General features: G+C 41.4%; 71 protein-coding genes and 3 tRNA genes (1 of these 74 cut by a window edge). 32 read left to right on the top strand and 42 right to left on the bottom strand.

Going from position 1 to position 84,192, the window contains the following annotated elements; all coding sequences use genetic code 11:
- Positions 1-205 precede the first annotated feature (205 nt).
- Complete coding sequence (locus VJ786_RS04735) at positions 206-3,043, bottom strand: TolB family protein (protein ID WP_336557353.1); 2,838 nt, start codon at positions 3,041-3,043, stop codon at positions 206-208.
- A gap of 1,453 nt (positions 3,044-4,496) precedes the next feature.
- Here VJ786_RS04735 and mgtE point away from each other — a divergent pair.
- The 4 genes from mgtE (at position 4,497) to VJ786_RS04715 (ending at position 7,493) form a co-directional block, all read left to right on the top strand.
- Complete coding sequence (gene mgtE, locus VJ786_RS04730) at positions 4,497-5,870, top strand: magnesium transporter (RefSeq protein ID WP_099367986.1); 1,374 nt, start codon at positions 4,497-4,499, stop codon at positions 5,868-5,870.
- A gap of 128 nt (positions 5,871-5,998) precedes the next feature.
- Positions 5,999-6,072: transfer RNA gene (locus VJ786_RS04725), tRNA-Asn, on the top strand.
- 366 nt (positions 6,073-6,438) lie between these two features.
- A tRNA-Asn gene (locus VJ786_RS04720) sits at positions 6,439-6,512 on the top strand.
- Positions 6,513-6,572: 60 nt separating this feature from the next.
- The gene (locus VJ786_RS04715) at positions 6,573-7,493 is read left to right on the top strand and encodes a PfkB family carbohydrate kinase (protein WP_134776990.1); all 921 of its coding nucleotides are present in this window, start codon (positions 6,573-6,575) and stop codon (positions 7,491-7,493) included.
- A 100-nt stretch (positions 7,494-7,593) separates the two neighbouring features.
- On the opposite strand, the gene VJ786_RS04710 is transcribed toward VJ786_RS04715, so the two are convergent.
- The gene (locus VJ786_RS04710) at positions 7,594-8,109 is read right to left on the bottom strand and encodes an RNA polymerase sigma factor (protein WP_099365265.1); all 516 of its coding nucleotides are present in this window, start codon (positions 8,107-8,109) and stop codon (positions 7,594-7,596) included.
- Between the two features lie 266 nt (positions 8,110-8,375).
- Positions 8,376-9,392: a UDP-N-acetylmuramate dehydrogenase gene (gene murB / locus VJ786_RS04705; protein ID WP_099365266.1), complete on the bottom strand. Its 1,017-nt coding sequence runs from the start codon at positions 9,390-9,392 to the stop codon at positions 8,376-8,378.
- Positions 9,393-9,492: 100 nt separating this feature from the next.
- Here murB and VJ786_RS04700 point away from each other — a divergent pair, with 100 nt between their 5' ends.
- Positions 9,493-10,107, top strand: coding sequence for a TetR/AcrR family transcriptional regulator (locus VJ786_RS04700; protein ID WP_134776989.1), 615 nt, complete (start codon positions 9,493-9,495; stop codon positions 10,105-10,107).
- Here VJ786_RS04700 and VJ786_RS04695 read toward each other — a convergent pair.
- Both VJ786_RS04695 and VJ786_RS04690 read right to left on the bottom strand, forming a co-directional pair.
- Positions 10,085-11,056, bottom strand: coding sequence for a YpdA family putative bacillithiol disulfide reductase (locus VJ786_RS04695; protein ID WP_134776988.1), 972 nt, complete (start codon positions 11,054-11,056; stop codon positions 10,085-10,087). The genes VJ786_RS04700 and VJ786_RS04695 overlap by 23 nt on opposite strands.
- Positions 11,049-13,238: an FUSC family protein gene (locus tag VJ786_RS04690; RefSeq protein WP_099365269.1), complete on the bottom strand. Its 2,190-nt coding sequence runs from the start codon at positions 13,236-13,238 to the stop codon at positions 11,049-11,051. Before VJ786_RS04690 ends, VJ786_RS04695 begins: the two co-directional genes overlap by 8 nt.
- A gap of 235 nt (positions 13,239-13,473) precedes the next feature.
- Here VJ786_RS04690 and VJ786_RS04685 point away from each other — a divergent pair, with 235 nt between their 5' ends.
- The 5 genes from VJ786_RS04685 to VJ786_RS04665 all read left to right on the top strand — a co-directional run bounded on the left by VJ786_RS04685 (position 13,474) and on the right by VJ786_RS04665 (position 18,888).
- Positions 13,474-16,050 (top strand): phosphoenolpyruvate carboxylase, encoded by a 2,577-nt coding sequence (locus tag VJ786_RS04685; RefSeq protein ID WP_134776987.1) that lies wholly within the window; start codon positions 13,474-13,476, stop codon positions 16,048-16,050.
- Positions 16,051-16,128: 78 nt separating this feature from the next.
- Entirely contained in the window at positions 16,129-16,758 is a 630-nt protein-coding gene (locus tag VJ786_RS04680) for a hypothetical protein (RefSeq protein ID WP_099365271.1), read from the top strand.
- Between the two features lie 15 nt (positions 16,759-16,773).
- Positions 16,774-17,796 carry a Gfo/Idh/MocA family oxidoreductase gene (locus tag VJ786_RS04675; RefSeq protein WP_134776986.1) on the top strand — a complete coding sequence of 341 codons (1,023 nt, stop codon included), beginning with the start codon at positions 16,774-16,776 and terminating at the stop codon, positions 17,794-17,796.
- 75 nt (positions 17,797-17,871) lie between these two features.
- Positions 17,872-18,753 carry a Ppx/GppA phosphatase family protein gene (locus VJ786_RS04670; protein ID WP_099365273.1) on the top strand — a complete coding sequence of 294 codons (882 nt, stop codon included), beginning with the start codon at positions 17,872-17,874 and terminating at the stop codon, positions 18,751-18,753.
- A 51-nt stretch (positions 18,754-18,804) separates the two neighbouring features.
- Positions 18,805-18,888, top strand: a tRNA-Leu gene (locus tag VJ786_RS04665).
- Between the two features lie 26 nt (positions 18,889-18,914).
- Here VJ786_RS04665 and VJ786_RS04660 read toward each other — a convergent pair.
- The 8 genes from VJ786_RS04660 to VJ786_RS04625 form a co-directional block, all read right to left on the bottom strand.
- Positions 18,915-19,709 (bottom strand): (Fe-S)-binding protein, encoded by a 795-nt coding sequence (locus VJ786_RS04660; RefSeq protein ID WP_134776985.1) that lies wholly within the window; start codon positions 19,707-19,709, stop codon positions 18,915-18,917.
- Between the two features lie 12 nt (positions 19,710-19,721).
- A complete protein-coding gene (locus VJ786_RS04655; RefSeq protein ID WP_134776984.1) occupies positions 19,722-21,014 on the bottom strand; it encodes a 4Fe-4S dicluster domain-containing protein in 1,293 nt (430 codons plus the stop codon).
- A gap of 156 nt (positions 21,015-21,170) precedes the next feature.
- Positions 21,171-21,725 (bottom strand): OmpH/Skp family outer membrane protein, encoded by a 555-nt coding sequence (locus VJ786_RS04650; RefSeq protein WP_099365276.1) that lies wholly within the window; start codon positions 21,723-21,725, stop codon positions 21,171-21,173.
- Positions 21,726-21,815: 90 nt separating this feature from the next.
- The gene (locus tag VJ786_RS04645) at positions 21,816-22,349 is read right to left on the bottom strand and encodes an OmpH/Skp family outer membrane protein (protein ID WP_099365344.1); all 534 of its coding nucleotides are present in this window, start codon (positions 22,347-22,349) and stop codon (positions 21,816-21,818) included.
- 64 nt (positions 22,350-22,413) lie between these two features.
- Entirely contained in the window at positions 22,414-24,987 is a 2,574-nt protein-coding gene (bamA, locus tag VJ786_RS04640) for an outer membrane protein assembly factor BamA (RefSeq protein ID WP_134776983.1), read from the bottom strand.
- 120 nt (positions 24,988-25,107) lie between these two features.
- Complete coding sequence (gene uppS, locus VJ786_RS04635) at positions 25,108-25,845, bottom strand: undecaprenyl pyrophosphate synthase (protein WP_134776982.1); 738 nt, start codon at positions 25,843-25,845, stop codon at positions 25,108-25,110.
- Between the two features lie 82 nt (positions 25,846-25,927).
- Positions 25,928-26,821 (bottom strand): NAD kinase, encoded by an 894-nt coding sequence (locus VJ786_RS04630; protein ID WP_317128174.1) that lies wholly within the window; start codon positions 26,819-26,821, stop codon positions 25,928-25,930.
- A gap of 43 nt (positions 26,822-26,864) precedes the next feature.
- Complete coding sequence (locus tag VJ786_RS04625) at positions 26,865-27,527, bottom strand: CBS domain-containing protein (protein WP_134776981.1); 663 nt, start codon at positions 27,525-27,527, stop codon at positions 26,865-26,867.
- Between the two features lie 175 nt (positions 27,528-27,702).
- On the opposite strand from VJ786_RS04625, the gene glsA reads away from it, so the two are divergent.
- From glsA to VJ786_RS04595, 6 genes are all read left to right on the top strand, one after another.
- Positions 27,703-28,533: a lyso-glycine lipid O-acyltransferase GlsA gene (gene glsA / locus VJ786_RS04620; RefSeq protein ID WP_134776980.1), complete on the top strand. Its 831-nt coding sequence runs from the start codon at positions 27,703-27,705 to the stop codon at positions 28,531-28,533.
- A gap of 6 nt (positions 28,534-28,539) precedes the next feature.
- On the top strand, positions 28,540-29,505 hold the full coding sequence (gene glsB, locus VJ786_RS04615; protein ID WP_099365281.1) for a glycine N(alpha)-acyltransferase GlsB: 966 nt from the start codon (positions 28,540-28,542) through the stop codon (positions 29,503-29,505).
- A 526-nt stretch (positions 29,506-30,031) separates the two neighbouring features.
- Positions 30,032-31,177, top strand: coding sequence for an Sb-PDE family phosphodiesterase (locus tag VJ786_RS04610; RefSeq protein WP_099365282.1), 1,146 nt, complete (start codon positions 30,032-30,034; stop codon positions 31,175-31,177).
- Positions 31,178-31,202: 25 nt separating this feature from the next.
- Positions 31,203-34,445: a SusC/RagA family TonB-linked outer membrane protein gene (locus tag VJ786_RS04605; protein WP_336557352.1), complete on the top strand. Its 3,243-nt coding sequence runs from the start codon at positions 31,203-31,205 to the stop codon at positions 34,443-34,445.
- A 10-nt stretch (positions 34,446-34,455) separates the two neighbouring features.
- Positions 34,456-35,976, top strand: coding sequence for a SusD/RagB family nutrient-binding outer membrane lipoprotein (locus tag VJ786_RS04600; protein WP_134776978.1), 1,521 nt, complete (start codon positions 34,456-34,458; stop codon positions 35,974-35,976).
- Positions 35,977-35,978: 2 nt separating this feature from the next.
- On the top strand, positions 35,979-37,511 hold the full coding sequence (locus VJ786_RS04595; protein WP_336557351.1) for a DUF5689 domain-containing protein: 1,533 nt from the start codon (positions 35,979-35,981) through the stop codon (positions 37,509-37,511).
- Positions 37,512-37,581: 70 nt separating this feature from the next.
- Here the strand turns inward: VJ786_RS04595 and VJ786_RS04590 are convergent, their stop codons facing one another.
- The 4 genes from VJ786_RS04590 to ubiE are packed head-to-tail and all read right to left on the bottom strand — an operon-like array spanning position 37,582 to position 40,029.
- On the bottom strand, positions 37,582-38,040 hold the full coding sequence (locus VJ786_RS04590; protein ID WP_099365285.1) for a GNAT family N-acetyltransferase: 459 nt from the start codon (positions 38,038-38,040) through the stop codon (positions 37,582-37,584).
- On the bottom strand, positions 38,040-38,489 hold the full coding sequence (locus VJ786_RS04585) for a GatB/YqeY domain-containing protein (protein ID WP_134776976.1): 450 nt from the start codon (positions 38,487-38,489) through the stop codon (positions 38,040-38,042). The genes VJ786_RS04590 and VJ786_RS04585 overlap by 1 nt, the downstream gene beginning before the upstream one ends.
- Before the next feature lie 30 nt (positions 38,490-38,519).
- A complete protein-coding gene (locus VJ786_RS04580) occupies positions 38,520-39,284 on the bottom strand; it encodes an SDR family NAD(P)-dependent oxidoreductase (RefSeq protein WP_134776975.1) in 765 nt (254 codons plus the stop codon).
- A 7-nt stretch (positions 39,285-39,291) separates the two neighbouring features.
- Entirely contained in the window at positions 39,292-40,029 is a 738-nt protein-coding gene (gene ubiE, locus VJ786_RS04575) for a bifunctional demethylmenaquinone methyltransferase/2-methoxy-6-polyprenyl-1,4-benzoquinol methylase UbiE (RefSeq protein ID WP_134778411.1), read from the bottom strand.
- Between the two features lie 401 nt (positions 40,030-40,430).
- Between ubiE and dnaB the strand changes: the two genes are divergently transcribed.
- Complete coding sequence (dnaB, locus tag VJ786_RS04570) at positions 40,431-42,029, top strand: replicative DNA helicase (RefSeq protein WP_099365289.1); 1,599 nt, start codon at positions 40,431-40,433, stop codon at positions 42,027-42,029.
- Between the two features lie 343 nt (positions 42,030-42,372).
- Here the strand turns inward: dnaB and VJ786_RS04565 are convergent, their stop codons facing one another.
- The 4 genes from VJ786_RS04565 to VJ786_RS04550 all read right to left on the bottom strand — a co-directional run bounded on the left by VJ786_RS04565 (position 42,373) and on the right by VJ786_RS04550 (position 45,766).
- A complete protein-coding gene (locus VJ786_RS04565; protein ID WP_336557350.1) occupies positions 42,373-43,056 on the bottom strand; it encodes an OmpA family protein in 684 nt (227 codons plus the stop codon).
- A 123-nt stretch (positions 43,057-43,179) separates the two neighbouring features.
- The gene (locus tag VJ786_RS04560) at positions 43,180-43,734 is read right to left on the bottom strand and encodes a hypothetical protein (RefSeq protein WP_134776973.1); all 555 of its coding nucleotides are present in this window, start codon (positions 43,732-43,734) and stop codon (positions 43,180-43,182) included.
- Positions 43,735-43,922: 188 nt separating this feature from the next.
- Entirely contained in the window at positions 43,923-44,807 is an 885-nt protein-coding gene (locus tag VJ786_RS04555; protein ID WP_099365292.1) for an Rpn family recombination-promoting nuclease/putative transposase, read from the bottom strand.
- 233 nt (positions 44,808-45,040) lie between these two features.
- Complete coding sequence (locus VJ786_RS04550) at positions 45,041-45,766, bottom strand: M15 family metallopeptidase (protein WP_134776972.1); 726 nt, start codon at positions 45,764-45,766, stop codon at positions 45,041-45,043.
- Between the two features lie 346 nt (positions 45,767-46,112).
- Here VJ786_RS04550 and VJ786_RS04545 point away from each other — a divergent pair, with 346 nt between their 5' ends.
- The 6 genes from VJ786_RS04545 (at position 46,113) to VJ786_RS04520 (ending at position 52,249) form a co-directional block, all read left to right on the top strand.
- Positions 46,113-48,389 (top strand): ATP-dependent helicase, encoded by a 2,277-nt coding sequence (locus VJ786_RS04545; protein WP_134776971.1) that lies wholly within the window; start codon positions 46,113-46,115, stop codon positions 48,387-48,389.
- 45 nt (positions 48,390-48,434) lie between these two features.
- Entirely contained in the window at positions 48,435-49,175 is a 741-nt protein-coding gene (locus VJ786_RS04540) for a DUF4290 domain-containing protein (RefSeq protein ID WP_134776970.1), read from the top strand.
- A gap of 24 nt (positions 49,176-49,199) precedes the next feature.
- Positions 49,200-50,525, top strand: a complete 1,326-nt coding sequence (gene murA / locus VJ786_RS04535; protein ID WP_134776969.1) for a UDP-N-acetylglucosamine 1-carboxyvinyltransferase — start codon at positions 49,200-49,202, stop codon at positions 50,523-50,525.
- A 125-nt stretch (positions 50,526-50,650) separates the two neighbouring features.
- Positions 50,651-51,286, top strand: a complete 636-nt coding sequence (locus VJ786_RS04530; RefSeq protein WP_099365297.1) for a YceI family protein — start codon at positions 50,651-50,653, stop codon at positions 51,284-51,286.
- 183 nt (positions 51,287-51,469) lie between these two features.
- Positions 51,470-51,943: a 23S rRNA (pseudouridine(1915)-N(3))-methyltransferase RlmH gene (gene rlmH, locus VJ786_RS04525; RefSeq protein ID WP_134776968.1), complete on the top strand. Its 474-nt coding sequence runs from the start codon at positions 51,470-51,472 to the stop codon at positions 51,941-51,943.
- Between the two features lie 174 nt (positions 51,944-52,117).
- A complete protein-coding gene (locus VJ786_RS04520) occupies positions 52,118-52,249 on the top strand; it encodes a hypothetical protein (protein ID WP_257213667.1) in 132 nt (43 codons plus the stop codon).
- A 431-nt stretch (positions 52,250-52,680) separates the two neighbouring features.
- Here VJ786_RS04520 and VJ786_RS04515 read toward each other — a convergent pair whose 3' ends face one another.
- The gene (locus VJ786_RS04515) at positions 52,681-53,142 is read right to left on the bottom strand and encodes an NUDIX domain-containing protein (protein WP_134776967.1); all 462 of its coding nucleotides are present in this window, start codon (positions 53,140-53,142) and stop codon (positions 52,681-52,683) included.
- A 24-nt stretch (positions 53,143-53,166) separates the two neighbouring features.
- Positions 53,167-53,904, bottom strand: a complete 738-nt coding sequence (locus VJ786_RS04510; protein WP_134776966.1) for a hypothetical protein — start codon at positions 53,902-53,904, stop codon at positions 53,167-53,169.
- A gap of 142 nt (positions 53,905-54,046) precedes the next feature.
- Here VJ786_RS04510 and VJ786_RS04505 point away from each other — a divergent pair, with 142 nt between their 5' ends.
- A complete protein-coding gene (locus VJ786_RS04505) occupies positions 54,047-56,464 on the top strand; it encodes an alpha-ketoacid dehydrogenase subunit alpha/beta (RefSeq protein WP_134776965.1) in 2,418 nt (805 codons plus the stop codon).
- Between the two features lie 37 nt (positions 56,465-56,501).
- On the opposite strand, the gene VJ786_RS04500 is transcribed toward VJ786_RS04505, so the two are convergent.
- The 5 genes from VJ786_RS04500 to VJ786_RS04480 form a co-directional block, all read right to left on the bottom strand.
- A complete protein-coding gene (locus VJ786_RS04500) occupies positions 56,502-57,365 on the bottom strand; it encodes an ROK family protein (RefSeq protein WP_134776964.1) in 864 nt (287 codons plus the stop codon).
- Positions 57,355-58,452 (bottom strand): chorismate synthase, encoded by a 1,098-nt coding sequence (gene aroC, locus VJ786_RS04495; protein WP_134776963.1) that lies wholly within the window; start codon positions 58,450-58,452, stop codon positions 57,355-57,357. Before aroC ends, VJ786_RS04500 begins: the two co-directional genes overlap by 11 nt.
- 117 nt (positions 58,453-58,569) lie before the next feature.
- Complete coding sequence (gene aroA / locus VJ786_RS04490; RefSeq protein WP_134776962.1) at positions 58,570-59,823, bottom strand: 3-phosphoshikimate 1-carboxyvinyltransferase; 1,254 nt, start codon at positions 59,821-59,823, stop codon at positions 58,570-58,572.
- The gene (locus VJ786_RS04485; protein ID WP_099365305.1) at positions 59,823-60,929 is read right to left on the bottom strand and encodes a chorismate mutase; all 1,107 of its coding nucleotides are present in this window, start codon (positions 60,927-60,929) and stop codon (positions 59,823-59,825) included. The genes aroA and VJ786_RS04485 overlap by 1 nt, the downstream gene beginning before the upstream one ends.
- 37 nt (positions 60,930-60,966) lie before the next feature.
- Positions 60,967-61,797, bottom strand: a complete 831-nt coding sequence (locus VJ786_RS04480) for a prephenate dehydratase (RefSeq protein ID WP_099365306.1) — start codon at positions 61,795-61,797, stop codon at positions 60,967-60,969.
- A 663-nt stretch (positions 61,798-62,460) separates the two neighbouring features.
- Here VJ786_RS04480 and VJ786_RS04475 point away from each other — a divergent pair.
- From VJ786_RS04475 to VJ786_RS04465, 3 genes are read left to right on the top strand one after another with little or no spacing between them, the layout of a single operon-like run.
- Positions 62,461-63,339: an EamA family transporter gene (locus VJ786_RS04475; RefSeq protein ID WP_134776961.1), complete on the top strand. Its 879-nt coding sequence runs from the start codon at positions 62,461-62,463 to the stop codon at positions 63,337-63,339.
- Entirely contained in the window at positions 63,336-63,953 is a 618-nt protein-coding gene (locus tag VJ786_RS04470) for an IMPACT family protein (RefSeq protein ID WP_134776960.1), read from the top strand. Before VJ786_RS04475 ends, VJ786_RS04470 begins: the two co-directional genes overlap by 4 nt.
- Positions 63,950-64,804, top strand: a complete 855-nt coding sequence (locus VJ786_RS04465) for a nucleoside phosphorylase (RefSeq protein ID WP_134776959.1) — start codon at positions 63,950-63,952, stop codon at positions 64,802-64,804. Before VJ786_RS04470 ends, VJ786_RS04465 begins: the two co-directional genes overlap by 4 nt.
- Here VJ786_RS04465 and rodA read toward each other — a convergent pair.
- From rodA to VJ786_RS04405, 12 genes are all read right to left on the bottom strand, one after another.
- On the bottom strand, positions 64,799-66,064 hold the full coding sequence (gene rodA / locus VJ786_RS04460; RefSeq protein ID WP_099365311.1) for a rod shape-determining protein RodA: 1,266 nt from the start codon (positions 66,062-66,064) through the stop codon (positions 64,799-64,801). The genes VJ786_RS04465 and rodA overlap by 6 nt on opposite strands.
- Position 66,065: 1 nt before the next feature.
- Entirely contained in the window at positions 66,066-68,039 is a 1,974-nt protein-coding gene (mrdA, locus tag VJ786_RS04455; RefSeq protein ID WP_336557349.1) for a penicillin-binding protein 2, read from the bottom strand.
- Between the two features lie 20 nt (positions 68,040-68,059).
- A complete protein-coding gene (mreD, locus tag VJ786_RS04450) occupies positions 68,060-68,587 on the bottom strand; it encodes a rod shape-determining protein MreD (RefSeq protein WP_099365313.1) in 528 nt (175 codons plus the stop codon).
- A complete protein-coding gene (mreC, locus tag VJ786_RS04445; RefSeq protein WP_099365314.1) occupies positions 68,580-69,416 on the bottom strand; it encodes a rod shape-determining protein MreC in 837 nt (278 codons plus the stop codon). Before mreC ends, mreD begins: the two co-directional genes overlap by 8 nt.
- An 80-nt stretch (positions 69,417-69,496) precedes the next feature.
- Positions 69,497-70,519 (bottom strand): rod shape-determining protein, encoded by a 1,023-nt coding sequence (locus tag VJ786_RS04440; protein ID WP_093098220.1) that lies wholly within the window; start codon positions 70,517-70,519, stop codon positions 69,497-69,499.
- Between the two features lie 150 nt (positions 70,520-70,669).
- Positions 70,670-72,337, bottom strand: coding sequence for a M1 family metallopeptidase (locus VJ786_RS04435; protein ID WP_134776958.1), 1,668 nt, complete (start codon positions 72,335-72,337; stop codon positions 70,670-70,672).
- 25 nt (positions 72,338-72,362) lie between these two features.
- Positions 72,363-74,024 carry a DNA polymerase/3'-5' exonuclease PolX gene (locus VJ786_RS04430; protein WP_134776957.1) on the bottom strand — a complete coding sequence of 554 codons (1,662 nt, stop codon included), beginning with the start codon at positions 74,022-74,024 and terminating at the stop codon, positions 72,363-72,365.
- 508 nt (positions 74,025-74,532) lie between these two features.
- Positions 74,533-75,849 carry an NAD(P)/FAD-dependent oxidoreductase gene (locus VJ786_RS04425; RefSeq protein ID WP_134778410.1) on the bottom strand — a complete coding sequence of 439 codons (1,317 nt, stop codon included), beginning with the start codon at positions 75,847-75,849 and terminating at the stop codon, positions 74,533-74,535.
- A gap of 185 nt (positions 75,850-76,034) precedes the next feature.
- On the bottom strand, positions 76,035-76,364 hold the full coding sequence (locus VJ786_RS04420) for a 2Fe-2S iron-sulfur cluster-binding protein (RefSeq protein WP_099365318.1): 330 nt from the start codon (positions 76,362-76,364) through the stop codon (positions 76,035-76,037).
- Positions 76,365-76,367: 3 nt separating this feature from the next.
- Entirely contained in the window at positions 76,368-77,372 is a 1,005-nt protein-coding gene (locus tag VJ786_RS04415; RefSeq protein ID WP_134776956.1) for an NAD(P)/FAD-dependent oxidoreductase, read from the bottom strand.
- Between the two features lie 2 nt (positions 77,373-77,374).
- Positions 77,375-77,812, bottom strand: a complete 438-nt coding sequence (locus VJ786_RS04410) for a MarR family winged helix-turn-helix transcriptional regulator (protein ID WP_134776955.1) — start codon at positions 77,810-77,812, stop codon at positions 77,375-77,377.
- 207 nt (positions 77,813-78,019) lie between these two features.
- Entirely contained in the window at positions 78,020-79,012 is a 993-nt protein-coding gene (locus VJ786_RS04405) for an acyl-ACP desaturase (protein WP_134776954.1), read from the bottom strand.
- Between the two features lie 167 nt (positions 79,013-79,179).
- Here VJ786_RS04405 and VJ786_RS04400 point away from each other — a divergent pair, with 167 nt between their 5' ends.
- A complete protein-coding gene (locus VJ786_RS04400; RefSeq protein ID WP_245153308.1) occupies positions 79,180-80,403 on the top strand; it encodes an aminotransferase class V-fold PLP-dependent enzyme in 1,224 nt (407 codons plus the stop codon).
- Between the two features lie 52 nt (positions 80,404-80,455).
- Complete coding sequence (locus tag VJ786_RS04395) at positions 80,456-80,878, top strand: SufE family protein (protein ID WP_134776952.1); 423 nt, start codon at positions 80,456-80,458, stop codon at positions 80,876-80,878.
- Positions 80,879-80,896: 18 nt separating this feature from the next.
- Here the strand turns inward: VJ786_RS04395 and VJ786_RS04390 are convergent, their stop codons facing one another.
- Complete coding sequence (locus VJ786_RS04390; RefSeq protein WP_134776951.1) at positions 80,897-81,667, bottom strand: carboxypeptidase-like regulatory domain-containing protein; 771 nt, start codon at positions 81,665-81,667, stop codon at positions 80,897-80,899.
- A gap of 464 nt (positions 81,668-82,131) precedes the next feature.
- Between VJ786_RS04390 and VJ786_RS04385 the strand changes: the two genes are divergently transcribed.
- Both VJ786_RS04385 and VJ786_RS04380 read left to right on the top strand, forming a co-directional pair.
- Entirely contained in the window at positions 82,132-82,377 is a 246-nt protein-coding gene (locus VJ786_RS04385; RefSeq protein ID WP_134776950.1) for a hypothetical protein, read from the top strand.
- Positions 82,374-82,760: a PIN domain-containing protein gene (locus VJ786_RS04380; protein WP_167554257.1), complete on the top strand. Its 387-nt coding sequence runs from the start codon at positions 82,374-82,376 to the stop codon at positions 82,758-82,760. The genes VJ786_RS04385 and VJ786_RS04380 overlap by 4 nt, the downstream gene beginning before the upstream one ends.
- Here VJ786_RS04380 and murI read toward each other — a convergent pair.
- Positions 82,757-83,587 (bottom strand): glutamate racemase, encoded by an 831-nt coding sequence (murI, locus tag VJ786_RS04375; RefSeq protein WP_134776948.1) that lies wholly within the window; start codon positions 83,585-83,587, stop codon positions 82,757-82,759. The genes VJ786_RS04380 and murI overlap by 4 nt on opposite strands.
- 224 nt (positions 83,588-83,811) lie before the next feature.
- Between murI and VJ786_RS04370 the strand changes: the two genes are divergently transcribed.
- Positions 83,812-84,192, top strand: partial view of a hypothetical protein gene (locus tag VJ786_RS04370; RefSeq protein ID WP_099365325.1) — the start only. Its footprint extends 699 nt past the window's final position; only the first 381 of its 1,080 coding nucleotides appear in the window; the start codon lies at positions 83,812-83,814; the stop codon falls past the right edge of the window.

Here is an 84,192-nt window from a genome sequence, read left to right as displayed (position 1 = left end):
AATAAGAGAGGGGGATTAACATTGCGAAGGGTCTCTCAAGGACCAATGACGATTAAAAATCTTACTCCCTCTCTCGCTGTATCCTAAATGAAATACAAAATTATATTCTGTTTCTTTAATTCCTATAACTTCCCTACAAACTTACGATGACGCATCCTCTTCGCATTGACGTAGAGTTCGCAATGACGCGTGGCTCCCAAAATTCTTAATAACTATAACTAAAGCTAAAGCTCGGCACTACCTTTCCTCTGGCGCTTGGATGATTTATATAACTCAATTTCCCACCCAGCCCAAAATCCGGCAATTTATACCTCATCAAATTGAAATCCATAGAGAGTCCAACCCCATATGATGCCGGTGAAAACCCACTATCCTCCAAATTCTGATAATCCGTAAACAGATACCCATGGAATCTTTTGATATACCCCAAAGGGCCAATCGACCAATCCGGATAAGCAATCGGAAAACGATAATTCAACAACAAGGTATTATCCACCTTCTCGGATTTGAAATGAGCCCAGCCACCCACCATAGGGAGTTCATTCGAATTGGCAAACTGCCCATACCCATTCTGATAAGATAACCTGGCCTGAAAACCGTGGTTCCTAAAGAAACCAGGAAAGTAAAAATTACTCTTTAACACCCAGATATTACCCGTCATGCCGGATGTAAAAGGCACATGCCGATAAATTATATTGATATTCTGTCCCCATTTTGGGATCAGATCCATTTGGCTGCGGCGCCAATTGCGGTTCAAATAAACCTGATAATTTAATGGAAATGCAATTTCATACCTGAAATTCCTTAAATTATCCATGCTCAGATCATACCTTTTCTGATAGGAAGTTCCAAAATTCAACCCATAACTGTAAATCACATTGCCCCTGTATTTGACCATAGGGATCTGCATATCCAACATATACACATGTTCCCTATAATCAAAATTGATGGTTTGCGTGCCGTTATTTCCTACTTTCGCCTGACCTATCAGCCCTCTGTTTTCATAACTCACCGTAAATTTTGGATAATATTTCTGATAAGTAACCTCTGCTGAATAGCTGCTTTTTTCTCTTTCCAGATCATATTCATAACCCAATTTGACCTGGGAAGTATTCAGCAGATCATTGGCGATCCAGAATATACCAGGCCTATAATTATCAAAACTTTCAAAATTATTAGCGCTTATACTAAGGCTATGGAAGTTGAAAAGATGGCTTAAAGGATTGTATTTTTTGATCTGGTAGTCTTGATTTTGAGGTTGATTTTCCAAACTATAAATAGCATTAAGCTGCCGATCCATGATCGCCGGATTGTTTTCATCAATCTTCACCGGATGGAATTTTACAGAATCCAACCTAAGTTTTCCTACCTTTTGGCCATTAAATTTATAGCTGTTATAGTAAAGCGTATTCCCATCATAGCTGCTTGGTGAATAATTTCCCAAGCTCGAAAAGGTGACTTGCGAAACTGATCCATTACCAAGATCCAACCTGAAAATATTATCTTTTTGATCTTTTTGTGCCTTGAAAATAACGCTTTCACCGGCATAGATCGGGCGCTCAAACTCTTGGTTCGACCAAGCGAATAGGGGTTCCCAAGACTTGGATTCCAAATCTATTTCGATCAGATTATTGCCTTTTTGACTCAAGACAATGGCTACTATCTTGTTGTTTTTTGGATGAAGAGCAGGCTGTAATAACTGGAAATCCGCAGGCATTTGCACAACCTCTTGAACATCCAATGTCTCTAAATTGATTTTAACTAGGCTAGAAACGTTTGTTTGATCTACATGGACCACATACACATTTTCAGAATTTGAATCGATTACAGGGCTGTAAAAACGGCTGTTTTTGCTGAGGTCCTTCGTTTTTTTCGTCTTTATATCATAAATCCGGATAATATTATAGGTCTGTTTACCAAATCGGGCATCCCTTCTGATTTCGTCCCATACTATATGGTTATCGTTTAAGTGAAAATATGGACGGAGCTGATAACCGAGCTTAAACAGTTTTTTACTGCTATTCTGTTCGATTTTTGCCAGATGGGATACCTGATCTGGCGATTCCACCAAGGTGAAAATTTCTCCTGAACCATTGGTTTGAGGGAGGTAATAATGGCTGAAATATCGGTCGTTTTTTGGAGAAATAATATCCTCTTGTTCGGGTTTGATATGCATTTCCCAAGTGCCCTTATACGCCTTCATACTTTGCTTGTATAGCGCTTGACTGTTCATGTCTGTCTCTTTCTTCAAGGCAACATTAAAGTTGAAGGGGCGCAGTAGATTTTTCCTCATGTTGTCCATGATCTTCTCCTTCACCGGATATCCAAAATTGTTGCTGAGGTAGCTATTCATCAGATAACCGGTGAGGTAGTAAGAGGGGGTAATATCTTTGAAAGACCCAAGGATATTTTTATCGAATGAATAGTTTTTGCCGGCTACCATATTGGCTTTTAGGGGAACCATCCAGGCGCTGGATCTTCCTCGGCCACCATTGGAGAATTGGGTTTCGATAGAGACAGCATCCCCCTCAAAGTACCATGCCGGAAGATGAAGTCCGTACAAGGCTAAAGCCAATTGTTCGAAAAACGGACCTTTGATTTTACCTGTCAATTTGTCAAACTGTGCTACATGTCTAAGTTCGTGCTGGACGAGGTTTGGTAACCAATTGGTGTTGTCGCTAGCCGGCCCAGGTGTGGAGAATAGTTCCACTTTACGTGGAGCCAATTGAGCGAAACCATTCTGTTCGATATGGTTCTCTTGAACTATGATTGAAATTTTCCTTGGATTTATTCCTAGATCTTTACTGGCATTATCCAACATGCTGTTGATCTGAGAGGCGAGGAGAGGAGCTGCTTTTTCAAATTCTTGAGGGAATATCAATTGGAATCGGGCTTCATTTATCTGTCTCCATTTCGTCTTAGAAGAGGCTTGGTCGGAGTCAAAAAGTTGAGCTTTTACTTGTTGTGTATATATGGTTAATATAATACAAGTTAAAATACTGATAAATATATATTTATATAATGATTTTTGTCTTAAAAACATGATATGCTAAAAATATTAGTACTAAATCTAAGATTTAATTTAAGTTAGTGTTTTATTAAAAAACTTTTAAATACTGAAATACAAGATTTTATATTGTTTTTGTGTTTAATCATAATTCACTAATTTTTGGTTGTTTTTTATGCTTTTTTGTGCGTTTTGGAATTGGTTGACTCCACTCATTCGGACAAATTATTGCTTGCTGTAAATGTATGTTTATTTATTAAATATTCCAAGAGATGAAGCTGGATGCTGTTCAACTCAAAATTTATGTCTATTACTTTGATAGATATTGTTCAATATCCTTTCGTTTTTTTGGATACGTTTTATAGATTGGAAATTCATTTTTCGAATTAGTGTTTTCGGAGCTCCTATGTTTGGGAATCTTCGGTTATGGGCGGGGCTTATTATTCCTATGCTAATGCTAAGGATTTAGCCTTTCTAATAAGACTATTCATTTATAAAAACATATGCCATAATGGCATATGTTTGTGCTGGCTTTAAAATTTCAACGTTTATCTTATTGCTTGTTTTCCGAGGTCAGTTCGGGATTTTCTTTCGTTTTTTTTGCCGCACTTTTGGCATTGTGATTTTTAGGATGGACTATTTATTCTGGGTGATTTTAGATTTTGTCGAGTGAACTTTTCTTAATTAGTTTTGGAATGAAAGCTTTCTTTTTTTTCTTCTTCATTTTTATCTCCTTTAGCACAAGATTTTTTTGGGAGGGTTTTGGATCGTTTTTTTTGTGGATGATAAAGGCTTGAATATTTCAAAGACTATTAGGGGGTAATTTGGTGTTCTGTAATATTAATATGATTATGCTGCAGTATTGAATAAATATAATCTATAAGTATAACATTTGATTCATGTATACTCATCCATTTGCCTTTCCAATGAACATCAAATAAAGGTGAGTTGAAAGTGGTTTTATTTGATGGTTTTTCGGGTTTCTATTTTAAGTGGGATCGGTTATTTTTGCTTCATTTATTCAAGCTATAAGTGGTGCAATTTTCCGCCTATTGTTTCTTTTTTTATTGTTCTATTTTCCATCAGATATTAAGGTATTGAAATGATTTTCTATACAAACTGATAACAGGATTAATTAACTTTAAAGAATATAAATAATGTAAAGAAGTAATATTGTTCTTCGTTAACTGTCAACCCTGTTTTATGAAGCTTTTTTCGAATATTTATATAGCTAAATTTAACTGATATATTTCTTTATCAGTTAAATTTGTTTAAGAACATAAATAATAGATAAATCGCCATATTTTTTCATTTTTATAATCTGATTCAAATATCCCTTCAAAAATGGGTCTTATCTATTTTTGATTTAACGGATTTTTAGGCTTCGTTTTTTTATTGTGAAAGATGTTGTTTTTCAATTTAAAAAAACGACTTTTGCACAAAAGAATTTTTAGGCACCAATGTAGGATCATATAAATAGAGGAGGCGTATGGAAGAATTAGCAATGCTTGTTTCGCATGTCGAACAACTTATTGAACATGGTGATAGAGCCGAGCTTGCAGATTATTTGAATGAACTGAACATTTCAGATGTGGAGGAGCTGATCGATGAGCTCCCAGAGCACGGTCCATTGTTCCTCGAGATCTTAAGTATCAAACGTGCGGTAAACGTATTCCGGATTTTGGACTTCCCAACCCAAGAACGGATTTTCAAGAAATTACCAAATTTTAAAATCAGAGAACTTCTTAACGAATTGCCACCCGATGACCGGACTTCCTTTTTTAGTGAGTTGTCTGGTGATGTGGTGAAACGCCTGATCATTCTATTGACTCCGGAGGAGCGTAAGGAAGCCTTGTCTTTATTGGGGTATCCAGAAGATTCGGTTGGTCGTTTGATGACCCCGGATTACATCACGGTCAAGGAGCATTGGACCATGCCGCGGGTACTTGACCATATCCGTCGATATGGATCGGCATCCGAGACGATCGATGTGCTTTATGTCATCGATTCGGAAGGAAAGTTGATAGACGATATTCGGATCAAGGATGTGCTGGTTGCCGAAGAAGATACCATTGTTGCGGATCTGATCGATAATCGGTTGATTTCCCTGCATGCCTACGATCCGGCCGAAGAGGCGGTGACCATCTTCCGGATGAACAACCGCGTGGCATTGCCTGTCGTAGATGATAAGGACATCATGCTAGGGATCATCACGATCGATGATATCCTTTGGGTAGCCAATGAAGAGTATACGGAAGATATGCAACGTATCGGGGGTACTGAAGCCCTTGATGAGCCTTACTTGGATGTATCTATCTTCCACTTGGTAAAGAAACGCGCAGGCTGGCTTATTGTGCTCTTCCTAGGGCAGTTGTTGACCGCCGTGGTGTTAGGGTATTACGAAAGCAAATTCGTGCCTGTATTGATCCTCTTGATGCCGGTGATCATGTCCAGTGGGGGTAACTCCGGTTCACAGGCCTCGACCCTGATCATCCAGGCGATGGCGATGGGAGAGGTGACCCTTCGGGACTGGTGGATGGTCATGAAAAGAGAATTGCTCTCCGGTTTGCTTTTAGGGGTGATTCTTGGTGCGCTTGGATTTATGCGGATCGGGATGGAGGAAGCCTTTAGGCAATCCTATGGTGATATCTGGTATCTGATTGCTATTGCGATCAGTCTTTCGCTGGTGGCTGTGGTGCTTTGGGGTTCGGTTATCGGTTCCATGCTTCCTTTTATTTTGCGTAGGCTGGGAGCGGATCCGGCAAGTTCATCCGCACCATTTGTATCCACTATTGTCGATGTAACAGGTTTGATCATCTATTTTACCTTTGCTACCTTGGTGTTGAAAGATGTGCTCTTTTAATTCATTGGAGCGGATTTAAAATTATTCTGATTGGTTCTGAATAACTTGCGAAAAAACGCATAAAAATATTTGCACTTGTCGGTATATCTTCCGATAATTGCATCACCAAAACGAAAGGGACGGGAAATTCCTGAATAGCTCAGTTGGTTAGAGCATCTGACTGTTAATCAGAGGGTCGCTGGTTCGAGCCCAGCTTCAGGAGCAAAAAAGGCTATCGCGAGATAGCCTTTTTTTATTTTCGCGTCGGTGAAAAAGGATAGTGAAAGGATAGTGAAAGTATGTAAAATGTATGCTTTACTTGAAGTAGCCTTAGTTTGACCCTGCTTTAAGCTTGCTTAGACCACGATTATAGCCCAAATTCAAACATATTTTGAATCTCTAGGTTGCATGCCATCCGAAGAAAATGGATAATACAGGTAAAGATTGCTACAAACTTTAAAGATTGCTTCGTCGTACCTCCTCGCAATGACGCGAGAATCAAAAAATGTTTTACAAAAAATTTGCGAATTAAAATCTAAAATTCTATTTTTGTACCACTTTGAAGATGACAGCGGGTCATTAGAAAGATTCCTGAATAGCTCAGTTGGTTAGAGCATCTGACTGTTAATCAGAGGGTCGCTGGTTCGAGCCCAGCTTCAGGAGCAGAAAAACAAAGTAAGCCGGCCTCGATGCCGGCATTTTTTTTATTTAAAGATTTTGTACATGAGTTTAGTTATTGTTGGTACCGTGGCTTTTGATGCTATAGAAACGCCATTTGGAAAAACAGATAAAATTGTTGGTGGAGCTGCTACATTCGCAGGATTGGCTGCTTCTTACCTTTATCCAAACGTGAAATTGGTTTCGGTAATCGGAGAGGACTTCGGCGAGGAGAACTTGAGCATCATGACCTCCAAAGGGATCGATGTAGAAGGGGTAGAGATCATTCCAGGAGGAAAATCATTCTTCTGGTCCGGAAAGTACCACAATGATATGAACAGCAGGGATACCCTGATCACGGAATTGAATGTATTGGCCGATTTTGATCCTAAAGTACCTTCTTCTTACCAAGATTGCGAATACCTATTATTGGGAAACCTTACTCCATCTGTACAGCTAGCGACCTTAGAGCGTTTAGAGAACAAACCTAAATTGGTGGTTCTGGATACGATGAACTTTTGGATGGACGTGGCCATGGATGGTCTTAAAGAAGTTCTTCAGAAGGTGGATGTATTGACGATCAATGATGCTGAAGCAAGACAATTGGCTGGAGAATATTCGTTGGTAAAGGCTGCGGATAAAATTTTGCAGATGGGACCAAAATACCTGATCATTAAAAAAGGCGAACACGGTGCGCTTTTATTTGGAGAAGGTCAGGTGTTTTCAGCACCAGCTCTTCCATTAGCTGATGTGTTTGATCCTACAGGTGCAGGTGATTCGTTTGCCGGTGGCTTTATTGGCTATTTGGCAAAACTACAATCCGTGAACTTCACGAACATGAAAAATGCGATCATCTTTGGTTCGGCATTGGCCTCTTTCTGTGTAGAGAAATTTGGTACGGAACGTTTGCAGAACCTGACTAAACAAGAGATTTCAGACCGTATTCAACAATTCGTTCAGCTATCAAAATTTGAGATCAGCGAATAATTAGCTGTACCAAGAAATAACGGCCATTCCTAAACGGCCAAAAAAAATCCTCTATAAAAAATATAGAGGATTTTTTTGTCTTCAAGGTTTGTATATTTCTTTAATCCATTTCAACGTTATACGCTGCCAAGGATTTCTTCATTGATTTTCTAGCCACATGGATCCTGGTCTTCACAGTACCAATAGGGATTTTTAGATGATCTGAAATTTCATGGTATTTATATCCTTCGAAATACATGGTAAAAGGGATATAATATTCATCTGATAATTTAGATAAGGCGTAATTGATGTCCTCCATTACAAATTTGTTTTCGCCTTTGTTCTTGGTCGCAGATACTACCAGGTTGGTTTGAGAGATTTCCTCTTCTTTCGTGATAAAAGAGTTCGTTTTTACGACACGACGGTAATTGTTGATGAATGTGTTCTTCATAATAGTGTACAACCATCCACGTAGATTAGTTCCGTCTCTAAAGTTCTTAAAATACGTTACGGCTTTTAGTAGCGTATCTTGCACTAAATCGTTTGCATCCTCAGCATCTCTAGTAAAGTTTCTTGCGTAACTTCTTAGCGATTCGGAATGTTGGACGACAAGTGTGTTAAAATCGAGCTTGTTCATACGATTAGTAGTTTATATAGTTAAATGATGCGATTTGACAGGAATTCCTGTAACTAAACGAGTATGTTCGTATCGTTTAGCTGTAAGGGTTATTGCAATAGTTGTGCGAGAAATTCCAGAAAGTGTGGAAATGTTGAGGATTTAGGGAGGGAAATTTCGTTTTAGGAAATCGCTTGTTTTACGATAATCGAGGTTTGAGGGCGCTCAGGATAGATTTGTTGAATTTTAATAAAAAAATATGTAATTACAGAAAATGTGGAAAACTTTTATAAGAGGTTGACTTCACGTTCCAATCTCACACCAAACCTGTTCAGTACATCGTCCACAATAGTAGACGATATTTGGAATATCTCATTTCCAGTGGCTTGCCCACAGTTCGTGATCACCAAAGCCTGATTTTTCCACACTTGCACTTCACCAACACGTTTTCCTTTCCAGCCACATTCCTCTATTAACCAGCCTGCTGCCAACTTCTCGGCGTCCTCATTAATAGGATAATGTACGATCGTTGGAAATTGTTTTCTCAATTCTTCAAATTGTGCGGTTGGGATGATGGGGTTTTTGAAAAAACTTCCCGCGTTTCCTACAGTAGAAGGATCCGGAAGTTTTTCGACGCGTATATAGGATACCACCTCGGCCACATCCTTTATGGTTGGGGAAGTAATCCCTCTATTATTTAATTCGGCCTCAATCGCCCCATAACTGGTATTGATCGTTCCGAACAAAGCTAATTCGTAGGTTACACTACAGATAATGAATCTGCCTTTAAATTCCTTCTTGAAAATGCTGTCGCGGTACGAGAATTCGCATTCTGCATTATTGAAGGTCCGGAATTCTCCGGTTTGCGTATCGAATGCTCGGCAGGAATAAAAGATATGCATGAGCTCCTGTCCATAGGCTCCAATGTTCTGAATAGGAGAGGCTCCTACTGTTCCCGGAATGAGCGCCATGTTTTCCATACCTGGAAAATCATGTTCGATGCAGTACCAGACCAGATCGTTCCAAACTTCTCCAGCTTCGGCCGTAACGAATACCTTATCATTCTGAATGAAATGTTGCTTTCCTTTATTGCACATATGTACAATAAGTCCTTCATAATTCTTGGTGAACAACACATTGGATCCGCCACCTAATACAAAGAAAGGTTGATTGAAGTGTCCGGCCTCATAAAGGCTGGTCAGGGTAAGTTCATCTTCCACCTTGATGTATTGTTCGGCTAATGCTTCTATCCCAAACGTATTAAACTGCTTTAAGGAGGTGTTTTGCTGGATCTCGTTTTTCATTTTTTGACCGAATCTATTAAAAGTTCGAAAAATTTAGTTAACTTTAGTTTAAGACGTAAATATAGGCAAAGCCTAAATCAATAACTAATTTAAATTGCTAATGGCGAAGAGTGCGGATGCAAAAAGGACAAAGATTTTAGAGGCTGCAAAGAAGCGGTTTGCTCATTATGGTCTTGCCAAAACAACGATGGCAGAGATCGCGCAGGACCTGTCTTTCTCCAAAGCATTATTATATTATTATTTTCCGGATAAGAACAGTTTGTTTGCTGCCGTAATGGAAGCTACGATTGATGAATTATTGGAAATAAGCACCGCTAAGATCAAGTCAGCAAAAACCGTCCAACACGCCATCGATGCATTTCTAGAAACCCGTTTGCATATCATCAAAGAGAATTATAACGTGTTTGAATTTACCTATTCCCTACGCAATGATATGCCGCCTGATCTAGAATGTGCCATGCCGGCGATGTTTGAACGCGAGATTGAACAGGTAAGGTCCATCCTGGAAATGGGAGTGGAGAATGGGGAGCTAAAACCTATCGATGATATGATGACGACCGCCAGGATCTTATTGATTTCCATGTTGGGCATGCGGTTAGGCATCCTGAAAGAATTCAAGAACCTGTTTTTTCCACCAACAAAGGAAGAGTTCGATTACATTCTGGATCTGCAACGAAAACTTTCCAAGATATTTATTGATGGCCTTCGCAAATAGCCTTCATGATCAAGCTGGCATGAATTCTTGAGTTTTCGATAAACCAAAGGTGGGTATTCAATCCTCCACAAACCACCCCTGCCAAGTACATCCCTTTGACATTGGTTTCCATCGTTTCCGGATTATGGACCGGGATGCAGGGTGCAATTTCCGGCACTTCAATGCCTAGTTTCAACAGAAAATTAAAGTTGGGTCTATATCCTGTCAGTGCTAACACAAAATCGTTTTCCAATATGATCTTTCCTTCAGGGGTTTCAATCTCGACTTCTTCTTCGGTGATAGCGGTTATATTGGAATTGAAATAGGCTTTCACTTCGCCAAAAGCAATGCGGTTTTCGATATCGGGCCTTACCCAATATTTTACCCTCGGGCTGATTTCGGGCCCCCTTACCACCAAGGTTACCTCTGCTCCTTTACGGAAGGTCTCCAGGGCGGCATCGATGGAAGAATTGCTTGCTCCAACGACAACAACCTTCTGGTTGGCATAATAATGAGGGTCATCGTAATAATGGCGTACCTTCTCCAGTTCTTCTCCCGGTACATTCAGGTAAATGGGGATGTCATAAAAACCGGTGGCAATAACCACATTTTTGGCTTGGTAATTCCCTTTGCTACTATTGACATGAAAAACGTGGTCTACCTTCCTTACACTTAAAACCTCTTCAAATAGCTTGCAGTTCAGGTCGAATTTTCGCTCCACCCGACGGTAATATTCCAGTGCTTCGGCACGCTTTGGTTTAGGATTCGTGGTAACAAATGGGGTATCTCCGATTTCTAACCTCTCGGAAGTAGAGAAAAAGGACATATTGATGGGATAATTGTACAGGGAATTGACCAGACAGCCTTTTTCAAGAATGATATGCTTGAGCTTGTTTTTCTTTGCTTCTATACCACAGGCAATTCCAATCGGTCCTGCCCCAATAATGAGGACATCATATATATTATCCATTTTTTGTTTCCAGTTTTTCAAGTTGAATGACGGATTCCTTTTCCATTACATCCACCGTAGATTTATATAAATCTGAGGAAATTTTATTTAAGAACTGTAATTGCTCGGTAATTAATTTAGATTCTTCCGGATCAAGCGTGTCATCTGTCAGCTCCGGAAAATCGCGTACAGGAGTAAATTCTTCCTCCTGCTCTACATGCAGGGTTTCAATGGATTTTTGGATATGGTTCAGGATTCTTTTGAGAATGGTCAAATGTTCCTTTGTATAATTCGTATCCGTTGCTTCCGTCAATTGGATCAGCAAGGTTGCCCCGTAAGAAGATAAAATATGGTTGAGGATGACGAATCTGTTGACATCCTTCGTGCTTTTCTGCCGCCATTTAGGCTCGGAAAGCATGCGTTGGAAGGTGGACCCCATATTGGCAGAGGAGATGTAAACCTGTTTTCGAGCGAGTTTATAATCGGTCACGCCGATGGTCTCCCCCGAAAGGATACGGACCGCCTGGGCAAGATAATTGTAATTGGCGATCAATAACTGCCGCATGTTCGTTTTGATCTGGAAACTTTCCCAATTGGGAAAGATGATATAACTCGAAATAAAGGCGATCATCCCGCCTAGAAATGTGTCAAATATCCGTTCTTTGGCCATCACAAAGGTGTTGACACCGGTGAAGCTCAGCATGATCATCACATAAGGGGTCATGAAGAGTACCGCCATAATGTAATTTACCCGGAATAGGCTATAGGCTGTCAGGAAGAAAAAGATCAAGAGGATGAACCGTATGATCTCTGAATGTATGGTCATGAGGATGATAGCACCGATAATACCGCCGATCACGGTTCCCATCAATCGTTGCACATTCCTTTCCTTGGTCAATCCAAAACCGGGCTTTAAGATCACCATGATGGTCAAAAGAACCCAGAAGCTGCCCATCTGTCCGATGTTGAAGAAGTTCAGGTTAAGGATCAGGTAAGTGAGGGACATGACAATGCCCATCCGTAGGGCATGCCTAAAGATGGAAGAGTTCAGGGAAAGGTTACTCTTAAATTTCTTCCAATCAATATGCTCCGTCTGTATGAATTTATTGGCTTCTTCAATCTCCTGTTTATGGACATTGTTAGGCCTGATAATGCTGTAATTGTAAATATTCTGGATGAACGCCGTAATGTTACGGATACTGATCAGGATCTTTTTTAAAGGAATGGTATTGACCTGTTCCTTTTTATCCAACTGGTCTATTTTATATAAGATCCGATCAAAATCATTGGCAAAGCTGTATTTTGCTTTTGGCGCTTTATTGGCGTTGAGTTGATAGGCCAGATGATCGAGTTCATTGGCAACCTTGATCAATAAAAGCCTGAATTCCTTCAGGATGCCCGTTTCGGAATACGACTTCCGGATCTGTTCATAATCATAATGGGTGGTCATGGACAGTTCGAAGAGGTCTACAATATCATTAAAAGTCAAGGTCAGGAATCGACCAATTTTGGTAGTATCCTTTATCGATCGCTTGCTTTGGAAAAGAAGATCTCGAACGTTTTCCTGGTGCTCATGAACTTCCACCTGTTTATCGATCAGTTTGCGGTAATTCTCGTCGAAGTCGGTTTTAGGGTCGTAAAAGTTAGCTCGCAGTCGAATAAAATCACCTACATGCCGGATGGATTCCGATAATTCCTGTTGAGCAAGCCGATAGGGGCGAACCTGCGTCATGGAAAAGCTGATCAGCATATACCATAGGCCACCGATGATGAAGTAAAGCAGAAATTCCAGCTCCTCGGTGATGTTCTTGACATCATCGATGTAGATCAGCATGATCAATACCCCCATGGAACCCACGGTAGCGGCCCGGGCATTGAAAACGGCGAACATGGAATAGAGAAAACAAAGAATGGCAATGAGGCCTGTCATGAGCCAGATATTGCTATTGACCAAGACCGTCAGGAATTGGGTGATCAAGCAGACGATAAAACTGGCAATCATCCCTGTTCTGCGATGGCTGGGCGCCCCAGGTGTATCAGAAAGCCCCACCAATAAAGCGCCTAAAGAGATGTAAGTGCCTAGCATGAACTGCCCTAAAAGGGCGCAAATGATGACCGGAACGATGCAGCCAATGGTGATTCGAAGTCCATCTGCAAAGTATTGGCTGTAGAAAAAGTTACTGATCTCTTTTGTTTTTATCATGGCTTGTCACACAAAGATACGCAAGGCTTGTTTACTAAGGTAAAGGATTAAAGGTTATTTTTCTTAAAAATGGGCATTTTAAAGCATTAAAACCAATTTTATTGATAAAATCATAATAAAATTATTTAGTTAGTGTAAAAAATACAATTAGTACCTTAAAAATATATAAAAATCATATATTTGTTTTAATTATTATCCTATCGTTTGGGAATAAACAAGATACTTATTTTAAACTATGAGATTAAGTCAGAAAAAAGCAGCTTTTCAGAATGAAGTCCTAACGCGGTTCGATTTATTCAAGAGTCTGTTTCTTACGCTTCCATTCCAACGTGTTCGACATACGGGAACCATATTACCTTTTTTCAATACCCATTGTGAGCAGGGTGTAGAACAACATCAGACACCCGAGACCATCATCGATAGTTTCTTCGGGCAGTATGAGCAGTATGTGCGGGAAGATGATCGATTGGATCTATTGTTCCGCATTGTCCAGTATATCGAAAGACAGGTGGTTTTATTTGATGCGGTGGAGGATTCGGCATTTAAGGCCGTAGGGAAAAGCGATGAAACGGGAGGATTGGATACTATTTTTGGTGCTGCCCAATCCAATCCGCAAACGCGTAAACAGATTGTGGAGCGGTTGAAGGAAATGTCGGTACGGTTGGTTTTGACGGCGCATCCGACCCAATTTTATCCTGGACCGGTGCTATCCATCATCAATGACTTGATCGAGGTTCTAAAAAAGAATGATATTCCTAAAATACACCTGTTGTTACAGCAGTTGGGAAAGACTCCATTCATCAATAAACAAAAGCCTACCCCTGTGGATGAAGCCATCAGTTTAGCTTGGTACCTGGAAAATGTATTCTATAAGGTTGCTTCTGATATTCAGGCAAGAATTGATGATGAACTTGAACTTTCTACGAAGGAATTAGATCACTTGATCGAGCTAGGCTTCTGGCCAGGAGGCGATCGTGACGGAAATCCGAATGTGACTTGGGAGAGTACCAAAAAGGTGGCTAACCTGTTGAGGACCATTCTTTTCAGGTGTTATTACCGGGATTTTAGGGTCGTAAAAAGACGCATCACCTTCCGTGGAGTAGAATCCTACATGGAAAACCTACAGGAATTATTCTATGAGAACAGTTTCAACCCCGTTGATAAACCGGTGGATGAAACCGATAAAATATTGGATAACCTCGAAAATATCATCCGTGTTCTTCGCGAAGACCACGATGGACTTTTTGTTGAAATCGTGGAAGATTTAAAACGTAAGGTACAGACCTTTGGCTGTTATTTCACCACCTTGGATATCCGTCAGGATAGCAGTATTCTGAGAAATACCTTTAATTGGTTGTTGGAGACCTATCCATCCGAAACCGGAATCCCTTTATCTGAGGTTGTCGATTCGGAGGAGGAAAAAGAAAAACAGATTACGCTTTCTGAAGCGGACCTGGATCTGGAAACAGCAGAAGATCCCTTGGTTCAGGATACCCTGCGTGTTATCCGCTTGATCAAGGATATCCAAAAATCGGGTAGTGAGCGTGCAGTTCAGCGGTTTATCATCAGTAATTGCCAGCAAGCCTCGGATATCTTAGGATTGATGCAGCTGTTTTTATGGCAGGGATGGAAGAAAGGGGATCTGACCATGGATTTTGTGCCTTTGTTCGAAACGGTTGATGATTTGAAACATGCCGCGGATGTGATGCGTAGGCTTTACTCAAATCCAGCTTATGCTGCCCATCTGAAGAAAAGAGGGAATAAGCAGACCATCATGTTGGGGTTTTCGGACAGTACGAAGGATGGGGGCTATTTGATGGCCAACTGGTCTATCTATAAAGCCAAGATCGAATTGACCGCCATTTCTCGTGAATACGATGTGGATTTGGTGTTCTTTGATGGTCGCGGTGGACCACCGGCACGTGGCGGTGGTAAAACCCAACGCTTCTATGCTTCGATGGGCAAAGAGATCGAGAATAACCATATTCAGGTAACCATTCAGGGGCAGACCATCAGTAGCCAATATGGTTCTTTGGATTCGGCAAGATACAATATCGAACAATTGATACAGGCTGGTCTGGTTTCAGATCTGCAACAAAAGGTGGGGGATACCCTGACACCAAAACAAAAGGATGTGATCGATCAGATGGCCGCAGAAAGTCATCAGAAGTTCTTGACCTTGCGCCATCATCCACAGTTCCTACAATACCTGGAAACCTTGAGTCCATTGAAGGCTTTGTCTTCGATCAATATTTCCAGTAGGCCGGTAAAGCGGAATTCCGATCGGGAATTGCGGTTGGAAGATCTTAGGGCGATCAGCTTCGTGACTTCCTGGAGTCAACTGAAACAAAATATTCCTGGATTTTTCGGGGTAGGGACGGCTCTGCAATGGGCAGAGGACAATAACCTCTGGTCCTATGTCAAGAACCTGTATGAAACTTCCGGTATGTTCAATACCGTGATCGATAATTGCATGATGTCGATGACCAAATCGAATTTCCACATCACCGCTTACATGAAGGATGACCCTCAGTTTGGTGGATTTTGGACGATGCTGAAAGAAGAATTCGATCTGACCAAAACCTATCTGCTAAAATTAACAGGAATGAAAGAGCTTATGGAGAATTATCCGGTAGAGCGGGCTTCTATTTTGGAAAGGGAGAAGATTATCCTTCCTTTATTGATTATCCAGCATTACGCTATCCGATTGCTTGATAAGCAGCAGGTTAAGGAAGAAAGGGCAGAAATCTACCGCAAATTAATCGGCAGAACCATTTATGGTGTGGTGAATGCAGGAAGAAATTTAGCGTAGATTGAATATGAATTAAACAGAAATAGGCATTAATAGGGATATTTTTATATTTTTGTGTGTTTTAAAAAATATAAAGCGATGAAATTAAATACATTATTTGTTGCGGCAGTTTTAGCAAGTACAACTTTATCTTCTTGCGTATTTGATACTGCAAGCGAAAATCAACTTAAATACACGCATACGACATTGGTAGATGGGGATGCATATGCATTTTTCAGATCCGTTGGAGCGATTGCGCCGTATGAGGTAGACTATGCGAAACATGTTGGTACGGTTGGAAATGCACAAGCGAAAGATGCAGCGAGCAAAGTATCCCAATTCTTTACAGAGATGCTTCCTCAAATGGACTCTTTGGCAACAAAATTCCATGTAGATTTCCCTATTTTAGGACAAGAGAAATATGCCACAGAAGCTGATCATGCAGCACATAGCGTAACCACTGCTACAGATTCTACCGCTGATTCTACCGCAGTCGCAGCAACAGCCCCAGCACCAGTAATGCATACGGCTCCTAGCCATGCTGCTTATACGGATGAAGCGTATTTACACCATGTTCAACATCAAGTAGGCTTGGTGAAGGAACAATTGAGAAGATTGTCTCGCAATACCAACAAAGAATTAAGAGATTTCGCTCAATCAAAAACAGAAGCTGTTGCTCAGTTGTTTACTGCTGTAGGTGGTAAAGAAGATGCCCACGCGCATCACTAAGCAAAAAACAGTTTAATGGTTAAAAAACAGATCGTTACAGGTATATTGTCGTATGGAATGTCCGGAAGGGTATTCCATGCGCCATTTATAGCTGTCAATCCCAACTTTGAATTTAGGGCAATCGTAGAACGCAGCCTTAAATCAGCCCAAGAGAAATATCCCGATGTCATCAGTTATGATTCCGTTCAGGAATTATTGGATAATCCGGAGATCGAATTGGTCATCATCAATACGCCAAATGATACGCATGTATCCTATGCGGAGCAGGCACTCCTGGCCGGTAAGCACGTATTGATCGAGAAACCATTCGCACCAACCTCCCAAGAAGCAGCCAAATTATATAAATTGGCGGAAGAACAGGGAAAACACATCCTTCCATTTCATAATAGACGATTTGATAGCGATTTCCTTACGCTCAAGAACATCGTGGAATCCGGTCTGGTAGGAAAGCCTATCGAGCTGCATCTCCGTTTCGATCGCTATAAATCGCAGATCGGCGTGAAGTTGTTCAAAGAAACCAAAAGAGCTGCCTCGGGGATTCTTTACGATCTGGGATCGCATCTGTTGGATCAGGCCATATCGCTGTTCGGTAAGCCAAAATCCATGAGCAAATTAAAGGGAACCTATAGGGCAAATAGTGTGGTGGACGATTATGCCCATCTGATGCTGAACTATGGCTCTGGCGTAAATGTTTTCATCACGACCAGCCTATTGGTCGCCGACCCCCAAGCCGCCTTCGTGCTACATGGCACAAAAGGGAGCTATGTGAAATATAGAACGGATGTGCAGGAGGCCCAACTCCTGGAAGGGTTGATGCCTGACCATGCAAGCTTCGGATTAGAGCCCTTAGGTAATGAAGGTGTACTGAGTATTGCCCTTCGGGATGATGTGATGGAAAGACAGCTTATAGCGCCTGTAAAAGGTGATTATATGGCTGTTTTTGATGCGGTTTATGCCACCATACGCGAGGATGCTCCCTATTTTGTGAGCAAAGAACAGATTATCTGGCAATTAGAAATCTTAGAACCGACGAAATAATCGGCTATTTAATATTATATTAATATTAATTTAATCTAAGATTTTTAATATTGTTAAACTTTTCAAATACACACTGTGAGATACGCCGCTATTGATATCGGTTCAAACGCTGTTCGTTTGCTGATTGCCGATATAATTGAAAGAGAAAACGAAATCATATTTAACAAGAACACACTTCTACGAGTGCCATTACGATTGGGTGATGATGCATTCATCAATAAACACATTTCTGAAGGAAAATTTGAGAACATGGTGAAAACCATGTCGGCATTCCGTAATCTGATGGATGTGTACAAGGTCAGTGATTATATGGCCTGTGCGACTTCTGCGATGCGCGATGCGGATAATGGCAAGGACGTTGTTGAGGCCTGTAAAAAGGTGGGTATCGATATTGAGATCATCGATGGTTCAGTGGAAGCCCAAATCATATACAATGTGCACAACCAAACCAACATGGATAAGAACAAGGTTTATCTTTATATCGATGTGGGTGGTGGTAGTACCGAGATTTCGCTTTTTGCCAATGGTGATCTAGTGGCATCCCGTTCCTTCAATTTAGGTACTATACGTATCCTGGATAACCAGGATGAACCGGAAACCTGGGACGACATGAAGTTATGGGTGAAGAATATCACCAAGAGTTATAAGAACATCTACGGGATTGGTTCTGGAGGTAATATCAATAAACTTTCGAGGATGGCGAATGAAAAGGCGGATAAGCCTATTTCCTACGCCAAATTGAAAGCCATGTATGTTTATCTGAGTTCGTATTCTTTGAAAGATAGGATCAATGTACTTGAATTGAAACAGGATAGGGCAGACGTGATTATCCCGGCTTCGGAGATCTTTTTAACGATCATGAAGGTGGGGCATCTGAAGAATATTATGGCGCCTAGGATCGGATTGGCGGATGGAATCATCCAGACCCTGATCAATAAAAATCTGAAGAAGGCTTAATCAAAATTCGTTGCAAATATCAAAATAAAGATTATTTTTGCGATGTGAAATGCCCAGGTGGCGAAATTGGTAGACGCACCATCTTGAGGGGGTGGCGCCTGAATGGGCGTGGCAGTTCGAATCTGCTCCTGGGCACCCCTTAAAATTCCTCTTATTCTTGTTTAAATTTTATTTGCCTTTACGGTAATCTCTGCGATATCCAGTACCTGGATTTCCTGTTCCTTGTCTTTTACTTTCACCCCATCCCTCAACATCGTCATACAGAAAGGACAAGCTGCGGCAACAATGGAGGCCTTGCTTTCGATCACATCCTCAATACGCTCTACATTCACATCCTTATTGCCCTTTTCAGGTTCTTTGAACATCTGAGCACCACCAGCTCCACAGCATAAACCATTGGATTTACAGCGTTTAAGTTCCACCAGGTCGGCATCCAAAACCTCCAAGGCTTTCCTTGGTGCCTCATAGACATCATTTGCCCTGCCTAGATAACAAGGGTCATGGTAAGTGATTCGCTTGCCCTTGAATTCATTTCCATCGGCAGGTTTCAATTTCCCTTCATCGATCAACGATTGGATCAATTGGGTGTGGTGGATCACTTCATAGTGGCCGCCTAAGCTCGGGTATTCATTTTTTATGGTATTGAAACAATGTGGGCAGGCGGTCACGATCTTTTTGATTTCATAACCATCCAATACCTGGATATTCATCATCGCCTGCATCTGGAACAGGAATTCATTTCCTGCCCGTTTTGCCGGATCTCCCGTACAGCTTTCTTCCGTGCCTAGGATGGCATATTTGATCCCTACATGTTGAAGGATCTTGCAGATGTCTTTGGTGATGCGCTGCGCACGTTCATCAAAACTACCGGCACATCCCACCCAAAACAATAGGTCTGGGCTTTCTCCTTTTGCTAATAACTCGGCTACTGTTGGTATATGAAGTTCGTTTTCCATGTTTTTTCTTTTTTATTGATTTGCCCAATTTGCACGATCTGCCTGTGCATATTTCCAAGGTGCACCGTTGTTTTCCAGGTTGGAGAACATGTTGTTCACACTTGCTGGTGCCTGCGATTCTTCCATCACCGCATATTGACGAAGACCAATGATGATCTCTAAAGGGTTGATGTTGACCGGGCATTGCTCCACACATGCATTACAGCTTGTACAAGCCCATATCTCCTCTCTGCTGATGTGTGTATCCAATAGCGATTTCCCATCATCTACAAACTCTCCGTTTTTATCAATGTTCAAGCCCACATCCGTTAAGCGATCGCGGGTATCCATCATGATTTTTCTTGGGGATAGTAACTTCCCGGTCATATTGGCCGGACAAGCAGCGGTACATCGCCCACATTCGGTACAGGTATAGGCATCCAACAGATTCTTCCAGGTAAGGTCCTGTACATCCTTCACCCCAAAACGGGTTGGTTCTCCGGTGGGTGGGGGTAAGGAAGGATCCAACATCACTTGAACCTCTGCCGTAACTGAAGGCATGTTCTCAAACTTGCCTTTAGGCTCCAGGTTGGAGAAATAGGTGTTCGGGAAGGCCAGTATAATATGTAAATGTTTTGAGATCGGTAAGTAATTCAAAAAGGCCAAAACGCCGATGATGTGGAACCACCATGCTCCGCGTTCGATCCCAATCAATGTACTCACCTGATCGGGAAGCCAAGACGCAATATATTGGGAGATCGGAAAGGATCCGACAGCATGATAATGGGCAGCACCCAATTGCTGAAGTTTATAATCTGCGGCATTCATAAGTAAGAAGGCAGCCATCAAAAGGATCTCCGCGGTCAGGATCAGGTTGGCATCTGTTTTCGGCCAATTGTCTAATTCAGATTGATTCAAACGCTTCAATTTAAGGATATTCCTGCGCACGGCAAATACCACACAGCCCATCAATACCAGGAAGGCTAAGATCTCAAAGGAAAAGATCAGGAAATCGTAAAAACCACCCATAAAGGAAAGTACGCGATGGGTACCGAAAAGGCCATCGATCACGATCTCCAACATCTCAATGTTGATGATACAGAACCCTACATAGACAAACAGGTGAAGGATTGCTGGGATGGGCTTCTTGAACATTTTCTTCTGTCCGAAAGCCACCAGCAACATCACCTTCAATCGTTCCGAAGGACGATCGCTGCGATCGAGGGATTTTCCTAAACGAATATTGCGATATATTTTACTGGCGTTTTTATAGAACAGGATGATGCCTGCGATCAGAAGTACGCCAAAAATCAATTGACCGATCATAGTTTACAAATTAGGTAAAACAAATATAATCAATCCTTAGATACTATGCAGGCATAATAAATTATTTAGACCGATTAAAAATAATTGTCTTAATGGGATAAGATAAATAAAAAAAGCCTCCCTAGGGAGGCTTTTATAATCTTTATAGATTTTTAATTATTTCTTTGGAGCTGCAGCTGCAGTTACACCTAATTTAGCTTGAACATCAGCTGTAAGGTCATCACCACCTGCTGAATAAACCACTGAACCAGATGCTAGATCCAGGATATAAGCATATCCTTTTTCTTTCGCTACTGCGTTGATAGCGGTCATGATCTTTGTTTGGATAGGAGCGAACAATTCAGCCTGTTTAGCTTCCATATCTTTTTCAGCTTGTTGTTGGCTTTCTTGGATCTTTCCTTCCATTTCGCGCATCTCCGTAGCGATCTTGTTCAATTCCACATCAACTGTTTCCTTGTTAGCTTCGCTTCTGTTTCTCGCTTTATCATTAAGATCTTTTTGTTTAGCTTGATACAAGGTAAACATATCTTGTAGTTCTTTGTCTTTGGTAGCACCAAGGCTTTGGATTTGTGTCTGCGCATTCTTGAAATCTGTAGTAGATTCCATAACTGTTCTAGAATTGATATGACCAACTTTTTGCTGTGCGCTTGCTGCGTTTGCTGCAAAAATAAGTCCTGATGCTAATACTACACTTTTCAATAAATTTTTCATGCTCATTCTGTTAGTCTTATAATTATATAAGTTTTTTCTGTTTTTTATATTTGTTAATTTTTTTAGATGCGCAAAATAATAAAAAAATCGTTAGTTGGCTAAACTTGGATTAGGTTTTAACCCCAATTTAACGATTACCTCATTGCTTTTATCCATTTTAGGGTTCGCGTAAAGGAAAGATACCTCGCTACGACGGTCTAAAATGAAATCCAATTGCTGTGCAGTAGCGATATCCTGAATGGCTTTAGAAACCCTATCTTGGATAGGTTTCATCAAGGTTTCACGTTGTTTAACGATCTCGCCATCGAATCCGAATTTACTGCGTTGTAATTCTTTAACCGCTTTCTCTTTGTTCACAATCTCATCTTCACGACGTCTGCGCATATCTGCGTTCAACTTCTGTTGGTCGTTCTGATAAGCCTGGTACATGCGCTCAATCTCTTCGTATTGTTTATCCACTTCTTGTTGCCATTGTTGGGACAAGGCATCCACTTTCTTCTGTGCGCTTGCAACTTCAGGAATATGTTTCATGATATACTCCGAATCTACATAAGCAATTTTTTGTGCAAAGGAGATGCCCACCATCATGGTTAGCATCAAGGCCGTAGTTATAATTTTTTTCATTGACATATCAATATTTTTTTAATTCTACTTTTTAAGACAATTAAAATTATAAAAAGTTTAATTACTAAAATCCGCCCATGTTCTGGATGATACTGAACGTGAAGTTCTGTTTCCACTGGCTCGAAGGCAATCCAGGGATAGGATCCATCGCATGACCGTAGTCAATACCCAACATACCGAAGATCGGTAGGAAGATACGTGCTCCAACACCCACTGAACGACGAACCTTGAATGGATTCACTTCAGAGAATTTGTTCCAGGTATTACCTGCTTCAGCAAATGCCAACGCAAATACCGTTGCCTGATCATTCAACAAGATTGGGTGACGAAGTTCGATCTGGTATTTCGCATAGATCGGGCTACCTGAGCTTGCCGCCGTATATTGCATGTTTGATCCGGTAGAAGCTGGGATAATATATCCATTGGCATAACCACGCATCGCGATGATCTCAGAACCTTGCAAGAAGTCGAAACCTTGCATACCATCACCCCCTAATTTGAAACGCTCAAATGGAGAGGTAGGTGTTTCATCACCGTAAGTACCTAGGTAACCAAATTGTGCTTGGGTTTTCAACACCAATTTACCTACGATTTTCGTGTACCATTGCGAATCGAATTTCCATTTATGGTATTCCGTCCATTTGTATTTTTCATTATCTGGAGCGGTTGCATAGTTGATGTTGTTCATCAAGGAATATGGAGGCGTCAATTGTACGCTGAACTTCAGGTGTGAACCAGAAGTAGGGTAGATCGGTGCATCAACAGAGTTACGACTAATCTCTTGGGTAAAGTTGATGTTGTATGCTTCACCGTCTGAGAAGATGAAATAACCTCTATAGTTTTCCAAATAATAACGTTGGTAAGATAGGGAGCTATTGATCTGGAAGTAGTTGTCTGGCCATTGAAGACGCTTACCTAAGGTCGCTGTAACCCCGTGCATTTGAATTTTAGGGTTGTTCGCATAGCCTTCGTAACGCTGCGTTTGCCAATTGTAATATTGTTGTTGTGAATTCGAAATGTAAGCACTCAATCCGAAATAGATAGGTTTCTTACCACCTAACCATGGCTCCGAGAAGGAGAAGCTATACGACTGATAACGCTTTCCGGAAGTCTGTCCACGGATACTTAATTTCTGACCATCTCCACGAGGAAGTGGTTTCCAAGCATCTTTCTTAAATAAGTTAGACGTCGAGAAGTTATTGAAGGTAAGACCTAAGGTACCGATTACCTGTCCTGCACCATAACCACCGGATAGTTCCACCTGATCTGAAGGCTTCTCTGCAACCGAGAATTCGATGTCTGTTGTTCCTTCTTCAAAGTTCAGGTTGATAGGGGCAGGTTGAACTTTCTGCTCATCAAACATCCCCAATTGGGAGATCTCACGAACACTTCTTACCAATAATTCCCTTGAATATTTCTGACCTGGTTTGGTGTAGATCGAACGTAGAACCACGCGGTCGTTCGTTACATCATTACCTTTCAAGATCACGTTGTTGATCGTGTACTGTTTACCTTCAGACATTTGGATCTCCAGGTCGATCGTATCGTTATAGATTCTTTTGATGATCGGTTGGATGTTGAATGTCAGGTAACCATCGTTCTGATAGATTGCCGCAATATCATCCGAGTTACGGGTAGGACCCATCAACTTCGAGTTCAATTTTTCCTCACTGTAGATATCGCTTTTCTGAATACCTAAAAAGATGTTCAGAATGGAATCCTTGAACTTCGCGTTTCCGGACCAGCTGATGTTACCCACATAGTAACGAGGACCTTCGTAAAGATCAATATCGATTCCAACTTCATTGTTGTCATAACGGTATACGGAATCCCTGATGATTTCTGCATCACGGTATCCTTTATCCTGCATCTTAGCGATCAGTTTTTCTTTCGCTTCTTCGTATTTATCTTCCTTGAATTTACCAGGACCAAATACACGGTACCACATTCTTGGTTTAACACCTTTAAGGTATTTTTGAAGCTGCTTATCCGTAAATTCTTCATTGCCTTCAAAATTCACATGATGAACTTTGATTTTCTTGTTTCTTTCGATATCCACCATAACAATTTCATTGTTCGGTTGGGTTGTATCTTTTGCGGTCTTGATCGTAATTTCCGGATATAGATAGGATTTCTCCCTCAAGAATTTCTCGATGGTCGTACGGGTGGTCAATAATAGGTTTTCATTGACAATTCGGCCAGCCGTAGTATTCAAACGCTTACGAACTTCTTCCGTTTGGGTCTTGCTCAAACCTTCAATATCCACACGGGTCAATCTTGGGCGTTCCTTTACTCGGATTTCCAAAAAGATCGTCTCGTCCTGTATTTTTGTAGCATATAACTGAACATCCTCGAATAGGTTCTGATCCATCAGATCCTTGATCACATTAGCTGTCTGCTCAGAAGGTACCTCGATGTAATTACCTACGACCAATTTGGAAATGGTAATCAATACATCGCTCTCTAAGTATTGTGCTCCTGTAACAGTCACTCCTCCAATGACATAATTCTTAGGGTTATTATAGTCAATTTCATCGGGGTCATTGACGTTTATGGGATTACCACCAAGGATTTGGGCATGCGAGAAATTGCAAATTAAGATGGTCAGAAAAATAGAAATTTTTAGTATATGCTTCATCTACTTTTTATTATGTCTGCTAAAGTACAGCAAAGTCTTGTTAATTTTTGTTAAAAGAAATATTGCGGATTTCGGGGATTAACCCATCCAAAATCAAAATGTTGCAAAAGTAAGTATTTCTTACAATTGTTCACTAGTTTTCCCAAATCTTCTTTCGCGATTTTGATATAAATAAATACACTCGAAGAGATGTTCTCTGGAAAACTCCGGCCACATAATGGGTAGGAAGAATAATTCAGAATAAGCGATCTGCCAAAGCATGTAGTTACTGATGCGTTCTTCACCGGATGTTCTGATCAGAATATCGGGATCCGGCATATCATAGGTATAAAGATGCTGGCTTATGGTTTCTTCATTAATATTCGAAGGATCAAGTTCATTGTTCTTCACCTTTTCCGCTATCCTTTTGGTGGCTTCCACAATCTCTTGTCTGGAACCATAGCTTAAGGCTAAAGTAAGGGTACAGCCTGTATTGTTCTTCGTCTGATCGATGGTACTTGCCAAGGTTACTTGACAATGATCTGGTAGGTCAGAAGTCTTTCCGATGGTATTTACCCGGATATTGTTGGCCTGGAAGGTAGGTAATTCCTGGTTGAGGGAATTCACTAAGAGTTCCATCAAGGCATTGACTTCAAATTCAGGTCGGTTCCAGTTTTCGGTGGAAAAAGCATATAAGGTGAGGTAGGAAACGCCGATTTCAACAGCAGCCTCCAAGGCCTCCCGAACAGCTGTAACACCGTTTTTGTGTCCAAATACACGCAGCTCACCCTGTTCCTTGGCCCATCGGCCATTGCCATCCATGATAATCGCAATATGCTTAGGAAGGTTAGTTTTGTCTATTTTATCTTTATAGTTCATTTGATTGTATACTGCGGTAAAGATACAGGTTTTCAGATAATCCTTTGATATTAAATAGTGTTAAATGAACTTTAAACCTTGATTAATAATTTCTGACGTCTATACCCCATAGTAATTTCTCCCGTAGGATACTGAAATACTGGTCATTCTGAAGCCTGATCAAGTTGATGTTGAAAGGCGCTTTGGAAATGGTTAAGGTTGTATTTGTCGATAGGGTATAACTTTTCGAATCGCAGCTCAAGATGTATTTTTCCGTGCGACTTTCGATCTCCAGGTGCAATTTCATGTTTTCACTGACGACGATAGGGCGTACGTTCAGGTTGTGGGGAGAGATAGGGGTAATCACGAAGTTGCCGCTTCCCGGCATCAGGATCGGCCCGCCACAGCTTAAGGAATAGGCTGTGGAGCCGGTTGGTGTCGCAATGATCAATCCATCGGCCCAATAGGAGTTCAAGAGCTCATTATCCAATACCGCATTTACTGTGATCATAGCGGAAGAATCCGAACGAAATACCGTTATGTCATTTAGCGCAATATTATCTCCGGCCACAAGGGTTCCATCTGAGGTTTCTACCTGCAACAGCCCACGCTTTTGGATCTGGTATTGGTTTGCCAAGATTTGGTCCAATGCCTCTTCGATCTTGTTTTTTGAAATGTTGGCTAAGAATCCCAAACGACCGAAGTTGATACCTGCGATCGGGATTCCGGAGTCCTTAATCAAGGTTGCTGCGGCCAGCATGGTTCCATCGCCACCAAGGCTCAGCATAAACGAAATATCCTTCGGGAGATCCTTATGAGATCTAAATTTTTTGAATTTGAAATCCACTTTGCATAGTTTCTTTAAAAAACTGTGGAAATCGTGGTAGATATATACCTGAACATTGCGTTCGCGGAGGTAACTGAACAGCTCAACAACGTAGCCGATAACCGATTGGTTAAATTCACGTCCATATACTGCGATGGCCAGTTCTTTCATGCTTTCTTTTAAAATTTAGTCAAAGATGGGAATTTCTGATAAATTATAGGTTCAAATAATTCATCAAAAGATTGTACCGCTCTTGTATGTCGTTCTGGTCAGATCCATCATTAAAAGTCGCTTTCACCACATAATCATGTCGCCAGAGGGATGCCAAAACCGAAGAAATATTGGTCTTGTTGAGTTTGATGGTCAGTTCCACTTTGGATGAATCCTCCATCACCTTAACGCCAGTCTGCAGGATCTTACAGTTTTCCGATTCGATGATATTCGCAATATGGGTCAAGGAATTGTCGCGCTCTTCCATTTCCAACACGATGATCGCCCCAATCTCCTGGTTGGATACGGTCTTGTTCAAGGCCAATAGCAGATCCTTTGGCGTGATCACACCCACATATTGGTTGTTCTTGTTCATGATGGGCAACATATCAAACTGATAAGTTTCCAGGTATTGCAGGGCATCAAAAATATGTTGGTAATCGAAAAGATAAATAAATGGAAAAGTGAACTTGAGTTCCTTGATGGTTTTCAGGTCATCATCTACGTTCAAGAGGTCTTCTTCGGTGATGATCCCCAGGTATTCCTTGCCTTTAACAACAGGGAGTTGTTGGAGATGGAGCTCATTGACCTTATCCAGGGTAGCAGCTACCGTGTCGTTTGGATGGACCTCGGTGTAGAGCGTAGATATGTTTTCGCCTATATACATGAAACCGTTTTATATATTAAACCCTTATTTTGAGAAAACGTTTAATTAGGAGTTTAATGATTCGTTGATGCTAAGGTAACGAAAATATATATTTTGAAATAAAATAAAAAGATGTTTAATGGTACTTTAAAGGAAATGTGTAATTTTACCCTACTTTAAAAAGAGCGGTAATTATATGGACTTACTAGAGCAAGAGAAGTTTATAAAGATTCGAGAAGTCATTCATAAGAAAAGTCCAAAATTAGCGAAGTGGATACCCAAACCATTAATTAGTTACTTAGAGCGTGTTATACACGAAGATGAGATCAACTATATCATGACCAGGTATTACGATGACCTAGGCTTGGATTTTGTGGATTCTTTATTGAAGGAGCTGGATGTAGAGGTTCATCTGGAGGGTGTGGAGAACATTCCTTTGGAGGATAGTGTGATCTTTGCTTCCAACCACCCACTTGGTGGACTGGATGGCGTGGCTTTTATGCAGGCTATCGGAAAATACCGGAAGGATGTGAAATTCCTGGTGAATGATATCCTATTGAACATCCGCAACCTGGAGCCTTTGTTCGTGCCTGTTAATAAGGTAGGCAATCAGAGTAAGGCAGGAATCGCGGCCATTGAAACCGCCTATGCCTCCGACCATGCCCTGTTGGTTTTCCCGGCCGGATTGGTTTCACGGAAAATAAAAGGCAAAATTGTTGACCTAGAATGGAAAAAAAGCTTTATCAATAAAGCAAAAAAATACAAAAAGGACATCGTTCCTGTCTACATTGAGGGTAGGAATTCTAATTTCTTCTATAATTTAGCGAGAATAAGAGCAAAACTAGGTTTAAAAGCTAACATTGAAATGTTATATTTACCTGATGAGTTGTTTTCCCAACGCGGGAAGAACATCAAAATCCGCATCGGTAAACGTATTCCATATACACATTTCGACCAAAGCAAAAACGAAAGAGCCTGGGCCGAAGATGTTAAACAGCAGGTTTATGCGATGGCCAACAGTAAATAATAATCTATGCAAGAAATAATTCAACCTGTTGATCGGGAATTAATTAAGAAAGAACTTACTAAAGAAGCTTTTGTCCGTTATACTAATAATGGCAACAATGAGGTTTATTTGGTAAACTATCATACGTCTCCGAATATCATGCGCGAGATTGGCCGACTGAGAGAGTTGAGTTTCCGCTCCGCGGGAGGTGGTACCGGGCAAGCACTGGATATTGATGAGAACGATATCAGTGAACATAACTACGACCAGCTGATCGCCTGGAACCCGGATGATGAAGAGATCATTGCGGGATACCGTGTGATCAAATGTGATAATGCCGTTTCAGAAGATGGGGAAGTCCATCTCTCCACAGCGCATTATTTTGATTTTTCAGAAGACTTTGTAAAGAACTATCTTCCCCAGACCTTGGAATTGGGAAGATCATGGGTACAACCCAAATACCAACCCGCAATTGATAACCGCAAAGGGATATTCTCTTTGGATAACCTTTGGGATGGGCTAGGGGCGGTGGTGTTGTTGAATCCAGATGTGAAGTATCTATTTGGAAAGGTGACCATGTACCCGCAATATAATGAAGAAGCCAGAGATCTGCTGATCTACTTCATGAACCATTATTTTCCGGATAAGGATAAATTAGTTACTCCATCTCCAGATTTGTTTTTGGGGTATAAGACTGATGTTTCCAAGTTTGAAGGCATTTTTGATGGCTTGGATTATAAAGAAGGTTATAAGGTGTTGAATACGCGTGTAAGAGAGTTGGGGGAGAATGTTCCGCCATTGATCAATACGTATATGAATTTGTCGCCAACCATGCGTGTTTTTGGTACCGCTAGGAACAATGAATTTGGCGAGGTGGAAGAGACTGGTATCATGATTACCTTGGATGATATCTATCCAGCGAAGAAAGAAAGACATATGTCGACTTTTGAACGGGATAGGCATTTCGGCGAAAGACCGGTGAAGGCAAGGTAGGTTTTCATTGCAGCCTTACGACATTGCGACCCTACGTCATTGCGACCCTACGTCATTGCGAGGGCGTTCGTCATTGCGAGGCACGAAGCAATCTTCCCACATGTCATGCTGAGCGTAGTCGAAGCATCTGTTCGATAGTACACGTACAGATCCTTCGACGCTGCTCAGGATGACAAAGTCCAAAGATTGCTTCGTCGTTCCTCCTCGCAATGACGTGGATTTTTCTTTACAATTCCCTAAAATCCCCAAAAAAATACCCATAAGAAACCACAATTTTCAAAATTAATCCTTCCCCAATTCAACCTCCTTTCTCAAGAAAATAAATTAACTAAAATGCGTTATCATGCGGTTTTTGACACCTTCCGCGCACCTTTATTTTTCTTAAATATTTCCTATGCAACCTTTTCTTTGCTTTTCTTTCCTTATAAAACACCAAAATTCATGTTAATTCTTATCAAATACTAAACAATTTCTTAACATAAAATTTATATATTGACTGTAGTTTTGTTCAACATAATCTAAAACCATGAAGAAAACAGCAATACTAACCAGCCTACTATTATTAGGAACAACCAGTTTATTCAGTCAAACCAATCAAGGAGTAATCACTTTGGACGAATTCCGTTTGCCATCCAAACGCGATATCATCCATATTCCCAATGTCAACGGTTTCCAGGTTCTAAAATGTGATTTCCACATGCATACCGTATTTACAGATGGCCATGTATGGCCTAACGTACGCGTGCAGGAAGCTTGGAAAGAAGGTTTGGATGCCATTTCCATTACCGAACATATGGAATACCAACCCCATAAAGATGATGTGAACACCGACCATAACCGCTCACATGACCTTGCCGTGGAATTGGCTAAAGAAAACAACTTGGTCCTGATCAAAGGAACAGAAGTTACCCGTAATACGCCTCCAGGACACTTCAATGCGCTTTTCATTACTGATGCCAACAAGTTCATCGATGTTCGCGACGAGGATAAAGACCAAGAATCCATTGACCGCGTGATCAACGATGGTGCCTTTGTGTTCTGGAACCATCCGGGATGGAAGGACAAACAGATTCCGGGATCATATGAATGGATTCCATTTGTAGAAAAACTCTACCAGGAAAAGAAAGTACATGGCATCGAAGTGGTGAACGGATTGGGCTTCCATTCCAAAGCCTTAGATTGGGCATTGGACAGAAACCTAACCATTATCGGAAATACCGATATGCATAACCTGATCGCCCATAGCTACGATCTGAACAAAGAAGGTGTACACCGCACGATGACCTTGATCATGAGCAAGGACCGCAGCGCTCAAGGTATCCGCGAAGCATTGAATAGCGGAAGGACTGTAGCTTGGTCAAGCAAATACTTATTTGGAAAAGAAGAACACGTAAAGGCTTTGTTCGATGCCTGTGTAGCGTTGAGCCCAGTTTTCCATAAAAAGACCAATAATAAAGGAGTAGTAACCAATTATTATGAGATCAAGAACAACAGTGATCTATATTTTGAGCTGGTATTAAAAGCAGGAAAAGGGACAAAAAAGATTGTACTTTACCCTGGATCTGCCCAAACATTAACTGCCGAAGCCAACCAACCTTCATTAACCTATGAGGTGGTTTCTACCTATATCCGAAGTGATAAACATTTGAACGTGGATATCCGCTTGAATTAAGAAAAACAAACAAAAACTGAAATTAATGAATCGATCGATCTTGAGGATTAGCCAAGGAAGCCTTATCCTATTGTTAGGGCTTTCCTGTATTTCGCAGGCATCAGGGCACGTCAGGTATGTGCCTTTGAAATCCTATGCTGCACAAGAATTGATCAATGTACGTATTACGGTACTTGATCAGAGTTCTGGGAACCCTTTAGAGGGCGTGAGTATTAGTGCAAACAACCGAGCAATAGGCCTTACAGGCAAAGACGGGGTGTTTAGTGGTTCTGTTGTGAAAGGGACGACATTGAGCCTAAGAATGATAGGTTATAACTCAACAACCGTAAAGGTGGAACAGGAAACCTATTCCATTAAGTTATCGGCTGTAGACGAATCGATCGAGGAAGTCGTAGTCACGGCTTTGGGAATCAAGCGTGAAGAACAGGCTTTGGGTTATTCGGCTACTACCGTTAAAGGCGAGCAGTTGACCGAAGCCTTATCCAATAACTGGATGGATGCTCTTTCCGGAAAAGTTGCCGGTGTGAACCTGATGCGGTCCAATGCAGGACCTGTTGGGACCACCAAGATCATCCTTCGTGGAGAAAACAACCTAACCGGAGAAAATGGTGCCCTGATCGTTGTCGATGGAGTCATCATGAACGGTGGTTCTGGTCGATCCTCGGCTCTAGGTTCTGATGGCGCCTATGGAACGGGTTCCGACAACATGCCGGTAGATTATGGTAACGGTATGGACGACATCAATCCGGAGGATATCGAAAGCATTACGGTACTAAAAGGTCCAGGTGCAGCAGCACTTTATGGTTCCCGTGGAGCCAATGGTGCGGTCATCATTACCACTAAATCGGGGTCCGCTAAAGGAAAAGGAATTGGTATTACCGTTAATTCCAATGCTGCCTTTGAAAGCATGAACCGTTCCCCAGATCTACAATACGAATATGGTCAGGGTTTGGACGGAGCTGCGCATTACTCCTTCGGTTCTTCCGTGGATGGAAGTAGCACCAGTGGAACCAGTTCTGCTTATGGCCCTAAATTCGATGGTCAAGAATTTTTCCAATATGATCCTATATTACAAAAGGTAGGTCCTACAAGAACACCTTGGCGTGCCTATGATGGCAAAAATGGCGTAAATGGTTTCTTTGATGTTGGTAGAACCTTTACCAATACGGTATCTATCGACGGAAGTACCGACAAGACAACTGCCAGATTCTCCGCCACCAATACCCAGAACAAATGGATCGTTCCGAATACCGGATATAAAAAGAATTCATTGGCACTGTCCGTGAGTTCCAAGATCACCGATAAACTGACCATCAATTCCAAAGTGAATTATACCAACCGCTGGTCAGACAATTTGCCGGGAACAGGTTATGGAAACCAATCCTTGATGTACTGGTATATTTTCTGGCAACCAAGCGCTGACCTGAATTGGTTGAGAAATTATTGGGTGAATGGTGAAGAAGATCGTAAAATTGCTTATCCATTCAGTACCTATCCAGAAAACCCATACGCGATCTCCTATGAGTTCATCAATGCCAACAACAGGCATACCATTACCGGGAATGCACAGGCCGTTTATCAGTTTTCCAAAGACCTGAAAGCCCATGTTCGCGCGGCAATGGATATGGGGATCGAGGATAGAAACCAGAATAGACCTTACGATGCCGGTTCTAAACTTCGGGAAGGATCATACCGTAGCCAATCTATTTTCTCGAAGGAAACCAATATCGATTTCTTGGTGACCTATAATAAAAAACTGAACGATAACTTTGATTTTTCAGTCAACTTAGGTGGTGCATCTGCCCGTATCGATTATGATCGGGATGAAATGACCTCTGATGGTTTGTTCTACCCAGGTGTTTACAACCACAACAATTCAAAATATGGGGTAAAAACCCGTCAGATCATCGAGCGATCCCAAACCAACAGTTTATATACTTTGGTAACTACTGGATATAAGGATTTCTTATTCCTGGATGCTACGTTCCGTAGGGACTGGGCAAGTACCTTGGCTACACGTTTGTATATCGATAAAGAATTAGGGTTCAATTATCCTTCTATCAACGGAAGTTTCGTGTTCTCTAAAATCTGGGATCTTCCAGAATTCATCAGCTTTGGTAAATTCCGTGCCTCTTATGCAGGTACCGGATCAGGTGTACAGAAACCTTTTCAAACAGAATTCAATTACGAAAATCCAAATTCCTTGTTGGGAGGGTCATTGGCTAATCCATCAACCCTGGCCAATCCGTTGATCAAGCCGCTTTCTACATCGTCGCTGGAATTCGGTACCGATATCCGCATGTTCAACAATAAAGTGAAATTGGATATTGCTTGGTATAAAGCAAATTCATCGAACCAACACCTTTTCCGTTTCGTAGACCCTGCTTCGGGAGTAAGCCGTTTCTTGGTCAACTTTGGTGAAGTGGAAAACAAAGGTCTAGAAATCGCCTTGAACACTGATCAGATCAAAGCTAAAGACAATGGCTTTGGATGGTCATCCTATATTACCTATACCGGAAATAAAAACCTCATCAAACAGTTGACCGATAGCACCATCGTGCTTCAGCAGCGTTCAGTAGGATCTGGACAGATTGTAGGAATGGTCGGTGGAAGTTTAGGCGATCTTTATGGTATTGGCTATGAGCGTGCTCCTGATGGACAAGTCATCTATGATGAATCTACCGGATACGCGAAACTAACCAGTGAAATCCTGTATTTGGGAAATACCATTCCAAAAGGTAAAATGAGTTTCGGAAATAACTTCTCTTATAAAGGGTTGCGTATGAACCTCTTGTTCGATACCCAATGGGGAGCAGTTGGTCATTCCTTAACCCATTATAAATTAGCAGAGCAAGGAAAAACCAAAAATACCTTACCAGGACGCTACAGCAGTATCATCGGTAATGGGGTAATCCAGAATGCGGATGGTACCTACCGCCAAAATGATGTCATCGCCAAGAACGTTGATGAATATTACCGTTCTCATTTCGGGCAGGATAATGCCGAAGGAAGCACATTCCCTACCGATTTCATCAAATTTAGGGAAGCGCGTTTGGATTATAGCTTAAATAAGAACCTGGTTTCCCGTTTAGGCATTAACCGGGCGACCATTGGTGTTTATGGCCGTGATCTATTCATCTGGACCAAATGGCCGGCCTTCGATCCAGAATTCGGAACCTTGGATGGTGGGGATATCGTGAAAGGATTTGAGATTGCTCAATTCCCGTCAACCCGTACATTCGGATTTAACCTAATTGTTGGTTTCTAACTCGATTATCATGAAATTGAAAAATATACTATTTGGAAGTCTGTTAAGCATCTTAGCACTTTCATCTTGCGATAAAGGTTTTGTTGACCTGAATGTCGACCCGACCAAAACCACGGAAGCCTATCCGGAGCAGTTCATGGCAAATGCTTTGATCTCTTCCGTATCCGCCAATATGAACCGGAACAGGGGCTTCAACAATGAATTGATGCAGGTCACTGTTTCCATTGGAGATGGCGAATTCAAAGTCTTCCGATATGACTTTAGAAGAAGTTGGTCAGATTACCTTTGGAGCAACCACTTCCTGAATCTATCCAATTACAAGGATATGTACAGCAAGGCGCAGAATGAGTTGACCTTTAATACGTCCTATCAAGGGATCTCCATGATCCTTCAGGCATGGACCAACTCCATTCTAACGGATACGTATGGTGATATCCCTTATACACAGGCTACCTTGGGAAGAGACTCCTTGTTGTTCGAACCAAAATTTGATGCCCAGAAGGATATCTATACCAATCTGTTGATGAAATTGGATTCGGCGAATAACCTGCTGAAAGCCAATACCGCAATTGATCCATTACAGGATCCAGTATATGCTGGATCGGTAGCCAATTGGCGTAAGTTTGGAAACTCCTTATTCCTGAGGTTATTGATGCGTGTTGCCCATAAAGCCGAGGTAAAAGATTATGCAGAAGCAAAAATCAAAGAGATTTTGGAAACCAATAAATCTAATTATCCCATCATTGCCAATAATGAGGAGTCTGCCATTCTTCGTTGGACGGGAGAAGGGGTTTATGTATCCCCATTTATGTCGACAAGGGTACAGGATTTTAGAGCAACTGCGATTGCCGAATATTTCATTGATTTCTTGCGTGATACGAATGATCCACGATTGAACATTCCTGACTATGGGAAAGCAGGTGTAAACCGTTGGGGAATTGCGCCCGTGTCCGGAAACTTCGTAGGTGTTCCAAGTGGATATGCCCAAGGTTCGGAGGATTATTCAAAAATGTCCTATTTCTATTCGGCAGATCAGATCGTAGGGGGATACAGCATGCAGCATGAACCTATGACCGGAATGATCATGAATTTTGCGGAGGTGGAATTCATCAAGGCAGAAGCCATGCTGAAAGGCTATATCACTGGAGATCCTAGCGTGCCTTTCTATTCTGGCGCTTCCAATTCCATTACCCTATGGGTACCGACATGGACCGGAAATATCGAGGAACATCTGGCGGCCTCTGATAAGGCTTGGGATGCTGCGGCAACTTTCGACGAGAAAATGGAAATGATCCATCAGCAAAAGTATTTTGCGTTGTTCTTAGTAGATCTTCAACAATGGTTCGAGTATAGAAGAACAGGACATCCAATATTGCCAAAAGGAGCAGGTTTGAAGAACAATGGCGAAATGCCGGCGCGTATGCAATATCCAGTCTACGTGCAATCTTCTAACCCAGTAAGTTATAGAGAAGCGGTTGCCAGACAAGGGGCAGATGAAATCAATACAAAAATGTGGTGGCAAAAGCCTTAATCATGAAGGAGATGAAAAATATTTTTAAAAAATTATTCGGATTTGCAGTGCTCGCAGGTAGCTTGGCAAGTTGTGCGGATACCAATTATCCAGGAGGGGAGGTGAGTCCTTATATCGGTATATATGATATCCGTAATTTATATAAAGGTTCGGCGATTGATCTGAACCTGGAAACCATGGAAGGCTCCAATAGCCTTTCGGCTGTGGTGATTTCGGATCACTCGGGTAATAACCTGCCTGAAGGCATGTTGTTCGTGCAGGATGCCAGAAGGTTAAGTTTATTAAGAGGAGTGGCCATTCCACTAGGAGATCTCGCTAAAGAATATAAACCGGGAGATTCTGTGATCATCAATCTCGATGGTACTGTTTTAGACCGTGTTGATGGACTCTTGCAGATCAAGAATGTGGACCAGAATCGCATCACTAAAGTGGCTTCAGATAGACCGGTTTATGCGACTTTAACCAATACCGCAAAGATTGCCGCGAAACCTTATGATTTCGAAAGTACCTTGGTGGCCATTGTTAAGGGAGGTTATACTTACACTCCTGAGCCGGGTCAGGTGATTTCTGGCGATCAGACCATCAATGATGGATTTGGAACCATTACGGTTTCTACCGATGCGAATTCAACATTGGCCAACCTTCCACAGTATAAAATGGCCAATTACTATGGTATCGTATTTACCAAACAGGAGCAAGACAGTGTTATTGCTTATCAGAAAATGCGTACGCAACGAGATTTAGTGGAATTGAAATCGGTATATAAGGTTCCGAAAGCTATTATTACCGGTTGGAACAATGATCCAAAAGGTTCCGATAATAACCATGAGTATATGCAGTTTATGGCAACAGAGGATATCGATTTTGCTAAAACGCCGTTCTCGGTGGTTACCACCAATAATGCCAATGCTTCCACCCCAGTGGGTTTCCCACAAAAGGGCTGGGCAACAGGTGGCATGCGGACCTATAAGATCAATCTGACCAAAGGAACAGCCAAGAAAGGGACCTTCTTCTATGTAGGTGGAACCAATGGATTGATCCTCAGTTCGGGATCCACCAGTATCAAACATGCCAACTGGATTGCTACACATAATTATGGCACGACCGATGGGCAAGGTTTCGGAACAAAGACCACCAACCTATTGGCCAATAGCGGAAATACCTATGGAATTGCGATTTTTGAAGGTACGGATGTAACAGAGAAATCGATCCCAGAGGATGTGATGTTTGTGGCTTCTGGAGGTAGTGTGGTTGGTAATGGTTTTGGATACCGTGTAGCCAATAATGACTTCTATGATATCATTAACCCGATCACGTTGAACGAACAGCCGTTCTATCGTTCTGGGTCGAATACCAACAATATTCCTTATAATACACCTTCCGATGCGGGCTATTTCAATTATATGGGGGGAGAATATAACATGACCTTAGGTCGTTGGACCAAAGCACGTGTAAAATATGCGCCTTTATTGGAAAAGACTTCTGTATTGGAGGATATTGAAAATCCAGAATTTGCAACCAAGCTGGTCTATTAACCATTTGGTTCCTGATTAGCATCATCGTTAATATTATACAATAAAATGGGTTCCTAAAGGAGCCCGTTTTTTATGCTTGAATATGCTGGTAATAAGCCATCTCTAGATGGGGAATATCATCTTCGAGATACATATCACTCTCTGTCTTGAATCCCAGTTCATTATAGAATTTTTCCAGGTATTGCTGACCGGAAATCCGGATCGGAAAATCAGGATAATCCTCTACCAAGCTTTGTATCGCTTGTTCCATCAATAATTTTCCATAATCCAATTTTCTGAATTCAGGATGGACCAGGACCCTTCCGATAGAAGAAGATCCAGGGTAGGAGTAATCTGGTGGGATCAATCGCGCATAGGCGACACATTTGTCATCCTTCACCGCAAATAGATGCTTGGCAAACTGATCCTTATCATCACAATCCCTATAGATACAAGTCTGTTCCAGTACAAAAACCTCCTGTCTTACCTGCAGGATTTTGTACAGTTCCAACGAACTCAGCTCTTCAAAGGATTTATTGAACCATTCCATTAGCTCAATAACGCTTTAACAACTTCTGAAATTGTTCTACCATCTGCTTTACCCGCCAATTTTTGATTGGCAACACCCATCACCTTACCCATATCTTTTACCGACGTAGCGCCACTTTCTGCAATAACTCCTTTAACGATCTCTTCGATGGCTGCACGGTCCAATTGTTTCGGTAGATAAGCCTCAATCACTTCCTGTTCTTCCACTTCGATCTGATAAAGATCTTCACGGTTTTGCTGTTGGTAGATTTCTGCTGATTCCTTACGTTGTTTCACCAATTTCTGAAGTACCTTGATTTCCGCTTCTTCGGTCATCTCCTCGCTATGGCCCTTTTCGGTTTTTGCCAACAAAATAGCCGCCTTGATGGCACGAAGTCCACGCAATTTTGCATTATCCTTAGCGATCATTGCCGCTTTAATATCTTGGTTGATTTGTGTTTCTAATGACATTCTATTATAAATTAAACGTATATGAATAGATTAGTTGTTTCTGTTGATGATGGTGCCATTGGCCTGCACGGTTGGCATGACCAATAGATCATTGATATTAACATGTTTTGGTCTGGAAAGCACAAAAGATACGATCTCCGCAATATCCTGACCGTTCAACGGAGTCAGGCCATGGTAGACGGCCTTTGCTCTTTCCTTGTCGCCATGAAATCTTACTTCCGAAAATTCCGTTTCCACCATACCTGGATTGATGGCAGTTACCTTGATCCCTTTGCTCAGTAGGTCAATGCGCATTGCCTTATTCAAGGCATCCACAGCGTGTTTGGTTGCACAATACACATTGCCGTTCGGATAGACCTCCTTACCGGCAATGGATCCCAAATTGATGATGTGCGCTTGTTCGCTCCCCTCCATCATAGGGACCACGTATTTGGTCACGTATAGAAGTCCCTTTACATTGGTATCGATCATTCTGTCCCAATCACCTATGTCTCCATCTTGAATCGGATCCAATCCTTGGCTCAGACCAGCATTATTGATCAAAACATCCACTTTGCGCCATTCTGCAGGGAGGTTCCCTAAAGTGGTCTCCACTTCTTCGGCATTGCGGACATCCAATTTGAAGGTATGTACCTCACAATTCGGGTTCAATGTTTTGATTTTATTCGTTAATTCTTCCAGTTTTTCAATTCTCCTGGCGCATAATAGCAAGCGAAAGTTCTGCTCTTCCGCCAATTGCAATGCACAAGCTTCACCTATTCCTGAGCTTGCCCCTGTAATTAAAACTGTTCTCATTTATTTTTTAGTTATGACATTCGTAAATGGTACAGAAGCCAAAAGTCTGTGGTCTTACCCGACAGGATTTAAAGCCTACTGTTTTGGTGATGGCTGCAAACCGTTCGCCATCAGGAAATTTGGCTACCGATTCCGGCAGGTATTCATAAGCTCTATTGTCTTTAGAGATCATTTTGCCCATCGCTGGCGTTATCTTGTTGAAATAAAAATTAAATAGCTGCTTGATCGGGAAGGCGGTAGGATTGGAAAGCTCCAAAATAATTGCCTTTCCACCAGGTTTCAATACCCTGCGGATATCGCTCAGTCCCTGTTCCAGGTTCTCAAAGTTCCGAACCCCAAAAGCAACCGTCACAGCGTCAAAGGTCTGGTCTTCGAAGGGTAGTGCCTCCGAATCGCCCAAACAAACCTCAAACTGATTTTCTAAACCTTTTTTCTTGATCTTTTCTTTCGCCACATCCAACATCCCTTGGGAAATATCCACCCCAATGATCTTTTTGGGATTCAGGATACGGATGGCTTCAATAGCAAAATCACCAGTTCCCGTGGCGACATCTAGCATCATCTGTGGGTTTAAACTTTTCAAAGATTTGATGGCTTTTTTGCGCCAGATGGTATCAATCCCCATCGTCATAAAACGGTTCAATAGATCATAAGTTTTCGAAATGTTGTTGAACATATCCGCTACTTGCTCTTTTTTTCCGCCCTCGGGATTGTATGGTTTTACTGTTGAAGCATCATTTGACATAGGGACAAAGATACAACAAAGTAAACAGAAATTATCCTTTATCTCCCGAGCTTTTTCCATAGTTTAGATAATCCAAAAACCTTAACTCCCTGACTATGAATTTGAACTGCTTTTTAAGCCAACAAAGCCTTTCCGAGGCTTTCCTGCTAAAGGCTTATTAACAGTCTCCGATGTTATCCACATCGATTTAAATGATTGATAATGAGTGTTTAAATAGAGTTATTAAGGTTTTATCCACATTTGATGTGGAATACTAAGGCTTGTAATTCAACTACTATTGCATGATTGTTGAAGCACCTATTTTAGCTGTTCATAACTTTGGTTATAGAGGTATTTTATTTTCCTTACATTTGTTACCCTATCATTGAAAACTTTTGAACAAGCCGTAGATAAATTGTAATATGTCTTTAGAAAACGAACACACAAATAGCCAGTCGGGTCAGTCGAACCGTCCGAACTTCAAGCAGAAACGGACGAGTGTGAACAACTTGATTAGTGGTTTGGGTAAGATACCACCTCAAGCTTTGGATCTGGAAGAAGCAGTCCTTGGCGCACTCATGTTGGAAAAGAATGCATTGAGTGAGGTGATCGATATCCTAAAACCGGATTCGTTCTATAAAGAAGCACATCAACAGATCTTCCAGGCAATTTATAACCTGTTCCAAAAGACTTCGCCAATCGATCTACTGACCGTAATCGCCGAATTGCGCGGAATGGGCGCTTTGGAAATGGTTGGTGGAGCTTATTATATTACCCAATTGACGGATAGGGTAGTATCTGCAGCCAATATCGAATACCACGCACGTATCATCTCCCAAAAATATATCCAAAGAGAACTGATCAAGGTGTCCACAGAGATCATCAACGCTTCGTATGACGAAACCAGTGATATCTTTGATCTATTGGATCATGCGGAGAAATCTTTGTTCGATATCGCGCAGAATAACTTGAGAAGGGATTCACGTAAGATGGACGACATCATGCGCGAAGCCATCAATAACCTGGAGTTATTACGTGATCGGACAGACGGTTTAACGGGTATTCCTTCCGGGCTGACAGCGTTGGATCGGATGACTTCCGGTTGGCAACCATCGGATCTGGTGATTATTGCGGCTCGTCCGGCAATGGGTAAAACGGCCTTCGTATTATCTGTAGCACGGAATGCTGCGGTAGACCATCAGCGTGCTGTTGCGGTATTCTCCCTGGAGATGTCGTCAGTACAGTTGGTTAACCGTCTGATTGCTGGAGAAACGGAGATTGAACAGGAGAAATTGAAAAAAGGTAATCTGGCAGACCATGAATGGCAGCAACTGCATTCCAGAATTGGTCGATTGACAGAAGCACCTTTGATCATCGATGATACCCCAGCGCTGAACGTATTCGAGTTCCGCGCAAAATGTAGACGTCTAAAAGCACAATACGATATTCAGATGGTGATCGTCGATTACCTGCAGTTGATGCATGGTAAAGGTGATGGTAAAGGTGGCGGTGGTAACCGTGAGCAAGAGATCGGTAGTATTTCCCGCGCATTGAAATCTGTTGCCAAAGAATTGAATATCCCGGTACTGGCCTTATCACAGTTAAGTCGTGCCGTAGAATCAAGACCTGGTAACAGTAAGCGTCCAATGCTTTCCGACTTACGTGAATCGGGATCTATCGAGCAGGATGCGGATATGGTGTTGTTCTTATATCGTCCGGAATATTATGGGTTGATGGAAGATGAAGAAGGTCGATCCACGGTTGGGGTAGGTGAGGTTATTATTGCGAAGCACCGTAACGGTGAAACTGGTATTGTACCTTTACGCTTTGTGGGTAAATATGTGAAGTTCGTGGATCTGGAGGATGATTTCTCTGGTATGGGTGGCCCTGAAGGTGGAAGTTTCAACGACTTTGGCGGTGCAAGTAGTGCTATGCAGCCTTCCAGTGATTTCGGTGGATTTGGTGGGGGTATTACTATGCCATCGAGAATGAACGATATGCCGGATGATGCACCGTTTTAGGGGTATTTATTTGGTAGTATTTAGTAGTTAGTATTTAGTAGTTAGACTGTGTAGTTTGATGGGAGATGAGGGATTATAGATGATAGATGAGAGATTATAGATTTTTGATGGAGAGGGATTAGGTAAAGGATAAAAAAATAAGAAAAAAAGCCGTATCAGATTGGAATTTGATACGGCTTTTTTATGTTGTTGTAGGCTAGTTTCAAGTGTAGTGTAAGTGAGTTGTAAGTGAGTTGTAAGTGTGTATTTGCACTTACATGGTACTTGCAATATTCTTGGAAGATGCTTTCATGAATAATTAAAACCTAGCCTAATTTTGGGTAATAATGTTCAATAGGAATAGTTAATTGCTGATGCTCTGAGAGCCGACGAATTTGATGTCAACTCTTCTGTTTTTAGTGCGGCCTTCGGGATTGTCCTGTCCGTTGGGTAGTTCATTGTCAGCGATGGGGTCTTTTTCCCCTTTTCCGCTGGCTAAGAGCTTATTTTTTACACCGTTTTTTTCGAACCATTGTTTTACTGCTTCTGCACGTTGTAGGGACAATTTGTCGTTGTATTGGTCATTCCCTTTTGAATCGGTATGCCCAATGATCTGAACGGCATCGGCATTAACTTTTTTCAGTTGATCAGCAACTTTTTTAAGTTCTGGTTCTGCCTCAGGTTTTATGGTTGCCTTATTAAAATCGAAAAGGTTGTCTGCTGCTAGGCGGATGTCGACATTCAAGTTGCTGGATGATGCTGTCAAACTGCTTCCTGAAGTAATCAAGGTTCCATCGGATGTGTTTGAGGATGAGGTGTTTCGGTTGTCCGTTGCTGAAGTAGTTTGGTTTTCGCTTTCTGAGGCGGTTTGGTTGCCTGATCTTGATGCAGAAAATGATCCAGTATCTGCACCAAACCCTTGGGATTCTGCTCTTAGGGTATCTACTGGCTCATTGTTTATGGGTGCATAAACCGTATCCTTGCTGCCTTTTTGATTGCTGTTTTCAGCATTGCAACCCATAAGTAGCAATGCTGAGAACAGACTCATATTTATAAAAGTTATTCCTGAATTTCTCATATTCCAAATTTCTCTTATCTCATCTTTTCTGCAATTCCATCTTTTCTACAATTCTATCCTTTCTGAAATCTGCTTTCTGCAATTCTATATGGATTATTGGCGGGTGATAGGAAGTCCATCAAACGTTCCGTAATCTCCTAACGTTAAACTGATGGTTTTGCTTTCAGCAGGTGGAGCTGCAAATTTCAGGCTCATCAATACCATTTTATCCGATCCCAGATACCTCATTTTTTTGCCCTCTGAATTGGTTGGCGTAAGCATAACTTTTCCAGCATCATCTTTCAGTAAGCTGTTTTTCTTTGCCGTTGCATCATCGATGTAATAGATGTTATCTGCTGGGAAATTGATGTTGATTGCATTTTTCTCTGGATTGTCCAGCATCAGTTCAACAGTCATGATGCTTCCCAACACATTGACCTTAGTGACATTAATAGTCCCGTCACTAACTTGTTTACTGCTGATTGCATTGGTTGTGGCTGGTTGTGCCGGTTCTTCCACAACTCTTTCTTCCACAATTACGGGTGAAGCTGGTTGGTTGACCACAATAGTCGTGTCCTTATCTGTGTCCTGATCAGTTTTGGTAGTTGTCGTACATGCCGTGCATGCCAATAGGCCTAAACCTAATAAGATTTTTGTATTTGAGTTCATAGGTGGTTATTTATTTAACAATTTGTGTTCAACTTCAAATACTTCAATTACTGTACCAAGTTAGACGATAGGGGGGGATAGGTGGTAGATGATAGATATTAGACAATAGACAATAGAATTTATTTGTCTAATTATTTTATTCCATCTGGGTTTTTGCTGTATTGATAATCTTTTATTTTTTTGAATTTCTAGCCCTTTTTGGATTTTATGATTTTATTGATCTCCACTTGAGAAAGGCCAGTTATTTTGGAGATTTTTTCAATGGGGTCACCATAATGATGAAGAAGTAAGACAAACTCTTGATTTCTTTCTGCTCTTCCTTTTAATTCTCCTTCTTCCAACCACGTGTCTTTCATTAATTGGGCATCCCTTTTACGTTTTAGTTCCCTGTCGTACATTTCCTGCTCCTTTCTGTTTAGATTTGTATATTTTGCTATTTTAAATAGTTTTTTAAAAATAGGATCCTGAAGTGGATCTGGGATTTTTTGCATGACCGACATATGTTTTAAAGCAAAAAGCCATTTCTCCAGATCTCCCTGTATTTCAGGTTCTTTCTTGGTAAAGTTAATCAATTCTAAGAAAATTATTTTGCTTTTTTCGAGATATATTGTTCCTGTTTCCATACTGCAATAGCAGAGCGGGTGGATATAATTTTGATCCTTGTTTTCTATTTCTAGCGGAAAGCTGTCCATGAGCACAATAGTGTAAATTTCCGAAATTTCGTAATTCCATTTTTTCTGCTTTCCGATTTGACCTTGTTCGGAAATGAGAATGGATTGATAATATAGTATTCGACTTAAGAAATTCCGCTGATTATACCGCTGTACCTCGATGATAATATGTTCCCCGTTCTGACCGATACAATGGAGATCAAAAAATACTTTCCCATGCTCTTTGGTTTTGCCAATTCGTTCTGAATTACATTCATGTATATCTAAGATAATTTTTCGTCCCTGAAAAACCACATTTAGGAAGTTGATCAATAGATCTTTGTTAGCTGATGTGCCGAATATTTTTTTAAAACCAAAATCCGATAAAGGTTCAATGTAGGTTGGTTTTATCTGTCGGCTCATTGTGTTAATTGTCTGTTATAAAGATAATTAACGTAGGGAAATTAATTGTTTCCTTCTTTTTATCAAATGGTTAAAAAAGGATTCGGATGAAAGGTAATAGATGTTAGATTATAGATGATAGACGATAGATAATAGACGATGGATAGCCGAAATTCGTCATTGCGAGGAACGAAGCAATCTTTGGACTAATCGAAAGATTGCTTCGTTCCTCGCAATGACGGAGAAATTGACCGTTATTTAATAGGGAAATTAAAATATTTATCCTTGAAAGGTTCGTTTTTCAGAGTATAGTGCCACCATTCTTCATCAAGTGCTTTGAAGCCATGTTTATCCATGAGAGTCCTTAATTTTTTGCGGTTGACTTTTTGGGTTTCTGTTAGATGCCGGTAATTGTGATGGGATTTTTCTCCGAAATAATCGAATGGACTGCCCATATCCAGTTCTTTTTTGTCTTTGAGGGTGATCAGGGTGAGGTCGATGGTGCTGCCTCGGCTATGTCCTGATCTTTCAGCAATGTATCCCAATTTGAAAAGGTTTCTTTTATCCACTTCGGGATAGAAAGTAGCTTTCGCCAAGGTATCTTTGATGTCCTTAGCCCAACGTTTGAAATGGTCGACCGCTTGTTGAGGTCGATAAGCATCAAAGACTTTGATCCCTAAGCCTTCTTTTTGGAGGTCCTTTTGCAATGCCTGAAGTGCGAATCCTGCTTCCAGGGTGGCATAGGCAACTTCACGTTTGTATCCATCCACTGGTCTACCCAGAAAATTATGGTTTCCATAATAGCTCAAGTCTATTTCTATTCCAGGTACGATTTTTTTCAGATCCACAAAGGTACCAGGCACTGGTTGTAAAACCGAACAAGAAGATAATATTAAGCAGAAAATCAGTAATATGCAGGAATTCAATAAAGTTCGAAAACAATGCTGGAGGTCTTTTTCTGTGGTCAATAAATTATTCATAGAATGGACTGTATTTCAGTTTTAATTGTATATAGAATTAAATGTATAAGGGTAGCTCTAATTTACGGAATGTTCTTGATAGATTAGATAATAGACGTTAGATAATAGATTATAGACCTTTCCCGACCTTGCGAGTTTTTTCGTCATTGCGAGGAACGAAGCAATCTTTCGATTAGTGTAAAGATTGCTTCGTCGTACCTCCTCGCAATGACGGGTCTATCGTCTATAGTCTATCATCTATAAACTCTCATCTAACGTCTCTCATCTATTGTCTACTCCATGTATTTTTCGTAATTTTGAGTCCCCATAAATAGAGGCAATAGATATTTAAACTTAGGAGCGAATTTTGGATTTTTTAGCAGGATTAAATCCTTCCCAGCGAGCGGCTGTCGAGCAGACTCAAGGTCCGGTGATGATTGTAGCAGGTGCAGGATCTGGAAAGACACGTGTGATAACCTATCGGGTGGCCCATTTGATTCAAAAGGGCGTTGATCCATTCAATATATTAGTATTAACCTTTACCAACAAGGCTGCGAAAGAGATGCGTGAGCGTATCATGAAGGTGGTTGGTCAAGAGGCGAAGAACATCTGGATGGGAACTTTCCACTCCGTTTTTGCCCGTATCCTACGGGTGGAGGCTGAACTGATCGGTTATCCCCGCAATTTTACTATTTACGATACAGACGATACCAAGAGCTTATTGCGCGCCATCTTGAAAGAGTTGAACCTGGATGATAAACTGTACAATGTAAACCATGTATATGGTCGGATTTCATCAGCAAAGAATAACCTGATCTCTCCGCAGGAATATAATAAGAACGAAGCCATTATGGCGGAGGATATCGCCAATGGAAGGGGACAATTGGGACAGATCTACATGACCTATGCGCAACGTTGTTACCGCGCCGGGGCCATGGATTTTGACGATCTATTGTTCAAGACCAATGTGCTGTTGAACAAACATCCCGATGTGCTGTACAAATACCAGCATCAGTTCAAATACCTGATGGTGGATGAGTATCAGGATACCAACTTTTCCCAGTACCTGATCGTGAAAAGACTGGCAGCAGTGAACGAGAATATCTGTGTGGTAGGGGATGATGCGCAAAGTATCTATGCATTCCGCGGTGCCAATATCCAGAACATCTTGAATTTCCAGAAGGATTATCCGGATGTGAAGGTCTATAAATTGGAACAGAACTACCGTTCGACCAAGATGATCGTCAATGCAGCGAACAGCATCATCGCCAACAATAAGAATCAATTAGAAAAGAATGTATTCTCCGACAATGAGGATGGAGAAAAAATAAAAGTTACACGTGCTTTTTCGGATAATGAAGAAGGAAAGATTGTTGCTGAGGCCATTTTGCAGGAAAAATCGCTTAAGACCTTAAACTTTAAGGATTTTGCAATCCTATATCGTACCAATGCGCAATCCAGATCCATGGAGGAAGCCCTTCGAAAGCTGGGAGTTCCCTATAAATTATATGGTGGAACCTCCTTCTACCAACGTAAGGAAATCAAGGACCTGATCGGGTATTTCCGATTGACCTTTAACCCGAATGATGAAGAAGCCTTAAAACGGGTGATCAATTATCCTCGACGCGGAATCGGTGATACCACCGTAGACCGTATCATGGTGGCTGCAGACCAGAACCAACTTAGACTCTGGGATGTGGTAGCCAATGCGCAGATGTTTTTGGACGGAAGGAGCGCGGGTTCAGTGACCAATTTTGGGATCATGATCCAAAGTTTCCAGGCAATGGCCAAAACCAATACGGCATTTGATACCGCCATGTATATCGCGCAACATTCCGGCATATTAAAGGATCTTTACGAGGATAAATCTGTTGAAGGCCTTGCTCGATACGAGAATATCCAGGAATTGCTGAATGGTATCAAGGAGTTTTCGGAGAGGGAGGACCTGGAGGAAAAAGGCCTGGATGTGTTCATGCAGGACATTGCTTTATTGACCAACGATGACAACGATAAGGATCCAAATGCAGATACGGTTTCTTTGATGACTATACATGCCTCTAAAGGATTGGAATTTCCGGTGGTATTCATCGTAGGATTGGAGGAGAATCTATTTCCATCGCAGTTGTCACTCAATTCCCGCTCGGAATTAGAAGAGGAACGCCGATTGTTCTATGTGGCAGTTACACGGGCAGAAAAGAAATTGCATCTTTCCTATGCCACCTCACGCTATCGTTGGGGAACCTTAAATAACTGTGAGCCAAGTAGATTCTTGGATGAATTGAACCCAAGTTGTTTGGATTTGGATTTCAAACCGCGAAGTTCTGCGGTTGGATCCGAGGATTTTCAATCAGAACGCGTATCTTGGCAGCGAAAAGAGACAGGCGATGTGTTTTCCAAACCGAAACCTAAGGTGGTGAAAACGACCTCGATATTGCCGAAGGCACATAAACCTACCGAAGGTTTTGCGCCATCGGATACATCCAACCTGCAAGTAGGGATGGAAGTGGAGCATGAAAGATTTGGTTTTGGGAAGGTGATCAACCTGGAGGGAAATAAACCGGATATTAAAGCAACTATTTTTTTCAAAGAGTTGGGACAGAAGCAATTGTTGCTTAAATTTGCCAAACTGAGAATCGTGGAATAATCCAAGAGTAATAAAATAAATTACCTGTACGGTAAAACAATAAATATGATTTTTGACTATAACAGTACCAGACCTAAACTTATCCTAGCTGAATATGGTAGGAATGTGCAGAACATGGTCGATTACATCTGTACCTTAACAGATCGCGAAGAACGTAATCGCCTAGCACAAGTGGTCATTGATATGATGGGTGTTCTGAACCCGCATCTACGCGATGTATCGGATTTCAAACATAAACTATGGGACCATCTTTACATCATTTCTGATTTTAAGATCGATGTAGATTCGCCATACCCGATCCCGACCAAAGAAAATATCCACCACAAACCGGATTCCCTTAAATATCCGAACCATAATATCCGTTTCAAACATTATGGCTATACCGTGGAAGAGATGATCCGCAAAGCAAAAGCAGTTTCCAATGAAGAGGCTAGACAGAAAATGACAGTTGGCATCGCCAATTTCATGAAGATGGCCTACCTGACCTGGAACAAGGATTCCGTATCGGACGAACAGATCCTGAATGATCTTTCTTTATTGTCCAACGGCGAACTGTCCCTACCAGCGGATACGGTATTGACCAAGGTTGATTTCAAAACGCCGCCTCCAGGAAACAGGATGAAGAGCACAGGCGGTAGTTCGAGTTCTGGTGCTAGTCAACAGAACAACAACCAACGCAAATACAACAACAATAATAATAACAATAACAACAACAATAAGAAGATGTCGAATTCCAAACGCCCGATGAACAATCCGGGTGGAAGGAAGAATAATTACCAAAAATAATTCATCGACTACGCTATATATCTTATGAATGCATTCGAAATTCATGGTGGAAAACCATTGAAAGGGGAGATTGTTCCTCAGGGCGCGAAAAATGAAGCCCTACAGATTATTTCAGCCGTATTATTGACGGAAGAAAAAATGACCATCAGCAACATCCCCGATATTAAGGATGTGAACAAATTGATCGATTTATTGGCTGCCTTAGGGGTGAAGGTCAATAGAGTAAATCAGGATACCTACGAATTCGAAGCCAAGGACATCAATATCGATTATTTCCAATCGGAAGAATTCAAACGCAAAGGTGGAAGCTTAAGAGGTTCCATCATGATCGTTGGTCCTTTGTTGGCGAGATTCGGTAAAGCGGCTATTCCTAAACCAGGAGGTGACAAGATTGGTCGCCGCCGTTTGGATACCCATTTCTTGGGATTCGAAAAATTAGGGGCTAAGTTTGTTTATGATGCAGAAAACCACTTTTTCAATGTAGATGCTACCCAGTTGAAAGGAACTTACATCCTATTGGATGAAGCTTCTGTAACAGGTACGGCAAACATTGTCATGGCTGCGGTTTTGGCAAAAGGAACAACTACGATCTACAATGCTGCTTGCGAGCCGTACCTACAGCAATTGTGTAAGATGTTGAACCGCATGGGGGCAAAAATCTCCGGAATCGGTTCTAATCTATTGACCATTGAAGGGGTAGAGCGTTTAGGTGGTACGGAGCATAGAATGTTGCCGGATATGATCGAAATCGGTTCTTTCATTGGTCTAGCGGCAATGACTGGATCCGAGATCACGATCAAGGATGTGTGTTTCCAGGAATTGGGTATTATCCCAACGGTATTTTCACGCTTAGGAATCAAATTTGAGCTTCGTGGCGACGATATATTCATTCCTGCGCAGGATCATTACGAAATCGACACCTTTATTGATGGGTCGATCCTGACAATTTCTGATGCTCCATGGCCAGGTTTTACGCCAGATTTGTTGAGTATCTGTTTGGTAACCGCTATCCAGGCGAAAGGAAATGTCTTGATCCACCAGAAGATGTTCGAAAGCCGTTTGTTCTTTGTGGATAAATTGATCGATATGGGTGCTCAGATCATTCTTTGTGATCCACACCGTGCAACCGTGATTGGATTGAACAAACAAACGAAATTACGTGGTATAGAAATGACCTCTCCGGATATTCGTGCCGGGGTTTCGCTATTGATCGCCGCATTGTCTGCTCAAGGAAAATCAACGATCTATAACATTGAACAGATCGAAAGAGGATACCAAAATATTGAGGAAAGGTTGAAAGCTTTAGGGGCGGATATCCGTCGTGTAGAAGCGCAACCTGCCGGACATTAATTATTTTTACATCGTAGTTTAAAAATACGATTGTCGGATTAATGTTAAAAAAAGTTCAAAGGGTTGCCCATATAAAAGGGCAACCCTATTTTTGTGCCATTAATTAAATGTTTCAACATATAAAAATGAGAAAAATCACATTATTATCAGCTATCGCTGCTCTTGTATTAGCATCTTGTGCTGGAAACCCTGAAGGTAAAAAAGCGGAAACCAAAGATTCAGTTGCCGTAGAAAACACTACTGCTGTTGCAGGATCGGTTTACAATGTAGACACTACTGCTTCTAAATTGGTTTGGAAAGGTACTAAAGTAACTGGTGCACACACAGGTACTGTAAACATCAAATCTGGATCGATCACTGTTGATGCTGGTAAATTAACTGGCGGAAACTTTGTATTGGATATGAACAGCATCAGCTCTACTGACTTGGAAGGTGAATACAAACAAAAATTGGATGGCCACTTGAAAGCTGATGATTTCTTCGCTGTTGCGACTCATCCGGAGGCTTCATTCACAATTACAGAGGTTAAAGCAGGTGCAACTGATCAAGATTTAGTGATTTCTGGAAACTTAGTGATCAAAGGAATCAGCAAAAACATCACTTTTGATGCTAAAGTAACAGAAGCAACAGAAACTGATGTTAAAGCAACAGCTAACTTCAATATTGAGCGTGCTCAATGGGGAGTGAACTATGCAGGTAAAGAAGATGATTTGATTTCTAAAGAGATCAACTTTGACGTTACTTTGGTAGCTAAAAAATAAATAGCTTTTAAGGGATTTTGAAAGGTAAGCTAATGCGCTTTTAATAATCTTGGTTAGGCTTTAGGAATATGAGGCAATCCTTTTCATAAAGGGTTGCCTTTTTTGTTTATTTTTGGGCTTGGGATGGTTGATGATGCAGTTGGATGGAAAGGGTGGAAATATATTTGATTTAATTTACTTAGAATGAAAATTACGTTGGTCTGTATTGGAAAGACAGATGATAGACATATTTTGGATGGAATTGAAGTGTATACTAAGCGCTTGAAACATTATTGTAATTTTCAATTGCAGGTGATTCCGGATTTGAAGAATGTGAAGAACTTGAGCCAGGAACAGCAGAAGGAAAAAGAGGGAGCTTTGTTATTGAAGAGCGTGAGCAATCAGGATTTCGTGATTTTATTGGATGAACGGGGGAAGGAATTGAGTTCTGTGGAGTTTTCGGCTTTTTTGGAGAAGCAGATGGTTTCCAGTGTGTCGAGTTTGGTGTTGTTGATCGGCGGGCCATATGGGTTTTCGGAGGAGGTTTACAATAGGGGGAATTATAAACTTTCTTTGTCACGGATGACCTTTTCGCACCAGATGATCAGGATGTTTTTTGTGGAGCAGTTGTATCGGGCTTATACGATCATGAGGGGGGAGCCATATCATCATGAGTAGATAGGTTGAAGGATTTTATTGAGGGGGATTGCTGGGTTTTGAGGAGAGAGATGATAGTTTTTGCATAAGGGGAATCTTGGTTGTTGGTAATTTTTGAAGAAATTTTGTGTAAATTAGGGTTTGATTGCATCTAAGAATTAAATCATTCAAGAATTAAATAAGAAAGGGAGTGTTATGGATTTAGATAAATTTAAAAGAGATTATAAGTATAAGAGTCAAGAAGGGGCACATGGTGGTGATGTCAATAAATGGATAATCATTATTGGTGGTGCTGTGGTAGTGGCTTTGGCTTATTTTTTTAGGTAGGAGTTTTTTTAAGTAAGAGCTCTTTCGGCTAGGACTCTCGTCCTGTCTACCATCTCGTCATTGCGACATTATCGTCATTGCGACATTTTCGTCATTGCGAGGAACGAAGCAATCTTTCGACTTAAATAAAGATTGCTTCGTTCCTCGCAATGACGTTTTTTTTCCTTTTAAGATATCTGCCATCAAAAAAACCTCACTACAACCTCACTACAACTTCAAAAATACCTCGAAAACACCTCAAAAAACTTCAAAAAAATAAGGCGATACGGGGAGTATCGCCTTAAAATCACACTAACTATTAATAAAACCCTATAGAACTAGGTGTTTTCAAAACATAAATCTTGAATTTGGATTCTCATCTCATCTCCAAGACCTACTGTAAAAGTAAAAACCTTTTGTTATAATATCAAATAAAAGTTGCAACATTTATATTATAATTTGATTTTATCTGCAACTTTTAAAAATTCTAACCAAGCAACTTGATCCGTTTTAAACGTAAAATCTTTCGCCTGTAATACCTTTAAAGGAATCAAACGAAAGGATTGTAACTTACCTTCAATAGACTCCTCCCGAAAATCAAAAACTTCCGTCCTAATCTTTAAATCTACCTCATTCAAACACCTCACCTGGTAGTAAATGGAAATTATCTGGCTCTCGTTAAAGCTCGATTTCTCCCAAAAATCGGTTGTATAGATGTGTCTCACCACTTCTATCTCCATCCCCGTCTCTTCCTGATACTCTCTTTTAAGGGCGTCTAACAGACCTTCCCCATATTCTAGTCCTCCACCAGGAAACTTCGTGAATGAAACGTTTTCGGTGCGCTCATCACTGATCAATACCTCTCCACGCTCATTCACCAGGATGCCATACACCCGGACATTGAATAAATACATATTATTATTAAATTTTTATTTGGACTATAAGGGTTGAAAACCCGATTCAACCGCTTCCGAATCTAATCCAACCAATGAATAATGTTTTGGTAGAAACCAGGAAATGGTATTCATCGCCTGCTGATATTCCCGCTCATTCGCAAAGTTCTTTGGCGTAAGATTCAGCACCAGATCCTGCGAAACTTTTTCTTCATCGGTATAATTCCTCGCGATCAACATGACCATCGGATTTCGAACGCCTGAATATTGTAGGAATTCACTCATATGTCGCCTCACATAGGCAGGTAGGATCTCCTCGGATGGTTGACCAACAAGGATCTCCTCATCGCTTCCGATTGCAAAATCACCCGTGTTCTTGGAAAATAGGCTCTCATCGGTGTAATATTCGCCATTCAATTCCAGGTTCAACAGATCCCCATAACTGAACATCCAATCCGGCTGCTCCTTATGGGTATTGATCGCCACCCCAAATCCGCTTTTTAATAAGGTCGAAAGTTTATTTTTTATCACATAGGCATGGAAATTCTCCCCATTGGCCACCGTTTTCAGGTTAAAGTAGGGGAAGCCCTCCGTACTCATAATGATCTCAGGTTCGGCTACCTGTAAATTCGCTTCGGAAATATTTTCAATAAAGGCTGCAATCCATTTCCCATCCCGTTCGGGCAAAGGGATCTCTAATAGGTTGTTGACAGCAATGGTTTTCTCTAGATCACCAAAATTTCCTGCGCCGTTGCTAGCATCAAAAAAATGGATATTACTCATGTTAAAATAAAAATACGGCTAAAAGTAGTGAATAAAGTCCTAATGTTAAGTGATTAATTCAAATTACATGGGATTAAACCTCTCTTCGGATTAAGATATACAGGTTTATTTTATTACTTTTGTTAAAACAGGAAACACTTTAATGTCAGATTTAAACGCGACAAGACCAGTGCAATTTAATTCAGAGAAAATTAGTTATGAGGAATTCCGCCAGGTCCTTATAGACGATTATAAACTAGCCGTTCAAAGCCGTATCGTAAGTTTGTTGGGAAGGAAAGAAGTGCTGACCGGGAAAGCAAAGTTTGGGATTTTTGGCGACGGAAAAGAATTAGCACAAATTGCTTTATCCAAGGTTTTCAAACCTGGAGATTGGCGTTCTGGGTATTACCGGGATCAAACCTTAGCATTTGCCTTAGGCATCAGCAGTATCTATCATTTCTTTTCCCAATTGTATTCCAATCCCGACCTTTCCGCTGATACTTCCTCCGGAGGTAGGCAGATGGTGGCCCATTTCTCCACGAAATTATTGGATGAGGATGGCGAATGGTTGGATCAGACCGCTCAGGTCAACTCCTTTTCGGATGTATCTACTACAGGTGGGCAGATGGCCAGAATTCTCGGCCTCGGCTTAGCCTCTAAACTATATCGTAACAATCCAGGGCTTTCACACAGTGAAAAGTTTACCAAAGATGGTCAGGAAGTAATCTTCTGTACCATTGGAAATGCATCTACCTCAGAAGGTGTGTTCTGGGAGACGGTGAATGCCGCTGGGGTAAAGCAGATTCCAGTCGTGATCTCCATTTGGGATGATGGCTATGGGATTTCGGTTCCTAATGAAATTCAAACAACCAAAGGGGATATTTCCAACGTGTTGAGGGGATTTCAGGAGGATGAGTCAGGACAAGGCTACCAGATCTTTAAGGTCAAAGGATGGGATTATGCCGGGCTTTGTGAGGTGTACGAAAAGGCTGCAGAATATGCTCGTGAGCATTGCAAACCATGTTTGGTGCATGTCTATGAAATGACCCAACCTCAGGGACACTCTTCCTCGGGTTCGCATGAAAGATATAAATCTCCCGAACGATTGACTTGGGAGACGGATTTTGATTGTAATGACCGCATGCGGGAATGGATGTTGAGTTCGGGTATTGCAGATGAAGAGGAATTAAAACAGATTGAATCAGAGGCCAAGGATTTTGTTCGACAAGAACAGAAACGTGCCTGGTCAGATTATAAAAAGACCTTACAGGTTGATCTAACGGAAGCCATTGAACTGCTTCAGGGGATCAATCACCACGCAGTGGAAATACCTTTGAAAACCTTATTGTCTATTACAGAGCCTTCTCTAAAGGAGGTTTATGTCAATGTTAGAAGGGTGATCAGGGAGTTGCGCGGTGTGGAGGTTGCTGGAAAAGAAGAGTTATTGGCTTGGTACAAAAAAAGTCAGGAGCTTAATAGTTTCCGCTTCAACGATAAGTTGTATTCTTCTACACAGCATTCTCCGCTAAAGGTGGAGGAGATTCCTGCAAACTATGATGCAGATGCGGCTATCGTAGATGGTAGGGAAGTTCTGAATGCCTGCTTCCGAGCTAATTTTGATAAGGATGCTCGTTTATTGGCATTTGGAGAAGATGTAGGGAAAATTGGAGATGTGAACCAAGGTTTTGCTGGACTACAGGAGGAATTTGGTGAACAACGTATATTTGATACTGGAATTCGGGAGACTGCCATTATTGGAAAGGGTATTGGGCTTGCGGTACGTGGTTTCAGACCGATTGCTGAGATCCAATACCTCGATTATCTGATCTACGCATTTCCTGTATTGAGTGATGATCTGGCAAGCTTGAGCTATCGGACTAAAGGTCAGCAGAAGGCGCCTTTGATCGTGAGAACGAGGGGGCACCGTTTAGAAGGGATCTGGCATTCGGGTTCTCCGATGTCAGTTTTATTGGGCGGGCTTCGCGGAGTGCATATCTGTGTACCAAGGAACATGACGCAAGCTGCTGGTATGTACAATACCTTATTAAAAGGGGATGAACCAGCATTGGTCATCGAATGCTTGAATGGGTACCGTTTGAAAGAAAAAATGCCTGCAAATATTGGTGATTTCACCGTGCCGATCGGCAAGGCAGAGCTGTTAAGGGAAGGATCTGATATCACGGTTGTTTCTTATGGCTCTACGTTAAGGATCGTTCAGGAGGCTGCATTGGAATTGGATAAGGTCGGAATTTCGATTGAAATTATCGACGCACAATGTCTACAACCTTTTGATAGGGAAGCTATTTCAGCAAAATCATTGGAGAAGACCAATAGATTATTGGTTGTCGATGAGGATTTTCCAGGAGGGGCATCAGCGTTCATTACCCATGAGATTTTAGAAAAACAAGGTGGTTATTACTTCCTGGATGCTAAACCTAGGACTTTGACCGCTAAAGCACATAGACCGCCATACGGATCAGATGGTGATTACTTCACTAAACCTGCTGTAGATGATGTGGTAGAAACTGCTTATCAGATCATGTCTGAAAGCAATCCAAAAAAATATCCTCCTTTGTTCTAAGGAGGATATTTTCCGATTTAAGATTTAATTACCTGATTTATTGTTCTTCGTTTGAAAATAGGGAAGCAGCACCAATAATGGCCGCATGTTCCTGGTATTTGCCTATAGAGATGTCCAAACCTTTCAAAAGGGATTTATCTTTAAAAATAAGATCCCATGCCTTTACGATATTTCCGCCGATTATCAAATGCTTACATTGATGCTTTTGGCTAAAGAAATGGAGGAAGCTGGCTAGGTTTTGACTATATTCTTTTAATAATTGATCAACTTCTGCGCCTTTGTTGTTCTCCAAAATCTCACGCAACCCTTTTTCTGATTTTCCGGTCAATTCCTCAAATCTTTTGGTGAACCAACGGGTTACCAAATATTCTTCATAGATGGAATCCTTATAGACTGTGTTCCATAGATCCGCATCGAATGCCTTTTCGCCATTCCGCCAAACAGCCGATCCCAATCCTGTTCCTAGAGTTACCCCCAGGACACAATCTTTATGTTCCAGTCTACCTCCGAAAACTTCACCCTGTAAAAATGCCGCAGCATCGTTGATGTAACGAATATGGAGGTTTTCATCTCCGATTCCCTCTATAATAGGATCTGTTACCGGAACTTTATAAATGCTATCGTATTTTGCCTGTCCCTTCATCAGCGGGATTCCCTTTTCATAATCAAAGGGACCGGGTGCTGCAATGCCGATTTGGGTCACTTGGGATTCCATTTTGGCCAAGCAGTTTTTCATGTTGGAGGTCCATTCTTGAAAAATCGATTTAGCATTTTGCAGCGAATTAACATGCGAACGCGTGATAGTTTTTTCAATAATTGTCCATGTCGACCTGTCGACAATAGCAGATGTAATATGTGACCCCCCGATATCGCAGGATAGTATATAGTCGCTAATAGGCATTATTTAAATAAGCATTATGTTTCAATAGGTGATCTGCAATCACCAATGCAGCCATCGCTTCCACGATGATCACAGCACGAGGTACCACGCAAGGATCATGACGTCCCTTGCCCGAGATTGTAGCCTCTTGGCCTTCCTCATTTATTGTTGCTTGATCACGCATGATGGTTGCCACAGGTTTAAATGCAGTTTTAAAGGTAATATCCATGCCGTTGGAAATGCCGCCTTGGATACCACCAGAAAAATTGGTTAATGTTTTTACTTTAGCATCTTCGTTGACAAATATATCATTATGTTCTGAACCTTTCATAAAGGAACCTTCAAAACCTGAACCATATTCAAAACCATGCACTGCATTGATCCCCATCATTGCCTTGGCAAGATCGGCATGCAGTTTGTCGAATACCGGCTCACCTAAACCCACTGGTACATTGCGGATTATGGTAGATATTCTTCCGCCAACGGTATCCCCATTTTTACGAATGCCATCGATGAATTCCGCCATTTCAGCTGCTGTTGCAGGGTCTGCGCAGCGAACAATATTTCCCTCTCTGATCTCCAATAGCGTAGAAAGGTTTGTAACATCGATATTTGGCGCTTCAATATGGCCAACACCAGAAACATGCGCGAATACTTCAATACCATGTTTCTTTAAGAATAGTTTTGCAATAGCTCCAGCGGCTACCCGAGCAGCAGTTTCGCGAGCAGATGAACGACCACCACCACGATAATCACGGATACCATACTTTTGTTGGTAGGTGTAATCGGCATGTGAAGGTCTGAATTTATCTTGGATATGCGAGTAATCTTTAGAGCGTTGATCCTCGTTGGGAATCACTATAGCAATCGGCGTTCCGGTAGATTTTCCTTCGAAAACTCCCGAAAGGATCTGAGCAGTATCGCTTTCCTTCCGTTGGGTAGTAATTTTAGATTGGCCTGGCCTACGCTTATCCAATTCCGATTGGATAAATTCCTCATCGATGTCGATTAATGATGGACAACCATCAATAATTACCCCGATAGCCTTCCCATGAGATTCACCAAAAGTGGTAATCTTAAAAATATCGCCAAAAGAATTTCCTGCCATAATGCTATAATGCCCGTAAATATATGAAAAATGATGTTAAATAATTTAGCCTATTAAATAAATAGCTTATTCTATAAAAATTGATTAGATCTTTGATCCTGATTCTTTAAAGATTGATTAGTCGTTGATCTCGAAACCTTGAGCCTTTAAATGCTTCCAGAATTCTGGGTAGGATTTTTCCACCACCATCGGTTCTTCGATGATCACCTCCGGAAATACCATGGCTAATGGTGCAAATGCCATCGCCATTCTATGGTCTTCATAGGTGCCAAAGGTTACTGTTTCGGGTGTAAATACAGCAGACGTTTTCAGGTGATAATCTTGTTGATCTTCCTCCAGCTGAGCGCCAAATTTGGCAATCTCTGTCTGTAAAGCCAAGATACGGTCTGTTTCTTTGATTTTTAAAGTTTCCAGGCCTGTAAAAGTAACATCCTTTTTCAAAGCAGCAGCAACTACAACAACAGTTTGCGCCAAATCGGGACATTCCTTAAAATCAAAATATGTCTTTTCAGAATCAAGCGTGGTTTTCCTTAAATGCAGGCCATCCTGCTCAAAACTAGACGACACACCGAAATGGCTCATGATCTCTACGATCGCCATATCACCTTGAAGGCTGTGTTCTTTTAGTCCAGGAAGGATGATATGCCCATTTTCGGATAAGGCGACGATAGCATACCAATAGGAGGCAGCGCTCCAATCAGGCTCTACATAGATGGTGGTTTCTTGGTAATCCTGCTTGGCGATATGGATCTGGTTTTCTGTAAACGAATAGTCTATCCCACATTCCTTCAACATTTCCAAGGTCATAGTTACATAAGGTCTTGAGGTCAGCTCCCCTTGGATATCTATTGTTAAACCTTTTTTGAGATTAGCAGCAATCAATAATAAGGATGAGATATATTGGCTGCTAACATTGCCTTGGATACTGATCTTTTCTTTTCCTTGGATCATTCCCCCTTCAATTTTTAAGGGCGGAAAGCCGCTCTTTTTTTGATAATGGATGTCAGCGCCCAAATCTTTCAAGGCATCAACCAAGATTCCGATCGGACGAAGTTGCATACGTTCAGTTCCAGTTAAGATAAAGTTTCCTTTTATCAGGTTCAGGTAGGAGGTAAGAAACCTCATCGCTGTACCAGCAGGGCCAATATCGATCAACGTTTCGTTGGAAGAAGATGCATTGGAAGCCAAGGTCAGAGCAGCATTCAAAGTTACTGTGTCAGCAGCTTCTGAAAGGTTTTCAACCTTCACCAAGCCCTTGCTCAATGCTTGGATAATAAGAGCACGGTTGCTCTCTGACTTTGAGCCAGTAAGTTGAACCGTGCCTTTTATATTTTTGGATGGGTGTTTTACAACAATGCTTTCCGCAGTCATTAGGCCTCCGTCACAGTTTTTGTGTTCATCACCTCATTTTGCTTACGGATAGATTCGTTGTGCAATAACTCTAGGTATTTCACGGTGAATTCCTCGCTCAGGTTCAATGCTTTTGCCAATTGAACACGTTTCTGAACAATCTCATCCCAACGGTTCACCTGAAGGATCGTTACGTTGTTATCTCTTTTAACTTCACCGATCTTCTCTGCAATCTTCATACGGTCGCCGATCTGTTTGATCAAAAGGTCATCGATCTTATCGATCTGCTTACGTAATTCAGCCAACTTATCCTCGAAAATAGGGTTGTTGGATTCTGGTTTACGAACAGAAAGATTGTCCAATAGTTCAGCTAAGCCTGCTGGCGTAACCTGTTGTTTGGCATCAGTCCAAGCTACCGAAGGATCGATATGTGATTCAATGATCAATCCTTGCATATCCATGTCCATCGCTTTTTGGGTCACGTAAGGAATCAGCTCACGGTTACCACAGATATGGCTAGGGTCGTTGATGATCGGAAGATCAGGAGCAATCGTTTTTAATTGGATGGCAAGATCCCACATCGGTTCATTACGGAAAGCTGTTTTCTCGTAAGAAGAGAATCCACGGTGGATCGCAGCCAATTTTTTGATACCCGCTCTGTTCACACGCTCAAGCGCACCGATCCATAGAGACAAATCAGGGTTTACCGGGTTTTTAACCAATACAGGAACATCTACACCTTGAAGCGCATCAGCGATTTCCTGAACAGTGAATGGGTTTGCCGTCGAACGGGCACCGATCCAAAGTACATCTACGCCAGCTGCCAAGGCTTCTTCCACGTGTTTTGCTGTAGCAACTTCAGTAGCCGTTAACAATCCGGTTTCTTCTTTAGCACGTTTCAACCATTCCAAACCGATGCTTCCGATACCTTCGAATTCTCCTGGACGCGTACGTGGTTTCCAGATTCCGGCACGTAATACATTCACTTTTCCAGTGTTGGCCAACAAATGTGCAGTGGATACCAATTGCTCTTCTGTCTCTGCACTACATGGTCCCGCGATGATTAATGGTTTATCCCCTGTGTCTAACCAAGATTTTAAAGGAAGGATGTCTAATGAATGTTTCATTGTATGTTGTCTTTAATTTTTACGTATTTAATTAGATTTAGATTTTTTCGTTTTTCACATATTCACCCATGATACTGAAGTTCACGGTATGTTTTAGGACCTTGCGGATGGCAGCATCATAATCCGACTGCTTTTTCCATTCCACATCCACATAAAAGTCGTATTCGTTCCTACGTCCAACCACTGGCATGGATTGGATCTTACTCAAGTTTACATTCTGCTCTGCAAAACATTGCAACACAGAGGCCAAGGCGCCAATCGCATGAGAAGTCTGGAAAGAAATAGATGCTTTGTTTGCATTTTTCTGTTCCTCCAAGTCGTTGGATAGAATCAAGAAACGGGTGGAGTTTTTCTTATTGGTTTCGATCCTTTTTTCCAGGATCTGTAAACCGTATAGTTTTGCAGCAGCTTCAGAAGCAATCGCTGCGGTGTTTGTCAACTTATCATCCAATATTTTTTTAGCACATGCAGCGGTATCCATTCCCTCTTTTATCGTCCATTCAGGATGCTCGGAAAGGAATTCATCACATTGGCGGATAGCGATAGGGTGGGACTCTACATAATGTATATCAGAAAGCTTAACCCCTGGAAGCGCCAATAAATGTTGCTGAATGTTCAGATGGACCTCACCAATAATATGGAATCGGTAATCCCTCAGGAGGTTGTAGTTTGGCAGGATGCTACCTGCAATCGAGTTTTCAATCGCCATTACCACGTAGTCTGCTTTTCCTTGTTTCAACATTTCGCAAGTCTGTTTGAAAGAGGTACATTCCAATGTTTCGATCTCCGTACCGAAATACTTGTATGCTGCTTCTTCGTGAAAGGATGCTTTAACTCCTTGGATGGCTATTCTTGTTTTCTCGCTCATTTTAAATTTTACTGTGTTGTTTATTGTTGAATGCTTTGCTGGATGCCAAAAAAAAGGTCCCAAACTTTACATTTGGGACCTCATATATCGCTTCCGATACCATATACTAGTCCCTGCTCTTATCATAAAAATAAAAGAACCAAAAGTTTGTATATGTGTATTGTTTGTGCATTCCCGTTTAATTTGAGTCAAATATAGAGCTAATCTCCATATCTGCAAAATATTTTTTCAAAAAAATTGATTTTTAGTCAAAAAATATGGATAAAAAACATGAATAAAATAGTATGAAAACAGTTAAAAATATCAATAAAAAATGATTAAAAATTCATTGAAAACATTGTAATTTATATATTTATAAATTGTTAAAATAATCATAATCCTCTATTTTATAATATTTTATGAAATATTTAAGTTTTAATATAACAAAAAAATATCTTTAAAAATTACTGTAAAAAACATTAAAAAAAACACCAAAAAATCATACTAAAAAAGAATAAAAATACTTGTTTAAAATAATTAAAATCATCAGCTTAATTACCATGATTTAATGTCATATTTCCATATATAAATGTTCGAAACCCTCAATTTCCAACCCCAACCCCCAACTGATAAATAAATAATTAGGATAAGCTTATATTTGCGGAGTCAAAATACATTATCCGTATGATCTATGTACTTTTAAGTGTACTCTGTTCCGTTACAGTAGCCGTTATCATCAAATTGGCGAAACAAAAAGGCGTCAATTACTTGCAGCTTCTGGTCTGGAACTATCCGATGGCACTCTTATTAACCTATTTGGTTTTAAAACCGGCAATCATCCCTTGGCAAAAAGAACTGCCTTGGCATTTATACCTTCCATTAGGCTTTTTATTACCCGCCATCTTCATTTGCATTGCTATGTCCATTCGCTATGGCGGAATTGTAAAAACAGAGGTCGCCCAACGTTTATCCCTTTTCATCCCCTTAATAGCCGCATTTTTATGGATGGGTGAGGAGGTCGTACCAACCAAATTGATCGGGATTTCAGTCGGTATTTTGGCCATTATCTTCTCCATCGGATGGAACAAAAAAGATAGCAGCCTAACAAGTAACACACAAAACAACTCCACAGATAACACCTGGATATTCCCTTTATCCGTCTTTTTCGGAATGGGGATCATCGATATCCTTTTCAAGCAAGTCGCCCAATCAGCAGAAATCACCTATATGTCCTCCCTTTGGATCGTATTTGTCCTGGCCTTGGGCTTTGCCATACTCTTTCTAACCTACCTGCTCCTTATTAAGAAACAAGCCTTGGATCTAAAATCCATAGCCTATGGATTAATACTCGGGATGTTCAACTTTGGCAATATCGTATTCTATATGAAGGCACATCGCGCCTTGCCAGACAACCCATCCATCGTATTTACGGGCATGAATATCGGGGTAATCTCCGTAGGCGCTTTGGTTGGTGTCCTTCTTTTCCGCGAGAAACTTAGCAATTCCAATAAAATTGGGGTATTTTTGGCTTTAATTTCCGTTTTATTAATTGCATTTCTGTGAGTTTATTTGAAGATACCTATCGGACCATTGAATCGCCCTCGGAAGGGATTTTCCGCGACAAGGGCTCCAAGTTCATTGCCTATGCCTATCCCTTCAGGGATGAATCCAGCCTGAAGGATATCATTGCCGATCTGAAAAGCCAGCACCCCAAAGCCAGGCATCATTGCTATGCCTATCGATTAACCCCCGACCGCAATGTCTTTCGCATCAACGACGATGGCGAACCTTCCGGTACAGCCGGAAGACCAATCCTGAACGTCCTGCTTTCCCAGGACATCACCAATGTGCTCGTGGTTGTTGTACGCTATTTTGGCGGAACCCTATTGGGTGTACCCGGTTTGATCAATGCCTACAAAACCGCTACCCAGGAAGCACTCCAGGTAGCAAACATTATAGAACTCACCGTAAATGATGTCTACGAGATCCAATTTGATTATGTACAGATGAATGATGTCATGCGGATCATGAAAGATGCAGATTTACAGTTATTAAACCAAGAATTTGATTTGAATTGCAAATTGCAGTTTGAAATTCGTAAATTACATGTGAACGAAGTCCTGGGGAAACTTGAAAAAGTAGCGGACTTAAAAATCACTTACTTACGAACGATATGATTAACGATTCTGAATTAATTCTTAATGCAGATGGCAGTATCTACCATCTTAACCTAAAACCAGAAGACATTGCCGATACCATCATCTTTGTAGGAGATCCCGACAGGGTGCCCGAAGTATCCAAATATTTTGATGATATCGAAATCCGAAAGGGAAAAAGGGAATTCATTACCCATACCGGTCATGTGAATGGTAAGCGATTGACTGTTATCTCCACCGGCATAGGAACAGATAATATCGATATCGTTTTGAATGAATTGGATGCCCTATTGAACTTTGATTTTGAAACCAGGAACCTGAAATCGGAGATTAAATCGCTCGACATTATCCGGATCGGAACATCCGGCTCCATACAAGGAAATATTGCCATGGGTACCATCTTGGCCAGCGAATATGCCATTGGTTTTGATACCCTCATGCAGTATTATCAAAAGCCGTATAACAGCAAGGAATTAGAAATCCAAGAGGCTGTCATCGAAAAATTCCATGACCTTACTTTTAAACCTTATGTAGCGCATGCCTCCGAAAGGCTCTTGAAGAAATTTGCGCATGATATTCCAAAGGGAGTAACCATGACCGCGCCGGGATTTTATGGGCCACAAGGAAGAAACCTACGTTCGCAAAATACCTATCCCCATCTCATCAAGCAGGCCAATACCTTCAAGGTCAATGGCTATCAAATTACCAATCTGGAGATGGAAACAGCGGGAATATATGCACTCAGCAATATGTTAGGACATCATGCGATCTCCATTAACGCCATCCTAGCCAGTCGGGTAAATGAAACCTTCGCCAGCAATCCCAAGGAGATTGTGGACAAGGCTATCCGAATGGTACTCGATAGGTTATAGCCCTTTTCTCGACGAGTCAAATCGAAGTAGAATAAACAATAAGATGGTGAATGACCATAGGGAAGAACCTCCATAGCTGATGAATGGTAATGGGATTCCGATTACAGGTACCAAACCTATGGTCATTCCTAGATTGATAAAGAAGTGGAAAAATAGGATAGAAGCCACCCCATAAGCATATATTCTAGCAAAGGCAGTCCTTTGCCTTTCAGCAATGTTTACTATGCGTAATAGTAGCGCCACATAGATCGAAATCAAGATAACCGAGCCCACAAAACCCCATTCTTCACCCACAGTACAAAAGATGAAATCGGTACTTTGCTCCGGTACAAAATTGTATTTCGTTTGGGTTCCTTGCAGATAGCCCTTTCCGAATAGTTGACCCGATCCAATTGCAATTTTCGATTGGTTTAGGTTATAGCCTTCCCCACGTAAATCCTCAATCTTTCCTAAAATAACATCAATACGGTTTCTTTGATGGGGTTTCAAGATCTGATTATAGGCAAAATCTACACTGAGGATATAGATGGATGAAAAGGCAAAAAATAACGCTATATTGATTATATTCTTTCGCTTTTTACGCATCATAAAAGCAAAGAATCCACATATGAGGGCAATTATACCAATGAGAATCCATTGGTTGATCAATAAAGCCAGAACAAACAGCAGAATGGCCAATCCCCCGATAATCAAAACCGATGAACCGATATAACCCTCCCTATAAAAAACAAAGATCAAGGAAAAGAAAACCAAGGCTGAGCCGGTATCTTTCTGTAGCATAACCAAAGCGATCGGAAGAAATACAATTGCCGCACCAATCATCAAGGTTTTCATGTTGGGCGTTTTATTGGTTTGATTGCTGAGGTAATAGGCCAACAATAAACAGGTCGCCAACTTTCCGAATTCAGAAGGTTGTAACCTGAAGCTTCCCAATGGTATCCATGATTGATTTCCACCAACACTTCGTCCAACTACCAAGGTCGCTATGAGGAGCAATATCACCAGGATATAGATAATAGGAGCCGAAGAGATAAAGAACCGGGAATCAATAATTAAAATACAGATTCCGATGATCAGGGCAGTAAAAATATAGATTGATTGTTTTCCGTAATTCGTTGCCAAATTGAACAACCCCGGATTTTCTGCATCATAAACTGCCGCATGGATGTTGAACCATCCGATCAAGCATAGGGTCATCCATAGACCAATGGTAATCCAGTCAATCCGCCCAAAGAAACTCTTATTCTGTAAATTATTCATCTTACCTTCTTACCTGACTATGGTGTACTAAAATTGCCGATTCCTTCTTCTTTGGTTCAATGGCCGTGGTTCTTAATTTTATGCTGTCCTTTTTATTCTTCGTACTATCTTTTTTCAGTTTGGGATCTTCTTTTTCTACCTTAACTTTTGGTTTCGGTAGGAGGTTTCCATTGTAGATCCTGTCCTGAATATATTTCGGTAAGGTAATGGTATCCTTCAGGTATTTCTCCACCAGCATACTGGCAATAGGCGCCGCCCAGGTACCACCATATCCCGCATTCTCCACGAATACGGCAATAGCAATCTTAGGGTTCTCCCGAGGGGCAAAGGCAAAGAATACCGCATGGTTCTCCCCATGAGGGTTCTGAACCGTACCGGTCTTTCCGCACATTTCAATGCCTGCGATCCGAGATGCAGCACCTGTACCACCTTGATTGACCGCCTGGCTCATTCCCTCGATAACCGGTTCGTAGTATTTGGCATCCACACCTGCGAAGATCTTCTCCGTAAATTCTTCCTTCACGATCTGTTTTTCTCCGATGCCTTTGATCAGGTGCGGGCGATAGTAAAATCCACGGTTAGCCACAATGGCCATCACGTTCGCCATCTGAAGCGGGGTAATACCCAAGGCATCCTGCCCGATGGATAGGGAAATGTTATACCCAGATTTCCACTTGTCGCTTCCATAGCGTTTGCTATAAAAATTGGAAGTAGGAACCAAACCAGTTTTTTCTCCCGGCAGGTCGATCCCCAATTTACCGCCAAGACCAAATTTCAAAAGACCATCACGCCAAAGGTCATAAGCTTTATAGCTGGCCATTCCTCGACCATCGATCATCTTGGCATATACATAACCATAGTACGTATTACAGGACATCTTGATGGATTTCACCAAGCCTGTTGCTCCATCCACGTGGGTACAGCGCATAATCGCACGTCCACCACCATAACGGTAGCCTCCAGGACAATAAAATACCGTCTGTTCATTGATCACGCCCGCCTGTTGCGCTGTAAGGGCTGCCACGACCTTGAAGACAGATCCTGGGGGATAGGATGCTTGTATCGGCCGGATAAACATCGGATTGTTCGGATCCTCCAATAATTTCATGTAATTGTTTCCGCGTTCCCTGCCGACCATCAAATTAGGGTTATAACCCGGACTACTGACGAAGGTCAGGATTTCCCCAGTGGAAGGTTCGATAGCGACTACCGAGCCCAGTTTGTTCTTCATCATCTTCTCGGCCAAAACCTGGAGTTCCTTTTCCAAGGAAGAAACCAAGCCTTCTCCAGAAACAGCCGTAGTATCGTATTTACCGTCCATGAAAACCCCTTGTGGCCTGTTAAGGGCATCCACCATCCTGTTCTTTACACCACGTTTCCCACGTAACAAATCTTCATATGCACGTTCAACGCCCGATGCCCCAATATAATCTCCCGAACGATAGAAACCATTGGATTTTTTAATGTCATTTTCGTTTACCTCTTGGATATAACCCAAAAACTGCGGGGCTATGCTGTCTGGATAGTGCCTTACCGTTCTTTTCTGAACATAAAATCCTCGAAATTTATAGCGTTGTTCTTCAAAAGGAGCAAAAATCTGTATTGGTACCTGCTTCATAAAGGCAGATTGGCGATATGGCGACTCCGCTCTAGCTTTTTTCATGCGTTTATTGAAATCCGCTGTATCGATCTGCAAAAGTTCACAGAATAGGAGGGTGTCAATATCCTTAACCTCTCTTGGGGTCACCATAAGATCAAATACCATTTCGTTCTCCACCAACATCTTTCCGTTCCTATCCAAGATTACCCCGCGTGCAGGATAGATAATCTCCTTCCGCATCACATTATTGTTCGCAGAAAGCAAATACCGATCATCGATGATCTGTATATAGAACAATCTTATTACAATAACCAATGCGATGGCTATAAAAATCCCCTGAATAACGAACTTACGATTGAAGAAACTATTGTTCATGAAATGAACCCTTTACTATGTTAATTGCCTAATAATCTTGATTTCCGCCTATAAACCAGCAAGCTGATCAGCATGATTAACAAGATAGTGAAAATACTGCTCAGTAGAATGCTCAACAGCGTACTTAAGTAATTAGAAAAACTAAAATACTCCACATGGAAGAGTACGATATGATGTACCACGGTACCTATTGCGATGTATGATAAGAACCATTTGGATCCCATGTTGCCCAAGGCAGGCGTTTCAAAGGAATTCTGTGCATCCACGTCCAGGGTGATCTTATGGAAAAAGATCCTGAACCAGGCCAAAGCAACACATGCTGCCGCATGAACTCCGATGGAATCGTAAAAAGCATCTACTGTTAATCCAGTGGCGAAGGCCAACAAGAATAGTATAAAATTAGGAATATTGATTGGTAATAAAAAGATAATCAAGATATAAGGAAAGGGGGTTGCCAGGTTATAGTAACCCACATTCTTGAACAAGACCACCTGCAGAGCAATCAAGGCCACAAACCGAAACAGATTAAATAATACCACACTACCCATTGTTATCCTCCGTTTGAGTTTCTAACAAATTTTTCTCGTTCTCCAAAAGGTCCTTCACTACATAGACATGGTTCAGGTTACTGAAATTGGTGCGCAGCCTGATCTTCACATCCAAGAAACTCTCACCCGATACAATCCCTGTTTCTTCCACCGTGCCAATCTCGATCCCTTTCGGGAACAAAGAAAATCCGGAGGTATAGATCTTCATGCCTTTTTGCACTTTCACATGGTTCGGAATATCCCTAACCAACGCAAATCTAGGATCCACATTGTTTCCCCAAGCCAGCGAACCGAACACATTGGTGGTGTCCAAGGTCACGGAAACCCGGGTATCTGGATGCAATAAGGATTGAATCGTGCTGAAATGAGGAGAAACATTCAATACTACCCCAACAACTCCATTGGACGTGATAACGCCCAAGCCTTTTTCCACGCCTTCGGACGATCCCTTATTGATGGTGATGAAATTGCTCTTTTGATGTATACTGTTGTTCACCACCTCGGCGATGGTAAACCGATAACGGTTTTCTTCGATGGAATCAGCGATCTGGACAGAGTCCAAGGTATCGGCAAGAATGAATTTCTGCAATTGCTGTCTTAATTCAGCGTTCTCCTGTGCCAGGTTTTTGTTCGTCTCTTCCAATGCCAAATAGCTTTTCCAAGAGTTCAATTTGTCGTAGAAAGAACCTACGACCACATTAGAGGAATTGACGAATGCAGAACGTTGGTAGCGGTTGTTTTGGACAACCAATAAAAGAGATACGGTAAAGAACAACACAAACCAAAAAAAGGCATTGTATCTTACCAAGAAAAGCCAAAGGTTTTTCATTCTAAATCTCTTTTAATAGGTACGCGATATAACGTGCTGAGAGACATTATATCGCGTACGGAATAAGTATTGTTCATTAATTACTGCATCAAGAACTTGAAACGTCCAATGTTCTTTAATGCGATCCCTGTTCCGCGTACAACCGCACGTAGTGGGTCTTCAGCAACGTGAACAGGTAATTTTGTTTTTGCTTGGATACGTTTGTCCAATCCTCTCAATAAAGCACCACCTCCAGTTAGGTAGATACCTGTTTGGTAAATATCAGCTGATAATTCCGGAGGAGTGATCTCTAAGGCTTTAAGGATAGCTTCTTCGATCTTAGAGATGGATTTATCCAAACAATGTGCAATCTCGGTATAGGATACGGTAATCTGCTTAGGAATACCGGTCATCAAATCACGTCCTTGAACAGCAAAATCTTCTGGTGGATCGGTCAGCTCCGGAAGAGCAGCCCCCACTTCGATCTTGATCTTCTCTGCCGTACGGTCTCCGATCATGATGTTATGTTGACGACGGATGTACTGAACGATGTCCGAGTCAAAATTATCTCCCGCTACACGAATGGATTGGTCGCAGACGATACCCGATAAGGCGATAACCGCAATCTCGGTCGTACCACCACCGATATCGATGATCATGTTCCCTACAGGCTCTTCTACATCAATCCCGATACCCACAGCAGCTGCCATAGGTTCATGGATCAAGTAGACCTCTTTTGCTCCTGCAATCTCTGCAGAGTCGCGTACGGCACGTTTTTCCACCTCGGTGATACCAGAAGGAATACAAACTACCATACGTAAAGATGGGAAGAACCAGGATTTTCCTTTATTGATCAGTTTGACCATGCCTCTGATCAGGTGTTCTGCAGCTGTGAAATCCGCAATTACCCCATCGCGCAATGGTCTTACTGTTTTAATATTATCGTGTGTCTTACCCTCCATCTGCATGGCCTGCCGACCGATGGCAATTACCTTATTTGTCGTGCGGTCAAATGCTACGATAGATGGCTCGTCAACTACTACTTTGTCATTGTGAATGATCAGGGTGTTAGCTGTACCCAAGTCTATTGCAACTTCTTGCGTAAACCAATTAAAAAGCCCCATTTATTTGTGAAAGTATATTGTAAAATTTAAATGCAAACCTAATGAAAAAAAATGGTTTTTATATAAAGCCGCTTCCATAAAAATGTTCATTTTACGAAGAACTTTTTTATTTTTTCGATATCTGGTATTGCTAACGAAATCCACTGTCAATTATTGTGTGGTCACCCCGATATAATAATTGAAGGTATCCGCTTTTATGGTCTCCGTGGTCTGCCCTTCAAAACGGTGCGTAGACCATTTCGTAGTCGGTTTTATCAATACCTTTTTACCATCTTTATCGAAGATGTGGACCGGCATATGGAAGTTGTCGACCTCTGAATTCCAGCGGATTATAAAGGATCCCGGGCGACCAGCATTTCTGATCTCCAGCGTAGGGATGCTTTTTCGTTGCACATACTGTTCAAAGACCTTGCTCAGGTCTATGCCACTGTGTTCGGTCATGTATTTCAAAATGTCGTTGTAATCCACGGTCTGGTGGTAGAAGGTCTTGTTCATACCCCTCAAAATCGCTCGCCATTTCTCGTCATCATCGATCATCGTGCGGATCATATTGTGTAACACACCGCCTTTGTTGTACATGTCGCCAGATCCTTCCTTATTCACATGGTATGGACCTTGAATAGGTGTTTGATTGGTAATCCCTCTTCGGTTACCATTGACGTATGCCTGGCTGGCTTCTTTGCCATAGTAATAATCGATGAACAGGGCCTCCGAATAATTGGTGAAGCTTTCATGGATCCACATATCGGCCAGATCCTTTGCGGTGATGTTATTGCCGAACCATTCATGACCGGATTCATGCACCACGATGAAATCCCATTTCAATCCCCAACCTGTGCCTGATCCGTCGCCACCCAGGTAGCCATTCTTATATTTGTTACCATAGGCGATCGCACTTTGATGTTCCATACCCAAATGGGCGGTCTCTACCAGTTTATAGCCATCTTCATAAAATGGGTAGGGCCCGAACCAGTGTTCAAAGGCTTTCAGGGTTTCTTTGGCGTTCTTCTTCAGAAAATCGATCTTGTTCGCATTCTCTTTCAGCACATAATAATCCAGGTCCAGTTTCCCTTTTTCACCAGCATATACTTCCTTGAAATGGGCATAGTCACCAATGTTCAATGCCACATTGTAATTATTGATCGGGTTATCCACTTTCCAATGGTACTTGGTGTAATTTCCTTTCAGTTTTTCGGTTTTAACAAGCCTTCCGTTGGAAACATTCATGACGCCATTAGGTACTGCAACAGAGATCATCATGCCGTTTACCTCATCCGATTGATGATCTTTGTTTGGCCACCATACACTCGCGCCAAGCCCCTGAACAGCGGTCGCGACCCAAGGTTTGCCCTTGCTGTCTTTCTTCCAGTCAAACCCACCATCCCAAGGCGCTCTGGTGGCTTGTATCGGGTTCCCGGAATAGAAAACGGTAAACGAATCTTCCGTTCCTTTTTCCAGGTAGTTTGGGAAAGTGACAAATACCGCATTGTATTCCCTCGTAAAAGGCAGTTCCTTTCCTTTATAAACGACTTTGTCTACAGAGAGGTTATCGAACAGGTCGAACTGAAGTTTATTGAATCGATCTACTACCTTGAACTGGAATTCATTGCTGCCGCTGATGAATTTATTGTCTATATCCACCTTGATGTCCAAGTGGTAGTATTGGATATCATAGCAGGTTCTCAAAGGTGTCAATTCCCCTCGTAGGGAATCTGCCTTGGTATAGATTTCTTTGGCCTTCATCAATTGGGCATGTCCGGTCTGTGTGCCAGCCATCAGCATCAATCCCAATAAAAAAGATTTTCCGTTTAACTTCATGATCGATATGAGGATATTATTTTGGTTATTTCTTGTTGTTGGTAAAATAAGAAGATATTTCTGATAAACTAAATGCGTTCAAACATTTTTCTTTGGTCAGGCCGCCTTTACGTGCCACATAAACGCCAAATTCCATGTCCAGATGTCCTTCTTTTCGGTGCGCATCGGGATTGATGGAAAGGAGGACGCCTTTTTCCAAGGCATATTGCTGCCAGCGCCAATCAAGATCCAAGCGTAATGGATTGGCATTGATCTCAATGACCACCTGATTTGAGGCACAGGCATCGATGACTTTTTTATAGTCGATGGGGTATCCGGCGCGAGATAATAATAACCTTCCTGTCGGATGTCCAAGTATCGTGGTATAAGGGTTTTCAATAGCTTTGATTAACCTATTAGTTGCTTTTTCTTCCTCCATTTTCAGGTTGCCGTGAATCGATGCTACCACAAAATCGAATTTGGATAGGATCTCGGCTGGATAATCCAAAGAGCCATCGCCCAAAATATCCGACTCGATCCCTTTGAATATTTTGAAAGGAGCAAGCTCTTGGTTCAATTGGTCGATCTCTCGCCATTGTTCTTCCACGCGTTCAATAGAAAGCCCATTGGCATAGACTGCTGTTCGGGAATGGTCGCAAATACCCAGGTATTCCAGCCCCAGCTCGTTTTTGCAATAGTTGGCCATATCTGCCAAGCTATGCACACCATCGGAATAGGTGGAGTGGTTATGGAGACTTCCTTTCAGATCTTGATAGGTAATGAGGGTAGGTAGGCTATTGGTTTTCGCCAATTCGATTTCCTGATTGCCTTCGCGTAGTTCGGGTTCTATATAAGCTAATCCCAAGGATTGGTAGATTTCCTCTTCTGTTGGCAAGGATTTTAGCTCGCCAAGGTTTTCCAATTGCTGGATATGTAGGGGAGAACCGGTGGTTAAGAGAAGGTTCTTGGCGAAATCGGAAGCAGGAGTAGGGATGACCTCAAAGGCAAACCCATTCTCTTCCCGGAAGCTGATCCTGCCGCTTTCCTGGTTTATATCCATTTCAAATTCCAGCGATTTAACCAGTTGAAGGGCTTCTTCAGATGTTCCTTCGCACAGGATTTGTACCTGCTGTAAAACTTCCATCTTTCGACGGTAATCTCCTGTAAACGAGAGTTTATTGCTTGTTTTTTCTTGAAGGTTTTTGATTAGGTTTTCCGCAAAGGGCATTACCCTTGCATAGAGGAACCAACCTTGGTTGGCGATGGAAAACTCAATGGATTTCTTGATGTCTTCTTGGGTTTTTAAGCCGAACCCCTTGGCTTCGACCAAGCGGTTTTCATTACAGGCATAATACAGCTCGCCCACGGATTCGATCTCTAAATCCTTCCAGATGATCTGGATTTTCTTTGGACCGAGTCCCTTGATCTTTAACATTTCGATGATGCCCTCCGGGGTTTTCTCGATCAGTTTTTCTATTTCAGGGAACGTGCCGGTGGTTAAAACTTGTAGGATTTTCTCAGCGGTACTTTTCCCGATATTGGGTTGCTCGCTCAGTTCTTCCAGGTTGGAAGTGCTGGCCGCAAAAGGTAATTTATCTATTCGGAAGGAGGCGTTCGCCATAGCTTTGGTACGAAAGGAATTCTCATTGTGAAGCTCCATGAGTTGTCCACATAATTTGAAGACTTTAGCTATGTCTTTATTTGTCATGATTGTTTTTGTTTAATGAGGATGGTAAATATGCGAAGATAATCTATCTTTTAATAATATACTTCATTAAGAAAAGGCTAATGGTGAAAAAATATGTCATTGGGTTCGGCCTCCTCGCAATGACGGAGGCTCTCCCAATGACGGAGGCTCTCCAAATAACTAGAAAACTAACAAAAACAAAAAAATCCTGAGGTGGGGAACCTCAGGATTTTACCAAACCAATTATTAACCTAAATTATGAAATTTTTACTCTTTTGCTTTTCTTTAATACATAAACGCAAAGCATATGCCTATCGTATATCTCCCCCTCCATATTAACAAATTTTAACAAAACTTCCTTCGCACTGAAAGCATGTTCTAAGTGCCATGTAAGTGAGGTGTAAGTGCTAAAAGATACTTAAACCCTACTTACATCCCACTGACAATATACGTACATACCGAACCAAAAAGAGGCCGCATCTAACTCGAAAGTTTTGATACGGCCTCTTTAACCTTTATCTAGTTTGTTTTAATACGCTTTATTTTCAGCTTTTACTTTTGGTTCTGGCTTTGGTCTTTCGTACTTATGAATAATCAACCTGATACCCGAGTTCTTCGTTAAAAATTTGATGGTCCAGTTCACAAAAGTCACCACCCTGTTCCTAAATCCAAAGATAGATACCAAATGCACGAACATCCAGGTCATCCAGGCCAAAAAGCCTTTCATATGCAGGCTTCCCATATCCACAACCGCACGATTTCTTCCTACCGTAGCCATGGATCCCTTATCAAAATACTTAAAACCCTTACTTTCCTGTTTATTGAGCGCATTCATGATATGCTCTGCCACATATTTACCCTGTTGTTGCGCCACAGGAGCAACCCCTGGCAATCCACGAGGATTCTCCTCCGTGATCATAGCAGAAACATCGCCAATCGCATACACATCTTCCAACCCTTCAACTCGGCATTGCTCATCAATACGGATACGGTTTCCACGTTCAATGATTTCCGGACTTAAGCCTTCTGGCATCTGTCCCATAACTCCCGCTCCCCAGATCACCGTCTTAGTAGGAATCTGTTCGCCGGAAGATAAGGTGACCGTATTGCCATCATAGCCTGTAACTACCGTATTCAAGGTCACTTTCACACCCAATTCATTCAAATAACGCTCCGCATCACGGGATGATTTTTCCGAAAGGGCGCCCAAAATCTTTCCTGTACCTTCTACCAGATAGACCTTCATCTCATAGGTAGAAAGTTCTGGGTAATCCTTTTTCAGCATATGCTGTTGGTATTCTGCAATCGCACCAGAAAGTTCAACCCCCGTTGGTCCGCCACCCACAACCACAAAATTCAAATAACGCTCTCTATCGGAGGTATTCTTCCGAAGGACAGCCTCTTCCAGATTCTGGATCATGTAGGAACGGATATTCAAGGCTTCCACAATACTCTTCATCGGAAGGGAGTATTTTTCCACTTCCTTGTTGCCAAAGAAATTGCTGGTAGCTCCTGTTGCGATCACCAGGTAATCGTAATCGTAGTCGCCTACCGATGTATGCACTATTTTTTCAGCGGTATTGATCTGTTGGACCTCTGCCAATCGAAAACGAAAGTTCTGTTGGTTCTTGAACATTTTCCGAAGTGGAAAAGAGATGGAATCCGATGCTAGGGTTCCGGTTGCCACTTGGTACATCAAAGGTTGAAAAGTATGGTAATTGTTTCTGTCGATCAATAATACTTCAACTTCCTTGTTCTTCAGTCGGCGGGCAACTTCCACCCCTCCGAAGCCAGCACCTATAACGACAACTCTTGGAAAGTTTCTCTCAGAACGATTTAGCAACATCATATGTTTCTTTAAAAGAATTTTAAAATAAGGTACAAATATCTGACATTTTATTGCATTATCTATTAAATAATTGCATTAATTTTAGATTATGCCCCCTTTTCTTAATTAAACAATCTCCTATCTTATTTGTTCTCAAGGACTTAATTCCAACTAACTAAGTGTAAAAAGTACACTTATAATTTTTATTGCAAACTGCCCCTGATCTTAATATGCAGACCTTCATTTTCCGGATGCAATCGAATCTGGCATGCCAATCGGCTTTGCGAATCCGCATCAGGAAGGGTGTCGAGCATGTCCAGTTCCTGATCTTCAGGTTCTGAAAGGTTTTCTGCGCCGGCCAATACTTCTACATGGCAGGTGGCGCAGAGTGCCATTCCTCCACAGGTCGCTAGGATATCGTATTCTGAAGCCTTCAGGATTTCCATCAGGCTCAGGTTGACGTCGGTAGGTACTTGCACCTCTTGGGTGCTGCCATCGCGGTCTTCTACTTTTATGGTGATGATATCTTCCATGTTCTAAAATGCGTTTACTCCATTTACGGTGGTGTATTTAAAACTCAACTTCTGATCCGGATACACATATCTGAAGGCGCTTTGTGCCATCAAGGCAGCTTCATGGTACCCACAAAGAATCAGTTTCAATTTTCCGGGATAGGTATTGATATCGCCTATCGCAAAGATGCGTTCAATATTGGTGGAATAATCGAAGGTGTTTACTTCGATCGCGTTCTTGTCGATCTGCAATCCCCAATCTGCAATAGGTCCCAGTTTCGGGCTAAGGCCATACAGTGGGATAAAATGATCGGTATCCAACTGGATGGCCTCCTTGTTCTTATTGATCAAGGAAATGCTTTCCATATGGCCATTTCCGTTCAGACTTTGCAGGTTATGGGAGAGTAGCAGGTTGATCTTTCCTTCCTGCGCCAAGTGGTATACTTTTTCCGCAGAATCTGGAGCCCCTCTAAAACTATCGCTCCGGTGTACCAAGGTGACTTCTTTGGCTACATCACTCAGGAAAATAGTCCAGTCCAAGGCCGAATCACCCCCTCCAGCGATCACAATACGTTGGTCACGGAATCTTTCCGGATCCCTAACCATGTAGTGTACCTGTTTTCCTTCATAGTTTTCCAGGTTCAGGATCTCCGGCTTACGGGGCTCAAAACAACCCAATCCACCAGCGATCACCACTACCTGACAGTGGATCTGTGTTCCTTCAGATCCCAGCACGATATAGCTTCCATCATCTTGTTTCTGAAGCGCATCAACGCGTTCCCCCAAACTGAAGGTAGGATGGAAGGGCTCGATCTGTTTCAACTGATTGTCGATCAGCTCCTGTGCGGTAATGCTCGGATATCCAGGGATATCGTAAATGGGTTTATGGGGGTAGATCTCGGAAAGTTGTCCGCCGATCTGAGGCAAGGCATCGATTAGATGGCAACGCATCTTTAATAATCCAGCTTCAAAGACAGCGAATAGACCAACGGGTCCAGCTCCGATAATGCATATATCTGTTGTTATCATAGCTATGTTGTTTCTAGATTTGAATAGATCTTGTTTAATATTCTGGTAAAATGTTGGAAGTCCTCGTCTGTTAGGTTCTCCCAGGCTTTCATACGGAATTCCTTCACGAGCGGAGCAAGTTTTTCGACTTGTTGATTGCCCGTTGAGGTCAATTGAATATGCAGGCTACGACGATCGTTGGGGTTTTCCACCCGCATGACCAATCCTTTTTTCAACAAGAGATCAATGATCCTGGTCATGGTCGGCTGATCCTTACCACATTCATCTGCAATCTCTTTATGGGTAAGGTCCTTCGCTTCGTAAAGCGTTTTGATGACCGTCCATTGATCTACCGTTAGATCAATGCCATGGCTGGAAAAGGAGGTCTGGGCATACTGTTTTACCCGCCTGGCTGTCCGATCCAGGATGAATGAATATTGATTGAATTTTTCCTTTAGCATAACAATTATTAGTATGACAAGTAAATGTACGGAATGTTTAAATAGGATTGTTATTTTTAGTTGGATATTAATGGGATTTTTGGAAATTTCAACGATGGAATGACAAATCAACCCCCTAAAGATTTTTAAGGGGTTGAGGGGTTATTTTTAATAAAAAACCCGCCAATTTATTTGGCGGGTTATATTTTCTATAATTAAATTAAAAACTTAATAGATCCACTTAAAGTTATACTCTTTTTCTGGAATCTTGATTCGATCTGCTAATCGTAACAAACGATCAGGTAATTTCATGAGGTAATCCCTTGCTTTTTCGCCTTTTTCGTTCAAACCGCCTACTTGATCAATCTTCCATTCCGCGATAAGTTCTTTAAGGATATCCACGTAATCCACCGCAGTATAAACTCCTAAGCGTTGTGCCGCATCGGAGAAATGCGCAAAGGCATCTCCTTGTGGCTCTCCTGATTCACGTAGAAAATGCGCTGGCATCACGATCTTCTTTTTCATCATGTCTTCAAAAGCCAACATCACCTCGCTAGGATCAACCACCAGGGCATGGGAAATAAAGGACATATAGGCCTTGGCATGTCTTGCCTCATCTGCTGCAATAACACCACACATTTTAGCTAATAATTTATCTCCTGATTTTTTGGATAAACCTGCAACCCTTCTATGGGAAACATTTGTTGCCAATTCCTGAAAGGAAGTATAGATAAAGTTGCGGTAAGGATCGGCCCCTGTACCGATATCAAAACCATCCTTGATCAGGTACTGTAAGGAGATTTCGAATTGACGCATGTCAATACGACCGGAAAGGTAAAGGTATTTGTTCAATAGATCACCGTGGCGATTCTCTTCCGCTGTCCAAGCACGAACCCATCTCATCCAGCCGCCTTGCTCGTTCTTGTCTACGTCCTCAACCATAGTCAACCAAGATTCATAGGTCGGAAGCGCCTCTTCAGTCACCGTATCGCCGATTAAGACTGCGACAAGGTCGTAAGGAAGTTCTTTCGCACTTTCCTGCAGATCGCGTACTTCCTCAAAAAAAGTATCACGTGAAGAGTCTGGAAGAAAGTCGGCAGGTTGCCACATGTCTTCCACAGGTTTCAGGTAATCCGCCATTTCATTCAACATGAATGGTTCCAGATACGTCATCACCTCTTTCCTAGAGCCTTCTGGTATGTTCAAAGGTTGTTCTTGCATAATTAAACAAAGGTAATTAAACTTAATTTAATATATATCTAAATTTTGTTAATTGGATTTTGTTTTAAAGATGTTCAAATATTTTATTACGTTCATTTAACGGAATGTCTGCTCGATTGTTTTTAATATATATTAACTTTGTAGAACTTTTATCAAAACTGGAAAAATTGAACAATTTAGATATACAGGCGATACGCGCAGACTTTCCGATATTGAAACGTGAGGTGAATGGAAAGCCTTTGGTATACCTCGATAATGGAGCAACCACTCAAAAACCCCAAGCTGTAATCGATGCCATCATGGCTTATTATACCGATATGAACAGTAATGTGCACCGTGGTGTGCACTATCTGAGCCAAATATCAACTGATGCCTTTGAGGTTACACGTCGTAAGGTTCAGGAGTTCATACATGCGGAGCATGATTATGAGGTCATCATTACCAAAGGAACTACGGATAGTATCAACCTGGTAGCGACCTGTTATGGGCAAGAATTTGTGCATGAAGGGGATGAGATCATTATTTCGGCGATGGAGCATCATTCGAACATTGTGCCTTGGCAGATGTTGTGTGAGACTAAGAAAGCGGTTTTGAAGGTTATCCCGATGAACGAGGCTGGTGAATTGGATATGGACGCTTATGCTGCTATGTTGAATGATAAAACTAAATTGGTTTCTGTAAACTATGTCTCCAATGCCTTAGGAACGATAAATCCGATCAGGGAAATTATCCGTTTGGCTCATGCTAAAAATGTACCGGTTCTGTTGGATGCTGCACAAGCTGTACAGCATCTGAAAATTGATGTTCAGGAATTGGATGTGGACTTCTTGGTCTTTTCTGGACATAAAATGTACGGACCGACCGGAGTAGGGGTGTTGTATGGTAAAGAAAAATGGTTGAACGCCATGCCGCCTTACCAAGGTGGTGGTGATATGATCAAGGACGTTAGTTTTGAGAAGACCACCTATAATGAATTGCCTTTTAAATTTGAGGCTGGAACGCCAAATATCGAAGCTGGAATTACCTTGAATGCAGCGATCGATTATATCAATTCCCTCGGATTGGACAATATCAAAGCATATGAAGATGATTTGTTGGCCTATGCAACGGAGCGTCTGCAGGAAGTGGAAGGGATTCGCTTTATCGGAACTGCCAAAGAGAAATCCTCGGTGATCTCCTTCGTGGTAGATGGCACCCATCCATATGATATTGGGGTGATCTTAGATAAATTGGGAATTGCTGTTCGGACAGGGCATCACTGTGCTCAACCGGTCATGGAGCAATATGGAATTCCTGGAACAGTTAGGGCAAGTTTGGCGGTGTATAATACAAAAGAAGAGATAGATGCATTGGTTGCTGGCGTGAAACGCGCAGTTGCCATGTTGGTTTAAGCCTTTTCAGGTGATAAACCTTAAGGTGATAGGCCGAAATTAAATATAGATAATGACAATAAACGAAATACAGGACGAATTAATCGAGGATTTTGCTTTCTATTCCGATTGGATGGAGAAATATGAATATATTATTCAGTTGGGTAAAGAGCTTCCTTTGATTGATGAAGCCAATAAACAGGAGCAATATATTATAAAAGGCTGCCAATCCAAGGTTTGGTTATTTCCAGAGATGAAGGATGGTAAACTGTGGTTTACGGCGGATAGCGATGCGGTGATCACCAAAGGTTTGGTGAGTTTGATGGTGAAAGTGCTTTCCGGTCATACGCCAAAGGAAATTGCGGATGCAGACCTTTATTTTATTGAACAGATCGGATTGAAGGAGCATTTGTCGCCTACCAGAGCGAATGGCTTGTTGGCTATGGTGAAACAGATGAAATTATATGCATTGGCCTTACAGGCTAAGGTTTCTTAATTTTTATGGGCCTACAGGCTAAGGTTTCTTAGCTGCTGGATTCTCCTTCTGAAATTCTTTAAAACTTTTTTCAATATATACCCGAAGTTCGTATTCAGACATTTCAATTAATGTGGAGTAGGGAGGACGGTATATATTCTGAAAAATCTGGAGCCTATCTCCAGTTAATCCAGTTATTTCTGTGATCAGTTTCTTCGAGAAGACAAAATCTGCATTTTGGATATCCCTTTCCAACTCTTCCAATTGCTCTTCTTTTGATTTTTTAGGTTCTTTTTCTTTTTTGAACATGGAAATTACAGAAAGGACGTTGATGCTGAATAATTGGGCGGTACTACCATTGGCGAGAAATCCTGGCCTTGGCCCACCAGAAAGATCAACGCGATCTCCAAATATCTGCCTTAATTTTGATTTCTTTTTTTGCTCAATAAAAATGGGTTTTACTTTTGGTTGATCACTTCCGACCACTTTTCGCTCGATTACAATTTCTTCAATTTCCGTCACAATTTCTTCTAATGCAATCTGGATATTAGACCTGTAAATCCCATTTTTGTAGATCAATCGCTGGGTTTTATAACCTTTTAAGGAAAAGGTTAGACTGTCGTCGCGACCGTAAACCTGGATGGAGAATTTGCCTTGAGTGTCAGTGACTGTTTTGTTCTCTGCACTTTCCACTTTTACGCCTGATAATGGTTTTTTACTAGCCAAATCCCGGATTTGACCGATGATTGTCTGCGCGGATATTGGAATTAGGATGCCAAAAAAGAAAATAAAGGATATAAAAAATCTCATTAGGTACTAATTAGATGACCTAAATTAGGGATTATTGGAGGAGAATAGTTTTTGATTAACTTATTTTAACAGAGGAGATTTACTTTTAATAAGAGGAGGTTTTCCCTTTAATAACGAGGAGACTTTGCCCGTCATTGCGAGGAGGTTTTCCCTTTGATTGCGAGGAGACTTTGCCCGTCATTGCGAGGAGGTACGAGGAAGCAATCTTCCCGCATGTCATGGTGAGCGGAGTCGAACCATCTGTTCGTATGTAATCGTATAGATCCTTCGAAGTTGCACAGGATGACAAAGGCTGAAAGATTGCTTCGTTCCTCGCAATGACGGCTAGCCTCGCAATGACGAAGAGTTCCCAATATCTTCCAGCCTTGCACTAATTTACTGTAGTTTTAATTAAATGTTAATTACTGATTTTCAGTCGTTAATCTAAAATCATTTCAATAAATTTGATAATAAATAATTTAGCAATGCCTGAAGTAATAATTAAATATAAAAAATTTAAAACTTTTAAAATGTTAGCATTTTTAAGTGAATACTTGGAATTCTCCATAACATCCTTAAAAAAGAAAAAATCTAAAAAGATATATCATATTAATGGTGTTGCAATTGAAAAAGGTGATTCAAGTATAGATATTAAAGAATTGCAGAAAATATTCTCACATCAAAATTACACAGCCAAAAATTTACGTATATCATCTTGGAATCGAAAATGATAATCTGTGATACGGATGTTCTAATTGAATTACTTGATAATAAGAGGAACCGTCACAATTTTACAAAGGAGATAATAAATGAGGTTGGGATTGAAAATGTTTTATTAACAGCAATAAGTAGAATGGAGTTAATAAAAGGAGCGATTCATAAAAATGATAGTATACAGATTGCCAAAAAAATAAAGAAATTTGATACCATTTTAATCAATCCTGAAATTACTTTAAGATCTATAGATTTGATAAATAGTTATCATTTGAGTCATGGTTTAAATATTCCTGATGCTTTAATTGCAGCTACTTCAATTGAAGTAGAAATTGAATTATTCACTTTTAATATTAGAGATTTTAAATTTATTAAGCACCTGAATTTATTTAAATACTAAACCACCTTTATCACCTCCGATTCAATCTTTCTTCCAAAAAATAGCTCTGCTTTCAGGTTAAAATCCACCGGATCATCCGTGGTATAAAACTTCAACTCCCCAGATTTACTGCATTTTTCATCCACTTCCGGATGCCTTTTCAAATAATCTACTAAACTTTCCGCTACCAACTCACCCTGGGAAATAATATTGATTCCCTTAGGTACGAACTGTTCAATAATAGGAAGCAACAATGGATAATGCGTACAGGCTAACAAAATAGTATCCATATCAGGCGACATAGCCAATAACTCCTTCAGATCCTCCTGGACAAAAAACTGAGAACCCTCACTATCCATCTCGTTATTTTCAACAATGGGAACCCATAACGGACAAGCATGCTGAAAAACCTCGATTTCCGGATGGAACTTATTGATCTCAATAACATAGGAACCGGAATTTACGGTGCCCTGGGTTGCCAAGATCCCTACTTTATTCGTGTTTGTAAATTGGTCAACCACTTCTGATGTAGGCCGGATAACACCCAGAACTTTCTTGCCCGGAGGTAGGTCATTCTGCTGAATGCTTCTTAAAGCCTTAGCAGATGCCGTATTACATGCCAATATCACCAGGTTACAGCCTTCATCGAACAGTTTGAACACACATTGTTTGGTGAATTCATAGACAGTTTCAAAAGATCGGGTACCATAAGGTACACGGGCATTATCTCCCAGATAGATATAATCATACTTAGGTAGGGCTTTATAGATTTCCTTAAATACAGTCAACCCACCGTATCCAGAATCAAATATGCCGATAGGACCTGCGTGATAATTTGTGTTCTCCATGTTGTATTGCTATGCAAAGATGACTTTTCTTAGCTTAATTACCATAAGGTAGCCAATCATTTTTAAAATTCCCTGTTAAAATATGAAGTAGATACTTTGTATATACCCTCATTTCCCTGTTTAAATGCTAAAGAGCATGATTTATATAATTCCTATAGCCAACCCTTCTATACCGTCTAAGACTGGTTCTTTTTTTGTGTGCCAATTAGCAAGAAATAAAAATTATGAAAAGATTAGATTTAAAAAGCGCCGTATTGGCATTGAGCATGTTGATGATTATTTCTTCCTGTAGTAAGAAAGAGGTGGAACCCGTGACTCCTGATCCAGGAAATCCGGAAGTTCCCATAGATCCACCGACAACACCAACACCCAAGCCCCTTACGTTTTTCTATGCGGGTTATAAATATAATGCAGATTTTAAGACTGCAGATCGGAACGCGATCTTGAGCATTAACGATTCCCTGATCAATCTTTCGCCAAATACACGGTCTGATGCCTTGGCGATTGCAGCAGTGAACACTAAGGAAGCCCATGTAACAGGCTACCAAATGGCTGCAGGAGGAAAAAAACGCGTTGCTTATTGGAAGAATAACAGGATTTCCTAT

The organism is Sphingobacterium tenebrionis (genome assembly GCF_037126265.1).
Taxonomy (GTDB): Bacteria; Bacteroidota; Bacteroidia; order Sphingobacteriales; family Sphingobacteriaceae; genus Sphingobacterium; species Sphingobacterium tenebrionis.
Note: the sequence above shows the minus strand (reverse complement) of the source record. Positions and strands in the feature narration are given on the sequence as shown.

What these genes read in the sequence shown, in the direction of transcription:
- VJ786_RS04735 (WP_336557353.1), bottom strand. Translation starts at nt 3,043, where the DNA reads ATGTTTTTAAGACAAAAATCATTATATAAATATATATTTATCAGTATT.
- mgtE (WP_099367986.1), top strand. Translation starts at nt 4,497, where the DNA reads ATGGAAGAATTAGCAATGCTTGTTTCGCATGTCGAACAACTTATTGAA.
- VJ786_RS04715 (WP_134776990.1), top strand. Translation starts at nt 6,573, where the DNA reads ATGAGTTTAGTTATTGTTGGTACCGTGGCTTTTGATGCTATAGAAACG.
- VJ786_RS04710 (WP_099365265.1), bottom strand. Translation starts at nt 8,109, where the DNA reads ATGAACAAGCTCGATTTTAACACACTTGTCGTCCAACATTCCGAATCG.
- murB (WP_099365266.1), bottom strand. Translation starts at nt 9,392, where the DNA reads ATGAAAAACGAGATCCAGCAAAACACCTCCTTAAAGCAGTTTAATACG.
- VJ786_RS04700 (WP_134776989.1), top strand. Translation starts at nt 9,493, where the DNA reads ATGGCGAAGAGTGCGGATGCAAAAAGGACAAAGATTTTAGAGGCTGCA.
- VJ786_RS04695 (WP_134776988.1), bottom strand. Translation starts at nt 11,056, where the DNA reads ATGGATAATATATATGATGTCCTCATTATTGGGGCAGGACCGATTGGA.
- VJ786_RS04690 (WP_099365269.1), bottom strand. Translation starts at nt 13,238, where the DNA reads ATGATAAAAACAAAAGAGATCAGTAACTTTTTCTACAGCCAATACTTT.
- VJ786_RS04685 (WP_134776987.1), top strand. Translation starts at nt 13,474, where the DNA reads ATGAGATTAAGTCAGAAAAAAGCAGCTTTTCAGAATGAAGTCCTAACG.
- VJ786_RS04680 (WP_099365271.1), top strand. Translation starts at nt 16,129, where the DNA reads ATGAAATTAAATACATTATTTGTTGCGGCAGTTTTAGCAAGTACAACT.
- VJ786_RS04675 (WP_134776986.1), top strand. Translation starts at nt 16,774, where the DNA reads ATGGTTAAAAAACAGATCGTTACAGGTATATTGTCGTATGGAATGTCC.
- VJ786_RS04660 (WP_134776985.1), bottom strand. Translation starts at nt 19,709, where the DNA reads ATGGAAAACGAACTTCATATACCAACAGTAGCCGAGTTATTAGCAAAA.
- VJ786_RS04655 (WP_134776984.1), bottom strand. Translation starts at nt 21,014, where the DNA reads ATGATCGGTCAATTGATTTTTGGCGTACTTCTGATCGCAGGCATCATC.
- VJ786_RS04650 (WP_099365276.1), bottom strand. Translation starts at nt 21,725, where the DNA reads ATGAAAAATTTATTGAAAAGTGTAGTATTAGCATCAGGACTTATTTTT.
- VJ786_RS04645 (WP_099365344.1), bottom strand. Translation starts at nt 22,349, where the DNA reads ATGAAAAAAATTATAACTACGGCCTTGATGCTAACCATGATGGTGGGC.
- bamA (WP_134776983.1), bottom strand. Translation starts at nt 24,987, where the DNA reads ATGAAGCATATACTAAAAATTTCTATTTTTCTGACCATCTTAATTTGC.
- uppS (WP_134776982.1), bottom strand. Translation starts at nt 25,845, where the DNA reads ATGAACTATAAAGATAAAATAGACAAAACTAACCTTCCTAAGCATATT.
- VJ786_RS04630 (WP_317128174.1), bottom strand. Translation starts at nt 26,821, where the DNA reads ATGAAAGAACTGGCCATCGCAGTATATGGACGTGAATTTAACCAATCG.
- VJ786_RS04625 (WP_134776981.1), bottom strand. Translation starts at nt 27,527, where the DNA reads ATGTATATAGGCGAAAACATATCTACGCTCTACACCGAGGTCCATCCA.
- glsA (WP_134776980.1), top strand. Translation starts at nt 27,703, where the DNA reads ATGGACTTACTAGAGCAAGAGAAGTTTATAAAGATTCGAGAAGTCATT.
- glsB (WP_099365281.1), top strand. Translation starts at nt 28,540, where the DNA reads ATGCAAGAAATAATTCAACCTGTTGATCGGGAATTAATTAAGAAAGAA.
- VJ786_RS04610 (WP_099365282.1), top strand. Translation starts at nt 30,032, where the DNA reads ATGAAGAAAACAGCAATACTAACCAGCCTACTATTATTAGGAACAACC.
- VJ786_RS04605 (WP_336557352.1), top strand. Translation starts at nt 31,203, where the DNA reads ATGAATCGATCGATCTTGAGGATTAGCCAAGGAAGCCTTATCCTATTG.
- VJ786_RS04600 (WP_134776978.1), top strand. Translation starts at nt 34,456, where the DNA reads ATGAAATTGAAAAATATACTATTTGGAAGTCTGTTAAGCATCTTAGCA.
- VJ786_RS04595 (WP_336557351.1), top strand. Translation starts at nt 35,979, where the DNA reads ATGAAGGAGATGAAAAATATTTTTAAAAAATTATTCGGATTTGCAGTG.
- VJ786_RS04590 (WP_099365285.1), bottom strand. Translation starts at nt 38,040, where the DNA reads ATGGAATGGTTCAATAAATCCTTTGAAGAGCTGAGTTCGTTGGAACTG.
- VJ786_RS04585 (WP_134776976.1), bottom strand. Translation starts at nt 38,489, where the DNA reads ATGTCATTAGAAACACAAATCAACCAAGATATTAAAGCGGCAATGATC.
- VJ786_RS04580 (WP_134776975.1), bottom strand. Translation starts at nt 39,284, where the DNA reads ATGAGAACAGTTTTAATTACAGGGGCAAGCTCAGGAATAGGTGAAGCT.
- ubiE (WP_134778411.1), bottom strand. Translation starts at nt 40,029, where the DNA reads ATGTCAAATGATGCTTCAACAGTAAAACCATACAATCCCGAGGGCGGA.
- dnaB (WP_099365289.1), top strand. Translation starts at nt 40,431, where the DNA reads ATGTCTTTAGAAAACGAACACACAAATAGCCAGTCGGGTCAGTCGAAC.
- VJ786_RS04565 (WP_336557350.1), bottom strand. Translation starts at nt 43,056, where the DNA reads ATGAGTCTGTTCTCAGCATTGCTACTTATGGGTTGCAATGCTGAAAAC.
- VJ786_RS04560 (WP_134776973.1), bottom strand. Translation starts at nt 43,734, where the DNA reads ATGAACTCAAATACAAAAATCTTATTAGGTTTAGGCCTATTGGCATGC.
- VJ786_RS04555 (WP_099365292.1), bottom strand. Translation starts at nt 44,807, where the DNA reads ATGAGCCGACAGATAAAACCAACCTACATTGAACCTTTATCGGATTTT.
- VJ786_RS04550 (WP_134776972.1), bottom strand. Translation starts at nt 45,766, where the DNA reads ATGAATAATTTATTGACCACAGAAAAAGACCTCCAGCATTGTTTTCGA.
- VJ786_RS04540 (WP_134776970.1), top strand. Translation starts at nt 48,435, where the DNA reads ATGATTTTTGACTATAACAGTACCAGACCTAAACTTATCCTAGCTGAA.
- murA (WP_134776969.1), top strand. Translation starts at nt 49,200, where the DNA reads ATGAATGCATTCGAAATTCATGGTGGAAAACCATTGAAAGGGGAGATT.
- VJ786_RS04530 (WP_099365297.1), top strand. Translation starts at nt 50,651, where the DNA reads ATGAGAAAAATCACATTATTATCAGCTATCGCTGCTCTTGTATTAGCA.
- rlmH (WP_134776968.1), top strand. Translation starts at nt 51,470, where the DNA reads ATGAAAATTACGTTGGTCTGTATTGGAAAGACAGATGATAGACATATT.
- VJ786_RS04520 (WP_257213667.1), top strand. Translation starts at nt 52,118, where the DNA reads ATGGATTTAGATAAATTTAAAAGAGATTATAAGTATAAGAGTCAAGAA.
- VJ786_RS04515 (WP_134776967.1), bottom strand. Translation starts at nt 53,142, where the DNA reads ATGTATTTATTCAATGTCCGGGTGTATGGCATCCTGGTGAATGAGCGT.
- VJ786_RS04510 (WP_134776966.1), bottom strand. Translation starts at nt 53,904, where the DNA reads ATGAGTAATATCCATTTTTTTGATGCTAGCAACGGCGCAGGAAATTTT.
- VJ786_RS04505 (WP_134776965.1), top strand. Translation starts at nt 54,047, where the DNA reads ATGTCAGATTTAAACGCGACAAGACCAGTGCAATTTAATTCAGAGAAA.
- VJ786_RS04500 (WP_134776964.1), bottom strand. Translation starts at nt 57,365, where the DNA reads ATGCCTATTAGCGACTATATACTATCCTGCGATATCGGGGGGTCACAT.
- aroC (WP_134776963.1), bottom strand. Translation starts at nt 58,452, where the DNA reads ATGGCAGGAAATTCTTTTGGCGATATTTTTAAGATTACCACTTTTGGT.
- aroA (WP_134776962.1), bottom strand. Translation starts at nt 59,823, where the DNA reads ATGACTGCGGAAAGCATTGTTGTAAAACACCCATCCAAAAATATAAAA.
- VJ786_RS04485 (WP_099365305.1), bottom strand. Translation starts at nt 60,929, where the DNA reads ATGAAACATTCATTAGACATCCTTCCTTTAAAATCTTGGTTAGACACA.
- VJ786_RS04480 (WP_099365306.1), bottom strand. Translation starts at nt 61,797, where the DNA reads ATGAGCGAGAAAACAAGAATAGCCATCCAAGGAGTTAAAGCATCCTTT.
- VJ786_RS04475 (WP_134776961.1), top strand. Translation starts at nt 62,461, where the DNA reads ATGATCTATGTACTTTTAAGTGTACTCTGTTCCGTTACAGTAGCCGTT.
- VJ786_RS04465 (WP_134776959.1), top strand. Translation starts at nt 63,950, where the DNA reads ATGATTAACGATTCTGAATTAATTCTTAATGCAGATGGCAGTATCTAC.
- rodA (WP_099365311.1), bottom strand. Translation starts at nt 66,064, where the DNA reads ATGAATAATTTACAGAATAAGAGTTTCTTTGGGCGGATTGACTGGATT.
- mrdA (WP_336557349.1), bottom strand. Translation starts at nt 68,039, where the DNA reads ATGAACAATAGTTTCTTCAATCGTAAGTTCGTTATTCAGGGGATTTTT.
- mreD (WP_099365313.1), bottom strand. Translation starts at nt 68,587, where the DNA reads ATGGGTAGTGTGGTATTATTTAATCTGTTTCGGTTTGTGGCCTTGATT.
- mreC (WP_099365314.1), bottom strand. Translation starts at nt 69,416, where the DNA reads ATGAAAAACCTTTGGCTTTTCTTGGTAAGATACAATGCCTTTTTTTGG.
- VJ786_RS04440 (WP_093098220.1), bottom strand. Translation starts at nt 70,519, where the DNA reads ATGGGGCTTTTTAATTGGTTTACGCAAGAAGTTGCAATAGACTTGGGT.
- VJ786_RS04435 (WP_134776958.1), bottom strand. Translation starts at nt 72,337, where the DNA reads ATGAAGTTAAACGGAAAATCTTTTTTATTGGGATTGATGCTGATGGCT.
- VJ786_RS04430 (WP_134776957.1), bottom strand. Translation starts at nt 74,024, where the DNA reads ATGACAAATAAAGACATAGCTAAAGTCTTCAAATTATGTGGACAACTC.
- VJ786_RS04425 (WP_134778410.1), bottom strand. Translation starts at nt 75,849, where the DNA reads ATGTTGCTAAATCGTTCTGAGAGAAACTTTCCAAGAGTTGTCGTTATA.
- VJ786_RS04420 (WP_099365318.1), bottom strand. Translation starts at nt 76,364, where the DNA reads ATGGAAGATATCATCACCATAAAAGTAGAAGACCGCGATGGCAGCACC.
- VJ786_RS04415 (WP_134776956.1), bottom strand. Translation starts at nt 77,372, where the DNA reads ATGATAACAACAGATATATGCATTATCGGAGCTGGACCCGTTGGTCTA.
- VJ786_RS04410 (WP_134776955.1), bottom strand. Translation starts at nt 77,812, where the DNA reads ATGCTAAAGGAAAAATTCAATCAATATTCATTCATCCTGGATCGGACA.
- VJ786_RS04405 (WP_134776954.1), bottom strand. Translation starts at nt 79,012, where the DNA reads ATGCAAGAACAACCTTTGAACATACCAGAAGGCTCTAGGAAAGAGGTG.
- VJ786_RS04395 (WP_134776952.1), top strand. Translation starts at nt 80,456, where the DNA reads ATGACAATAAACGAAATACAGGACGAATTAATCGAGGATTTTGCTTTC.
- VJ786_RS04390 (WP_134776951.1), bottom strand. Translation starts at nt 81,667, where the DNA reads ATGAGATTTTTTATATCCTTTATTTTCTTTTTTGGCATCCTAATTCCA.
- VJ786_RS04385 (WP_134776950.1), top strand. Translation starts at nt 82,132, where the DNA reads ATGCCTGAAGTAATAATTAAATATAAAAAATTTAAAACTTTTAAAATG.
- VJ786_RS04380 (WP_167554257.1), top strand. Translation starts at nt 82,374, where the DNA reads ATGATAATCTGTGATACGGATGTTCTAATTGAATTACTTGATAATAAG.
- murI (WP_134776948.1), bottom strand. Translation starts at nt 83,587, where the DNA reads ATGGAGAACACAAATTATCACGCAGGTCCTATCGGCATATTTGATTCT.